Consider the following 115,085-nt stretch of genomic DNA (forward strand, 5'->3'; position numbering starts at 1 on the left):
GGCTGTCATCCGAAGGCTCGCGCAAAACATCTTGGCTGCCCATCCGCTCGACAAACCTATCGCCAGCAAGATGCGAAGGGCAAACTGGAGCAAAGACTTCTTCTATGACCTCTTTACTCATATGCGATAGCCCTGCCACAAGGGGGGAGGTCGCGCTGCCTCACCGCCGCGCCTTGCCGATCCCCTCATCCGTATTGGCCAGCAACTTTCGCACCGCGTTGCGGGCCGCGTCGGGCCGCTGCAGGCGGATGGCCTTCTCGATCGCTTCGTGCAGCTTCTGGGCGTGCTGCTGGTCGCTGACCTGTATGGTCGTGAAGACGAAGAGATGGTCGAGCGCCGATTCGATCAGCACGCCGAGCGGCACCAAAAGATCGTTGCCGGAGGCGCGTAGGATCGTGAGGTGAAAGCGCGTATCGGCGCGGATACGCTGCTGCAGGCTCAGCGCCTCGCCCATTTCCCGGCAGGCCTGGCTGATCTCGGCCATCTGCTCGTCGCTGCGTCGCATCGCGGCAAAGGCGCTGGCTTCCGGTTCTATGATGTGACGGAACTCCTGCACCGTGCGCAGGAACGCCTCCCGGTCCGGGCCAGTCGCATACCAGGCCAGCACATCGCGGTCGAGCAGGTTCCAGCGTTCCCTGGGCTCGACCCAGCTGCCGATCTTGGGCCGTGAAGCCAGCAGGCTTTTGGCCATCAGCATTTTGATGGCTTCGCGCACCGCCGAGCGGCTGACGTTGAACATCTCCGCCCATTTGGCTTCGTTTGGCAGGATGGCGCCTGGCGGATAGTCGCCGCGCACGATCCGAAGCCCGATCTCGTTGGCCAGCGAGGCGTGTACACTGGAGCCAGGGGGCCAGGCCGTATCCGGTCGTCGAACAGCGGTGGCAACCGGGCCGGCGGGCACATCAATCGTGGCGGATCGCCTTCTTGGTCTGTCGTCCGGCATCTTCGGCATCGGCAATTTGTCGCAGGGAACCCGTCCGGAATTGTCCGTGCCCTTCGCCGAAAGCAAGACGCATGAGCCCGTCAAAGCCGGAGCTTGCCGCCCCGACAATGTTGCCTGTCCTTGTCCCTGAGGAAAATGACGGGGCGCCCCTGAAAGGGCGCCCCCGGTATCGCTGGCTATTTCTGGATGCAGGTGTCGACCGTATCCTTCGTGCATTCGTCGAGGCCGGTGAACACCGGATCGGCGACGGCCTTGCCTTCGATGAGATCGATCATCACCGACGGCGCCTTGTAGCCCATTTCGAACGGCCGCTGACCGACCAGCGCCGTGACCAGACCGTCACGGGCGATCGCCACTTCGTCGCCGATCGTGTCGGCGGCTCCAATGACGAAATCATTGCTGGCGATGCGGTCCTTGAGCGGCCCGAACAGGTCGCGATAGGGCTGCGGGGCGCCGAACAGCGGCCAGCCGCCCATGATTCCGAAGGCGTCGAGCTTCGGGTTGGCGGCGAGGATATCGGTCATCGCCTGCACGCCCTTGGCGCCATCGTCATTGGTGAACACCGGGCAGCCGGCGGCTTCAGTCCAGCCGCCTTCGCCGGCGAGTGCCGCCAGGCCTTCCTTGCCCGACAGCGCATCACGCATGCCTTGCGCGCGGCGCAGGATGTTGTCGGCCGCTGGATTGCCTTCGATGGTGCAGATCGTGCCGCCGTTCGGCTTGCCCTTCTTGATGTACTCACCGATCTTCTTGCCCATCAGGTAATTGTCGGTGCCGAGATAGGTCTTGCGAAGTGCTGCATCTTCCTTGGCCAGGTCGGCGTCCACGGTCATGATCGGGATCGTCGGATTGGCGGTCTTGATCGTCTGCGCGATCAGCGGCGCGTTGGACGGCGAAATCGCCATCGCCACCGTGTCGGCCTTGCTCAGCATATCCTGCACGATCTGCGCCTCGCCGGCCTCGTCGGATGTCGACGCTGGGCCGGTGTAGAAGCACTCATACTCCGAGCTGGCGTTTTCCTTGTTCCACTTCTCGCAGCCCTGGTGGATGGCCTCGAAGAACGGATTGTCGAGACCTTTCACCACGATGACGAGCTGCTTCTTGGCCAAAGCCGGCCCGGCGCCCAGCGCCATGGCGGCGACGGCGGCAAGCAAAACTGTTTTCCTCATATCAGTCCTCCCTTGGAAACAGACGGACACGACGTGCCCGCCACACGAACCAACCCGGAATACGGTGACAGAGGGTCGCTATGCGAGCGCTCTTGTCGGCAAGCCAGGTCGATAAGCATTTCATTTCGGTCAGCCGGTTCGAAAAGAGGCCGGCTGGCACCGATGCATTCCTGCTGACCCCACACGCAAACCGGCACGGGGTCGGCAGGTTACTCCTCCGCCCTCCAGCTAATATCGGCTTGTGGCCAACGTCAATGGTATTTGTCCTACAAAACGGATTTTTAGATTCCGCCTGCCGATTGACGCCCGTGCAGTCATTTGCGTAAATGGAATTCAACATCGCTGTCCCGGGAGGAGCTGGGCGAGCGAGGCCGCGGGCAGAACCGGCGGTCTGAGCATGATCCCGAAAAGTGGGAACCGGTTTTCGGAAGAGATCATGCTCCAACAACAAAGTGTTGGACCTGGATGACGTTTCAACCAAACGTCATCCCAGATCCAAGTAACGGGGAGGCAAGAAGGCTGGTGGCGGTTCTCGAACTCACCAACATCTCGAAACATTTCGGCGCCATCCAGGCGGTCAACGACGTCTCGTTGTCCATCGAGCCGGGCCAGGTCGTCGGGCTGATGGGCGACAACGGCGCCGGCAAGTCGACGCTGGTCAAGATGATCGCCGGCAATTTCCGCCCGAGCCACGGCTCGATGCAGATGGACGGCAAGGAGTTGATCTTGCACAAGCCGGTGGAGGCGCGCCAGCACGGCATCGAGATCGTCCACCAGGACCTGGCGCTGTGCAACAATCTGACCGCCGCAGCAAACGTCTATCTCGGCCGCGAATTGCGCCGGGGCGTCGGCCCGTTCCGCATCCTCGATTATGCCGCCATGTACAAGCGCGCCGGGCAGATTTTTGCCGAACTGAAATCGGAGACGCGGCCGCGCGACCTGGTCAAGCAGATGTCGGGCGGCCAGCGCCAGGCGGTTGCCATCGCCCGCACCATGCTGTCGCAGGCCAAGATCGTGCTGATGGACGAGCCGACGGCGGCAATTTCGGTCCGCCAGGTCGCCGAAGTGCTGAACCTGATCCGCCATCTGCGCGACCAGGGCATCGCCGTGGTGCTGATCAGCCACCGCATGCCCGACGTTTTCGACGTCGCCGATCGCGTCATCGTCATGCGGCGCGGCAGGAAAGTCGCCGACAAGAGGATCGCATCCAGTTCGCCCGAGGAAGTCACCGGGCTGATCACCGGCGCGATCGAACAGGTCTGATTAGGGGGATAAATGTCGACAATGGCAGTCACGCTTGACCAGACGATCGCGCAGAAACAGCACAGCTTTTTCTCGCGCATGTTCGCCAGCCAGACCTTCTGGGTGGTGATCGCCGTCATCCTCGCCTGCATTTTCCTGTCGTTTGCCACCGACGCTTTTGCGACGCAGAAAAACCTCTACAACATCACCCGCAACATCACCTTCGTCGCCATTATCGCGCTCGGCATGACGTTCGTCATCATCACCGGCGGCATCGATCTGTCGGTCGGCTCGGTGCTGTGCCTGTCGTCGATGGTGCTGGCCGTCACCATGCATGCCGGCTATTCGATCGAAATCGGCATCCTCGCCTCGATCGCCACCGCGCTCGCCATCGGCGCCTTCAACGGCATTTTGATCGCCTATCTCGGCTTTCCGCCTTTCGTGGTGACGCTCGGCATGCTGTCGATCGCGCGCAGCCTTGCCATGGTCGCCTCCAACAACACCGTCGTCTTCCAGTTCGGCCCGGACCACGACAAGCTTCTGGCGCTGGGCGGCGGCGCCTGGGTGTTCGGCATCGCCAATCCGGTGCTCTACATGATCCTTCTGGCGCTGATCACCGGCTTCACGCTGCGCTGGACCAAATTCGGCCGGCACATCTTTGCCATTGGCGGCAATGAGCACGCGGCGACGCTGACCGGCGTTCCCGTCAAGCAGATCAAGGTTGCCGTCTATATGATCTCGGCGCTGGCGGCCGGCATTGCCGGCATCGTCCAGACTGGGTGGCTGGGCGCCGTCACCACCAATCTCGGCACCGGCATGGAACTGCAGGTGATCGCCGCCACCGTCATCGGCGGCGCCAATCTGGCCGGCGGCGTCGGCACGGCCTTCGGCGCGATAGTCGGTGCTGCGCTCATCGAAGTCATCCGCAACAGCCTTGGTCTGCTCGGCATCAATGCCTTCTGGCAAGGTGTGTTCATCGGCGGCGCCATCCTGCTTGCGGTGCTGTTCGACCGCATCCGCAACTTCAGGCGCAATGACTGAACCTTCCGCTGGAAACCATTGCTTTGACATCGAAATCCCTGTTTAGCCTCGACGGGCGGCTGGCGCTGGTAACCGGCTCCGGCCAAGGCATCGGCCTGGCGCTGGCGCGCGGCCTTGCCGAGCATGGCGCAAGTGTCGTGCTGAATGGCCGCGATGCCGGCAAGGTTGCCAATGCGGTGGCAGGTTTGCGTGATGCCGGCTTCACGGCGCACGCCTCGACCTTCGACGTGACGGACTTTCGCGCCGTCGATGCGGATGTCGCCCGCATCGAGGCCGAGATCGGTCCGATCGACATCCTGATCAACAATGCCGGCATCCAGTTTCGCGCCCCGCTCGAGGATTTTCCCGAGGAGCAATGGGAGCGGCTGTTCAAGACCAATGTCTCCGGCGCCTTCCATGCCGGCAAGGCAGTCGCCCGCAACATGATCGGGCGCGGAAAAGGCAAGATCATCAACATCGGCTCGGTGCAGAGCGAACTCGCCCGGCCCAACATCGCGCCCTATACGGCGACCAAGGGCGCGATCCGCAATTTGACCCGTGGCATGTGCACCGACTGGGCGAAATATGGGCTTCAGATCAACGCCATCGCGCCCGGTTATTTCCGTACCGAAATGAACCAGGCACTGGTCGACAACCAGGAATTCTCCGCCTGGCTGGAAAAGCGCACGCCTGCCGGTCGCTGGGGTTATGTCGACGAGCTGATCGGCGCCGCAGTGTTCCTGGCGTCGGACGCATCATCCTTTGTGAACGGCCACACGCTCTATGTCGACGGCGGTATGACGGCTTCGGTTTGATGGACGGATTTCTCGGCCAAGGCTAGCGCCGCCCCTCATCCGCCTGCCGGCACCTTCTCCCCGTATAGTGACGGGGAGAAGGGGGCTGACCGGCAGGACAATGAGGGGCGGAGCCGGCCTTTCAGAACTAGGAGGCGGCGACCGCTGTTGGTTTCGGTACCTATCGCTCAGTCTGAAAATCCGCAGCAACATCCGATAGCTAGGGCCTGCTTTCGCCCCGCGCCTTGACGGGAGCCCGAACTCAGCCGCACAATCCCGGGTGCAGGCGAAGGGAGGCCAGTCGTCTGCGGGAGGATATACCCATGACGGACGCGATCAGGCTCTATTGGGGCCGGTTCGGACATGTTTCTGTCCTGAATGTCGCCAGCGACTTCGTCACCCATGCCCATGTCGAGGCACATATCATCATCTGGCTGGAAGGCACGGCCGGCGAGATGACCATCGGCCGCGAGACGGTGGCGTTGGGACCCGGCACCGCCGCGGGGATCAACTCCTACCAGCCGCACAGCCATGTTCTGTCGCAGAATGGCAGGCCCGGCCTGTTCCTCGCCTTCTACATCGATCCCGACTGGGCGCGCCGGCGCCGCGACCTGCCGTCGTCGGCGCCGCTGTTTGCCCAGGCCGCGATCACGCTCGAACCCTGGCTGCACCAGGCCGCCGCCAATCTGCTCGATCATTTGAGCGACAATGAAAGCATCGACGACGTCGCCAATTACGAGATCGAGCGCTTCATCGATAGCGTGCTTGATGCCGCCGACGCTTCGGCGCCGCAAGAGGGGCGCATTCGCATCAACACAATGCAGGATTTCCGCGTTCGCAAGGCGATCCAGCTGATGAAGGCCAATGTCTGCGAGCGTATTTCGTTCGATGACGTCGCCCGCAGCGTTGGCCTGTCGCGGCCGCATTTCTTCGCATTGTTCAAGGAACAGACCAATCTGACGCCCAATGTCTATTGGAACACGCTGCGCATGGAGGAAGCCGTGCGGCAGTTGCAGTGGTCGCAGGAGCCGCTGATCTCGGTCGCCTGCAATCTCGGCTTCACCACCCAGGGCAATTTCTCGCGCTTCTTCCGCGACCATGTCGGAGTGCCGCCGACGCTTTACCGCGAGGCGGCGCGGGCCATGGCCTGAGCAAGCCGCTCGTTTTTCAGACTCCTTGATAGGGCCGCAAGACCCATTGATAAGCGCGGCACCGGCCGCTGCCCTACCTTGAATGTAGATTCGATTGCTAGGGAACGAGCTCATGGTTGATGTCACCATATCCAGCGTCATCGACGCGCCTGTCGAGAAGGTCTGGGCGCGCATTCGCGACTTCAACGGCCTGCCGGGCTGGCATCCGCGCATGGTGGAAAGCCATATCGAGGACGGCAAGGACGCCGGCACCATCGGCTGCGTGCGCAATTTCGAGCTCGCCAGCGGCGCCCGTATTCGCGAAAAACTGCTCGACTTCTCCGACGAGAATTTCCGCGTCAGCTACTCCATCCTGGAGACGCCGCAGCCGCTGACCAATCACAAGGCGACGCTGCAATTGCGCCGCGTGACCGATGGCGACCGCACCTATGCCGAATGGACTGCGAGCTTCGACGCCGCGCCCGAAGAGGCCGACAAGATCGCCGCCGGCATGGGCGCCAATGTCTTCCAGGGCGGCTTCAATGCGCTGAAGAGCCATTTTTCCGGCGAAAGCTGAACCAAGGAGCCTGCCATGGCACTTGCCCTCCAGACCTTTCCGACCGTCGGGGACGCCAACGCAGCGCTGAAGGCGTCCGGCTCGCGCTATCTCGGCGGCGGCACGCTGGTTGTGCGCGCCACCAATGAAGGCGATGTCTCCGTCACCAGCCTTGTCCGCTCCACCGATCCCTCGCTCTCGGCCATCGAGATCGCCGGCGGCAAAGCCCGCATCGGCGCCTCCGTGACCATGGCGGCCATCGCCCGCCATCCGCAGCTCGGCGCCATCGCCAAAGCGGCGCGCGCCGTCGGCGGCCCCGCGATCCGCAACATGGCAACGGTCGGCGGCAATCTGTTCGCGCCGGCGCCCTATGGTGATTTCGCGGTTGCGCTGCTGGCGCTGGATGCGACCGTCAGCACCGATGATGGGGAATTGCCGATTGGGGATTTTTTGGTCAAGCGGGACGACAACCACGCCATCGTCACCTCAGTCAGCTTCGCGCTGCCGAAGGCCGAGAGCTTCCGCTTCCTGAAAGTGTCGCGGGTGAAGCCCAAGGGCGTCTCGGTGTTGAGCATCGCCGCCGCGCTCGAACAGGCCGGCGACGGCGCAATATCCTCGGCGCGGATCGCGCTCGGCTGCATGGCCGACCGGCCGACGCGTGCACGCGCGGCGGAAAAGGCGCTGATCGGCAGGCGGCTTGACCGGGACGGCATCGCAGCAGCACTGGCTGCGGCAGGTGAAGGCACTTCGCCGATCACCGACCCGGTCGCCAGCGCCTGGTATCGCGCCGAGGTCCTGCCGGTCCATCTCGGTCGTCTGCTGCTTACTTAACCACCGCTAGGGGGGCGCGCGTCTGTCCGATCAATCGGGCAGGCGCGCTGGGAGGAAAACATGGCAAAGGTTCCGGTTCAGTTCACGCTCAACGGCAGCGAGAAGGCCGAATTCGTCGAGGGCGGCACGACACTGCTGCATGCGCTGCGCGACAAAATCGGCGACACCTCGCCGAAAGGCGGCTGCCATCAGGGCACGTGCGGCGCCTGTTCGGTCATCATCGACGGCGAGCTGAAACTCTCCTGTCTAACGCTGGCCGAAACCTGCAGCGGCTCTAGCATCACCACGACATCGGGCCTCGCTGAAGCCGGCGTTCTGCATCCGCTGCAGCGCGCCTTCCTCGATGCCTTCGCCACGCAATGCGGCTTCTGCACGCCGGGCATGATCATGGCTGCCAAGGTGCTGCTCGACCACACGCCCAATCCGAGCCGCGAGGATGTCGTCGAGGCGCTGTCCGGCAACATCTGCCGTTGCACCGGTTACGAACCGATCATCCAGGCGGTGCTGACCGCGGCGCGCGCCAATTCGCAGAACGCCGCCTAGAGCCGGATGATTTCAGGTCGAATCGACCTGAAATCTGAATCCGGCTCTAAATCAAAGAGATAGAGCATGATGTCGTCCGAAAACCGCCTCACACTTTTCGGCATCATGCTCTGAGGGGACCAAGAGAATGGAACTGCGCAAGAGCTATTTCGCCGATCAGCGCAAGGACGGCCTGCACGAGATCGGCCAGGGGCGGCCGCGGCTGGATTCGCCGGGCCATGTCACCGGGAAAACCGCCTATTTCGCCGACCGCAACGTTCCCGGCATGCTGCATCTGAAAATGGTGCGCAGCCCGCATCACCATGCCCGCATCCGCTCGATCGACACGTCCGAAGCCGAGAAGCATCCGGGCGTCGTGAAAATCCTCACCGCCAAGGACGTGCCGCACAATGTCTACACCATCCTGATCCTGATCCAGATCGGCCCAGAGGACGAGACGGTGCTGGCCGATGGCAAGGTGCGCTGGAAGGGCGAGGCCGTGGTGGCGGTACTGGCCGAGACCGAACGCGCGGCGCAGGAAGCCGCCGCCAAGGTCAAGGTTGACTACGAAGTGCTGCCGGCCGTCTTCGATATGGAGGAGGCGCTGAAACCCGGCGCACCGCTGGTCAACGAATATCACGGCCAGAACTATTATCTCTATGACAGCGGCGAATGCCGCAAGGTGCGCTTCGGCGATGTCGAGGCAGGCTTTGCCGAGGCCGACCATATCCTCGAGCAGAGCTACCAATCCTCGCCGATCGAGCATGCGCCGACCGAGACCACCGGCTGCGTCGTGGTTCCCGAAGGCAATGACCGCTTCACCTGCTACACCAATACGCAGGCGATGTTCTTCACCCTCGATAACGCCTCGATCATCCTGCAGATGCCGGGCTCGAAGCTGCATTTCGTCGGCGGCACGGTCGGCGGCGGCTTTGGCGGCAAGGTCGATGTCATCGTCGAGCCGATTGCCATCCTCGGCGCCAAACTAACCGGACGACCGGTCTGTTTCATCTACAGCCGTGAAGAGGAAATGCAGATCTCGTCACCGCGCGCGGCCGAAAAGGTCGTCATCAAGGACGGCGTGATGAAGGATGGCCGCATCGTCGCGCGCAAAGTGACCGGTTACACCGATGCCGGCGCCTATTCGCGCCACTCGCCCTATGGCGCCCAAAAGGGCGCTGCGCACTATCCCGGGCCCTATACGATCCCCAATGTGTGGATCGACACCTACTGCGTCTACACCAACCGCACGCCCTCGTCGGCCATGCGCGGCTTCGGCGTCACCATCGGCGACTTTGCGCTGGAGGTGCAGATGGACAAGCTGGCGCGGCTGATCGGCATGGACCCGCTCGAATTCCGCTTTATCAACGCCTATCGCGACGGCGACATGAAGGCGCATCGCCAGCCGACCGAAGGCGCGGCGCTGATCGAGTGCATGCAGGAGGCCTCGCGCGCCGCCAACTGGCCGGTGGCCGAAAAATACATGGCGATGTCCTCCTACAAGAAGGGAGCCTGAGATGGCGATCCGGCGCGGACGCGGCGTCGCCGCGATCAACTATCCGACAGGTATGAATCTCGGCGGCGATCCGACCCAGGCGCTGGTGCATTCGACGCCGACCGGCAATTTCATGGTGACGCTATCGTCCGTCGATCTCGGCCAGGGCCTGAAGCAGATCATGGCGCAGATCTGCGCTGAGACGATAGGTGTGCCCACCGACCGCGTCATCATCGACACCGCCGATACCGACACCGGTCCGCACTGCATGGGCACCTTCGCCTCGCGCGGCACGCATCGCGCCGGCAATGCCGTCATCCAGGCGGCCAAGGAAGCCCGCCAGGTGATGCTGGAAGTGGCCGCGGAAGAGCTGGAAGTGAACGCCTCCGACCTCGAGACGGATGGCGAAGGCAACATCCTGGTCAAGGGCGCGCCGCAAAAGTCGATTTCGATCTTCGACGTCGCGCTGTCGGCGCATTTCAAGCGCGGCCGCTCGATTTCGGGACGCGGCATGTTCCTGATCCCGCGCTCCTATCCGGAAAAGGAAACCGGCGCGATGAAGCCTTCGACCTGCTACGCCCATGCCTGCACGGTGGCCGAGGTCGAGGTCGATGACGAGACCGGCGAGGTGACTGTGCTGACCGTCAAGAATGTCTTCGAGATCGGCCGCGCGCTGAACCCGAAAATGGTCGAGCAGCAGCTGGTCGGCGGCTCCTGGATGGGCATCAGCCATGCGCTCTACGAAACCACCGAACCCTATTATCCCAACCGCGACCATGGCGGCACCGACTTCAACCAGTATCTGATGCCGGGGCCGGGCGACCTTGCAGAGACCGAGGTCATCGTGCTGGAACGCCCATCGGCGGACGGCCCTTATGGCGCCAAGGGGCCGGGGGAAATGTGCGCCAACCCGCAGATACCCGCTGTCGCCAATGCCGTCTTCGACGCCGTCGGCGTACGCATCGACACGCTGCCGATCACGCCGGAGCGCATTTTGCGCGCGCTCAAGGCGCAAGCGGCGAGCTGAGGACTGGAAATGCCGGAGGTGACTGCCGAGACTGTCGCGACCTCACCGGAGGCGGTGGCGCAGCATCTCGCCGCCTCGCGCTATCTCGCCGACGACAGTCTTGCCACCGCCATCTTCCTCGCCATTCGGCTCGGCAAGCCACTGCTGCTCGAAGGCGCGCCCGGCGTCGGCAAGACGGAAGCGGCGAAGGCCATCGCCGAAGCTCTCGGGCGAGATCTGGTGCGGCTGCAATGCTATGAAGGCATCGACGCAGCACACGCACTCTACGAATGGAATTACCAGCGCCAGCTGCTCGCCATCCGCCATGCCGGCGAGCATGAGATCGACATTTATGACGACCGTTTCCTGATCGCCCGGCCGTTGCTCCAAGTGCTGCGAGCGCCAGAGCAGCGCGTGCTGCTGGTCGACGAGATCGACCGCTCCGACCATGAATTCGAAGCGCTGCTTCTCGAATTCCTCTCCGATTTCCAGATCAGCATCCCGGAGCGCGGCACCATCCGCGCCGAAGCGCAGCCGATCGTCATCCTGACCTCCAACCGCACCCGCGAACTCGCCGAAGCATTGCGCCGGCGCTGCGTCTATCACTGGATCGGCTATCCCGACGCCGCGCGCGAGGCCGAGATCATCATGCTGCGCGCCGGCGCTGTCGCCGAGTCCACCGCGCGTGCGGTCGCCAATGCCGTGCAGGAGATCCGCGGCCGCCCGCTCGCCAAGCCGCCGGGCATCTCCGAGGCCGTAGAGTGGACCAATGCCGCCACCATATTGGAGAAGGGCGGCAGCCCGTGGCCAGAAGCCTTCCGCCTCGCCATCGGCGTGCTGATCAAGGACGAGGAGGATTTGTCCGTGATAACGCCGGAGCTAGGCCGGATTGTCGAGGAGGCGCTGGCGTGAGCCGGGACCTCAACGACCCCTTCGCCCCGTTTACGGGGAGAAGGTGCCCCGAAGGGGCGGATGAGGGGCGGCGCCATGGTGGGCAGAAGGTGGCGCTACCCCTCACCTGCCTGCCGGCATCCTCTCCCCGTAAACGGCGCGAGGAGAGCTTGCCCCGCGCCGCCGAACCCTTGCTCGGCTTCGCCCGCTTGCTGCGCCACCACGCCTTTCCCATCGCACCCGAGCAAGTCTCCAGCTTCATGCAGGCCGTTACCCTGCTCGGCCCGCGCTCCATGGCCGACATCCGCGAGGCGGCGCTCGCAACGCTCGCGCCCTCACCCGACCGCCGCGGCGAATTCGACGCGCATTTCCGCAGCCATTTCTATGGCGACGCCAGACCCTCGATCGCAGGCGAAGAAGACGAAGAAACCCGCATCAATGACGATCACGGCACGCGCGAGGAAAACAACCAGACCACGCACCAGGACAAAGGTGGCGAATTGTCGTCGGCGATCGAACAGCTGAGCAGCCGCGACTTCCAGCGCGACGATGATGGCCTTGTCCCCTTCCGCCACAAGCTCGCTTGCGCGCTGCCCGCGCGCCGCTCCTTCCGCACTATGCGCACCCGTTCGCACGGCGCGCTCGACCTGCGCCGTTCGCTCAGCGAAATCGTCAGCGCCGATGGCGACATCCCCTCGCCGCAGCTTCGCCGCCGCCAGACCGTGCCGCGCAAGCTGCTGCTCTTGATCGATATCTCCGGCTCGATGAAGCTGCATACCGCCGACTATCTCAAACTGGCGCATGCGACCGTGCAAGGCGCCGACCGCGCGGAAGTCTTCACCTTCGGCACGCGGCTCACCCGCATCACCTCGGCACTGCGCATCCGCGATCGTGACCAGGCGCTGGCGCGCGCCGCTGCACTGGTCGACGATTGGGACGGCGGCACGCGCATGGGGCCGACGCTGCTCGCCTTTCTCTCGGTGCCGCGCTTCTCGGCCTTCGCGCGCGGTGCTGCAGTCGTCATCCTGTCGGATGCGCTGGAACGCGGCGACCATGCCGATCTCGAAACCGCGATACGCCGCCTGAGCGCCCGCGCCTTCCGGCTTTCGCTGGCAACACCTTTGGCCGGCGATCCGCGCTTCCAGCCGGCTACAGCGGCGCTGCGCGCCATCCTGCCTGACCTCGACGATCTCATCGACGGCTCGTCGCTGAACAGCCTCACCGATTTCATCCTGTCGCTAGCCCGCCCTGCCCCGGCGGCATCGACAATCTGGAAAAGGGTATCGTGATGCAGAAAGCCATCGACGCGCATTTCCACATCTGGCGCCAGCAGGATCAGCCCTGGCTGGTCGGTCCGATGGTGCCGCGTATCTTCGGGCCGTACGAGCCGATCCGCCGCGACTATCCGATCACGGAGTTTCTCGACGACCAGAAAGGCGCCGGCGTCGAAAAGGCGGTCTATGTCCAGACCAACTGGGCCAAGGAGGATTTCGAAAAAGAGGTCGCCTTCCTGCAGAAGACCGCTGATGAAACCGGCTGGCCGCATGCCATTGTTGGCTATGCCGACATGGCCGTGGACGACGTCCGGCACCAGATCGACCGGCTGATGAAATACCCCCTGCTGCGCGGCGTGCGTATGCAGCTGCACTGGCATGAGACGCCGGCCTTCCGCTTCGCCGCCTCGGCCGACCAGGTCATCGACCCAAAGGTGCGGGCCAATGTGGCGTGGCTGAAGGACTATGGCCTGTCGTTCGACCTCCAGCTCTTTCCCGCCCAGATGAAGGACGGGCTGACGCTGGTCGGCGAGAACCCGCAGACCAATTTCATCCTCACCCATGCCGGCATGCTGACAGGCATGGAGCCGGAGACGACCGAAGCCTGGAAAGCCGGCCTGCGCACGCTGTCAGCCGCGCCGAATTTTTACGCCAAGCTGTCGGGACTCGGCACCTTCGTGCACCGCAACGACCCGGATCTGATCGCCTACATCGTCGACAATGCGATCGACATTCTGGGTAGCGACCACCTGATGTTCGGCTCGAACTTCCCGATTGAGAAACTTTGGACCAGCCACGCCGAGCTGATCAAGGCGCACCGCGCGGCAGTAGCAAAGCACGGCGCGGCCGCAGAGGCGGATATTTTCTGGAACACGGCGAAAAAGGTGTACCGGCCAGTTTAGCGGCTCATAACTGCTTGCCCAAAACCTGGACCATATGCCGTTTGGCGCCGAAGCTGACCGGGCCTGCCATCCGCACAGGTTCGAAGCCTTGCCTCTGCCAGAACCGAAGCCCGTGCTCGTTTTCTGTGAGCACACCGAGCTCCACCCGTTCCACATGCTGTGATTTCAGCCACCTGAAAAAGCCGTCGCAGAGAGCCTGCCCCACTCCTTGCCCGCGAAGGGCCTTGTCGATCATCAGCAAGGCGATCCACCAGCACCCTGCGTGCGGATAGTCCCTGTCGCAGGCCAGCAGGCCTACAAGCTCACCATCGACGGCTTTCAATCCGAACACGACCTTGTCGGCCTCCGTCCGGTTGGGCGGAAAGCTTTCGAACTCCTCCCTTGCGCTGTCGGCAGTGGGCAGCTCGCCTCGCTCCAGCAAGACGTAATCCGAGCAAGCCTGATAAAGCCGCACCAGCCGCGGCGCGTCGTTTCCAATTAGCCCTTCAATCTCGTAGCCGGCGAGCGAAATTGGAAATCTGATCGTTTTGTCCATGAAATCCTGGCCCTGGAGGAGCGCCCCTCACTTCACTTCAAACTCAGGATCGACCGGGATCTGCATGGCCGTCACCAGATGATTGGTCTGCCCGGCCAGCCCGATGATCGACACCAGTTCGCCATGCTGCGCATCGGTCATGCCTTTGGCGCGTGCGGCTGCCGTGTGCGAATGGACGCAGTAAGAGCAGCCATTGGCAGTGGACACCGCCATGTAGATCATCTCCTTGGTCAGCGGATCGATGGCGCTTTCAGTGGCCATCACCACCTTCACCTGTTCCCAGGTCCGTTTCAGCAAGGCTGGATCATTGGCCAGCCCGCGCCAGAAATTGTTGACGAAATCCGATTTGCGCGTCGCACGGATGTCATCGAACACCGCCTTGGCGACCGGGATTTTCTCGACCTCGGCGTCGCTGAGAAGTTTTGTGGTGGCCATGGCGGTTCCTTTCATCTGGGTCTGCGAACGGGATGAATCAGGAGCAAACGCCACTAATCCATTTGCCGCACTTTGAATTTTGCTCGTTCCGGCAACAAATTATTCCACAGCTGAGAATGTCTGAACGTCAACCCTGCGTCGCGTGGCCGGAGACCTCGGCGCCCGCACCGGGCGGCAGCACGAGGAACCGCAACGCCGCCACCAGCCCGATGGTGCCGATAACAACAAAGGCGATGCGAAAATCAACGAGGTCGAGCGCCGGCCGGTCCCTCATGATCTGCGACACGTTGAGTATCGCCGCCGCCACCGCGACACCGAACAGCATCGCTATTTGCTGCAGCATGGAAGACAGCGTCGCCGCCGAGCTGCGCTGCGCCGCGTCGATGTCGGCGAAGGCCAGCGTGTTCAGCGCGGTGAACTGCATCGAGCGCGACAGGCCGGCGACCAGCATCAACGCCACCACCAGCGCCTGCGGCGTCTCGGGCGAGATCGCCGCGCAGGCCATGATCGAGGCCGAGGCGATCAGGCCGTTGACGACCATCACCGAACGGAAACCAAAGCGCCGCAGCGTCGGCGTCGTCACCGTCTTCATGCCGAGATTGCCGAGGAAATAGGCCAGGATCATCAGGCCGGCATCGACGGGCGAAAGCCCGAAACCAACCTGGAACAGCAATGGCAGCAGGAACGGCGTGGCGTTGATCGCCACACGGAAGATCGTGCCGGCGGCAAGCGTCGAGATGGCGAAGGTCAGTACCTTGAACGCGGAGAGATCGAGCAGCGGATGCGGCGCGCGCCGGAGATGCCGAACCGCCAGCCATCCGATGACGATGCCCGCCGCAACCAGCACCACCGTTGGCAAGGCGCCATCCTCGGGATGCGCGATCCGCTCCAGGCCATAGAGCAGGAGCGCGAGCCCCAGCGATGTCAGGAAAAATCCCGGCCAGTCCAAAGGCTTGGGATCGGCCTCGCGATCGCTTGGAATGAACCGGGCGACCAGCGCCAGCCCGATCAGCCCAAGCGGGATGTTGATGAAGAAATTCCAGTGCCAGGAGAGATAGGTGGTGATGAAGCCGCCGAGCACCGGCCCGACGACAGGCGCGAACAGCGCCGGCCAGGTGATCAGCGCCGTGGCATTGAGCAGCTCCGACTTCGGCGCATTGCGAAGCACGAGAATACGCCCGACCGGCGTCATCAGCGCGCTGCCCAGGCCCTGCACGACCCGGGCAGCGACGAATTGAGGGAGACTTTGCGAGAAGCCACAGGCGAGCGAGACCAGCGTGAACAGCACGATCGCCAGCAGGAAGATGTTGCGCGCCCCGAAGCGGTCGGCAAGCCAGCCCGACAGCGGCACGAACACTGCCATGGTCAGCATATAGACGGTGATGCCGATGCTCATCGCCACCGCCGGCACGCCGAAGGATTGGCCCATCTGCGGCAGCGAGGTCGAGATGATCGTCGAATCCAGCAACTGCATGAAAAACGCGATGGCGACGATCAGCGCCACCCGCCGCGCATTGCTGGCGGTCTCGGTGGAGGCTTCGGTGTCGGGAACGGCAGTCATGACGAACCGCGTTGAACAGCATATGGCTGGCCCAGTCCAGAGCCTAGCCAACAAACTTCCGTGTCGGCGCGCGGCCTGTTATGGATTAGCGCCTTAGCGGCAAGGAACCTGCATGAAGCCGATCTATATCGACTACCTCAATGCCCTCGATATCGAAGCCCTTGATATGACCGACGGCGAAATCATTGCCGCCGTCGAGGCTGGACTGGTCGCGCAAGGCAACGGCCAGACGGTGATCGAGCCGCGCGTCCATCTCGAGCCTGATCCCTCCTTCCACGGCCATTTCAACGTGCTGCGCGGCTACGTCGCGCCGCTCGATGCGGCCGGCGTGAAAATTGTCGGCGACTATGTCGACAATTATCTGCACGGCCTGCCCTCGGAATTCGGCATTTTGAACCTGTTCGATCCGCGCACCGGCACGCCGCGCGCCATCCTTGACGCCACCGTCATCACCGACATGCGCACCGGCGCCGTCACCGCCATCGGCGCCAAGCATCTGGCGCGCAAGAACTCGAAGGTGCTTGCCCATATCGGCGCGCGCGGCACCGCCTACTGGAACGTGCGCCTGCTCGATCATCTCTTTGATTTCGACGAGATCCGCGTCCATTCGCGCCGCCCGGAAAGCCGCGACGGCTTTGCCGCCAAACTTTCAGCCGATCTCGGCAAGACAGTCACCGCGGTCGCCGACTGGGAGAGCTGCGTCAAAGGCGCCGACATCGTCGTCGAGGCCTCGCGGCTTTCGGAGCCGCAGCCGCTACTCAAGACCCAATGGATCAAACCCGGCGCTTTCGTCGTGCCCTATGGTACGATGAGCGCGGTCGAGCTGTCGCTGACCGACATCATGCAGAAAATGGTCGTCGACGATTGGGGCCAGTGCAAGGGCGGCAAGTTCGGCTCGCTGCGCGCCCATGTCGAGACCGGACGGCTGAGCGAAGAGACGCTGCATGCCGAACTCGGCCAGATCGCCGCCGGCCTCAAGCCGGGCCGGCAGAGTGACGACGAGACCATCCTGTTCTGGCATCGCGGCCTATCGCTGTCCGACATTGCGCTGGGCAAGGCAATGCTGGCCAAGGCCACAGACAAGGGCATAGGCCAGAGGCTGCGCTTCGCATGAGCGCGCTCGTCCTCAGCGGCGCCGGCATCAGCGTCGAGGATGTCGCGGCCGTCGCCCGTGGCGGCCGCAAGGTCGAGGTCGGGCCCGGCGTCATCGAGAGGCTCGACAAAGCCCGCAAAGTGCTTGACCAGGCCGCAGCGTCCGGCCAGCAGATCTACGGCCTCAACACCGGGCTCGGCGCCAATCTCGGCACCACGGTCGAAGGCGATGCCAGTGCCTTCCAGCGCCAGCTGCTGGAAGGCCGCAGCGGCGCTGTCGGCGAGCCGCTGCCGCAAGAGGCGGTGCGGGCAACAATGCTGGCGCGCGCCGCGATGTTCTCGGTTGGCGGTTCGGGTATTTCGCCGGCTGTTTTGACCGCCCTTGTCGACGCGCTCAATGCGGGCGTGCATCCTGTGATGCCGTCTCTAGGTTCAATCGGCGCCGGCGACCTGCTGCTGATGACCGCGATAGCCCGCACGCTGATTGCGGAGGGCGAGGCTGACTACCAAGGCCGGCGCATGCCTTCCGCAAAGGCGTTGATGATGGCGCGGTTGGCGCCGGTCAGCCTGGCGCCCAAAGACGGACTGTCGTTGATCAATGCTTCGGCGGTCTCGACGGGCGCCGGCGCACTGGCGCTCGCTGATGCCCTCTCAGCCTTTGAACAACAGCAGCAAGCCGGCGCACTGACGATGGAGGCACTTGGCGCCAACCGCACCATCCTCGATCCGCGTCTGCATCTGGCGCGTCCGGCGGCCTGCCAGCAGCTTGCGGCAAAGGAGCTACGCGATCTGCTCGCCCGCGACGAGCAACCGCCGCCCACCACCTTGCAGGATCCGCTTTCGGTCCGCTGCATGCCGTCGATACACGGCGCGCTGATCCAGGCGATCGACAATGCAAGGCTTGCGGTAGAAATCGAGCTCAACGCCGCCGCCGACAATCCGCTGGTACTCGGAGAGGACAATTTGGTCTTGTCGACAGGCAATTTCCACACCGCCTCGATGGCACTCGCTTTCGAGACGCTTGGCCTCGCCATCGCGCAGGCCTCAGCCGCAACGGCCGCACGCTTCGTCCAACTCACCGGCTCCGGCCGCAACGGCCTGCCCAAATATTTGTCGCCAATCGGCGGCGCGTCCGCCGGCTTCGTGCCGCTGCAAAAGACAGTCACGGCGATCCTCGCCGCCATCCGCCACAAGGCCAATCCCGTGATGCTCGACTTCCTGCCGGTCTCGGAAGGCGTCGAGGACCATGCGACGCAGACGCTGCTCGCTGTTACGAAAAGCGCCGGCATGATCGGCCTGTGGCGACGGTTGATCGCCTTTGAGCTGATGGCGGCAGCACAGGCGGTCGATTTGCGCGAAGGCCTGACGCTGGCGCCGGCGACAGGAGTCATCCATGCGGCGGTGCGCGCGCACGTGGCAAGCCTCAGGGAAGACAGGCCGCTCGGCCCGGACGCCGAGCCGCTTTACGCCTCGCTCGCCAACGGCGGTTGGCGGGCGTAACAGCGACCAGGCCAGATCGGCGAGTTCAGGCCTTTTCATCCACCCTTTTCATGAATTGGCTGAGCTCGGCCGGGTCCATGCGCACCACATGCTTGTCTTCCGGATAAGCGCCGCTGTTGACGTCGGCGACATATTCGGAAAACGCCGCCACCCGCTCCGCTTGCAAGCGGTCATATTCGGCTGCGAAATTGCGATAGACCTTGGAATGGCGCGGCATGTGGCCCCTGTTCTGGCCGAGTATGTCGTCGGCGAACAGGTATTGCGCATCGCAGCCGGTGCCCGCGCCCATCGACAGCATGATCAGCGAGGTGCGCTCCGAGATCGCCTTCGCCACCTCGACCGGCACCACTTCGATCTCCGCGCCGAGCGCGCCGACGGCCTCATACTGCTTGACCGCCTCGAAGATCTGCATGGCGGTGTCGGCGGTCTTGCCGACGGCCTTGAAACCGCCGGTCCAGGTCGCACGCGACGGAATGAGACCGACATGGCCGATGACGGGGATGGCATCGTCGGCAAGCCGCTTCACGGTGGCGAAGCCGGCGCTGCAATAGACCGCGTCGGCGCCGGCCTTGTAGAGCCGGAAGGCCCAGCGCAGAAAATCGTCCGCCGTGCCGATCTCGTAAAAATTCTCGCCCGGCATGGTGAACAGGCTGGGCGCCGCATCGCGGTATTGCGGGTTGAGCACCAGCTCCGGCGGCACCGAGACGATGTCTACCCCTGCCCGCTCGGCGGCCTCGGCCTCATCCATGGTCAGCACGCGCAGCATGGTTAGCTGGCGCTTGCCCTTCATGGCGCGTAAATCGGCCACCGTCGGTCTCTTTCGGCTCATCTTATGTCCCTGTTTGCTGGAATTGATTTTCCCGATCACCTTACCGGCCACGAGACAGGCCGGATAGCTGGGTTCATAGGCAGCGGCTACTCCGCCGCCGCCGACATATCGACCTCGTGAAACTCGCCACGATAGGGCCGAGCCGTCGGCGGCAATTCGCGCTTGAGGAAATAGTCCTCGTATCGCAGCTGCTTCAAAAGCACCGGCCAGACCTCGCGGTAGGCATGCCACATCGACGGGTTCGCCACCGGCAGATCGTGCTTGATCAGTTCGTGCAGCCTCGGCAGCGCGTGATAGGGCACCATCGGGAACATGTGATGTTCGACGTGATAATTCATGTTCCAGTAGATGAAGCGGCTGACCGGGTTCATGTAGACGGTGCGGGTGTTCAGCCGATGGTCGACGACATTGTCGGCCAGCCCGATATGCTGCAGCAGTCCGGTCAGCACCATGTGCCAGCTGCCATAGAGGCGTGGCAGGCCGATCAACACCAACGGCAGCCATGATTTTAGCGCGATCGCGGCGGCAATCGCCGCCGCATAGATGGCCACATGCCAGCGCGCCGCCATGATGGCCTTGCCCTGCTCACTTTCCGGAATGTAGCTCTTTTCATCGTCAGACAGCTTGCCGAACGCCTGGCGCACCAGGATCGGCAGCGAATAGCGGAAATCGAGAAGGCCGGTGAAGGCGAGCGCCGCCTTGATCAGGTTTGGCGGCCGCATGACAGCGATCTCGGCATCGCGCCCGACGATGACGGTATCGGTGTGATGCCGGGCATGGCTCCAGCGCCATTGCACCGGATTGCGCACCACCATGAAGCTGGCAATCTCGTAGACGACATCGTTCATCCAGCGCGTGCGGAAAGCCGTGCCATGGCCGCATTCATGCCAACGCGAATCGCTCGACGAACCATAGAGCACGCCATAGACGAGCAGGAATGGCACCACCCACCATGTGCCCCAGAACCAGACGATGCCGGCGCCCGAGCCCAGGATCGCACCGATCCAGATCACCGTGGTGCGGATCGCCGGACCATCGGAACGCTGCATCAGCTCCTTCATCGCTTTGCGCGGCACGTCGGTGTGATACCACTCGGCCGACGCCAATCCGGTTTCGATCGCCCGGCGCGTGCTTTCGCCGACCAGGCTGTAATCGCGTTTTGTCTTGACCGCCATCGTCACCTCCCGCCCGATCCCTACAGACCGTTGGCGCGGAATTTCCCGTCGAGAAATGTTTTAGCGCGCGGCACGTCATCCTCGGTCAGGTGCTCGATGATGACGGGAATGTTCGGATGCTTTTCGCTGAGCCGCTTGAGGTAAAGGTCATAGTTCAGTGAGCCCAAGCCGGGCGCCGGCAATTCGATCTCGCCGACACCGCGGAAGGTCAGCCCCTCATGTGCGTCGGCGTCGCCGATATCGGCATGCTTCTCCGTCTTGTCGGTCCCAGAGCGCTTCACATCCTTGGCATGCGCGATCCTGATCTTGTCGGTCAGCGTGTCGAACACCTGGTTCAGCACCTGGTCCATGCGGTCGATATTGTGCGCCTCGAAATAGTTGGTCGGGTCCATCAACAGGCCAAGGCCCGGGTGATCGACCTGCGCGAACATTTTCACCGTCTCCTCGACCGAGCCGACGACATTGTTGACATAGGTTTCGAGCAGGAACACCGCGCCATGGTCATAGGCGGTCTGGGCAAGATCCGAGATCACCTTGCGGCATTCCTCGAACCCTTCCTCGGTCTTGTTCTTGGGGTGATGCACCCAGTCGGACTCGGTGTTGTAGGTGCCGGTCTCGGAGATCACATAGGGCGAGCCGAAATCGCGCGCGTTGCGGATGATCTCCTTGAGATAACCGACCCGCTTCGCGCGCTCGGCTTTATCGGGATGGATGATGTTGGTGTAGCCCGAGAGACAGCAGACCGGCAGATTGTGGTCGCGGAACGTGTCGCGCACCGTCCTGGCTTTGTCCCTGGTGATCTGCCCGGCTGTAAGATCGATATCCCTGAAATGCAGATCGAGCTGCACCGTGTTGAACCCGAGCCCGCGGATGCGTCTTGCGGCCTCCGCGAGCTCATAGGGGAAATAGCCGGTGAAGATCCCTGCCTGCATCATGATGTGAACTCCTCCCCGTAAGCGATTCAGCCGCCACGCTATTCGGTGGCAAGAAATGTTCAGTCGATCGATATTTCGGACAGTTTTACGGTGCGGCCTTCCGCCATCGAGCGATAGCCGGCCTCGACCAGAGCCATCGTCCTGACATTGTCGGCGACCGATAGCGCCGGCGGCGTGCCCGTCTTCACCGCATGCTGCAACTGTTCCATCACGCCGATGAAGGCGTGCGGGAACCACATCGTCTCCCAGCTCGGGCTGACCCACTTGCCGCCGGTCGCCTCGGTCGAAGCATAGGTCAGCGTCGAGGCCAAACCTTTCGGCCAGCCGATCGTGCCCTTGGCGACACCCTTGGTGCCGTCGACGCGCCAATTGATGTGCTGGTCGTCCTCGTAGCCCTCCTGGCGCGGGCCGGACCAGACATCCTCCAGCGACACCGCGAGCACGCCGGAGGGAAAGCGCAGTGTCGACACGGTAATCCCGTCGGAATGGTCGAACGCCGTGCGCGGGTCCTTGCGCGTCAGCGTGGTGATCTCCGAGGGATCGCCGAACAGGAAGCGCAGCACATCGAGATGATGCACGCTCATATTGGCAAGCGTCAGCCGGTCGTAGTCCGCGAGGAAAGTCTGCCAGTGCGGGATCGCATGCATGTCGATCTGAGCAAAGACGATCTCGCCCAGCGCGCCGCTGTCGATGATCTGCTTCAAGACACGCATCGACTGGTCGTAGCGCATGTTCTGGTTGACCGAGAGGATCTTGCCGGACTTGGCAGCTTCGTCGCGTAGCTTGACCGCTTCCTCGACCGACAGCGCCAGCGGCTTCTGCGCCAGGATCGCCTTGATGTGCTTCTGCTTCAGCGCATGGCGGATCAGCGCCGGCTGCTGGTCGGGCGGAAAGGCAAGGTCGACGATCTCGACCCGCTCGTCCTCGATCAGTTGCTCGGGCGTGTCGTGAACGGTCGCAATGCTCCAGCGCGTCGCCACCTTCTCGGCGCTGGCCTTGGTCCGCGAGGCGATTGCCACCACGAGAAATCCGGCCTGCGCATAGGCGGCGAGATGGCATTCGGCCATGATCATGCCGGCGCCGATGCAGCCGATCCGGTATTCGCTGGTGCGAACCCTCACATCCGGCTCGAAACCCTGGCCTGCCATATCTTCCTCCCGTGGAGGAGGGATATAACGCCACGACCGGCGGATCAGCCAAGGACCGCTCCATCAATTCCCATCAGAACCATGGCAGCGTGACAGTGCGAATTAACTTGCGGCAATCAGCACAGTGCTTTCCGGCGACCAGCTGAGCATCACATCCTGCCCTTCGGCCAGCCGATCGATGCCGGTGTTCTGCACGATGACCTTCAGCGTTTGGCCGGCGCGCTCGACGAAGTATGTACTGTTGTTGCCGGCGAAGATGCGCTTGGAGACCTGGCCCTTCAGCGTGTTGGCATTGCCGCTCGAAGCCCCGGCATCGGTCGCGATACGAATGCGCTCGGGCCGCACCGCGCAGCTGGCCTTCGTACCGGCAGCAAGCCTGTCGCCCACACCGGCGGTGATCGCCGTGCCGTCCGGCAGGCGGATACCGTTGCCTGTCGCATCGCCGCGAAAAATGTTGGCGTCGCCGAGGAAGGTGGCGGCGAATTCGCTCTTCGGCCGGTCGTAGATTTCCTCCGGCGGCCCTTCCTGCACCAGCCTGCCGTCGCGCAATATGCCGATGCGATCGCTCATCGTCAGCGCCTCTTCCTGGTCGTGGGTGACGAAGATGGTGGTGATGCCGATCTCGCGCTGGATGCGCTTCAGCTCGATCTGCATGTCGACGCGCAACGCCTTGTCGAGCGCGCCGAGCGGCTCGTCGAGCAACAGCACGCGCGGTTTGGTAACGATGGCGCGCGCCAGTGCGACGCGCTGGCGCTGGCCGCCGGAGAGTTCGTGCGGCCGGCGCTCGCCAAGCTTGCCGAGTTGGACGAGATCGAGCGCGCGCTGGACTTCGGTGGCGATCGTCGCTTTCGCTTCGCCGCGCACCGACAGGCCGAAGGCGATATTGTGGGCGATGCTCATATTGGGAAACAGTGCGTAGTTCTGGAACACCATGCCGATGCGCCGCTTTTCGACCGGCACGTGTTCTACACTTTCACCGCCAATGGCGATGCGGCCGGTATCAGGGAAATCGAAGCCTGCGATTTGCCTGAGCAACGTGGTCTTGCCGCTGCCCGATGGACCAAGCAGCGCATAGAAGCCGCCATCGGCAAAATCGATGGAGACGTCGTCCAGCGCCTTGTGCGCGCCAAAACTGCGCGAGACATTCGATACCTGCACGCCAGCCATTATTTCTCTCCGCCGAATTTGAAGAAGCGCGCCGTGAGCAGCATCAGCGCCATCGACACGACAATGATAATGGTCGAGACCGCATTGATCTCGGGCGTGAAACCCTTGCGGATCGCGGCATAGATTTCGACCGGCAGCGTCGTCTGCCCCGGCGTCGCCAGGAAGTAGGAGACGACGAACTGGTCGAACGACACGGCAAACGCGAACAAGCCGCCGGCGATGACGCCGGGCATGATCCATGGCAACGTCACGCGGGCTGTGACCTGCCACTGATTGGCGCCGAGCGACCGCGCCGCCTCTTCCAGTTCCGGCGCAAAAGTCTGCAGCCGGGCCGATACGACGACGATGACATAGGGCAACGCCAGCGCCACATGGCCGAGCAGGATGGCGAACAGGCCGCGCCCGATGCCGACGCCGAAGAAGAAGATCAGCATCGCCGTGCCGGTGATCAGCCACGGAATGGCGATCGGCGGAAACAGCAGCGCCTGCAGGAATTTCTTGCCGCGGAAGTCGTAGCGGTAGAACGCCAGCGATGCTGCCGAGCCAAGCACCACGCAGATGATGGTGGTGATCACTGCGATCTCCAGGCTGTTCCAGGTGGCAGCGATGAGCTGGTCGTTCTGCCATAGCGAAGCGTACCATTCCGTCGTCCATTCGAACGGCAGCTGATAGAACGGCGAGACGTTGAGCGACATCAGCGCCATGATGATGATCGGCAGATAGAGGAAGGTGAGCAGCAGGCCGATATAGAAGCGGCCGAGCCCTTCGAGGACGCGGGTCGTCATCATCACGCGGCCCTCTTGAGCACCGGCGAGGCAACCGCCAGGATCACCAGCACGACCGCCAGCAGGATGAAGGACAAAGCCGCCCCCAGCGGCCAGTTGAATACTGCGACGAACTGGTCCTCGATGATCGTTCCGTAGAACGTGCCGGTGCGCCCGCCAAGAATGCGCGGCTCCATGAAAGAGCCGACAACCGGCACGAAGATCAGCGCGGCACCCGCCACCAGTCCGGGCATCGACAGCGGGATGATCACCCGCTTCAGCACCTGCAACCGCGAGGCGCCGAGCGAGCGAGCGGCCTCGATCAGCGAGTCGTCAATTGCTTGCAGCGTTAAATAGCAGGTCAGCACCATGTAGGGCACGTAGGAGTGCACCAGACCGATGATGACGGCCGGGTACGAATACATCAGATCGATGTTGATCTTGAACGGCAGCACCGCATTGAGCGCCGTGTCGAGAATGCCGCCCTCGCGCAAAACCATCGCCCATGAGAAAATGCGCACCAGCCCGTTCGACCAGAACGGCAGGATCACGAGCAGGAAGATTGCCTCGCGGCTGCGGCCCTTCAGCACCTTGGCCAGCACATAGGCCGCAGGATAGCCGATGATGACGCACCACAGCGTCACTTCGAGGCCGAGCCTGAGCGAGGCGAGCAGCAGCGTCAGGTAAAGGCTTTGCGAGAAGAAGGCGGCATAGTTGCCGAGCGTAAAAGCCCATGGCTTTCCCGACAGCGGCAGGTCGGTCATGAAGGAGAAGAACACCATGGCCGAAAGCGGCAGGAAGATCGCCGCCGTCAGCCAGAGATAGGCCGGCGCCAGCAGCGGCAGCGCCGAGCTCAGCCCGCTGCGCGACGTACCCTGCGCTGCCATGGTAACCCTCCTCCCAGGATTGAAAGACCAGCCGGCGCGAACCGCCGGCTGGCCGGGACGCAAGCTTTACTTCACGTCGACCTTGAGCTGCTGCCACAGCGCCAGATAGGCTTCGCGCTGTTTGTCGGTGATCGGCGCCTGGAACTGGATGCGTTTGGCGACCTCGGGATCGCCCATCACCTTGCGGTTGAAGGCATCCTCCGGCAGCGCTTCCACCGCCTTGGTGTTGGCGGAGACGGGAGCGCCGACCTTGGTGACCCATTCGACATAGAATTTCGGGTCGATCATGTAGCTGATGAAGGCTTCGGCGCCCTCGACATTCTTCGAACCGGCCGGAATGGAGAAAGCATCGAGCCAGGCGACGGCGCCCTCCTGCGGGATGACCAGCGAGACCGGTAGCTTGAAGTGGGTCTTGGCGCGGTCGGCCGAACCGCTCCAGTAGGTGCCGATGTCGATCTGGTTGGAGGCGACCATCTGGTTCCAGTCGTTCTCCGAGCTCCAGAAGGTCTTGATCTGCGGCATCAGCGAGGTCAGCTTCGCCTTGACCGCCTCCATATCCTTGATGTCGTTGATATTCTGGCCGGTGGCGATGGCCCCGAACTGGACCGCCTCGACGGCGTCGTCGCGAATGACTACGCGGCCCTTATGCGCGGCATTCCACATTTCGGCGATTGATGTCGGCGGCTTGTCGAAGGACTTTTCGTTGATGGCAAGCGCCGTCAGCCCCCACACCCACGGCACGCCATAGACCTTGCCGTCATGGACGAGCATCGGCGAGCTCGCTTTGTCCGGGCTGATATTGGCATAGTTGGAAAGCTTCGACACATCGATCGGCTGGATCAGCTTTTCCGCCATCGCCTGGTCGTTGAAGGCGGCATTGATCATGACGACGTCGTAGAGCCCCGGGTTGGTCCGGATCTTGGTCAGCATTTCCTGTTCGGAATTGAAGAAGTCGTTGATGACCTTGTTGCCGGTCGCCTTCTCGAAGGCTTCGACGGCCCACGGCTCGTCGGCGCCGTAGCCCTTCCAGTTGAGCACGTGCACTTCGCCGGCGCTGGCGGCCAGCACCGAGGCGATGACGGAGGTTGCAGTCAGGAAAGCGGTCAGTCTGGGCATACGCATGTTCGTTCCTCTCATTGTTTGCCCGCTTGGCGGGGCATGTTTAGGCCTGTTGCTTCCGGTCATGCTCGTGATCATCGGCATGGCTCAGGAATGTCTGGATCTCTCTGTCCGTCGGCGCCGATGATCCGCCATGGCGAGTGACCGAAAGCGCCGCCGCCGCATTGGCGTAGCGCGCCGCCTCAAAAGCCGGCATCCCGCGTGACAATGCGCTGACGAAGGCGCCGATATGGGTGTCGCCGGCGCCATTGGTGTCGATTGCATCGACCTTGAAGCCGGGAATGGTTTGCGCACTGCCGTCAGCCAACTGCACGAAGCAGCCCTTCGCGCCGGCGCGAATGACAACGCCTTCGGCCTTCGGGCAATGATCGGCGAGAAGTCGGCGTGCGAGGGTTTCGACATCGCCAAGGCCGGCGATCTCGGCCGCTTCGGTCGTGTTGCAGCTCAACCAAGTCGTGCCGGCAAGCACCCGCGACAGGATTGGGCGCGAAATGTCCGCAATGATTGGCGTCGGATCAAACACAAACGGAATACCTGCTGGCAGCGCCTCGATCCAGTCGGTCAGCGCGTCGCGGCTGCCGGGATAGCTCAGCGTGTAGCCTGAGGTGAACACCCAGTCGCCGGATGCCGCGACCACGGGCGCCATCATGGCGAGGCTGAGAATGCTCTCCGCGCCGGGCCAAGAGACGAAGGTGCGTTCGGCATCGCTCGAGATCATGGCGACGCAATTGCCGCTGTCCATCGCAGATGATGGCGGCGTCAGCGTTTCGATACCTTCGCCCGCAAGCGCAGCGCGCAGGAAATCGCCATTTGGCCCGCTGCCGAGTTGGCCGCCGAACACAACCGTCATGCCGGTGCGGCAGGCCGCAACCATCATGTTGAAGCCGCCGCCGGCGACCTGCGCATAACTTGAAGCTGTCTTCTCCGTACCAGGCGCCGGCAACACATCGATGCGGTAGACATGGTCGACCACCGCGCTGCCGACATGGACGAGGCGCCCGCTCATGCCGCGGCGTCCTTGCCGGAGCCGGTCTTGTCCGTGCGGCCCTTGAACAGCCTTGCTGCAACCAGATCGGCTGCCAGCGTCCGAACCTCGGCCATGTCGATACCCCTAAGGCCGGCGATCCGGTCCTGCGGCAATTGCGAAAAGCCGATGCAGGCTCCAGCCATGCCTGCGGCAATGGCACCGATCGTGTCGGTGTCGCCGCCGAGATTGGCGCTGATGACAGCGGCCTTCCAGGGATCGCCGTTGGAGACTTCTAGCACCGCGAAGGCGGCCGGGACCGATTCCTGGCTGGCGACGCCGGTGCCGACAAGTTCGGTGATGAGCCCGATCGCATCCTTCATGGTCTTGTCACGCACGAGCTCCTGCGCCAGGACTATGCGTGCGGCGATGTCGCCGCCGGTCACCCAGTGGCCGACCTTGGCCCCTCGCCTCGCCGCCGCGACGGCGCTGTCGGAAGCAGCACGCCAGTCGCCGCCGGCGACGCCGCGACTGACAGCGGCCGCGACCGCGGCGGCCGAGGCAATGGCGATCGAGGTGTTGTGCGTGGGACGGCAGGTCTCCGCCACTTTGGCCACAAACGCATCGAGCGGCTCCAGCGGCATCATGATGCCGACAGGCGCGATGCGCATGGCCGCGCCATTGGTGTCGCCGCTGCGCCCGGCTTCTTCGGCCGGCACACCATTGTTGATGGCATCGATGGCGCGCTTGGTCGACGGTCCCAGCAGATCATAGCTGCCGCGTGCCTTGACCTCGCGTTCCCAGTCGAGCAGCGCATTGACCCAGCGCGCATGGTCGAAACGGTCGCCGGACTCGACAAGAATGCGGCCGAGCAGCAGCGCCTGTTCGGTGTCGTCGGTGATGGTGCCGGCCACGAGCCCCCTGGACACCGGATGGTCGGCGAAAGGCGCGACGAAATCCTCGACATGGCCATAGAGTTCGGCAATACGGGCCGGCGACAAAAGCTGCGTCGGCATGCCGAGCGCATCGCCCAGCGCCCCGCCGACAAGCGCGCCCAGCGCGCGATCAATGACCTTGTCGGCTGCATCCGGCATCGCTCAAAACCTCATATGCAGCGCAAAATGCGCCGGGTTGAGCAGGCTGGTGACATACTCGATCGGCCGGTCGTCTGCGGCGCGCGTCAGCCGTCGCCCGCGCAGGAAGGGCGTGCCTTGCGGGCAGCCGAGAATGGCCGCGTCCTCGGCGTTGAGCATCTCGATGCCGACCCATTCCTCGCCATGGTCGGGAATGAGCCCGGCGGCCCGCAGCGTCTGGTGCAACGAGCCTTCGCGCAAGCCGCGCAGCGGCACATCCTCGAGTTCAGGCGACAGCGGCAGCCGGCTGCGCTCGATGGAGATTGCATGGCCGTCGCTGGCATTGGTGCGCACCCGGTCGACGGCGATGAAGAACGGGCTTTCGATGCCAAGCAGCGCGGCAAGATCGGCATCCTCGATCACTTCCAGCCGCAGCGTCCGCGTCTCGGCATTGGCGCCGGCATTGGCCAGCGCCCGGGACCAGCCGATGCTGTCATCGACCGGCTTGCCGTCGAAGGTGACGAAGGAACCAATGCCGACCTTGGTGGTGATCAGCCCGCGGCTGGACAGTTCTTCAAGGCCTTTGCGAACCGTGTTGCGGCTGACGGAGAAGCGCTGGACGAGTTCGTTTTCGCTTTGCAGGCGGTCGCCGAAGCCAAGCACGCCGGAGCGGATTTCATGTTCGAGAACGGTGGCGATCTGCTCGGGCTTGCCCGTGCCGGGAGACAGTTGAACCGCGCGCCGCTTCATATGGGTACCTGTTCAGTGAACCTGTATAGTCCTGTTCAATATTGGAGTTTTGACGTGAGGTCAACGGGATTCGTTAGGAGCGCATGCGCTGCTCCTCACCTGCCTGCCGGCACTCTCCCCGTAAACGGGGCGAGGGGCGCTCTCATCGACGATTTCGCCACTCACCAACATTCAGAAATGAAGCCGGCAATGCGGGGGCCAGCCTCTTTCTCCCCCGTAAACGGGGAGAAATGCCCGGCAGGGCAATGACGGCAGTACGCGTTTAGGCGATTAGCCTGCTGCTCAAACGAAGAAGAATTCTTCGATGCGCCGTTTCGCCTTGCCCAGCTCAGGCAGGACATCCCGTTCCATCGCCTCGACGGAAAACCGCGCCGATTGGGTCGAGACGTTGATCGCCGCGACGGTCTTGCCGGCGCGATCACAGATCGGCACGGCGATCGAGCGCAGGCCGAGCTCCAGTTCCTCATCGACGATGGCAAAGCCACCCGCCCTCGCGGCGTCGATCGCCTTGCTGAGGGCTGCGCGACTGGTGATCGTCTTCGGCGTCCGCCGCTCGATCTTTGCTTCGGCAAGGAAGGCCTTCAGCTCGCCCGGCGCGAGCCCCGCAAGCAGAACCCGTCCCATCGAGGTGCAATACGCCGGCAGCCTGGTGCCGACATCGAGCGATACGCTGAGGATGCGCCGGCCGGGGATGCGCGCGACATAGACGACATCCTCGCCCGACAGCACCGCCGCATTGCAGGCCTCGTTGAACTGCCCTGCCACCTCTCGCAGGATCGGTGCCGCGAAGGTCCACAGCGAAGCGCCGCCAAGCCAGGTCCGCACAATGGTCAACAGGCGCGGCGAAAGCGAAAACAGCCGGCCGGATTGCGTCGCATAACCGGTAGCGGTCAGCGTCAGCAGAAATCGGCGCGCGCCGGCGCGAGTCAGCCCCGCCTCTTCCGCCATCTCGGTCAGCGTCAAGCCCGCCGGATGCCGGGCAAGGATCTCCATGACCGCAAGGCCGCGTTCCAGCGAACCGACATGGTCGCGCGTCGTTGCCTCGTCGTCCATGCGGCCTCCGCGAAACAATGCGTCGCCATTGACTCATCGTGGCGACCCGATGTAAAAGTATTACATACAAAACAAATGTTCGCAATACAAACTTTTGGAGTTTCCCTGCGATGGTCAAATTCCTGCCGCTCAGTGAGGCCGTGGCCGAGAATCTGCATGATGGCGACGCGGTCGCTTTCGAGGGTTTTACCCATCTGATCCCGACGGCGGCGGCGCATGAGGCGATCCGCCAGGGCTTTCGCGATCTCACGCTGATCCGCATGACCCCCGACCTGATCTACGACCAGATGATCGGCATGGGCATGGCGAAGAAGATCATCTTCTCCTATGTCGGCAATCCCGGCGTCGGCCTGCTGCGGCGCGCCCGCGACGCCATCGAGAACAGCTTTCCCCGAGCGATCGAGATCGAGGAGCACAGCCATGCCGGCATGGCCAACGCCTATGAGGCGGGCGCGGCCGGACTGCCCTGTGCGGTGTTTCGCGGCTATCGCGGCGCTGGGCTTGTCGCCGTCAATCCGAACATCAAGTCGGTCACTTGTCCGTTCACCGGCGAAGTGCTGGCGGCGGTTCCCTCGATCCGCCCGGACGTCACCTTCATCCACGCCCAGAAGGCCGACAAAAAGGGTAATGTGCTGGTCGAAGGCATTGTCGGCATCCAGAAGGAAGCAGTGCTGGCAGCAAAACGCGCTGTGGTGACGGTGGAGGAAGTCGTCGACAATTTCGACGACCTGCACCCCAATCTGACCGTGCTGCCGCGCTGGACCATCGCTGCGATATCGGTGGTGCCCGGCGGCTCGCATCCCTCCTACACGCACGGCTATTATGCGCGTGACAACGCCGCCTATCTCGAATGGGACGAGATCGCCGCCGACCGTGAAAAATTCCAGGCCTGGATGCAGGCCAATGTCATCGAACGCACGGCCGATGATTTCGCGGCCCGAGTCGAACATCTGAGGAGCGCGGCATGAGCGGCTTCACCCCCAATGAGATGATGACCATCGCCGCCAGCCGCGCCTTGAAGAACGACGATGTCTGTTTCGTCGGCATCGGCGCGCCGTCGGCCGCCTGCAACGTCGCGCGGCTGACGCATGCGCCCGACATCACGCTGATTTATGAAAGCGGCACCATCGGCACCGCGCCCGATGTTTTGCCGCTGTCGATCGGCGACGGTGAACTCTGCGACACCGCCGTCACCACCGTCTCGGTGCCCGAAATGTTCCGCTACTGGCTGCAGGGCGGCCGCATCTCCATCGGCTTCCTCGGCGCGGCGCAGCTCGACAAGTTCGGCAACATTAACACCACCGTCATCGGCGACTATGCGCATCCCAAGACCCGCCTGCCCGGCGGCGGCGGCGCGCCGGAGATCGCCACCTCGTCGAAGGAGATCTACATCACCATGGCGCAATCGAAGCGCGGCATGGTCGAAAAGATCGACTTCTTCACCTCCTTCGGTCATGGCGACGGCGGCGACCATCGCCAGCGCCTCGGCATCGACACATCAGGGCCGACGCTGCTGATCACCGACCTCGCCATCTGGAAGCCCGACCCGGTGACCAAGGAGTTCACCGTGGTGTCGCTGCATCCCGGCGTGACGCGCCAACAGGTGCAGGACACTTGCGGCTGGACCGTGAGATTTGCCGATGCGCTTGAAGAGACGCCGGCGCCGACCACGCTCGAACTGACGACATTGCGCGACCTGCAGGCCCGCACCAAGGCGGCGCATGAGGGAAGCGGAAAACAAAAGGCTGCATGACATGGCCGAGGCCTTCATCTGCGACTACATCCGCACCCCGATTGGCCGCTTCGGCGGCTCGCTTTCCTCTGTGCGCGCCGACGACCTCGGCGCCATCCCGCTGAAGGCGCTGATCGAGCGCAATGCCGGCATCGACTGGCAGGCGGTCGACGATGTTGCCTACGGCTGCGCCAACCAGGCCGGCGAGGACAATCGCAATGTAGCGAGGATGTCGCTGCTGCTCGCTGGATTGCCGAAGGAGGTTTCCGGCTCGACCGTCAATCGCCTCTGCGGTTCCGGCATGGATGCCGTCACCATCGCCGCCCGCGCCATCAAATCGGGCGAGGCCGAATTGATGATTGCCGGTGGCGTCGAATCGATGAGCCGCGCGCCCTTCGTCATGCCCAAGGCCGAGACCGCCTTTTCGCGCCATGCCGAGATTTACGACACCACCATCGGCTGGCGCTTCATCAACCCGCTGATGAAGAAACAGTACGGCGTCGATTCCATGCCCGAGACCGGCGAGAACGTCGCCGAGGATTTTTCGGTGTCGCGCGCCGACCAAGATGCGTTCGCCGTGCGCAGCCAGGACAAGGCCGTCGCCGCGCAGGCGAATGGCCGGCTGGCGAAGGAGATCACTCCGGTGACCATCCCGCAGAAAAAGGGCGATGCGGTCATCGTCTCCAAGGATGAGCATCCTCGCGCCGGAACCACGGTCGAGTCCTTGGCCAAATTGCCGACGCCGTTCCGCCAAGGCGGGACGGTCACCGCCGGCAATGCGTCCGGCGTCAACGATGGCGCCGCGGCGCTGATCATCGCGTCGGAAGCGGCTGTGAAAAAATACGGACTGACGCCGATCGCCCGGATCCTCGGCGGTGCCGCCGCCGGCGTGGCGCCGCGCATCATGGGCATCGGCCCGGCGCCGGCGACGAAAAAGCTCTGTGCCCGTCTCGGCCTGACGCCGCAACAATTCGATGTCATCGAACTCAACGAAGCTTTCGCCTCGCAAGGTATCGCCGTGCTGCGCCAACTCGGCATCGGCGAGGACGCGGACTACGTCAATCCCAATGGGGGCGCCATCGCACTCGGCCACCCGCTCGGCATGTCGGGCGCGCGCATCACCGGTACCGCGGCGCTGGAGCTGCGCGAGCGCGACGGCCGTTATGCGCTGGCCACCATGTGCATCGGCGTCGGCCAAGGCATCGCAGTGGCGCTCGAGCGCGTTTGAGATCGCACCGCCCTCAATACGGTAGACCGACATAGTTCTCGGCCAGCGCGGTCGACGCCGCCTGCGAATGCACGAGATAGTCGAGTTCGGCCTCCTGGATGCGCTGGCCGAACTCGCCGGTATCGGGAAAGCGATGCAGCATCGTCGTCATCCACCAGGAAAAGCGTACCGCCTTCCACACTCGCGCCAGCGCCTTGGCCGAATAGGCGTCGAGCCCACCCAGTGATTTGTCCAGGTAGAATTCGCGAAGTCCGGCAAAGAGATAGCGCACGTCGCTGGCAGCGAGGTTGAGCCCCTTGGCGCCGGTCGGCGGCACGATGTGGGCGGCGTCCCCGACCAGGAACAGCCGGCCAAAACGCAGCGGCTCGGCAACGAAGGAGCGCAGCGGCGCGATCGACTTTTCGAAGGACGGGCCCGTAACGACGGCGGCAGCCGTCCGTTCCGGCAGGCGGCGGCGCAACTCATCCCAGAAGCGGTCGTCGCTCCACGCCTCGACCCGCTCGTCGGCCGGAACCTGCACATAGTAGCGGCTGCGATGGGTCGAGCGCATCGAGCACAGCGCAAAGCCGCGCTCGTGATTGGCATAGACCAGTTCGTGATCGGCCGGCGGCACCTCGGCCAGCACGCCGAGCCAGCCGAACGGATAGGTCCGCTCGAAGGTTTTCAGCGCGCGCTCGGGCGCCGATTTGCGGCTGACGCCGTGATAGCCGTCACAGCCGGCGATGAAGTCGCAGTCGATGCGGTGGCTGACGCCATCCTTGTCATAGGTGACGAAGGGCGCTTCGCCATCGAAACCATGCAGCGCGACATTGGCCGCCTCATAGACGGTGGCCAGTCCCGCCGCCTCGCGCTTGTCCATCAGATCGTGGGTCACCTCGGTCTGGCCATAGACGGTGACGTGCTTGCCGCCGGTCAGCGCCGTGAGATCAAGCCTGTGCAGGCTGCCGCCGAAGGCAAGCGAAATGCCGGCGTGCAGCAGGCCTTCGGCATGCAGCCTTGCAGCGGCGCCCGCCTCCTCCAGCAATTCGACCGTGCCCTGTTCGAGCACCCCTGCCCGCACACGGCCAAGCACGTGCTCCCGGCTCGAACGCTCGAGGATCACCGTCTCGACGCCGATGCCGCTGAGCAGTTGGCCGAGCAGCAGGCCAGACGGTCCGGAGCCGACAATGACGATCTTTGTACGCATCAGTGCCCCAGGCTTTCGATCTCTCCGGCGAGCTCCGCGGCGAGCCGTAGTGCAGCCGCGGTCGCAACCGCCATTTGCGGCAGAAGCAGCCACTCCAGCGTCCACGCCGCGCCCGAGCGCTCTTGCTCGTGCACCAGCGCCTGGTGCACGCCGGAAAGCTGCGTGGCGTTGAAGCGCGCCAGCGCCACCAGCGCTTCGGCCTTCACCGGGTTCTGCTTGTGCGGCATGGCCGACGAGCCGCCGCCGCCGGACAGCGTGATCTCGGTGCCGGCCTGCGCCATCAGCGCAATGTCCTGGCCGAACTTGCCGAGGCCGCCAGTGATGAGCGACAGCAAGCTGGCGAATTCGGCCAGCGCATCGCGCTGGCTGTGCCATTGCGGTGCGTCGCCAAGGCCGAGTTTTGCGGCAAGGGCCGCGCGCACCGCAGGACCCTTGTCGCCGAGCTTTTCCAGCGTGCCAGCGGCGCCGCCAAATTGCACTACGAGCAAACGTGGCGACTGTTGCGACAATCTCTGCTGATGCCGCTGTAGCGGTGCTCGCCACGCTGCGACACGGTCCGACACTTTTATTGGGATCGCCACCTGCATCCGTGTCATCCCGGCCAATGTCCTGCCCCCGAAACGCTCTTCCAACGCCGTCAGCCGCACGATGTTTTCAATCAGCAAGAGATCGAGATGGTCGATCACGCGGCGCAGCCGAAGCGCCAGGCCAGTGTCGATGACATCCTGGCTGGTTGCGCCGAAATGCACGCTGGCCTCGTGCGGCGCGCCGACCGCTGCCTTCAACTGGCGCACCAGTTCGGGCACGATCACGCCGTCCTTGGCCACCCCAGCCCGTAGCCGCGCGGTATCCGGCTTGTAGGACAACAGGACAGACACGATCGCAGCCGCGGCGTCCTTGCCGATGATCCCGCTTTCGGCTTGCGCTTCCGCCAGAGCGCGCTCGAAATCGAGCATGGCAGCGATTTCGGCATCGGCGGAAAAATGCCGCGCGGCCTCCTCATCGCCGAGCAGGCCGGACAGCAGCGGATGGTCGAAGGGCGATACAGTCATGTCTCTGGTCTCGCAGAGCAATTCCAGGAAAAGTGTGAAGCGGTTTTCCGTCCGGAATTGCGTCAAGAAAAAATAGCTAGAGCGGTTCGTCGTTTCCAGGAAAAGAAGAACCTTCTCCTCGTCGGAGAAATAGAGCCGTGTGTGGAGGCCGATATTGATGCCCCGCGCCACGACCCACAGGCTGATATGCGGCGCCATCAGCCGCCCGTCGCCATACGGCACGCGGCCCGGCTTGATCGTCTCGAAGCTGCACAGGCCGGTTTCCATGTCGGTCGGCTGACGGCCCCAGCCCTGAAAATCCGGATCGGCATCGCCGCGTAATTCCGCAGGCGAATTGTAGAACCCATTCGCATCCGCCTGCCAGATTTCGATCAGCGCATCCCGGAGCGGCGTGCCGGTGCCGTCGAGCACGCGGATGCGCAAGCCGATGCGCTCGCCCTTGGTCCTGTCGTTGAGCATGGTCGCGCCAAGGTCCGTGGCATAGACGCCGCCGATGCCGCCGAAATTCGGCGTCAGCCCGATATGGACATAAGGCCCCGCGGTTTGCGACGGGCTCTCCTTCAGCCGGGTGAGCGCCTGCGCCATCAATTGCCCTCCGGCCGGTTTTCGAACAGCGAGGCGCGGCGTCCGCGCAGCACGATGTCGAACTTGTAGGCGCGCGCGTCGAAGGGGATCGTTGCCTGCATGTCGAGGGCGGCGATCAGTGTTTCGATGGCCGCCTTATCCGGGATGCCGCGCACGATCGGGCAGCGCCAGATCAGCGGGTCGCCCTCGAAATACATCTGCGTGATCAGACGTTGCGCAAAACCGTGGCCGAATACCGAGAAATGGATGTGCGAGGGCCGCCAGTCATTGGGGCCGTTCGGCCAGGGATAGGGACCGGGCTTGACCGTGCGAAAGGCATAGCTGCCATCGGCGTTGGTGATGGTGCGGCCGCAGCCGCCGAAATTCGGATCGAGGGGCGCGAGATACCCGTCCTTCTTGTGGCGGTAGCGGCCGCCCGCATTGGCCTGCCAGAATTCGAGCAGCGCGCCCGAGACGCCAACGCCCCGCTCGTCGAGCACGCGCCCATAGACGATGATGCGCTCGCCGATGGCGCTCTCGCCGGGCTTGGCGAAATTGTGGATGAGGTCGGCGTCGAGTTCGCCCAGAATGGCGTGGCCGAACACCGGACCGGTGATTTCCGACGCCGTGTTGTCGAAGGCCACCAGCGCCTTCTGAGGCGAGCGCAGCACCGATGTCTTGTAGTCCGGCGTCAGCGCTGGCGGATGCCAGTTCCTGTCGCGCTGGAAGAAGGCGCCGGTCTCGGGCCTGCGGTTCGAGCCGGCATCAGCTGGCATGGCCATTCCTGCTTCCGTCCATTTCCGAAAACACCTCCTTGGCGATCCTGAAGGCGCGGTTGGCCGCCGGCACGCCGGCGTAGATCGCCACATGCAGGAACGCTTCGCAGATGTCGTCACGCGAGGCGCCGGTGTTGGCGGTGGCGCGCACATGCATGGCGACCTCTTCATCATGGCCGAGTGCGGCGAGCAGGGCCAGCGTCACGATCGAGCGCTCGCGCTTGCTGAAACCCGGCCGCGCCCACACCGTCCCCCAGGCTGCCTCTGTGATCAGCTCCTGGAACGGCCGGTCGAAATCGGTGACGGCATCCTCGCTGCGGTCGACATGCGGGTCGCCGAGCACCGAGCGCCGCACCGTCAGACCGGTCCGGTATCTGGTCGTGGTCTTGGACACTTCATCCATGGATCTGCTTTCTCTGAGGAAGCGACGCGAGAAATTCTCGGATCAGGGCGGTCAGCGCACCGGGCTGCTCGACGCAAGGAATGTGGCCGGCATCCCGGATGATCTCGAAGCGCGCGCCGGGAATGAGTTCGGCCAGCCAGCGAACCAGGTCCGGCGGCGTCGAGCCGTCCTGGTCGCCGACGACGCAAAGCGTGGGCACCGCGATAGCCTGAGCGACCTCGGTGAAATCGGCGTCGCGCACTGCGGCGCAGGTGCCGACATAACCGGCGACGGCTTGCCGGGTCATCATGTTCCAGTAGCCGTCAAGCTCGGCGATCCGGTCCGTATGGAAGGCCGGGGTGAACCACAGTTTAAGCACGGCGTCGGCGATGGCCTGGATGCCTTTGCTTTCGACGGTTGCTATGCGGGTGTTCCAGCTGTCGGCGGTGCCGATCTTGTGCGCCGTGTCACACAGGATGAGACCTTCGACGATGTCGGGGCGCCTTGCATAGAACCCTTGCGCGATGAGGCCGCCGACCGACAGGCCGCAGATCACGACGTCGGTCAGCCCGAAATGATCGATGAGGCCGGAGAGATCATCGACATGATCGTCAATCGAGGTGATGCCGCCAATGTCGGAAAGACCGTGGCCGCGCTTGTCGTAAACCAGCAAGGGCATGTCAGCGTTCAAGTCAGACACCACTTCGTCCCAGATGCGGAAGTCGGTACCGAGCGAATTGATAAACACGACTGGCCGCGCGTCCCCATTCGCCCTGAAGTTGCGATGGTGGAGCGTGATGCCGCCAATGTTGACGAATGGCACGATTTCGATCCTCCGTGTTCACATTGCACAAGGCATTTGGTTTGGTAAAATGATATTTTGCGCCGTTTCATTAACTGGGAGGTTACGAAAACCATGTCCGAAAGCCGCATAAGGTTCCGTCACCTGCAGGCATTCCTTGAGGTAGCGCGGCAAGGCAGCGTGGCGAGGGCGGCCGATTTTCTTCACGTCAGTCCGCCGGCGGTGACCAAGACGCTGCGCGAACTGGAAGAGGCGCTTGGCATCGCCGTCGTCGAACGCGACGGCCGCGGCATCAGGGTGACACGACTCGGCGAAATCTTCCTCGGTCATGCCGGCACCGCGATCACAGCCTTGAAGCGTGGCGTCGATTCCGTCCGCCAGGACGGCGCCATCAACCGCCATCCGATCCGCATCGGCGCGCTGCCCACAGTGTCGGCCAGGGTCATGCCGCTCGCCATGAGTCTGTTCCTGAGTGAAAATACGGGAGCGGCGATCAAGATCGTCACCGGTGAGAATGCCGTGCTGCTCGAACAGTTGCGCGTCGGCGCGCTCGATCTTGTTGTCGGCCGGCTGGCGGCACCGGAAAACATGACCGGCTTCTTCTTCGAGCATCTCTATTCCGAACAGGTTCTGTTCGTGGTGCGGGCCGGCCACCCCTTGGCGCAGCCGGGCCAGGACATCTTCGCCCGCCTCGATGAGTTCCCGGTGCTGATGCCGACCCGGGAATCGGTCATCCGCCCGTTCGTCGACCGCCTGTTCATCACCAATGGCATGACCGCGCCGGCGACCGAAATCGAGACCGTCTCGGATTCCTTCGGCCGCGCCTTCCTGCGGCAAAGCGATGCCGTCTGGATCATCTCGACCGGCGTCGTCGCCAATGAAATCTCCAGCGGCGCCTTCGTCGCTCTGCCGGTCAACACCGAAGAGACCAAGGGACCTGTCGGGCTGACGATGCGGACCGACACGGCCCCCTCGCCGGCCTTCGCTATCCTGCTGAAAACCATCCGCGAGGCAGCCAGCCGAGGCGGCTGAGGCAGTCGTCCTCGCGGGAGCAGAGCGATCAGATCAGTCCTACAGATCTGTGTGAATGGGCAATTCTCATAACCCCAGGGTTAATAAAAAACCGCAAAATATCATTTTACCAAACCAAACACCTAAGGCACTGTGGCAATGGGAGGATCGAAATCGTGCCGTTTGCCGGCATTGGCGGCGTTCCGCTGCCGCCTTGGAGCCAGCGGGGGCATATCCGATCTGAACGACGGGCGGCACCGATTTTGAGTAGGCCGGCGGTCCCTCCAGGCACCGTCAGGAAAGGGAGGAATATCAGCATGACCTCAAGCAAATCCGGCGTCTCGCGGCGCCAGTTCATCGCCACATCTCTCGCCGGCGGCGCAGCCCTTGCGCTCAGCCGCGGCAAGGCTTTCGCGCAAGCTGCCGACACGCTGAAGGTCGGCTTTGTCAGTCCACGCACCGGCCCGCTTGCCGGCTTCGGCCAGACCGACGGCTATGTGCTCGACCTCGCCCGCAAGGCGCTCGCCGGCGGCCTCGATGTCGGCGGCAAGAAGTACAGTGTGGAAATCCTCGATCAGGATACGCAATCGGATCCCTCCCGCGCGGGCCAGCTCGCCAAGGACCTCATCAACAACCAGGCCATCGACCTGATGCTGGCGGTGTCGACGCCCGAGGTCATCAATCCGGTCGCCGACGCCTGCGAAGCTGCCGGCGTGCCTTGCCTCTCAACCGTCATGCCGTGGGAAGCCTGGTATTTCGGCCGTGGTGCCAAGCCCGACGCCCCCTCGCCGTTCAAGTGGACCTATCATTTCGGCTTCGGCGTCGACGAGTTCTTCCGGACCTATGTTTCGCAATGGAACCTGATCGAGACCAACAAGAAGGTCGGCGTCATGTATCCCAACGATGCCGACGGCAACGCCATCCGCGCCCATCTGGCGCCGCTGCTGGCCAAGCAGGGTTTCACCATCGTCGATCCCGGCGCCTACGAGACCGGCACCACCGACTATTCCTCGCAGATCGCGCTGTTCAAGCAGGAAGGCGTCGAGATCTTCAACTCCTTCCCGATCCCGCCGGACTTCGCCGCCTTCTGGCGTCAGGCCGCGCAGCAGGGTCTGATCAAGCAGATCAAGATCTGCCAGGTCGCCAAGACCGGGTTGTTCCCGTCCGACATCGAGGCGCTTGGCGATCTAGGCAACAAGATTTCGAGCGCCGCTTACTGGCACAAGGCCTTCCCCTACAAATCGCCGCTGACCGGGGTTTCGGGCACTGAACTCGCCGACGGCTATGAGGCCGCGAGCGGCAAGCAGTGGACGCAGCAGCTCGGCGCTTCGATGTCGCTGCTCGACGCCGGCTTCGAGGCGCTGAAGGTGAGCACCGACGCCAAGGACAAGGCAGCGGTCGCCAAGGCGCTGAGCACGCTCAACACCGAGACCATGATCGGCAAGGTCGACTTCACCAGCGGCCCGGTCGCCAATGTCTCGCCCGGTCCGATCATCGGCACACAATGGGTGGCCGCCAAGGAAGGAGCCAAATTCCCCCTCGACTATGTCGTGACCGAGAACGCCACCGATCCGAAGGTGCCGGTCGAAGCCAAGCTCCAGCCGTACAACGGCTGATCAACGGTTGCGGGGATCGCATCGTGAACGGTTCAGCAAACGTGATCCTCAGCGCCGCCGGCATCCAGAAACGCTTCGGCGCGCTGGTGGTGCTCGACGACATCGACTTTGCCATGAATGCCGACGAGGCCGTCGGCATCGTCGGCCCGAACGGCGCCGGCAAGACGACGCTGCTCAGCGTGCTCTCCGGCGCCTTTCCGCCGAGTGCCGGCACCGTCGCCTTTAGGGGTGGCGACGTGACGGCGATGCCGGCAACGACCCGCTGTCGTCTCGGCCTTGTGCGCACGCACCAGGTGCCGAAGCCGTTCAGCGGCATGACCGCGTTCGAGAACGTCTTCGTCGCCGCATCGCATGGCGCCGGTCTCGGCCGCGACGAAGCCTATGAGGAGGCGCTGGCGTCACTGAAACTGTGCGGCATGCTGGGCGTCGCCAACCGGCGGGCCGAGACGCTCGGCCTGCTCGACCGCAAACGGCTGGAACTCGCCCGCGCGCTTGCGGCGAGACCGACGCTTCTTCTGCTCGACGAGATCGGCGGCGGACTGACCGATGGCGAGGCGAGCGAACTTGTCGATACGATCAAGGAATTACGCCGGCGCAAGATCGGCATCGTCTGGATCGAGCACATCGTCCACATCCTGCTGCAGGTGGCCGAGCGGCTGATCTGCATGGACGCCGGCAAGATCATCGCCGACGGCGAGCCGCAAACGGTGATGGCCGACCCGGAAGTCGTGCGCGCCTATCTCGGTGGAGGCCCGAAATGAGCCTGCTCGCGGTAGAAAACCTTGTTGTCCGGCACGGCCTCTTACAGGCGGTGCGCGCTGTGAGCTTTGCGATCGAGCGCGGCGAAACGCTGGCGCTGGTCGGCGCCAATGGCGCCGGCAAGACGACGCTGTTGCGGGCAATCGCCGGCGCGCATCAGCCGACGGCCGGCCGCGTGCTTCTGGATGGCGCCGATATCACCGGCGTGCCGTCGCACAAGCGCGTCGGCATGGGTGTCGCACTGGTGCCCGAGGGACGAAAGCTGTTCGTGCAGATGACCGTCGAAGAGAACCTTCTGCTTGGCAAGACCGCCGGCCGTCCCGGCGACTGGAGCGTGGAACGAGTGCTCGACACCTTTCCCAACCTCAAGCCACGCCGCCATGCCAAGACCGGGCATCTTTCCGGTGGCGAGCAGCAGGCCACGGCCATCGGCCGCGCGCTGATGAGCAATCCGGAACTGCTGCTGCTCGACGAGGTCTCGCTCGGCCTGTCGCCGCTGGTGGTCGACCGCGTCTACGCTTCGCTGCAAGGACTGATCAGCTCCGGCACGACGATCATCCTGGTCGAACAGGATCTCAACCGCGCGCTCTCGGTATCGGACAATGTCATCTGCATGCTCGAAGGACGCGTGGCGCTGGAAGGCCCAAGCAAGGGCATGTCGCGCGACGAGGTGACGAAGGCCTATTTCGGCCTGCACAGGAAAAGCGCCGGGAGTATGCCGGCATGAGCAACCAGATCGTCCAGGGCATTCTTCTCGGCGGCTACTACGCGCTGATCGCCTGCGGCCTATCCTTCATGTTTTCGGTGATGCGCATCATCAACCTCGCGCATGGCAGCCTTGCCGTATTTTCGGCCTATGCGCTGTGGTGGCTCGCCTCACGCTTCCACATCTCGCCTTTCGTCGGCCTGCTCATCGTCCTGCCGCTGATGGCGGCGATCGGCTGGGTGCTGCAGCGTTTCCTGCTCGAGCGCAGCGCCCGCGGCGGCGCGCTGCTGCCGATCCTCACCACCTTCGGCCTCGCCATCGTCATCGACAATGCGCTGTTCGAGCAATTCGGCGCCGACACACGTTCGCTGGCGCCCTATATCGGTAGCCTGTCCTACGATTCCTGGGAATGGCCGGGCAGCATCTATGTCGGCAAACTTGCCGTGATCATGTTCGCCGCAGCTGTCGTCATGCTTGGCGGGCTGCAGCTGTTCCTGACCCGCACCAGGCTCGGCCGTTCGATCCGCGCCACCTCCGAAGATCCCGATACGGCCGGCCTCGTCGGCGTCGATGCGCGCCGCGCCAGCGCGCTTGCAGCGGCCATCGCCATGGTCACCGTCGGTCTTGCCGGCGCCTTTCTCGGCATGCGCGCCACCTTCGATCCCTATACCGGCGCACCGCAATTGCTGTTCGCTTTCGAGGCGGCGGTGATCGGCGGCGCCGGCTCGCTGTGGGGCACACTTCTCGGCGGCATCGTGCTGGCGCTTGCCCAGACGCTCGGCGCGCAGGTGCATCCGCAAGGCTTCCTCATCGGCGGCCATGTCGCCTTCCTGATCGTGTTGTTCATCCGGCTCTCCACGTCGGGCCTCGGCCGGCGCGGCCTGCTGCGCCTGCGCGCGAGGCAGACGACATGAGCGCAGTTTCGACCTCCCCCGTGATCGAGCGCGGCACACCTGCTTCGCGTATCTCTCGATCGCGGTCGTCGTGATCATCGCGCTGCTCGCCGTTGCGCCGCACTTCCTGTCGGCCGGCGCGGTCGACCGCATGACGGCCTTGTTCATCTATGTGATCCTGGCTGCGATGTGGAATGCGCTGGCCGGCTTCGGCGGCCTGGTCTCTGTGGGACAACAAGTGTTCTTCGGCCTCGGCGCCTACTTCGCCATTCGCCTGGCCGATGCCGGCCTCAACCCGTTCGTCTCGCTGTTCGTCTCGGCGATCATTGTCGGCGCGATCTCCTGGCCGATGTCACTGTTCATGCTGCGGCTGAGGAATGGCGAGTTCGCCATCGGCATGTGGGTCATCGCCGCGCTTACCCATCTCCTGGTCAACCTCGACCGACTGGTGCAAGGCGAAACCGGGACGTCGCTGATTTCGCTCAACGTCTATGACGCCGGCGTCAGGCGGGCGACGATCTACTGGCTGGCACTGGCCGCGATGACGGCGCTGCTCGCCATCCTGTTCGGCTTGTTGCGTGGCAGCACGGGGGCGGCCATCCGCGCCATCAGGGACAATGAGGATGCCGCTGCCTCGGTCGGCGTGCGCGTCACCGGCACCAAGCGGCTTTTGTTCGTGCTCGCCGCCTTCGGCATCGGCATTGCCGGTGCGCTGTGGCTGGCGACTTCGATCACCTTCCAGCCGAAGACTTACTTCAATGTCCAGTGGACCGCCTACATGATCTTTATGGTGCTGGTCGGCGGCATCGGCACCTTCGAAGGCGCAATTCTCGGCGCACTACTGTTCTTCCTCATCGAGACCTGGTTTGGCGGCACCGGCGTCTGGTATCTGATCGGCCTCGGCGCCACCGCCATGCTGTTTTCGCTGTTCCTGCCGCGCGGCCTGTGGGGGACGCTGGAGGAGCGTTTTGGCATACGGCTGCTGCCGGTCGGCTATCGCGTCAGGCTGCAGGCAAACACCGGCGATGCCGACACGGCGGCAGCGTCGCTCGAAACCACGGCACAGCGGGAAAAGGCGTGACCATGCTTTTCGGCAAAACCATTCTGATCACCGGTGTCGCGTCCGGCATCGGTGCCCGAACGGCCGAACTTGCCGGCCAGTTCGGCGCCGACGTGATAGGCGTCGATGTGCGTGAGCCGGCCGCACCGGTCGGCAGTTTCGTCAAGGCCGACATCTCGTCCAGGGCCGGCGTCGATAATCTCGTCGCATCCCTGCCGCAGCGCATCGACGCGCTCTGCAACGTCGCCGGCCTCTCCGGCAACACCGGCGCGGTGTCGACGCTGGCGGTCAACTTCTACGGTCTGCGCGCACTTTCGGAAGGTCTCGCGCCAAAGCTTCGCGAAGGCGGCGCCATCGTCAACGTCGCTTCAATCGCCGGCTATGGCTGGCGCGCCAACCTCAACCGCGCGGCGTCGATGGTCGGCATCGAGGGCTTTCCCGATGTCGCCAAAGTGGTCGCCGACCATCAGGTGAAGAACGAGGAAGGCTATCCCGTTTCCAAGGAGCTGCTGCTTCTGTGGACGCAGCGCGCTGCGCATCAGGAGCAGTTCAGGAGCCGCGGCATCCGCGTCAATGCGGTCAGCCCCGGCCCGGTCGAGACGCCGATCCTGAAACAGTTCCGCACTGTGCTCGGCGATGCCCGCGTCGACAGCGACATCGCCCGTGTCGGACGCGCCGGCACCTCGGGCGACATCGCGCCTGTCGTGCTGTTCCTGTGCTCGGACGGCGCACGCTGGGTCAACGGCGCCAACGTGCCGGTTGATGGCGGCCTCGAAGCATCGATCAACGCCGAGGTGCTCGGCTTTTAAATTTTGCGCCGCTCGACGGCGAGCGAGGAGAAAACAATGGACATCGGACTTCTGATCGACGGCAACAAAAGGGATGCGTCCGGTTCGGCCTCCTACGAGCGCTTGGACCCGTTCACCGGCAAGCTGGCGACGCGCGCCGCAGCCGCCAGCGTAACCGATGCCAACGCCGCGGTCGAAGCCGCGGCCGCCGCCTTCAAGACCTGGTCGAAGACTGGACCGGGCGAGCGCCGCGCCTTGCTCTCCAAGGCAGCCGATGTGATGGATTCCAAGGTCGGCGAATTCACCAAATTGATGATGGAAGAGACCGGCGCCACCGGTCCATGGGCCGGCTTCAACGTCATGCTGGCCGCCAAGATGCTGCGCGAGGCGGCCGCCATGACGACGCAGATTTCGGGCGAGGTCATCCCCTCCGACAAGCCCGGCACGCTGGCCATGGCCATCCGCCAGCCGGCCGGCGTCTGCCTCGGCATTGCGCCGTGGAACGCACCGGTCATCCTCGGCACCCGCGCGGTCGCCATGCCGATCGCCTGCGGCAACACGGTGGTGCTGAAGGCCTCCGAAATGTGTCCGGGCACGCACCGGCTGATCGGCCAGGTGCTGGTCGAGGCTGGCCTGCCCAAGGGGGTCATCAATGTCGTCACCAACGATCCCAGGGACGCCGCTGCAATCGTCGAGGCCTTGGTCGCGCACCCCGCCGTCAGGCGTGTCAACTTCACCGGCTCGACCAAGGTCGGCAGGATCATCGCCGAGCTCGCCGGCAAGCACCTGAAGCCGGCGCTGCTCGAACTCGGCGGCAAGGCGCCGCTGGTCGTGCTTGACGATGCCGACATCGACGCCGCGGTCAATGCGGCCGCCTTCGGCGCCTACATGCATCAGGGCCAGATCTGCATGTCGACCGAGCGCCTGGTCGTCGATGAAAAGGTCGCCGATGAGTTCGTTTCCAAGCTCGCCGCCCGCGCTTCGCAACTGCCCGCGGGCGACCCGCGCGGCCATGTCGTGCTGGGTTCGCTGATCAGCAGCCAGGCCGCCGACAAGATGGAAGAACTGGTAGCTGACGCTGTCGCCAAGGGCGCCAAGCTGGTGGCCGGCGGCAAGCGCACCGGAACCGTGGTCGAGGCAACATTGCTCGACCATGTCACGCCCTCCATGCGCGTCTACGCCGAAGAATCCTTCGGGCCGGTCAAGCCGGTGATCCGCGTCAAGGGCGAGGACGAGGCTGTGCGCGTCGCCAACGACACCGAATACGGCCTCTCCTCGGCCGTCTTCAGCCGCGACATCCGCCGTGCCATGGCGGTCGCCGCGCGCATCGAGGCCGGCATCTGCCACATCAACGGCCCGACTGTCGGCGACGAAGCGCAAATGCCGTTCGGCGGCGTCAAGGGCTCGGGCTATGGCCGCTTCGGCGGCAAGGCCTCGATCGCCGAATTCACCGACCTGCGCTGGCTGACCATCGAGGATCCGAACCAGCACTATCCGTTTTGATCCTTCTTCCCTTCAATGGGGCTATTGTCGCTTTCCTCCCCCGGAATGCGGGCCGTTGCCTGGCGAGCCAACGGATTCCCGCATCAAAACCTTGCAGGGTTCGAGCCGCGCCATGGGCGGGCCGCCTTCCCCCTCGATCCTGCGAAACAGCACATCCATCGCCTCGGCGGCGATCTGGCGCACCGGCTGCACGACGGCGGCGATGGCCGGCCATGTCACCTGCATCCATTCGGCATCGTCGAAGCCGACCAGCGAGATGTCGTTGGGACAATGCCAGCCGCGCCGGCGGAACTCGGACAGCGCCACCAGCGTGCCCTTGAGGAACAGCGAATAGACCGCCGTCGGCCGTTCGCCTTTCGCGAAATAGTCGCGCAACTGCGCTCGCAGCGGCTCGACGTCGGCTTCGGCCAGTACGACATCGATGCGCACATCCGGCGCCAGTTTGAGCGCAGCAGTGCGAAACCCGTCGAGGCGGGCGCGCATCGTGGCCGCCTGCTCGCCGAGGCCGACGACAAGTATGTGGCGATGGCCCTTGGCGATCAGTTCGCGCGCCACTTCGGCGCTGGCTGCGGCACTGTCGGCCGACACCGTGTCGAAGGCGTCATCGGACAACACACGGTCGATCAGCACGCCGGTCATGCCATTGACTTTCATGAAGTCGGCTGCCGGGCCATGCTCGTTGCGCACCGGCGCCAGCACCACGCCAGCGACGCGCCAGTCATGCATGCGGGCGAGGATTTCCTTCTCACGCGCTTCCGATTCACGGCTCGACGCCGCCACCAGCGTGTAGCCGCGCTGCTCGGCGAGGCTCTCGAGCTGGGTGACCATCTGGCCAAAAAATTCGCTTTCGAATTCGGGCATGATGGCGCCGATGATACGACGCTTGGCCCGGCGCATGTCGGAGGCGAGCGGATCGATGCGGTAACCCAGCTGCTCGACCGCATCGAAGACGCGCTGCGCATTTTCGGGCTTCACCGTGGTGACACCGGCCATGACCTTGGAGACGGTGGCGGCGGACACGCCGGCGCGGCTGGCCACGTCGTGGATCGACGCACGCCGCTGCTGGTCCTGCCTGTGCGCCATTGGTCAATCCTCCCGAGGCGCGGACCGAGGCATTCCGTCCGCTGGAAAAATGAGTAAATCGATTTTTCGGAGTTGTAAATCGTTTAATCGGGGGTATTTTACCCGTCGAGCGCGTGTCGCCCCAAAGTGTGATGCAGTTTTGGGATAACGACAAGTGCAAAGCAAAAATACGCGATGCGGATCGCCCCGGAAGGGATCATCATGCCAAACAAGGCCTTGCCGCTGGTCATCAGCGCGCCGGAACCACGCACGCTCGAGCTGATCTTCACCCCGCCACAGCTGGGGCGCCTCAAGACGCACTACCGCATTGTCGAGACGACGGCCGACGGCGTGGCGAAACTGCCGTCCGATGTGCTGGCCGAAGCCCGCTACATCATCGGCCAGCCACCAATCTCGCCTGAGACGCTGGAAGCTATGAAGGCGCTGCGCTGCGTCTTCAATGTCGAGACCAACCTCCTCAACAACATGCCCTACGAGACGCTGTTTGCGCGCGGCATCCATGTCGTCACCACCGGTCTGGTCTTTGCCGAGCCGGTGGCCGAGCTCGGGCTTGCCATGGCGCTCAATCTCGCCCGCAATATCGTCGATGCCGACCTCGCCTTCCGCAAAGGCGAGGAGCTGTGGGGCGGCGACGGCAATTTGACGGCGCGGCTTTTGTCCGGCGCCGATGTCGGCATCATCGGCTTCGGCGATCTCGGTCGGGCGCTGAACCGACTGCTGTCGGGCTTTCGCACTCGCACCAAAGTCTTCGATCCCTGGCTGCCGCCGTCGATCCTGATCGACAATGGCGTCGAGCCGGCCTCGCTCGACGATGTCCTGACATCGAGCGACTTCGTCTTCGTCGTCGCTTCGGTGACCTCGGAGAACCAGGGTTTTCTCGGCGCCGATGCTTTTGCCAGCATGCGCAAGGGTGCGGCCTTCATCCTGCTCAGCCGCGCCGGTGTCGTCGACTTCCCGGCTCTGATGGCAGCGGTAAAGAGCGGCCACATCGTTGCCGCCAGTGACGTCTTCCCGGAAGAGCCGCTAGCGCAGGACCATCCGGTCCGTACGATCCCCGGCTTCCTGCGCTCCGCCCACCGCGCCGGCGCGCTCGAGGTCGCCTTCAAGCGCATGGGCGACATGGTGCTGGAAGACATGGACCTGATCGACCGCGGCCTGCCCCCACTGCGCTCCAAGCGCGCCGAGCGCGAGACGGTGTCGAGGATGCGCTCGAAGCCGGCGGATCGGAATTGATGGCAGGCGGGGGACCGTTTCGCTGATTTGTCCGTGGTTTGAGAAACACCGCGCGCCGTACACAAGCTCAAACCCGCTATGACCGCGCCACGACCGTGCTCTCCGCAGGCGATTGCAATATTACTAATTTAGTGACAACTTAATTAAGGATGCTGGCAACAGATCCCAACCCACGGGTTGGAAATGGGGGTGGAAAGAGACATGTACTTTCCGCAATTTCTGGTCGGGATGTCTGCAACGACAATCGGCGTTGCAATCTGGGCCTATCTGGAGACCGGGTCGATCTGGGCGACCCTTGGCTGGTCAGTGCTGACACTGGTAATCCTGCAGGTCGGTTACTTCGGCCTGGTCGTTCGCCTGGTGTTTAGGCGATCATCGGAACCATCGGACGCACGCTCGGCGGCGGATCCGACAAGCCCCGCTTTTATTTCAGACTTTCTGAACGGGCGAGATCGAAAGCCACGTCGGCGATAGCCCCAGGCGCATGGACGACATGCTGCCAGAGGCCATGGGCCCGATCGACCACGGCCCGCCGCCGCTGCCCTCCAAGCGCGCCGAACGCGAGACGGCGTCGAGGATGCGCTCGAAGCCGGCGGACAGGAACTAGTTACCGCTCGTTGAGCGGCCAGATCTCGATCACCCCATGCGCCACCGCACAAGGCGATTTCGAAGCCAGCGCGATCGCCTCGTCCATGTCGCTGGCTTCCATCATCGAAAAGCCGGCGATGGGCAGGTCCGACGAGAGATAGGGCCCGGTCTCGGTCAGCACGCCGCTGGCGTCGGGATTTCGCACTTGCACCGGTGTTTCGGCGATGCCCATCACCACGCCGCGCTGCTTGAGCGACGCATCATGCTCATGGGCTGCCTGCCTGACATCCTGCGGCGTCCGGTCATATCCGGCCCGGTCGCCATAGCCGATGGTGATATACTTGGGCATGATTGGTTCCTCCATGTTCGAGGACAATGGCTGGGCAGCCGTGGTGGTTCCGGCAAAGCCAGCCGGCACGCACTGCTGAAGCCCGTTCGGCGCGGGAACCTTTGTCCGGTGCTGGCGTTTTCTAGCCGGATCGTTCCCATTCGATCCAGACCCTCCAAACAATGCCCCGCCAGGCCTAGCTGGCGGGGTATTGATTTTGGCTATGACGTAAGGACTTGCAGGAATCTCGCGGAACCATCCTTCCGCCGGATAGTTTTTAAAGCAGTCGGGCGGTGGGAAGCCCGGCGTACTCCACGGAGGCCCGTCACGATTCGCGTCGGTGGCGGGCCTTTTTTTTCATTCCCGAGCCGTTAGGGCTGGAGGCGGCCTACTCGCCGCGCTATCCGGCAGCCACGCCGGCGGCCGAGCGATTGGCCAGCACCAGCCCGACCTCGCCGACAACCTGCTCGATGCGCTTCAGGATGGGTTCGGACCGCAGCACGCCGTCGGAGAAATCCTTGTCCGTGGCGTAGACTCCTGTCGGCAGCGTGAGCGCCTCGAAGAAGCCGAACAGCGGCCGCAACTGGTGTTCGACGATCAACGCATGGCGATCATTGCCGCCGGTGGCGAGCAGCACAACCGGCTTGCCGCGCAAGGAAGCGGGATCGAACAGATCGAAGAAGTGCTTGAACAGGCCGGTGTAGCTGCCCTTGTAGGTCGGCGAACCCACCACCAGGACATCGGCGTTGACGACGCTGTCGAAAATCGCCCGCGCCTGGCCGTCGAGATCGCGCGCCCATTTGGCAGCGCCCAGCGAGGGGCCAAGGTCTTCGATGTCATAGGTGCTCGCCGACAGGCCATGCTGGCGCGCAATATCCCTGACGACCTGGTCGACGAAGCCACGCGTCTTGGACGGCCGGGTGAAATTGCCGGAAAACCCGACGACGGTTGGATTGGGCATGTGCTCTCACCTCTCAGGACAGTGGCCGTTTCATATCGCCTGTTTACAGGCTTGCACCTGCCGCAAGAAGCAAGGATAGGCCCTCCGGCGCCATCCCTAGGGAATTTTTTTCCCCGACTCGCTCGCTGGTCTCAGGCCGCGGAAACAGAACGGTCTGCAAGGCAAAACAACGTTGGCGGCGGCCGTGCCTCGCGCTAGGGCTTTTTCAGGACTATGTCTGACCATATCCCGACGCGGTTCGCCGCCGCTTGCCCAGGAGACGCTTCGTGCCCAAAGGATCAGACCTGCTTGTAGCCGCCCTCGAGAATGAGGGCGTCGATCGTATCTTCGGCATTCCGGGCGAAGAAAACCTCGACGTCGTGGAATCCATCCGCAAATCGTCGATCCAGCTGATCCTGACCCGCCATGAGCAGGCGGCAGCCTTCATGGCCGCCACCCATGGCAGGCTCACCGGCAAGCCCGGTGTGTGCATCACCACGCTCGGGCCAGGCGCCCTGAACCTGACGACGGGTGCGGCCTACGCGCTGCTCGGCGCCATGCCGATGATCATGATCACCGGGCAGAAGGGCATCCGGTCGTCGCGTCAGGCTCGCTTCCAGATTGTCGACATCGTCGCCGCGATGAAGCCGCTGACCAAATTGTCGCGCCAGATCATCTCGCCGCGCACGATCCCCGCCGTTGTGCGGGAGGCCTTCCGCATTGCCGAGGAAGAGCGTCCCGGGCCGGTGCATCTGGAACTGCCCGAAGACATCGCGGCCGAGGAATGCGACGACGTCGCGCTGATCCCGCCGCATCCGGTCGAGCTGCCGCTGGCCAGCCCGCTGGCGCTCGACCGCGCCGCGCAGATGATCATCAAAGCACAGCGTCCGCTGGCGATGCTGGGCGCCGCCGCCTCGCGACCGCGCTCGACCTCCGACCTCGCGCAGTTCGTGCTCAGGACCGGCATCCCCTATTTCACCACGCAGATGGGCAAGGGCACGGTGCCCGGCGGGACCGAACTCTACATTGGCACGGCCGCGCTCTCCGAGCGCGACTATGTGCATGAGGCGATCGAACAGGCCGACCTCATCATCACCATCGGCCATGACACGATCGAGAAGCCGCCCTTCATCATGGGCGACAAGGGACCGAAGGTCATCCATGTCGGCTATCAGCCGGCCAATGTCGAGCAGGTCTATTTCCCGCAGACCGAAGTGATCGGCGACATCGGCGCTTCACTGCGGCTGCTTGCCGATCGCATCGAGGGCAAGATCCCCAACGCGCAGGCGCTGCTGCCGCTGCGCGAAGGCATTTTGAGCCGCATTGCCGCGCGCGCCACCGAGGATCGCTTCACGCCGCAGCGCCTGGTCCACGATATCCGCGCGGTCATGCCGGCCGACGGCATCCTCGCTCTCGACAACGGCATGTACAAGATCTGGTTTGCGCGCAACTACCGCACCCGCGTCGCGAACACGCTGCTGCTCGACAACGCCCTGGCCACGATGGGCGCCGGCCTGCCGTCGGCAATGACGGCCGCGATGCTCTATCCCGGGCGCCGCGTCATGGCGATCTGCGGCGATGGCGGCTTCATGATGAACAGCCAGGAGCTGGAAACCGCCGTCAGGCTGAAACTCAACCTGGTCGTGCTGATCATCGAGGACAACGCATTCGGCATGATCCGCTGGAAGCAGGCGGTCGACCAGTTTCCCGATTTCGGCATGACCTTCGGCAACCCCGATTTCGTAAGATATGCCGAGGCCTATGGCGCCAAGGGCACCAGGGTCAGCGCCATTGCCGACCTCAAGCCGACGCTCGAAACGGCGTTCACCGCCGGCGGCGTCCATCTCGTCGTCGTTCCGATCGACTATTCGGAGAACGAGCGCGTCCTGGTCGAGGAACTGCGCCACCGGCTGCCGGCGCCGCCGCAGCCTTGACGACGCGGGGAGAGGCCGCAGCAGCAGCGTCGATCAGGCCGCCCGGACTTTGGCGCTCCCACGCGCCCAGGCCGGCAGCCAGTCGCCATGAGCGGCGAGCAGCTCATCGACCAGCGACCAGATCTGGTCGAGATCGAGTTCGGCCGCCGTATGCGGGTCCATCATGGCCGCGTGGTAGATGTGCTCGCGGTTTTCCGTCATCAGCGCCTGCACCGTCAGTTCCTGGACGTTGATGTTGGTGCGGATCAGCGCGGTGAGCTGCGGCGGCAGCTCTCCAATATAGGTCGGCTGGATGCCTGAGGCGTCGACCAGGCATGGCACTTCGGCCGCGCAGTTATGCGGCAGTGAGGTGATACAGCCATTGTTGCGGACATTGCCGTAGATCACCGACGGCTCGCCGGTCCACACCGAATTCATGATCGAGGAGGCGTATTCCTTCGACTGCTCGACCTCGATGCGGTCGGCCGAGCGATAGGCCTCGGCCTGACCCTTCCAGCGCTCGATCTGCTCGATGCAGCGCTTGGGATATTCGTCGAGCGGAATGCCGAATTTCTCGATCAGGTCGGGGCGCCCTTCCTTGATGAAATAGGGCGTGTATTCGGCGAAATGCTCGGAGCTTTCGGTGACGAAATAGCCAAGCCGCGTCAGCATCTCGTAGCGCACCTTGTTGGGGCAGCGCGGGTTCCAGCCGGGCTTCGGCGCCCTGCCCTCGCGATAGGCGCGGACAAGGTCGGGATAGAGGTTGCGGTAAGTGCCGTCCGCCTGGCGATGCTCGAATTTGAGATAGAAGGCCATGTGGTTGATGCCGGCCGAGCGGTAGCGGATTTCCTCGTAGGGAATGTCAAGATCGTGCGCCAGCTCCATCGCCGTGCCTTGCACCGAATGGCAGAGGCCGACCTGCTTAATGCTGGGGTATTTCTCTGAAATCGCCCAGGTGTTGATCGCCATCGGGTTGACGTATTGTAGCATGATCGCCTCTGGACAGACGGCGAGCATGTCCTCGCAGATCTTCCACAGATGCGGCACGGTCCTGAGGCCCCGCATGATGCCGCCGACGCCGAGCGTATCGGCGATGGTCTGGCGCAGGCCGTATTTCTTCGGCACCTCGAAATCGGTGACGGTGCACGGCTCGTAGCCGCCAATCTGGAAAGCGACGACGACGAAGTCGGCGCCGGCGAGCGCCTTCTTCTGGTCGGAATAGGTCTCGGCCTTCGCCTTCACGCCGAGCGTGGCGATCAGCTTGTTGACGACGATGGCGCTCTCTTCCAGCCGCTGCGGATTGATATCCATCAGCGCGATCGTAGCATTCGACAGCGACGGCCGCTGCAGCACGTCGCCGACAATGTTCTTCATGAACACGGTCGAGCCGGCGCCGATGAAGGTGATCCTGGGATGTCTTGCCACGTTAAGCCTCCGGCACTTTGCTACGCCACATCGAAAGCGGCCCTGACGAGCCGTTCGGTGTAGGCGGTCTTGGGATTGGTGAGGACCTCGTCGACGGGTCCCTGTTCGACGATCTTGCCGTTCTGCATGACGATGACGCGGTGGCAGAGCGCGCGCACCACCTTGAGGTCGTGCGAAATGAAGAGATAGCTCAAGCCGCGCTCGTCCTGCAGCTTGCGCAACAGGTCGATGATCTGCGCCTGCACAGAGAGGTCGAGCGCCGATGTCGGCTCGTCGAGCAGGATGAATTCGGGCTCCAGCGCTATGGCGCGGGCAATCGCTATGCGCTGCCGCTGGCCGCCGGAAAATTCGTGCGGAAAGCGCGAAAGAATGTCGCCCGGCATGCCGGCGCTGACCAGGGCGTCGCGCACCCGATCGACCCGCTCGCGCCGCGTCGCCCCTAACCTGTTGACGACCAACCCTTCCTCGATGATCTGGCCGATCGTCATGCGCGGATTGAGCGACGAGAACGGATCCTGGAAGACGACCTGCATGCGTGAGCGAAGCGGCCGCATCTCGGCACGCGACAGGCCCTGGATCGGCTGGCCGTCGAAGCTGATCTGGCCGCGCTTGGCATCGGTGAGTTTGAGCAGAGCGAGACCGAACGTGGTCTTGCCGGAGCCGGATTCACCAACCAGCCCAAGTGTTTCGTGGCGGCAAAGTTTCAGGCCGAGATCGTCGACGGCGACCAGTTCGCGCCAGTCCGGCTTCAGGAAGCTGCCATGGCGCAGCATGAAACAGACGCGCATGTCGCGTGCCTCGAGGATGGTGCCGCTGTTCTGAGGCAGCGGCTGCGGCTTGCCGTGCGGTTCGGAGGCGAGCAACCGTTTGGTGTAGGCATGCTGCGGGTCGGCGAACAGGCGCTCGGTGACGTTGTGCTCGCACATCTCGCCATACTGCATGACATAGACATAGTCGGAGAATTTGCGCACCACGGTGAGGTCGTGGGTGATCAGGATCACCGCCATCCTGAGCTCTTTCTGCAGGTTGCGGATCAGGTTCAGGATCTGCGCCTGCACCGTGACGTCGAGCGCCGTCGTCGGCTCGTCGGCGATCAGCACATCGGGGTCGTTGGCCAAAGCCATGGCGATCATCACGCGCTGGCGCTGCCCGCCCGACAGCTGGTGCGGATACTGCTTGATGCGTGCTTCCGGCTCGGGGATCTGGACATGCCGCAGCAATTCGAGCGCCCGTGCCCAGGCCTCCCTACGGCTCACCTTGCGATGCACCCTGATCGCCTCGACGATCTGGCTGCCGACCGTGTAGATCGGGTTGAGCGAACTCATCGGCTCCTGGAAGATCATCGAGATGCGGTTGCCGCGCAGCTTGCGCCGGGCGCTCTCGGGGAATTTCAGTATGTCCTGCCCGCAATAGTCGACGCTCGATTTCGGCGACACGGTGGCGCGCTTCGACAAGAGCCCCATGACGGTACGCGCAGTCACCGACTTGCCCGAGCCGGACTCGCCAACGATGGCGATGGTCTCGCCGCGATAAAGCTGGAACGAGACATCCTTCACCGCCTCGACGACACCGTGCTCGACCTTGAAGGCGACCTCGACGTTGCGGGCATCGATGATCGGTTGGTCGTGGCGGCCGGCATGGTCGAGCCGGACGGCGGGTGCGAAGGATTGTGCGAGCACGACGGTCATCCGGCCACCTCAATAGGGATCGACGGCATCGCGCAGGCCGTCGCCCAGCGCGTTGAAGGCAAAGACGGTGACCAGCACGAAACCGACCGGCGACAGGATCCACGGATAGGTGCCGATGACCGAATAGGTCGCGGTGTCCTGCAGCATCAGACCCCACGAGATCAGCGGCGGTTTCACCGCGAAGCCGAGGAAACCAAGAAAGGCTTCAAGCAGCACCACCGTCGGGATCGCGATCGTCACCGCGACGATGACGTGGCTCATCACATTGGGAAAAATATGCTGCATGATGATGCGCATGTCGGTGGCGCCGACCGCCATGGCGGCGCGCACATAGTCGATCCGCGCCAGCGCCAATGTCTTGCCGCGCACCTCACGCGACATCTGCGCCCAGCCGAGCGCCGACATGACGATGATGACGAAGGCGAGGAAGACATTGGTCGGCGCGGTCACCGGGATCAGCGTCGTCAGCGCCAGATAAAGCGGCAGTTGCGGGAAGGCGAGCACCAATTCGACGAAGCGTTGCACCCAGACGTCGAACCGGCCGCCGAAATAACCCGAAACCATGCCGACGGTGGTGCCGATGACGGTGATGATGAACACCACCGTCAGCGCGATCATCAAGGAAACGCGCGAGCCATGGATAGCGCGCGACAGCACATCCCGGCCGAACTTGTCGGTGCCGAGAAAATGCACCGGCAGGCCGTCGGTCGAGGCGAAGAAATGCCGGTTGGCGGGGATCAGCCCGAGCAGCCGATACTCGGCACCCCTAACGAAGAAGCCGAGCAGGCGCGGATGCTCGTAGTCCGGTCCGACGACCGGCTGGAAGGTGACCGGGTCGAGGTCAGCCGAATCCGCCAGCGCATAGACCCGCGGCTGGAGCACGAAATTGCCGTCCTTGTCGTGAAAACTCATGACTTGCGGTGGGGCGAAAGCGACATCGGTCGCCTTGGGGTCCATCGGCGCGAGGAAATCGGCAAACAGCGCCATCAGCACGAGAAGCACGACAAGGATCAGCCCGGCCATGCCGGTCCAGGAGCGCCGCAGCCGGCGCCAGACCAGCGCCATGTAGCTTTCATTGCCGCGCGGTGTCGGAATCGCTGTTGCTTCTGCCGGCGGCGGCGGGGATGGGTCGCGTGCCAACATCTAGCTCTCCCCGAACTGGCGCACGCGCGGGTCGAGCAGCGCAAGCAGCATGTCGGCGATGATGTTGCCGACGATCAGCGTTGCCGAAAGCACCATCATGAACGTCGCCGTGACATAGACGTCGCCGACCGCCATCGAACCGACAATCGCCGGCCCGACCGTCGGCAGCGCGAAGATGATCGCCGTCTCGATCTCGCCGGTCAGCATGTAGGGCAGCACCACGCCCTGATACATGATGAGCGGGTGTAACGCATTGGGTACGGCATGGCGCATGACGACGGCGCCGCCGGTCAGCCCCTTGGCCTTGGCCGTCTCGACATACTGGGCGTTGAGCGTATCGAGCAGATTGCCGCGCATGACACGCATATTGTAGGCGAGCCCGCCAAAGGTGGCGATCGCCACCACCGGCCAGACATGTTTGACGAGGTCGGCGAACTTTGCCCACGACCACGGCGCGCCGCCATATTGCGGTGAGAAGAAACTGCCGATCTCCGACACGTTAAACTGGAAGACCAGGAGATAGACGATGATCAGCGCCATCAGGAAGCGCGGCACGGTCATGCCGAGGAAGGAGATGGCCGACAGCGTCGAGTCGATCCAGGTGTATTGCCGGGTGGCCGCCCAGATGCCGAAGGTGATGCCGAGCACCGAAGCCAGCAGATGGCAGACCAGCGCCAGCAGCAGTGTGCGCGGCAGCCGCTCGCCGACCACGGCGGCGACCGGCTTGTTGTAGTAGAGGCTGTAGCCGAAATCGCCGCGGGTGACGATGCCGGCGATCCAGTTCACGTACTGAACCGGCAGCGGTTTATCGAGACCATGCTCGACGCGGTAGGCTTGCGCCTGCGCGTCGGCTTCGGCAAAAGACGCGCCGCCCTGGTTGATGAGCTGCGAGCGGATATAGTCGGCATAGTCGCCCGGCGGCGCCTGGATGATGGCGAAGGTGACCAGGCTCAGGATGACCATAACCGGTAACGCCGATGCTATGCGCATGGCCAGGAATCGCAGCACCGTCTCGCCTCCTCGTCGCCGGTTTCAGGGTTCTCTGCCGCTGACCTTACTCCGTCCCGGCCGCGCGCGCAGCGCGGCCGGGCGTCAGCCAGGGGAGGTAACTCAGTTTGTCGGACCCTTGTCGCCGGGCTTGCCGGGAAGCTGCTCGGGAAAGAGTTCGTATTTCTGCTGCTTGTCGGCGGCGACGAACACGCGCTCGCGCACGATCGAATCCTCGGCCCAGTTGAACATGAAGATCGGCGTTCCCTGCGGGATGTTGGAGAAGCGCTTGTTGATGATCAAGGCGCCGGGATATTCCGTTAGGCCGACATTGTAGACATGCTCGGTCGAGATCTTCTGGAACTCCTTCATCAGGCTGGCGCGCTCGTCATTGTCTGACGAGGAGACGAACTTGTTGACGATGTCGACGAGATCCTTTTCGAACGGCATCAGGTCGACCTGGCCGCTTTCCGGCGCGCGGTGATCCCAACTGGTCTTAGGGCCGACGGGAGCGAGTTGCACAGTATTCTGCACAACGGAGGTCAGCTCCTGCTCGTTGCGCCGGATCAGCCAGTCGAAGCGGCCGGAATATTGCGTGGCATCGCGCTGGGTGCCATTGAGGCCGTTGAGCACGATCCTCAAGCCCAGCTTCTCCATCTGCGCGACGACGCCTTCCGCAAGGCTCTTGTCGGTGGTGTAGTCGTTGTTGACCAGCATCACGATCTCGACATCCTTGCCGCCGGCGGTGCCGGCTGGGAAGTTCACGATACCGTCGCCGTCCGTATCCTTGAGGCCGGCCTTGGCGAGCTCCGCCTTGGCGCCTTCGAGATCGAAGGGGTAGTAGACGGTCGAGTTGCGGTCATAGAAGCTGGTGCCGGAGGAAAAGCCGCCGGGGTAGATGGCGGTGAACGGACCCTTGACCAGCGAGTCGCCGAGCGCCTTGCGGTCGAGCGCCATGGTGATGCCCTTGCGGAAGTCCTCATTGCGGTTGAGCTCGCGGATCGCCTGACCGCGTTCGTCCGGATTGCCCCAGCCATTGGCGGAAAAATTCATGCGCAGATTGTAGCCGATCAGGCGCGGACCGAAGGCGAGCCGGGCCGGTGCGTCCTTGTCCGCCGCGCGCTTCAGCGAAGCGACGAAGTTTTCCGGCTGCTCGAGATTGGAGAAATCGGCGGCCCCGGCAACAGCCTGGACATCGCGGTCGGCCCAGGTCGACAGCTTGTAGTGCAGCTCGTTGAGATAGGGCAGTTGGTTGCCCTTCTCGTCGACCTTCCAGTAGTAGGGATTGCGGCGAAGGACGATGATGTCATCGGGCCGATACTCCACCGGCACCCAGGCGCCCATCACCGGCATATTCATGTATTCCGGCGGGAACGCATTCTTGAACTGATCGTAGGTGTTCTTCGAATATTTCGGATGCTGCGGTTTCAATATATGCGCGGGGCCGGGGCAGAAAGTGCCATAGGCCATGGCATAGAGATACTGCTTGGGAAAGGCGTCCTTGAACGTCCATTCGACGGTGTAGTCGTCGATCTTCTTCAGCGTCGTGCCGACACCGAAGGTTTCCGCTGTGGCGCCGTTCAACGGCGAGACATTGGGATCGACCACTTCGTCGTCCCAGTAGAACATGACATCGTCGGCATTGAACGCAACGCCGTCAGACCATTTGGCGCCTTCGACCAGGTGCATCGTCAGCGTGTGGCCGTCCTTCGACCAGTCCCAGCTTTTGGCCAGGTTCGGCAGCGGCTCGGTGTCCCTGGCCTCGACCTGGAACAAGGGCGCGGTGCGCGTCAGGCACTCGGAGAGGCCGATGTCGATGCCGCCCCATCCTTGCGTCTGGCCGGCGCCATAGTTCCAGCCCTCCGGCCGGCCGCCAATGACGTGGCGCATGGTGTCGCCATAGACGCCGATGCCGTCCGGCATGTTGCTGGTCTTGAACACCAGCGGCTCCTTCGGCAGCCGCTCCTTGACCGGTGGCAGCTTGCCGGTCTTGACGTATTTCTCGGTGACCCAGTCGGGCTCGTGATATTCGGGCAGCGCCTTGAATTCCAGGATGGAATCGCGGGCGACGTATTTGATCTTGCCCTCGGCGGGAAATTGCGCCGGTACCGGCGGCGTGGTCGGCTCGGATGCGTATGCGCTGAACGCCAATGCCGAGACGCTAAACGTCAGGCCGGCGAGAATGCCAATTCTGCAAAAGTTCCTCATCGTGTCCTCCCAGATGTTTCGACGTCTGCTGCTGCCTGCATCACTTCACGACGGCTGATCGGCGAACCGGCCTCCCGCGGTTCGCCTGCAAGCATTTCAGCCGGCCTGTTTCAGTGCCGTCTTTTCGGCGCGCAGTTCCTCGATCGAGCGCACATTGCGTCGCGCCGCGCCCGCCCAATCACGGGTCTTCACCTCCGATTTCGAAAGCCGCTCCTTCGCCGCCGGCACGGCCTCGGCATATTGCGGCAGCCAGCGCGCCTGGGCGACGACCATCTCGTCGACCATCTGCCACACCTCTTCCGGCGTCGACACCGCACCGACCAGCGGATCGTGCAGCACGGCGAGTTTCAACAGGTCGATATCGCCGGATATCGCCGCATGCACCGACATGCGCTGGACGTTGATCGACGAAATGCAGGTGGCCGCGCATGCTTCCGGCAGCGTGATGCCGGAAGCCATGTTGATGCCGAAGCGATCGACGAAGCCGGGCGACTCGACGATGGCGTCCTGCGGCAGATTGGTGATGATGCCGGTGTTCTTGACGTTGAAGTGGCCGCGATAGACGCGGTTCGTCTCCAGCGCTTCGAGAATGTGGCTGGCGTGCTCGTTGGAGCGCTTCGACGCGTCGAGCGGCTTCGACGCCGCTTCGAGGAATTGCGGATATTCGGTCTCAAACCAGTTGCGCGTTTCGGTGGAATAGCGGAGGTAGCCGCCGGTCTCGCCGTGGATCCAGTCGGACATGTCGATCCAGCGGGTGATTTCGTCCGGCCGCTTGCGATACCAAGGCAGATATTCGGAAAGATGACCGTTGCTTTCGGTCGAATAGACCCCAAAACGCTTCAGCACGTCGATACGCAGTTTTTCCTGCTGCGAGTAGACCGGATGCGCCTCGAAGGCGGCGATCAGTTCGTCCTTGCCTATTCTGCGGCCGTTGAGGCGGAGGTCAATGAACCAGGTCTGGTGGTTGATGCCGGAGCAGACATAGTCGAGTTCACTGTGCGATTTGGCGCCGAGCACTTCGGCGATCTGTTCGGCGCCGTGCTGGACGCCATGGCAGAGGCCGACCGTGTCGACCTTGCCATATTCGATCGCCGCCCAGGTGTTCATCGCCATCGGGTTGGCATAGTTGAGGAATTTCGCGCCCGGCTCGGCCAGTTCGCGGATGTCCTTGCAGAAGTCGAGAATGACCGGAATGTTGCGCTGGCCATAAAGGATGCCGCCGGCGCAGATCGTGTCGCCGACGCACTGGTCGATGCCGTATTTCAGAGGAATGCGGATGTCGTCGGCATAGGCTTCGAGCCCGCCGACCCGCACACAGCTGATGACATAGCGCGCGCCTTCCAGCGCCTTGCGGCGGTCGGTGGTGGCCGTGACTTTTGTCGGCAGCCTGTTGGCCTCGACGATGCGGTCGAGGATCGCCTTGATCATTTGCAGATTGTGCTCGCTGAGATCGGTCAGCGCGAATTCGATGTCGCTGAATTCCGGAACGCACAGAATGTCGGTGAACAGTTTTTTGGTGAAGCCGACGCTGCCGGCGCCGATAATAGCGATTTTGAAACTCATCACCTTCACCTCGATCCTATCGAATGCCAGGCAAGGAGCAACGGAGGACCGTATGGCGGCGCGCCCATGGCGCGCATGCCATTCGAGCCGGAATTCCGGCTCTTCTCCTCCCCGCCCGCTCCTCGACCGCGGGTCTTTCGCGTTCTCAGGATTTGGATTATGCCTTTATTCCAGGGCGCGGCCAGAGAACGTTTATGCTTTCGAGGGTAATTTTGTGCTGCGTGACCTGATCGCCAACGGACAGTTGATGCGCACCATCTCGCTGCCGCGCGGCCGCCAGCGCCTGCACGCCATGCCTACCAGCACCGGCTATGAGGTGCGCGAAAGCGTGACCTACGACTGGGATGGGCGAAAGCGCGGCCAGACACCATTTACCGTGCTGCAGCACACGATCAGCGGCACTGGCCAGCTGCGCTATGAAAACCGCAACTACCGCCTGCAGGCCAACGACACGCTGCTGGTGCTGGTGCCGCACAACCATCGCTACTGGCTGGAGAAAGGCGACCGCTGGGAATATTTCTGGATCTCGATGAATGGCGAGGAGGCGCTGCGCATCCACAAATCCATTCTCAGCGTCTCCGGCCCAGTGTTCCGGCTACAGCCGGAGACGATCGATCATCTCGCCGATTGCAGCCTGCGCCTGATCAAGGGCGGCGCTTCGCCGGGCGCGGCTTCGGCGATCGCCTACGAGGCGGCGATGGCGCTTTACGACGATGTCTTCGGCTCGCACGCTTTCACCGAGAAGCAGAGCGCCATGCAGCCGGTCATCGACCATATCAACGCCAATCTCGACAAGCCCTTGCCGGTGGCCGATCTCGTCCAGATCAGCGGCCTCAGCCGCGCGCATTTCTCGCGCTGCTTCGCCGAAAGCGAAGGCATTCCGCCGGCCGAATTCGTGCTGCAGCAGCGGCTGCAGCGGGCGGCGAAACTTCTGACCAGGGCCGATTTCCTGCCTGTCAAGGAGGTCGCCATTTTGTGCGGCTTCGAGGACGCCAACTATTTTTCGAAAGTCTTCCGCCGGCTCTACGGCATCAACCCGACGCAGTTCCGCACCACCGGCATGTATGCCAGCCTTGGCAACCACCGTTAGGACGGGATTGCCGGCTCCAGGCACTCTCACCCGATGCGGTTGCCGCTTTCCGGATCGAACAGGTGCAGCGCTGCCGGATCGGCGGACAGCCGCACCGTGTCGCCCGGCCGGATAGTGCTGCGCCCCATGACGAAGACGCAGACCAGCTGCCCCGCGAACCTGACATAGAACTGCGTCGACAGGCCGAGCGGCTCGACCACTTCGACCTCGGCCTTGAGCGGACCATCATCGACGAGCTGGATGTGTTCCGGCCGCAACCCGACAGTCAGCTTGTCGCCATCCTTGAGCGGCAGACCATCGGGCAATCTCAGCTTCTGGCCGTCGGCCAGCACCGCATCCACCTTGCCAGCCTTGGCGACGGTCGCCGGCAAAAAGTTCATGCCGGGCGAGCCGATGAAACCGGCGACGAAGGTGTTGACCGGCCGATCGTAAAGTTCGAGCGGATGGCCGACCTGTTGGACATAGCCGTCATGCATGACGACGATGCGGTCGGCCATGGTCATGGCTTCGATCTGGTCGTGCGTGACATAGACCGAAGTGGTTTTCAGCTGCTGGTGCAGCGCCTTGATCTCGGCGCGCATGTGCACGCGCAGCTTGGCGTCGAGATTGCTGAGCGGTTCGTCGAAGAGGAACACTTTGGGATCGCGCACGATGGCGCGGCCCATAGCCACGCGCTGGCGTTGGCCCCCGGACAATTGCCGCGGCAGCCGACCGAGGAAACTGTCGAGGCCGAGCCGCTTGGCGGCGGCCCCTACCCTGCCGTCGATCGTCGTCTTCTCCGCCTTCTTGAGCAGCAGGCTGAAGCCCATATTGGACGACACATCCATATGCGGGTAGAGCGCGTAGGACTGGAACACCATGGCGATATCGCGGTCCTTCGGCGCGACATCATTGACCAGCCGCTCGCCGATGCGGATCTCGCCGCCAGACACTTCCTCCAGCCCGGCGATCATGCGCAACAGAGTCGACTTGCCGCAGCCGGATGGGCCGACCAGCACGACGAACTCGCCATCGGCGATTTCAAGATCGACGCCGTGCAGGATGCGCAGCGAACCGTAGTCCTTCTCGACGTTTTGCAGCGTGACGGAAGCCATCGATTATCCTTTGACCGCGCCGGCGGTCAGGCCGGTGACGAGATAGCGTTGCAGGAAGGCGAAGAAGATGCAGACCGGGATCAGCGCCAGGATCGACGCCGCCATCATCTGCCCCCAGTCGACGGCGAACTTGCCGATATAGGTGAGCAGCCCGACGGCAAACGTCTTCTGGTCGTCACTGGAGATCAGCATCAGCGCGAACAGCAATTCGCTCCAGGCGGCGGTGAAGACGAAGCCTAGCGTCGCGCCCATGCCGGGTAACGTCAGCGGCACGATCACCTTGCGCATTGCCTGCGCACGGGTGCAGCCGTCGATCATCGCGGCTTCTTCCAGATCTTTCGGAATGCCGTCGAAAAAGGACTGCATCAGGAAGGTGGCAAAGGCGGTGTTGAAGGCGGTGTAGATGATGATCAGTCCGATCAGGCTGTTGGTCAGGCCAAGCTCGCCCATGACGCGGTAGATCGGCGGAATGACCATCACCAGCGGGAAGGTTTGCGTCAGCAAAAGCATGATCGCCAGCGTCGCCTTGCCGCGGAAGGTGAAGCGCGACATGGCGTAGCCGGCGAGCGTGGCGATGACGGTGACGAATGCCGCCGTCGACACCGAGACGATGACGCTGTTGAGGAAATAGCGGGGGAAATCAGAGGCTTCGAGCACGGTGATGAAGTTGTGGAATGTCGTTTCCGAGGGCCACAAAGTGATGCCTTCGGAATAGAGCAGCCGCTCCGGCGTCACCGAGATCTTCAGTGTCCAGAAGATGGGAAACAGCGCGAAGATCATATAGGCGGCAATCGCCGCGTAGAGGCCGATGCCGCTGAAAATGCGCGCGGAGGTGGAGCGTCCGGCGATCATCAGACGTGCCTCACCAGCAAGCGGCGAATGGCGATCAGCGCGATCGCATAGGCGATGAGCAGGACCAGCAGCAGCACCGCCACCGCCGAGGCATAACCCTTATCCAGCGACTTGAAGGCGCTGACATAGATGTAGACCGGCACCGTACTGGTCGAGCCCGCCGGCCCGCCTTCGGTCATGACGAAGATCAGATCGGCGAAGGTGGCGATCCAGATCGTGCGCAGCATGACGGTGATGACGATGGTCGGCGCCAGGAAAGGCAGCGTCACCTTGGTGAAGCGCTGCCAGGGCGAAGCGCCATCGATGGCCGCCGCCTCATGCAATTCCGAAGGGATCGACTTCAGCGCCGCCAGCAGCGTGATGGCGAAGAACGGGATGCCGAACCAGATGTTGGCGATGATCGGACCCCACATGGCGGTGGCCGGATCGGAAAGCACATTGGTCGGCTCGGCCTTCAGCCCGAGGGCAAACAGCCAATGCGGCAGCGGCCCGATGATCGGGTTGAACAGCCAGGCCCAGGTCAGGCCCGACAGGAAGGACGGCACCGCCCAGGGCAGGAACACGACCGCCTGGACAAACTTGCGGCCGATGAACGGCTTGTCGAGCAGCAGCGCCAGGCCAAGCCCGAGGAAGAACTGGAAGAACAGGCTGGCGACGGTCCACCACAGCGTGTTGACCAGCGCGTGCCCCAACACCTGGTCGGAGAGCATCGCCTCATATTGGCCGAGGCCGACATATTCGGATTTGAAGGCTGAAAATTTGCGGAAGGAATAGCTGATGCCGATGATCAACGGCACCAACAGCACCACGACCAGTAGAACGATCGCCGGCGAGAGATAAAGCCAGGGTTCGATGGCGGGATGCGTCAGCCGCTTCTTTCGCGGCCGGCCTGCGGGTCGTATTGTGGACACGGCATAGGTCATCGGCTTCTGGATCGTCTCCTGGAGCAGCGTCGGGGACAGCGTCCTTCTCCCCGTTCACGGGGAGAAGATGCCGGCAGGCAGATGAGGGGCAGCGCGAGCCTTCCGAGGATAGCGCTGCCCCTCATCCGTCACTTCGTGACACCTTCTCCCCGTAAAACGGGGAGAAGGGAAAAGGGCGCCTACTTTTTGTTCTTGGCCATCCAGTCCTGCTGTTCCTTGGTCAGGAACGCGGCCCACTGGTCGGCAACGTCCTTGGCCGACTTCTGGCCGAGCAACACTTCCTGGAAATTCTTGATCGCCACCTGGTCGACGAAGTTGCCGAGGTTCTCCAGATGCGTCGGCGGCGTCACCATTTCATATTTGGAGGTGTCGCTGAGCTCGGTGAACCAGCCCTTGAACTGCTCGGTCTTGAAATGGGCGTCCTGGTCGGCGCCGTTGTGGATCGGCACGACGCCGACTTCCTTGGCCCATTCCAGATTGTCCTTGGGCGACAACAACGTCGCCATCAGCTTCCAGGCATCGTCCTTGTGCTGCGAATTGGCGAACATCGCCCAGCCGGCATAGCCCAGCGTCGGATAGGACTTGCCGCTCGGCCCGACCGGCAGCGGCGCCACGGCAAAATCGTCGGCGCTCATCTTGTCGGCAATGCCGATCAGCGCATCCGGATCCTGGTTGAGCATGGCGCAGGTGCCGGAATAGAAGCCGGTGACCGTTTCGTTGAAGCCCCAGCTCACCGCATCCTTCGGCGCCAGCCCGTCCTTGTACATGTCGGCCAGCATCTGCAGGCCCTTGACCGAGCCTTCCTCATTGATGGTCGAGGTGCCGTCCTCGTTGAAGTAGCCCCCCTTGCCCTGAGCGATGTTCATGAACATGTGCATGCCGTTGAAGGCGCCCGGGCCGCCACGCAAGCAGTAGCCATATTTGCCGGGGATGGCGGAGATCTTCTTTGAATCGGCAATGAAGTCGTCGAGCGTCGCCGGCGGGCCGTCGAGACCGGCTTCCTTGAACAACTTCTTGTTCCAGAACAGCGCGTTCACATAATAGCCGTAGGGGATCATGAACTGGGTGTTGTTGACGGTCGAGCCGAACTGCTTGGCGCGCTCGCCGAGCGTCTTGGCGTCGTCCCATTTGGCCATGTAGGGGCCGAGATCCTCGAGCTGGCCGTTGGTGGCGTAGAGGCCCATCCAGCGCTCCGGCATCTCGACGATGTCGGGCGTATCGCCGGCCTGCACCATGGTCAGGAATTTCTCGAACGCCTGGCCCCAGGGCAGCGAGACCACCTCGACCTTGACGCCCGCATTGGCGGCCTCGAATTCGGCGATCTGCTTCTTCAGGAATTCGGTGCGCTGCGGGCTGGTGATGACCTCGACCAGTTTAAGGGTGGTGTCGGCCAGCGCGCCGCTGGCGGAAATTGCCAGGCCGGCAGCGGTGGCAAGCATGATGCTCAGTCTTTTCATGTTCAGAACTCCCATTTTGAACCCAGTTATTTTTTTGCTTTGTCGAAGGCCTGGGCGATGTCGGCCCAAAGATCCTCGACGCTTTCCAATCCGACATTGAAGCGGATGGTTCGGGGGCTGACGCCGAAGCGCGCCATCGAATTCAGACCCGGCGTCTGCTCGAGCGAGGCCTTTGCCGGCACGACCAGGCTTTCATGGCCGCCCCAGCTGACGCCGATGCGGAAGAATTTCAGCGCATCGACGAAAACCGGAATGTCGACATCCTCCGTCACCTCGAAGGAAAACAGCCCGGCATAGCCGGCAAGCGTCTTCTTGCCGGGGTGGTTGGAATAGGCGGGATGGTTGACCCGCTCGACCTTGTCATGCGCCTTCAGCCGCTCGGCGATGGTCAGCCCGCTCTTCATGTGATGCGGCAGCCTGAGCGGCAGCGTGCGCAGGCCGCGCAGCAGCAGCCAGCCCTCGAAAGGCGACAGCTTGGCGCCGAGCTGGGAGTAGGTCTGGTCGTTGATGTGCTTGATGTGGGCGGCCGAGCCCGCCACCACGCCGGCGACGGTGTCGCTGTGGCCGCCGAGATATTTGGAGGCCGAGTGCAGCACGAGGTCGACGCCGTGCAGGATCGGTTTCTGGAATACCGGCGTCGCCCAGGAATTGTCGATGGTGGTGACGATGCCTTGCTCTTTCGCCAGCCGCGCCAGATGCGCGATGTCCTGCAGCTCGAACATCATCGAGGTCGGGCTTTCCAGATAAAGCAGTTTCGCGCCGGGCAGTGCCGCCGCAATCGCGTCCGGATCCGAGCCGTCGACATAATCGACCTTGATGTTCAGACGTGGGAACAGCCGCTCGAACAGCCTGTAGGCGTCGCCATAGCAGTTGCGCACCGCGACGATGCGCTCGCCGGCGCCGACAAAGGCAAGCACCGTGGAGCTGATCGCGGCCATGCCGCTGGAAAAGCCGCGCGCGGCTTCCGCACCTTCAAGCGCAGCAACGCGCGCCTCGAACTCCATCACCGTCGGATTGTCGCCGCGCGAATAGATCGGCTGCTTGCGGCGACCGGCAAACGTGTCGGCCATCTCGGCATAGCTGCCGAAGGTGAACAGCGAGGTCTGGTAGATCGGCGGCACCACAGCATTGCCGGGGAACGGATCGTCATGCGCCAGCAGCGTCGCCGCCTCGGCGAGATAGTCGCTGCCGGAAATGCCTGGGTCGAAGCTGTGCTCGTTCATTTGCGGTCCGCAAGTTTGAGGTTGGCCGCGCCGCGCTTCAGGTCGTTCTCGACGGTGGCGATCAGCTTCAGCGCCTCGGCCCGGGCGCCTTCCGGGTCGTGTGCGGCGATGCAATTGAAGATGGTGCGGTGGTAGGGAAAGCTGGCATGGCCGAAATCGCGAACACCGAGCGGATGCTCCCAGAAGCGGTGGAACAGCTCGTGCATGGCACTGATAATCTGCTCGAACAGCGGATTGCCGGAGGCGCGATAGATCGCCTGATGGAACTCCCAGTCCTCGTCCGACGACATGCCGGCGCGCATCTTGAAGGCGTCTTCCATGATGTCGAGCTTGCGCTCGATCTCGGCGAGGTCGTCCTCGTCGGCACGGACAGCGCAAAGCGCGGCGGCTTCGGCTTCGAGCGCGCGGCGGATTTCCAGCGTGCGCATCAGGCCGGTGAAATCATTGCCGCCGGCGAGCGTCAACGGCATGTGCAGCATGTCGAGCGAGACGGCGGCCTTGAGATAGGTGCCCGAGCCCTGCCGGCGCTCGACCAGGCCAAGCCCTTCCCAGCGCGTCAGCGCCTCGCGCACGGTGTTGCGGCTGACCTTGAGGCGCTCGGCGAGGATGCGTTCGGTCGGCAATCTCTCGCCGGGTTCCAGCTTCTCGCGCATGACGAAGCCGGCCAACGCCTTCAGCACCGCATCGTCGCGGGCCGTCGTCTGGATCGGCGGAAGGCTGAATTCGGTCACGCCTGTGCAAACTCAAAGTGGTTCAATGGTCCAACCAATTTCTGCACAGACGAAGAGACGTGTCAACAGCGGAAACGCAGCTGGGCCGAAGGGCCAGAGATATGCACCTCCAGCCCTGCCGCTTCAGCCGTGGATCCGCGCCGGCGCAGTGGCCGCGCGAGCCTCGCGCCAGCGAGCGAACATCTCCTCGCGAACCCGCCTCGAACCAGAGAGGCGCTCCTTTGCCTGCGCCAGCACGGCAGGCGAAGCCTCGGCGGGCGTGCCCGACTGGAAAGGAGGCGCCGGAGCATATTCGAGCGAGAGTTGCACGATCTCGGCTTCCTCCTGTCCAAGCAGCCTCGCAACCAGCGCCAGGCCGAAATCGATCCCGGACGTGACGCCGCCGGCGGTAATGAGCTTGCCGTCCTCGACGATACGCTCATCGACGGGGATCGCCCCGAACTCTTCAAGGAAATCATGCGCATACCAGTGCGTGGTCGCCCGCTTGCCCTTCAGCAGCCCGGCCGCGCCGAGCACCAGGGAGCCGCTGCACACCGAGGTGATGTAGCGCACCTGCGCCGCGCGCTCCCACACGAAATCGAGGACTGTCTGGTCCTCCAGCAGCGGATTGACCCCACCCCCGCCCGGAATGCACAGCACGTCGAGAGGCGGGCAATCGTCGAAGGTCGCCGTTGGCGTGAGGGACAGCCGTGTCGAGGACATCACCGGATTGCGATCCTTCCAGATCAATTCCACTTCCGCGCCCTTGGCTGTTGCCAGGACTTCGTAGGGACCGGTGAGGTCGAGCTGCTGGACGTTGGGGAATACGAGGATGCCGAAACGAAGGGTCATGGAAATCTCCGTGGTTGACTTCAGGCAATCTAGGGCATCATGTTTTGGCGCGATTGCCATTCATCCCTCGTTTCAGGCCAAACCCGATGCGCCGTATCGAAGTGCTTGCCTATCCCGACATCCAGCTCCTCGACGTCAGCGGACCGCTTCAGGTTTTTGCCAGCGCCAACGACTTCAAGAGGCAGACCGGCGAACCAGCGCCTTACGAGGTCACGGTCGTCGCAGCCTCGCCGCGCATCCGAACATCGGCCGGGCTCGTGCTGGAGGCAGCGGCGCTGCCGACACACGGAGGCGAGATCGATACGTTGATCGTGCCCGGCGGATGGGGCGTCAACGCGGCCTGCGACGATCCCGTGCTGGTCCAGTGGATCGCCGGCCGCTCGCGTGATGCCACGCGAACCGCCTCAGTCTGCAGCGGCGCCATGCTGCTGGCGCAGGCGGGCCTCCTCGACGGCCGTCGCGCCGTGACCCACTGGGGACGTTGCGCGGAGTTCGCCCGGCGCTTTCCGGCAGTCCGCCTAGAACCCGACCCGATCTTCATCCGTGACGGCAATGTCTGGACGTCCGCCGGCGTAACGGCGGGGATCGATCTCGCCCTCTCCCTCGTCGAGGCAGACCTTGGCCGACATACGGCGCTCAGCGTGGCGCGCGAGTTGGTGGTCTTCCTGAAACGTCCCGGCGGCCAGGCGCAATTCAGCCAGACCCTCAAGCTCCAGCAAGGCGATGGGCGCTTCGATCGGCTGCATGGTTGGATCCTCGAAAATCTGGCTGGCGACCTGTCGCTGACGCAGTTGGCCGACCACGCCAATATGAGCCCGCGCAGCTTCTCGCGGCGCTATCGCGAGGCCACCGGCCGGACACCCGCCCGGGCGATCGAGGAGATCCGCATCGAGGCGGCGCGACGGATGCTGGAGCGTGGCCAGCCCGTCAACCAGACGGCACGCCGCTGCGGTTTCGGCTCGGAAGAAACGATGCGACGCGGCTTTCTACGCGTGCTGGGCACTAACCCGCGCGCCTATCGCGAGCGTTTCTGATCGCGACTGCTCGCGCCATCAACGCGGTGGCCGACGCGGTCAAGCCGCTACGACTGCGGTGCAAGCGTGACGCAGGCCTCTGAGGTCAGCAGCCGGAAGGTGAACGTCTCCTGCAGATAAAGCTCGACGCTCGTGCTGGAATGCGAGAGGTAGCCGATCGACAGGTCCTGGCCGATATCGAGCTCGAAATCCCCGCCGCGCGTGGAGAGCACGAACCCATCTTCGATGGCCGGCGCCCAGATGATGCCGCCCTCGACCATGCGCTCGATATGATGGAAGACCGGGTAACCCTCGTCGCTGCCGCCGCTGACGGCCGTGTAGGCCGCCGCACCCAGCACCAGCGCATAGGGGCCGTTGACCCCGGCGAGCCGCAACTGGCTGACCGCCTGGGCAACCGCTTCCGGATAGCCCATCACATTGGCCGGCAACGCCACGACCGGATTGCTGGTGCCTTCACGAATGCCCTGGATACCGGCGGCGGCGTAGCCGTCGAACACCGAGCGATCCTCGGCAAAGGCGATCTTGCGCGCCGCTTCCTTCACCGCGGACCAATCTGAATCCGTGGCACCCCGGTCGACATCGTCGATCGCCTGGCGCGTCAATTCGAACGGAACCCGCAACTCGACCAGGGCCTTGACCTCGCGCTGTGTCGATTGAACCCCCTCGCCTGGCGCCGCGATCGGCTTGGAATGGCCGGTGCCGACGGAAGACAGGTCAAAACCCTGCGGGCCGACGACATCGACGACGCGCCGCGCCGCCATATGTCGCTTGAGCGTGCGCGATGCCTCGTCATCGATCTGCGCCCAAGCGCCGTCGGAAATGGGAGCGAGTTCCCGGTAAAGCGTGTTCATGTCTGCCTCATATCCTTGAGAGATCCGATACCGAGTGAACCATCGCGCGGGCGCGACTGGGTTTGATCCGTCGCCTCAGGCTGGGTCGGCAGCGGAGCAGCAGTCGCATCCGCCGCAACACCGTCAAGAAAAGTCGCAGACGGCACGAAAAACAGTGTGCCCGTCACCGCGCGGCTGAAGTCGAGCAGCCGGTCGTAATTGCCGGGCGGGCGGCCGATGAACATGTTCTCCAGCATCTGTTCGATGCGCCGCGGCGAGCGGGCATAACCGATGAAGTAAGTGCCGAACTCGCCCTTGCCGGCATCGCCGAACGGCATGTTGTCGCGCAGGATCTCCAGCTCTTCGCCGTCCTCGGTGATCGACGTCAGCGCATTGTGCGCCGATGTCGGTTTGACCGCGTCGTCGAGTTCGACGTCGGAAAGCTTGGTCCGGCCGATGATCTTCTCCTGCTCCGCCACCGGCACCTCGTTCCAGCGCGTCAGGTCGTGCAGGTATTTCTGTACGATGACGTAGCTGCCGCCGGCAAAGTCAGGATCCTCCTCGCCGATGATGGTGGCGTCGATTGCACCCTGATCCACAGGGTTCTCGGTGCCATCGACGAAACCGATCAGATCGCGGTTGTCGAAATAGTTGAAGCCCTGCACCTCGTCCGTCGTGGCGACAGCGCTACCAAGCCGCGCCATGATTTGCGTCGCCAGTTCGAAGCATAGGTCCATTCGCGCCGCACGGATATGAAACAGCATGTCGCCCGGCGTCGAAACAGCGTGATGCTGGCCGCGGATCTCGCGGAACGGATGCAGGTCCCTAGGCTTTGGGGTTGCGAACAGCCGGTCCCACGCGTCGGAGCCAATTGCCATGACACAGGACAACCCGCCCTCGAGGTCGCGAAAGCCGACCGCTCGCTTGAGTGCGGATAGATCGGCACACAGACCGCGTGCGGTCGCGTCGTGTTCGGGGCCGGGTTTGAGCGTAACGACAAGAAAAATCGCGGCCCGCGTCAAGAGGGCGACGACCGGTTGCGAAACAACGGCTGGCAAACTGGACTCCATGCTTGATCCGTTCGGTATCCTCTGACGCGGTGCCTGAATCAAGCAGCATCTTACTCAGGTTGGTTCACAGGATTTGGCGCTTGCGCCTGCCATCGACGATACGGTATTCCCGCCGCAATGGGCATCCCTCCAAGGGATAGGTCGGAAGGATTTTTGATCCAATTGCCTCACGATGCGCCTGCCCTTCGATTACCGGTATCGTGGGCAGGTCCGACAGGGCGAAGCGGGTTATGAAAAGCAGCGGCGTCGAATTCTCGACGCATGGCACGAGAACGATGTCTGCAAGTAGATGCAACCAGAACAACATAGTTTTACCAACAGCGGTTGCTTGCAAACATCGGATCGGTTGATGCTTTTGACATCCAATCTAAAGCAATCGCTATCCACGAAACATGACGGAAATCCGGTTCTCATCGACCTTTTCTTGACGCAGGCCGCGTCGACATTTCCATGTCGTCCGCGGCTGCGTAGGCGTTCGCGACGCCAAACTCCCCGCCACACTGCAATCGAATTCTGTAGGGCGACAAAATGCAAAGAGCGCGTTGATCCAATTGGGTTTTTGCTCCAGGACCAAAAAACAAACTCGACCTGAAAGGGTCCGTTCTTCGCGATTCTGACAACGCTTCGCTGCGGCGAAGCAACACATTGATTTATCTGTCAATTTTATGAAAAATTTACCCGTTAACTAACTATTAACGTATCGCTTAACTTTCCCCTCGTTTTACTTAGAATACTTCGAAATGGGTACTTCCACGATGCGCGACGTTTCAAAAAAATCTCAAGAGGGTAAGAGCGCGATCCGCGAAGCGGATGCGCGGCACCCCGAGGTGTCCGCAGCAGGTGAGGCTTCCCATCCCCGCTCGCTTGGCGAGACCGCATCCGCAGGCGTGGCAACCGGCGCGCAGCTTCCCGCCTTGCCGACGGTTGTGCTCGGCGGCCTGCCGATCACCGTTATCGATCGGCAAGACGCCGCCCGGCTGATGATCGCGTCGGCGCGCGGGCATCTGCCCAACACCCGCCCCTATTATTTCACCTCCGCCAATGGCGATGTCATCGCCCAGGTGGGGCAGAATACGGAGGTCGCCGGGCTGTTTCGCCAGGCCGACCAGATCTTCGCCGATGGCCAGCCGCTGGTTTTCGCCTCGCGCCTGCTGTGCAGCGTGCAGCTGCCCGAGCGGGTCGCCACCACTGACCTGTTCCATGATGTGGCCAAGCTCGCCGAACAGGACGGCACGACATTCTACCTGCTGGGTTCGACGGAGGCGGAGAACAACAAGGCTGTCGCCCGCATCAGCGCCAAATACCCTCGCCTGCGTATCGCCGGCCATTGTCACGGCTTTCTCGCCGGCCAGGCGCTTGAAAGGAAACTCGACGAGATCAACGCGCTTGCGCCCGACATATTGTGGCTGGGCCTCGGCGTGCCGCGCGAGCAGATCTTTATCCGCGATTATGCATCGCGGCTCCACAATGTCGGCCTGATCAAGACGTCGGGCGGGCTTTTCGACCATATCGCCGGCAAGGTCCGCCGCGCCCCGCTATGGGTGCAGAAGGCAGGCTTCGAATGGCTCTGGCGTGTGATGATGGAGCCGCGCCGGCTTTTCTGGCGCTACTTCACGACCAGCCCCCTCGCCGTCTACGCCCTAGTGAGGTATTCCAAATGACTGCCGAGCACCGCCACAGTCCACTGCCGGAAGGGGCCGATGCCGAGATCGCCATCGTCGGCGCCGGACTTTCCGGCACCATTGCGGCGAATGTGCTCGCACGGGCCGGTTACAGCGTCATCCTGATCGATCGCCATTCGGTCTTTCCCAGGGAATTCCGTGTCGAGAAAGTCGCCGGCGACCAGATTGAAAAACTGCGCCGGCTTGGCCTTCTGGACAGGCTTTCGACGGCGGCCGTGGCCTTCGACGACATCGTCAACATTCGCAGGGGGCGTGTCCTCGACCGCACGCATGCGCGTCACTACGGCATTTTCTACGATGACCTCGTAGCCGCCATGCGTGCCGAACTGCCCGAAAATGTTCGCTTCATCTCCGGCCGCGTCAACGGGCTGGAGACAGGAGCGGAACGCCAGCGCGTGTCGATCCTCGATCATCACGACGTGACGGCGCGGCTGCTCGTGCTGGCCACCGGCATGGGCGACATTCTGAAGCGTGACGTCGGCATCGAGCGCCACTTCGTTCACCAGAAGCAGTCGCTGACCTTCGGCTTCAATTTGCGCCCGGTGGGAATAAGCGCCTTCAAGCACGCGGCCGTCACCTACTACGGCGAGCGGGTCTCCGACGGCATCGACTACCTGACCCTGTTTCCCGCCGCCGACGTCGTGCGCGCCAATCTGTTCGTCTTCCGCGATCACCGTGATCCCTGGGTAAAGGCGCTGCGCGAACGTCCACGGGAAACGCTCATCGAAACACTCCCGGGGCTGGTTAAGACATTCGGCGATTTCGAAGTCATCAACCGTGTCGACAGCTGGCTCACCGACATCACCGTGGCGCAGAACTGTGTGCGCAACGGTGTCGTTTTGATCGGCGATGCCTATCAGACCTCTTGTCCGGCCGCCGGAACCGGCGTCAGCCGGCTGCTCACCGATGTCGAACGGTTGTGCACGGTGCATGTACCGCAGTGGATGGCTTCGCCCGGCATGACGGCGGCCAAGATCGCAACTTTCTACGACGATCCGGTAAAGCAGGCGATGGACGAACACGGCCTGCATATGGCTGATTTTCGCCGCAGCCTGACCATCGACACGGACCTGCGCTGGCGCGCGCGCCGGCAGCTTCATTTCAGCCGCCGCCGCGTCATGCAGAGGATCGCCACTCTAAGCCCCGCTTTCGCCGCCAGGCTGCGGAGTTTCAGAAAGCCAGGCATAGAAGCCACGACCTGAAACAGCTCTATCTTTGTTTTTACGCAATTCCGCGGCGAAAGCGCTGACGCGCTTTTCCCGCGAAAAACCGCTTCACCCTTTTCCTGTAATTGTTCTAGGAGCCGGCCGCCTCGTCGCTGGGCGCCTGCGGCAGCACGGTACGGCCGGACTTGGGCTTCTTGCCATGCGACCCGACCAGCCGCCGCGCCAGCGCCTTGGCCGCCGGCAGTTTCTCGACGGTCATGTGCGCGGCATAGCCGAGCGGGCTGCCGGCCCTGAAAATCTGCCACATCGGCGATGGCCGGCCACCAAAGGTAATCTTGTAGGGTTCGTCCCCAATGGTGAAGTCGAGCGAATGGTCGCCGCGCTCGATGCAGTCGCGGGCGATCTGTTCGAACATCAGGCTGCCGATCGACTGCTTCCGGTAACCTGCCTCGTCAAAGCCGCCGAGAATGACCAGCAGCGAGCCGCGATGTGCGAGACCAAGCGCGCCGGCGATCGCCCGATCGTCCATCCAGAACGTGTAGGTGCGGGCAAAGCCGGCACATCCCTCGGCCGCCACGGCCATATAGAACTCGAAATAGGACGGCGACTGCAACAGGTCGGCGGGGCCGTCGCTGCCGTCGAAACGTTTGCCGCGGTATAATTTGAGCGCATCGAATGTCGTCCGGATGGCGTCGATACTATCCGAACATTCAAATCGCGCCTGGCCCATCCGGCCGAGTTGCCGCGACTTCTTGTCGAGCTCCTTGCGATATGAACTGTCGAGCTGATGTTCGCGCCACGCCGCGAATGTCGTCTCGAGCTTGCTGGAATAGGCGCTCATGCCCATGCTTTCACGCTTGTCGATGCCAAACAGGCGCTCGATTGCCAGCGAGCGGTCGGCCAGCTTGCCGATGCGCAGCAGGTCATAGGGCTTCAGATGTTTTCGGATGGCGGCCACAGTGCGGTCATCTGCCACGATACGCGAAAACATCTCCTCGTCGGCGACCGGCGATATGTAGTCGGAAACACGCATGTCGGCGAATTCCACGACTTTCAAGAGCGTGTAGCGACGCCTGACCAGCGGCAGGACCATCGCCAGTCTTCCGCCTGCACGCACGACGATGATCAGCGGCGTGGCCGCACCATGCCCGACGATCTTCTCGTACAGCAGGGCGAGCCAAATGGGGTGCTGAAAAGCGGTCGCAGCCGAGCTGGCGAAAAGCTCGGCATATTCCTTCGAACGAAAATCGAACGAATCCTCGACTGTGACTTCAAACATGTATGGTCCGAACCGGCTGGGCATGGTCTATCGACGCTGTCTTGCGTTCCACGTCAAGGTCAACCGCATGGAATGTTGGAAACTTGGTATATGGGGAGCCTCAAGCGCTGATTGCATATCTACCGTCAATCCAGCATTGCGCGCCTGCCCGGCAGGATTGGTCAAGTTCTTCCCGTAAAGCGAATGGCCAGACTTGCAAGTAACCGCAAGGTAAGTTTTTTCAGTCAGTCATTTGTTTGTACCGGTCATTTCTCTTCAAATGTCCAGGCCGGGTCCCGATACAATCGCGAACTGGTGCGACATGCTGGCGATCGACGTCATTGTTCCACAAACTGCACCGCGCCTGTGGCAGAAGATTGTCATCGAGCAACTGCAATCGGACGGCCACGATGTCGCCGTGCTGCAGCAGCCGGGAACGGCAGGCTGGCCAGGTTCGGCCAAAGCCGCGTTCGCGTTCGAACAGCGGCTGTTTCGGCGCCGCCGTCCCAATCTGGCCGCGGCGCTGAACGAGATTCCGGTCCAGCCGGCCAGCAGGCCCGCAGCACTCAGGCTGGACCTTGCCGCCAATGCGCCGCGATCCGATGTACCAACCATTGGCCTCCTGTTCGACGGATATCGGTCCGATCTTGCAGTGGCAACAGTGGTCGCGGCCGGAAGGTTGCCTGTTATCGAGGCCGTCCTTGATGGAAAAGTGGTCGGCCAGGCACGGCCGATGGTGGACAAGCGGGAATCGGTGGCGCTCGGAACGGAAGATGTGCTCGCACGCGCCATTACCCTGATCGTCTCGCTCGCCAAGGCTTTTGCCGACGGCCGGCCCTTGCAGGACGAACCATCGTCTGAAGCCCGCAGCGGTCCGGCAATGCAATTCCTGCCCGCCTATCTCGGCTCGGCGCTGCCGCGGCTTGGCCGTGAAATCATCCGGCGCGTCAGCTATCGCCACGCGCATTGGCGGGTCGGCTATCGCTTTGCCGATACCCCCGGCGTCGTGGAAACCGGCAGGCTGGGCAGCGGCTGGTCGGTGCTGCCCGACCCCGGCGACCATTTCTACGCCGATCCGTTCCCTTTCGAATGGCAGGGCCAGTCGTTCCTGTTCGTCGAGGACTATCCCCATGCCACCGGCAAGGCTGTCGTCTCGGTCGTTGCGTTCGATGCCAACGGCGTTCCGGAGGCGCCACGGGTGGTTTTGGAGGAACCGCACCACCTCTCCTATCCCCAGGTGTTCGAGCGTGACGGGGCAGTCTGGATGCTTCCCGAAGCCAGCGCCAGCGGCAAGCTCACCCTCTATCGCGCGTCAGCTTTCCCGGATCGCTGGACCGCCGAGACCGTTTTGGTCGAGGGCGAGATTTCCGACGCAACGCTGCTCGAACATGACGGGCAGCTCTGGCTGTTCGCCACCGACCGCGACGGCTACGGCAGCACCTCCGACACGCTGGTGGTGTTTTCGGCTCCTGCCCTCACCGGCCCCTGGACGCCACATGCCGGCAACCCGATCCTGATCGACCATCGCATGGCGCGTCCGGGTGGCGCTTTCGTACGCAGCCGCGACGGCCGTATCGTTCTTCCCGTACAGGACGGAACGCTCGGCTATGGCGGTGGCCTCGGCCTGTCCGAACTGTTGCAGCTCGACCGGCAGACGGTGCGGCTTTCAGCACCCCGGCCGATCGTCGCCGATGGCGACTGGCCATACCCGAAAATCCACACACTCAACCGCGCCGGCAGGCTGGAAGTGATCGACGGGATCGCAGCGGTGCGGAGGCGCTAAAGCAATTCCCGGAAAAGTGTGAGCGGTTTTCCCGGAAAAAGCGCGCAGCGCTTTCCCTTGGGAATTGCGCAAAATAAGACATAGAGCGATCCACCGTTTCCGTGAACCGCTCTAGGAAAGCAGTAGCGCCTCGTAGCCGGCACACATCTGGGCCGGCGAGTACTTGTCCTTGAGCCGCCGACCGGCCGCCGAAAGCCTGGTCATGAGCTCCGGCCTGGCGATCATCTCGGCAAGCCCCGTCGCCATGCCGGCGGCGTCGGCCTCGATGAAGATCGCAGCCGGTTCGCCGTCTTGCGCGGTCAGCACCTCGCGCATCACGGCAAGATTGCTTGCCACCACCGGCAGCCCGGAAATCGCCGCTTCGACGCAGGCAAGACCGAAGGTCTCGCTCGTCGACGGGAACGCATAGACATCGCCTGCCGCCAGGAATTCGAAAATCTGCGCCGGCGGAACTTCGCCGACCAGATGCAACCGGTCCGCCACGCCCCGCTCCCTGGCAAAGGTGACAAGCGTCTCGAGTTCCGGTCCGACGCCGGCAAGCGCTACATGGATGTCGGACAACCGTGCAAGTGCCCCGACCAGCGCGATCTGGTTCTTCGTTCGCGTCAGGCGTCCGGACGAGACGGCAAGCCACGCATTGCCTGGCAAGCCGAAGCGGGCGCGCGCAGCAGCCTTGTCGAATTGCTCACGCGGCGCCGATACACCGTGATCGATGCGATGGAGGCGGCGCCGGTAGGCTTGCGGATAGTGATCGAATTGGGCTTCGGTCCAGGCCGAGTTGACGATGTTTGCATGGTAAAGGCCGGTCACGCCCATAAGCTTGTCGATCTGGGAGAGCAGGCCCATGGTGCCCTTGGTGTGCGGTGCGCCGCTCTGGTTGGCGACGATGTGCCTGACCCCGGCCAGTCGCGCGCCGATCGTGCCGAAGATGTTGCCATAATGCTGATAGGTGATGACGGCATCCGGCCGCGCCTTGCGCAGATAGCTCACCAGTCCGATGGCCGCTAGGATCTGTCCCGGCAAGCCTTTTGGCGGCTCGGAAAGGATGAAATCGGCGCTGGCGTCGTGGTCGAATGCGTCGGTCTTCCGGTACATGAAGACGGTGCGGACATCATGGCCACGCGCCCGCAATCCTTCACCCACCATGTCGGAAACGCGTTGCGCACCGGCCGCCTCCGCCTGCGTCTGGACCTGCACGATCTTCACGTGCGGTCTCTAAGCACAGGACGGGAAATGGCTGCCGCCTTGCCCATCGCGAGGCCGAAGATGGACGGGTTTATGCCTATTCGGCGCCGCGCGATCGACACTGCGAGGGCAGTCCAGGCAATCACCGTTCCGGCGATGGTGACCGCCGCGCCGACCGGCCCGAAATAGTAGGTCGTCGCGGCCGTCGCGGCGAGCCCCAGCACGTTGACGATGATCAGCACCTTGAACAGTGCATGCTGAAGGCCGGTCAGTTGCAGCAGTATCTCGATCGGGCCGCAAGCGGTGGCGAAGGTCGCGCCGATGCCGAAGATGACGAGCGTCGTACGCATGGTCGGCGTGTCATAGGCCGGATTGAAAATGGACAGGATGAAGCCGCCGAAAAGCCAGAACGCCGCCAGCACGCAGAGCGCAATGGCGAAGCTGCCGAGTGCCGCAAGGCTGGTGATGCGCTGCACATGCGCCCTGTCGCCGCTATAGAAGGCGCTCGAAATCTGCGGCGCCAGCGCCTGGTTGATGCCGTTGAGCGCCAGCGCCACGAAACGGGTTGTCCGGTCGGCGACGAAGATGGCGCCGGCCGGGACCGGCCCCAGGATCATGGCCACCAGCAAGGTGCTGACCTGGCCGAGCGCCGGCGGCAGCGAGGTGACGCCCCACAGGCCAAGTGTCACCGTCTTGAATTCCTGCTTTTGCGCTGGGCTGAGCGGGCCGCGCTCGGCGCGCGCGGTTTCGCGCAGCAGAAGCACCGTCTGCGGCACGACCGAAAGGATGAGCAGCCCGGCGGTCAGAAAGGTCGCTGCGACCGCACCCATCTCGATATGCAGGAAGCGGCACCCGAGCATGGCGGCAATGGTCGCCGCCCGCCATATGATATCGCGCGGCAACAGGCCGTAAATGAGTGCATGCTTGGCGCGGAAGGCGCCGGAGGTGAATTCAGACCAGCCGAGCGAGAATGACAGCACCGCGGCAGCCAGGCACAGTGATAGCCATTCGGGCGTGCCGCCGCCGACGAACGGCAAAAACCCCGCTACCAGGATGAGCAGGCTGGAGACGACAAGCCCGAGCAGCGCCACCAATATGGCGCGCGCCATCATGCCATGCGCCGAATTGAGATCGCCGAGGCCGGCATATTGCGGCCAGAACCTGAGCACGGTGCTCTGCTGGCCAACCGATGCAAAGAAAGAAACCAGGCTGGCGCCGGCATAGGTGGCGCTGTAGAGGCCGAACTGCCGCTCGTCCATCACCATCGCCACGGCCACGAACATCAGAAACGACAGGCCGGCACTGGCGAGCTTGATCACGCCCGCGACCGCCCCGCTCCTGGCGAGCGCGGGGATGGACATGCGCATGTTGGCTGCCGGATTGCCGCTCCCAGCCATTGCGGCTTTTTTGTCGCTTATGTTGTCATCCAAGATCGGCTCCCGTGACGATCGGCAATGGCCTTGCCCCCGCGGCAGCCGAACCGACCCTGAAACCTGTCCCTGAATAGAACAAAAACTCACGCAAGCGCCAGTGCCAACGCGACGAATGGTTACTGGCGCCCCCTGCATACAAAAGGCGAAACGCTTTGGTAACCTTAACGAAGGGCTAACGATAATGGGAAATAGTGCGAGGTGTAGAGTGATGTGACTCTGCAGAGGAAAAATGATGAGTCCTGCCAGCATCGACGATCGCACGCTTCCACCGCTGTTTGATATCGCGGCGCTCTGGGCGATTCTTTGGGGCCGTCGCCTGATGATTTTTGTCATTACAGGTGCTGTGTTGCTGCTGACGGTGCTCTATCTCGCCGTGACAAGCCCGAGCTACACGGCAACAGCCTCGATCCTGATCGACCCGCGCGATTCGCGTTCCACTAATTTCAATAATGTTCTTCCCGGCATCGGCTCCGACAGCGCCGCCATAGCCAGCCAGGTCTTCGTCATCGAATCGCAGGATCTGCTGGGAGATGTATTCGACGGTCAAAAGGTGGAGAACGACCCCGAATTCTCGGGCCGCGGCCTGGTATCGCGGCTGTTTTCCATATTCGGATCGGACAAGAAAGCCACGCGCGACGCGACCTTCAAGCGCTTTCAAAAAGCGGTATCGGTGGAGCGCGAAGGGCTCACCTATGTCATCAATGTCAGCTTCACGTCGAAATCGCCGGAGACGGCCGCGCGCATCGCCAACGCCATCGTCGAGCGCTACCGGACCGGTCTTGCCGGAGAGCGCGAAGGCGCCAACAGCGACGTGAACTCCCTCCTCAACGACCGGATCAAGGGCCTGCAGAAGGACGTCAGCGACGCCGAACGCGCGGTCGAGGATTTCAAGACGACGCACAGGATCGTCGACCCGACCGATGGCGGCACGCTGCAATTCCAGCTTGACCAGCTGACGACGCAGCTGATCACCGCCCAGGGCGACGCCGACCAGGCAAGGGACCGCTACAATCAGGCGCTTGCCGTGGGCAGCTCGCCGGCGGGTCTGGCCAGGCTGGCGGAAATCCTGTCCTCCAACTCGGCCATAAAATTGCGCGACGACTATAACCAGCGCGCCGCCGAACTCGCCAATCTCGAAACCATGTATGGGCCGCGCCATCCGGCGATCGCGCGGCTGCGGTCCGAGCTGGAACGGATGAACCGGCTCATGGGTGCCGAGGCCGACCGCATCAGGCAGCAGTTGAAGGCCAGCTACGATCTCGCAGCGCAAAATGTCGGCAAGTTGCAGGCCAAGCTCGAAGCTTTGCGCCAGCAGTCTTCCGACTCGAGCCTTGCCCAGGTGCAGCTGCGGCAGCTGGACTCCAAGGCCCAGGCCGCTCGCGGCGTCCTCGACGAGTATCTGAAGCGCGCCAAGGAAACCTCGCAGATGGAGGGCGTCCAGACCTCCGAGGCGCGCACGATCGCCAAGGCTTCGCCGCCACTGCAACCGACCTGGCCGAAGCCGGCCCTGCTGTTGCCAGTGAGCGCGGTTCTTGGCCTTCTCGCCGGATGCGGTCTCGCTCTGGCGTTCGGCCCGGTCCGCCGGCCCGAAGACGAACCGCAGGCGCCCAAGGAAGAAGTGGTGCCGGCGGTCCAGCCGAGGCAGGACGCACCGCGTGCCGCTGCCCAGCCGGCTCCGCAGCCGCTGCCGGCCAGTCTGGGGCAATACCGCGTGCCGGCCAGCGGCACGGCGCTTTCAGGCATCAAGGCAATCAGGGCCTCACTGTTCCAGGACGGCGACGAGGCGCTTTCGCGCGACGTGCTGAAGCTGATGCGGCAGATCATCCTGCGCCTGCACGACCATCCCAAACCCTTTGTGCTGGCGGTGTCCTCGACGCGCGGCAGCGTCGAGGCAAGGCTTGCCGGCGCATTGATCGGGATCAGCCTGCAGCGCGTCGAGCAGAACGTGCTGGTCGTTGAGATCGAAGGCCAGCCATCCGCTTCGGCGGACCATGGCCCCGGCATATTCGTCGACAGCGCCAGCGGCCTCAGAACCGCCATCTGCAGCCCGCAGGGGCAAAAAGGCGACCGGACCTTGGGCGACGTTCTGACCGAGGCTGGGAACGCCTTCGACTTCATCCTCGTCAGCGCCCCGGCCTTCGGCGAAAAGGCCTGGTCCCCGGAGTTTTTCACGCGGGCCGATCTGACGCTGTTGGCGCTGACCCCGTCGGAGCAGGCAGCCGACGCTGCCGCCCTGTTGGTGCAACGGCTGGGCGTCGCCCAGATCGGACGCAGCGCCACACTGGTGATCGCACCGCAGACCGCGCAGCCGGCCGCGCGCACGCCTGTGCCGCCGTCCGGCGCCGATTGGCGCCGCAGTTTGGCTGCGAGGAGCTGATCCGTGCCAGCGGATCTGACATCGCTGCCGGTGATGTCACGGCGGCAGGCGCTCGCTCTGGCCGGCGGGGCTGTGCTTGCCGCCCTCCCCTTCCCGGCCCCCGCCACGACGACCGCGCGCAGCATTCCATCACGTGGCTTCAATCTTCCGGGATGGCTCGATCGCGAGGCAGGGATTGCTCCCGCCACTGCGACGCTGGAAAAGCTGCGCCAGTCGGGGTTCGAAACCATCCGCTTGCCGGTGAACAGCGATCTTATCTCGGCCGGCGACACGGTCGGGCTCCGCCGCATCCGTGACGGCGTCGCTGACCTTGCCGGGCTGGGCTTTGCCGTTCTCGTCGACATGCACCCGTCCGCTGACCTTCACGCCGCTTTCGAGCGCGATCCGGCAGCCGCAAGCGAACAGGTTGTGCAGGCGTGGACGGCCTTGCGTCCCGTCATCGCCGATCTGCCGGCGGCCTCGGTCTATCCGGAGCTGCTGAACGAGCCGCCGATGGAGCGCGCCGTCTGGCAGGCGCTGCGCGACAGGCTCGCCGAGACGCTGCGCGCAACATGTCCGCGCCACACACTGGTCTGGGGCCCTGCACGCTTCCAGGGCATATGGGAAATAGCCGATACGCCGCCTCTGGCCGACGACAATCAGATCGCCGCCATCCACTTCTATGCGCCGATGGCGTTTACCCATCAATGCGAGAACTGGGATACGTCGCCGCTCGCCCGCATGGCCAACCTGCCCTTTCCCGCGACAAGCGAGACTCCGGCGGTCCGCGAGCTCATTGCTAGACTGCGCACTGCCGGCGACGAAGAAGCCGCTTCCCTGCTCGAGGACGAACTTTCGAACCCATGGACGGCGGCCGCGATTGCTTCGAACTTTGCCGAGGCCGCACGCTGGTCGGCGGCTCATGACTGCCCGGTGATGCTGAACGAATTCGGCGTGCTCAATTTCTGCGTCGATGCGCAAAGCCGCGCGGCCTGGGTCCGCGCCGTGCGCGAGGCCGCCGAAGTCAACCATATCGGCTGGACCTATTGGGAGCTCGACCAGGGCTTTGGCTTCATCCCCAGCAGGCAGAGCACGGAAGGCTTCGACGCCTCGATGATGGCTGCCCTCCTGGGCGAGGCGGGCCAGCTATGAGCGTCACCGGAGCCTATCCGCCAGTCGCCCTGCGCGCGCAAAGCCTGGCAGCCCCGCGCGACGCACTGCTGCATGTCTGCGTGTCGCTGATTGTTGTTGTCTTGACGGTTTCGGCCTTTGCCGTCTGGACCCCGTTCGGCATTGTCGCGACCTTCCTCCTGACGCTAATCGTGTCCAACGCCCTGCCCGCGGGCGTTCCCGTCCTGATCATCTGCGCCTTCCTCTACCAGAACCTCGTGGTCACCTGGTACACCCCTTACATCCCAGACAACGATACGTTCGATTCGCTGCGCGGTACCAATTTCGTCATCCTGATGAGCGCCTTCGGCATTTTCCTTGCCGCGTCGTTCCAGCAGCGCGTGCGCGCCCTGATCGAATTGCGCTTCTGGCTGCTGCTCAGCCTCGTGCTCTGTGGAACCATCACCTTCTATCTCGCCCTGGGGGTCGTGCACGGTCAGCCCAAGGACGCGGTCGTCTATTTCCGCAACACGATCACGCCGCTTGCCTGCTTCCACATCGCCGTGCTCGCCGCCAGCCTCTATCCGGTCGACCTGCGCAAGAGCATGTTGTGGCTCGGTGCCGGCGCGGTCGTCTACGGATATCTGGAATTGATCTTCACGATGAATTTCCTCAGCCTCTTCCATGGCGACCTTTACATCGAACGCAGCATATCGCGGCAGATTGAGACCGGCGTCTGGGAGAAGGCGCTACAGGAGACCGGCTTCGTTTTCCGTGGGCTTGAGGACGTGATGACCACGACCTTCTTCAACACGCCGTTCTTCAACGACATCCTGCCCAGCGTCTTTCGTGTCGGCGGCCCGAATTTTCATCCGATCAGCTATGCCTACGCCCTCAGCATCATATCGGCCTGGCTGCTGTTCAAGGGACGCTGGCTGCTGCCCATTGCAGCCTTGCCGCTGCTGCTCGTCATCGGCTCCAAGGGCGCGACGTTCCTGCTGCTCATCGCGCTCGCCACGCGTTTGATCTACAGCCCCTCCCGTGCCGGTTTTACGCTCACCGCCGTCATAGTCCTGGCTTTAGCCTGGACGACCGCGGCAATCGGCTATGGCGCGACGCATGGGGACTATCACGTGCTTGGCCTGACGGCCGGCCTGCGCGACTTCCTGGCCAACCCACTTGGACAGGGACTGGGCTTTGGCGGCAATTTGTCGAGCACCAGCCTCAATCTCAGCTGGGCCAACGCCCAGGCGGAAGGTGTCGCCTCCGTTCCCGTCGAGAGCGCCGTCGGCGTCATGCTCTATCAGATGGGCATAGGCAGCTTTGTCTTCTTCGGCTTCCTGGCGGCGCTCGCCATGGCGGCGCGGCGTCAACTGATCGAAACCCGCGACCCGGATTTCCTGTTCGGTTTCGTCGTCATCGTTACCATCTCGGCCAATGCCGTGCTGCAGGAAGAAGCCTTCTACTCGCCGCTTGCACTCGGCTTCTGCCTGCTGCTCGTCGGCGTGTCGCTGGGCACGCGCTGGCGCGAACTGGCGATGCAAAGAGCAATTTCAGGAAAAGTGTGAAACGGTTTTCCGTCCGGAATTGCGTCAGGAAAAGAGAGCGCGCAATTACGGCCCGAACACCACAAGCTCGGTGAAGGTCAGGTCGCCGGGCGCCGGCGGCTTCGGACCCTTGAAGTATTTTATCCCCCGGTTGGCGAAGTAGCGGCCGAACAGGCCAGGGATGGGCTCCTTGGCATCGGCGAGGCAAAGCAGGAGTCCCCTTCGCAAGACAAAGCGCCCCACGGCGCCGGCACACCGGCTCAGATCCGACAGGGAGCGGCAATAGACGATCTGGGCGCAGGGGATGAGACCATGCAGTATTCGGCGCGGCATCAACACCAGCGGAGACGCCACCCCGTCGCAAATGCAGACCAGAGAGAGGCAGCCCAGCGCGGCGTGTTCCAGGACGATGTATCTTTCGCCGTCGGAGAGCATCGCCAACTCGGCTAGATCGGGACGAACCTCAAGCACCCGACACGACCGCCGCACCGAATTCAAGGCGGGCAGGAAGGCAAATTGTCCATTGGAAAAAAGCTGAAAGCCGAGTGCCTTGTTGGCCTTCAATGTCGAGGGCGCCGGCGAAATGTTCGTGAAGGTCACGTCCCTGCGCCTGAGGATCGCCCAAATCAACTTCATGGCCTGGGGACGGTACCCTTCGTCCACGGTCCAACTGGAAATGTTGCAGCGGATTTCATCGCCTTCACGGCCGGGGAAGCGGGCGTAGAGCGTCAGCACAACGCCAACGATCCGGCCGGCATTCTCCAAGGCAAAGCCGTATTGTGGAAAGTCGGCGACGGCGGGGCGTTGCGACAAACGGGCAAGCGCCCGCATCCAGTAATCGCGGCTGCGTTCTGGAAAGCCCCGGAGCAGGCAATCGGCTACGCCCTCCCAATCACACTGGTGGATTGGCCGGCAGCTGAGATCGGGAGGAACGGTACCAAATACTGCCATAGTCGACCCGTGAACACGATCAGATTACCAGATCCATTCACCCCCCAGACTGCCAATAGCGCAGGACGATTAACAATCTCCTCTGTCATCGGAAATATCCCCATCATGGCACCGGATGACGGTCCGTCTCGGTGTCGATGGCAGCGTTGGCCGGTTCGCGGCGTCACCTGCCCGCCGCGTGCCGGCCTGCATTCCTGCCGGAAAAGATGCAGCTGCCGAGAAATGTCCCTTCAAGCGCATTGTAGCCGTGATAGCCGCCACCGCCGCCGCCGGCCACCTCGCCAGCCGCATAGAGCCCGGCAATGGGCTCGCCATTGCCGTCGAGAACCTGTGAATCGAGGTTGGTGTGTAGGCCGCCCAGCGTCTTGCGGGTCAGGATGTTGAGGCGCACCGCAATCAGCGGCCCGTGCCTGGGGTCAAGTAACTTGTGCGGTTTGGTCACCCGGAAGATCTTGTCGCCGATGTAGTTGCGGGCGCCGCGGATGGCCGTGACCTGCGCGTCCTTGGTGTAGGCATGCTCGACCTCGCGGTCGCGCGCCACGATCTGCGCCTTGAGCCGGTCGTAGTCGAGCAGATTGTCGCCTGACAACGCGTTCATCCCGGCGACCAGGTCGGCCAGATTGTCGCGGACAACGAAGTCCTCGCCCTTTTCCAGAAACGCCGCCACCGATGGCGGCGCCTTGCCGCCGCGCCGGTTCTTCAGCACGGCCCGCCAATCCTTGCCGGTGAAGTCGAGGTTCTGCTCGGAGCCCGACAGCACGAACTCCTTCGAGGCGATCGTCTTGGTCAGCACGAACCAGGAATAATCATGCCCGGTCGACCGGATGCGCTTCAGCGTGCCGAGCGAATCGAAGCTCGGAAAGAACGGCGCCTCCATGCGTTGTCCGAGCGCGTCGAACCATAGCGGCGACGGCGCCGACAGGATGCGGATGCCATGGTTCGGCCAGATCGGATTCCAGTTCTTGATCCCCTCGACATAGTGCCACATGCGGTCGGCGTTGATGACGGCGCCGCCGGCTTGCTGCGTGATCGCCACCATGCGGCCGTCGACATGGTGCGGCACGCCGGCGACCATACGCTTCGGCGCCGGCCCCAGCCGCTCGACCGGCCAGACCTTGCGGACAAGATCGTGGTTGCCGCCAATGCCGCCGGAAGTGACAATGACCGCGCTGGCCGAGAGTTCGAAGTCACCAACGACCGTGCGGTTCGACTGCTTGCCGCGCTCGACGTTGGACGCCTCCAGGATTTCGCCAGCGACACCGGTGACCGCGCCGTTGGTCTTGACCAGCCGGCTGACCTGATGGCGGAATTTCAAAGTGATCAGCCCCTTGGCGACGTGATCGCGCACGCGCCTTTCAAACGGCGCGACCACCCCCGGCCCGGTGCCCCAGGTGAGATGGAAGCGCGGCACCGAATTGCCGTGGCCGTCGGCCAGCGCGCCGCCGCGCTCGGCCCAGCCGACCACCGGCCACCAACGCATCCCCATGGCGTACAGCCACGGCCGCATCTCGCCGGCGGCGAAATCGACATAGGCTTGCGCCACTTTCCTTGGCCAGTGATCCTCGGGCCGGTCGAACTGGGCCGAACCCAGCCAGTCCTGCCAAGCGAGGTCGCGGCTGTCTCTGATGCGCAAGCGGCGTTGCTCGGGCGTGTTGACCAGAAACAGGCCGCCGAGCGACCAGAATGCCTGACCGCCGAGAAAACCGCCGCCTTCCTGCTCGACGATGATCACGCGCTTGCCGGCATCGCCGAGTTCCGCGGCAGCGGCCAGACCGGCCAGCCCGCCACCCACAATGATTGCATCCGCATCAGCCATTGTCGTAACTCCTGTCTCGCCTTTGCGATGCTGCCCTGGATCGTTGCTTGCCACTCGGCACTATCCCAGCAGCGCGTTCCAGATGATACGCGGCAGTTTCAGGACGCTCGGCCGGTAGTGAAACTCGGTGATCAGCCGGCCGACGATGTGCGCCCTTTTATGTGTCAGGAACCACGCCGGTTTCGGTATGATGCGGAACGGCGCTTCGAGCACGCTGCGCTCGGGCTTGTCGAACAGGTAGGTGTTGTGGACGACGCCGATGCCGCTCTGCACATCGTCGAGCGTATGGCCGGGATATGCGCCCCAGGTCGGCCGCAACAGCGCAAACAGAACGCCGCTCCAGGAATTGATGCCGATGCCGCCATAGCGCAATTCGGCAATGATCTGCTCGAAGCGCGGCCGGCCGATCTCGGCGATCGTCCTGGGATGGATGAGAATGTTGGCGGCCAGCGTGCCGTGCAGCTTCTCGTTGGCGTAGGCGACCGCGGCGCGCAGGTAGGATTCGGCGTTGCCCGCCGGCAGCCGCAAGACGCTGAGCGCCGGCGCAAACACTTCGGCGTTTTCGAGATAGCTGTCCGTGCCTGGCCGGAACGGTACCACCACGCAGGCCGGCCCGCCGGGCCGCTCGAATTTCTGCACGCTATCGGCATGCGCTTCGAACGCGGCGAGGCGCTCGGTGGCACCGGGATAGTAGGCTGGCCGCGACGGGGCCGCCTGCATCACCTTCTCCAGCGCTGCCAGCAGCGCATCGGATTTGTTCCAGCTCTCCGGCAGCACCAGCATCTGGCAAGCGATGCAGTTGAAGCCGGAATTGTTGAGTTTCTGGGTTGCGATCAGTTCGGCGTGGTAGGCGATGTCGGCGTTCGACCATGGGCCGGGCACCACGATGGTCGGCGCCACGCCGCCGAGTTCCGAGGTGATGCGTCTTTTGTTTTTCGGCGTGCCCGCCGCCTTGTTCTTGCGGCCTTCGTCGCCCGGCCCCCACACGATCGCGTCGTGCGAGGTCGCGGCACCGGTGATGTGGATGTCCTCGACCAGATCGTGATTGCACAGATAGGCACCGACATCGGCGCCGCCGCGCACGATGCGCAGCGCGCCGAATTCGATCAGCGGCCGCAGCGCCGGCCGCAGGAAATCGATGAGATAGTCGTTGACCGGGTTCATCTTGAGAAGCACCACCTGGTGTTCGACCAGGAGCTTGTGCAGGCAGTCGAGCGGCGCGATCGAGGCGACATTGCCGGCGCCGAGCACGAGGCCGATCTTGCCTTTGCGGCTCGTCGCCGGCGCGTCATAGGCCGAGGCGGTGCTTGCGGCGAGGTTGGCCTTGGTCACGCCGGGCTGCATCCAGATCTCAGCCTTCAGACCGGTGAACAGCACCTTGTCCCAGAGCGAGTTCGGAACCACCGTCACCGCCACCTGTCCGTTGGGCAGAGTGCGCACCGGCAGCCTGTCGAGGAATTTCTTGCCCTCCATCAGGCTCAGCGTGCGGATGAACTGGTTGCAGCCATCCATCAGCGCCGCCGGGCCGGCCAGCCACTCCTCGCCTTCGAGCGACGAGCCAGTCGGGATGCCCTTCTTGCGCGTAGCAGTCTTGACCCACGCTTCGGCGACCTCGCGGATATTGTCCTTGACCTGTCGCAGCAAGGCGATCCGCTCGCTATTCGAGGACTGCGCCCAGTCATCCTTTTTGCGGTCGAGATCGGTGAGCGCGAGATCGAGTTCGGCTGCCCATTCAGGCTGCACGGGGTGGGTTTTGACTGCCCTTGCGACCATCGTGTCCTCCTCCACTTCGATTTTACGAAAACGGCAGTGCGGCCCATTGCTCGACGAATTTCCCGCCGGAATAGACCTGGATCGACCCGAACTGCTGTAGCACGAATTCGCTCTGCGTCGGACGCAGGAAGGCGTAGTCGTCAGGCCCGACATTGGCGTCGTCGGGCAGCGCCATGAATTGCTGATTGGTCGAAAAGCCGAACGTCTTGTCGGTCTTCATCCCCACGGGATGGACAGGCTTGGCCATCCACTTGCCGCCATAGAGAAAACAGCCGCGCCGTGGCAGCAGCCCGAGCTTCTGCAGCAACCATGAGCGCTGGTCGAGGCCCGGCAACCGGACATCGACCACCTTCAGGATCGGCGTCGCGATGAATACGGCAGGCTGCAATTGACCGAGGCTGGGCACATCGAAATCGGTCGGCAAGACGAAGGCCGATCCGATGGACAATTCATTGGCGCCGACCCAGCTGTCATAGAGCAATGCGGTGCTGCTGCCGCCAAGATTGAGGATCCTGCGCTGGTCGGGCGCGAGGCAGCCGACATACTGACGAAACAGGCTGACGGCCTTGGCGCGCGCCTTGGCCGGTCCGCCGAGCAGGTTGGGGATGTGGCCGATATGCGCCTCGTAGGCCATGACGCCTTCGCATTTCAGCCGTGGATAATTCGCCAGCGCGGCAACCGCCCGCGCCAACCCGTCGGGATTGCCGATACCGCCGCGATGCAACCCGACATCGACCTCGAAGCAGATGCGCAGCTCGCGGTCGAGCTCAGCGGCAAGGGCGCCATAGGCGGCCAGCCGTTCCTCGGTGTCGATCAGCCAGACGATGCGCGACGTCGCTTCGTCAAGACCGGCGAGAACACCCTTGGTCAGTGCGTGCCTGGCGCCGGCGACCGGCATCGGCTTGCCAAGCAGGAGATCGACATCGGGAAAGGCTTTCAGCATTTCAGCGCTGATCGGCAGATGAAAGGTCATCAGCCTGTCGGTCGCGAACGCCGCACGGATGTGCTCGATGAGCGGCAGGCAAGGCAGCGACTTGTCGACGAGGCGCAGGTCGAGGCCCGTGGCGAACTTCGCCTTGATCGCAGCGATGTTGTGATCGAGCCGGTCGAGATCGAGCACGAGGCACGGCCGATGGATTTCGGCAGCCCTGAGCGCGCCCGAGAGTTCGGCAAAATAGGTGTCGGTCAGGCTCATGCCGCGACGCCGAACAGCCTGGCCATATAGGGCGTCACGAAACGGTTGTCCGGGTCCATCTCCCGGCGCACCGCCATGGCATCGTTCCAGCGCGGATAGAGCGTGCTCAGCTCTTTGGCGGTGAGGCTGTGCATCTTGCCCCAGTGCGGGCGGCCGCCGCGCTTGCGGAAGATCGGCTCGGCGGCGTTGAAGTACGCCATCGGATCGCGCTCGACGCCGTGATGGATGGCGATGGAACAGGTCGGGCGCTTGTAGAACGGGCTCAGCCAGATGTTGTCGGGCGCGACGACGCGCACCTCCATCGGAAAGTAGACCTCTGGGAACCGCGTCTCGAGCATCGCAATGATCTCGCCGAGCGCCGCCGCCCCCTCCTCGAACGGAAGGTGGTACTCCATCTCGTTGAACTTGACGTTGCGCTCCGAGGTGAAGACCTTCAGCCAGTCCTCGACATAGTCCTCGGCCGGCACCTTGGCGAAGGCCGAGCCGATGAGACGGCGGCGCAGCCACGGGAACCAGCTGAGATAATCGCGCAGCTTCCTGAGCGTGATGACGGCATCGTCGTCTTCCGTCGGCGGGCGCACGGTCGCCGGCTCTTCGGTGATGTCGCTGGCGATCAGCAGCGCCTGGCCGGAAAACGGCACGTAGTAGAACTCGGCCGAGCGATGCGCCGTCATCGTGCTTTCGAATTGCGACAGCACCTCGCCAACCGGCGCCGTCCAGCGGCGGTGCCGCATGCGGTAGCTCGCCATGTTGCGGATCGTCACTTCGGTGACGGCGCCGAAAGCGCCGAGCGAGGCGCCCATGGCATCGATCATGTCGGAGCTCTCGGCGCGGTCGAACTCCTTGACCGCGCCACGCCCGTCGACGATCTGCATCGCCTCGAGCTGGGTATGATAGGCGCCGAGCGTGATGCCCGAACCATGCGTGGCGGTGCCAAGCGCGCCGCCAAACGCCTGCTTGTCGATGTCGCCCATATTCGGCAGCGCCTGGCCGACACCGTGCAGGAGCTTCGCCAGCGCACCGATCTTGGTGCCGGCGCCGACCCTCGCCGTCAGTCTTTCGGGATCATGCGCCTTCAGGCCTTCGAAGCGGTCGAGCGACAGGATGGTTCCGTCATTCTTGACCAGTGGCGTGAAGGAGTGCCCCGTGCCAGCGAAACGAACCGGTCCCGGCGAATTGCGAATGGCGACGCTCAACGCATCGAGAGTTTGCGGTTCGGCAAAAGCCTGCGGCGTGGCCGTGACATAGCCCGACCAATTGCTCCACTGGCTGATAGCCTCTCCCACAATCGCCTCCCTGGGACGGCCGGTTTGACCTGTCTTAATCGCTGCTTGGAATAATATGATACATAGTCAGCTTTTTGGATATGATACATTGTCAGCTTTCTGTCAAGCTGGCAATCGAACGGTACGCTGGGAGTGCCCAATGCGCTGCGCGGCCAGTCCTATTCCGGCAATCTTTCGGCGCGGCAAGCTTATGAGGCAGGACTGCCCGACATGCTCGCCAGCGACTATCACCCGGCCTCGATCCTGCCGGCATTGCTCGGCTTGGCGGAAAAGGCAGTCTTGTGGCGGCGGCAGCGCTGACCAGCGCCAATCCGGCGACTGCACTCGGCCTGACCGATCGCGGCGCCATCGAGACGGGACTTTTGGCGGATCTGGTGGTGGCCGATCGCCGCCCGGTGGTGCGGGTACGGGCGACATTCCGTGCCGGCCGCATGATCTACAGTGACGGCACGTTGAGCCGGCACCGGCATTGAAAAGCAGTTCGTTTGCCCCTCAAGCCAGCCCGAACGTCTCCACGGCGCGCATGATGCCGCGCAGTTCGGCGAGGCCTTTCAGGCGGCCGATCAGCGAGTAGCCGGGATTGATCCTTGTCTTGCCGATATCGTCGGCGAGCAGATGGCCATGGTCCGGCCGCATCGGGATTTGCCAGTCGGCGCGGCCTTCTCTGTGGCGACGCGCCTCTTCCTGCATCAGCGCCAGGATGACATGGGCCATGTCGGTGCCGCCCTCGAGATGCTCGGCCTCGTAGAACGAGCCGTCCTTCTCGATGGTGATGTTGCGCAGATGGGCGAAATGGATGCGGTCGGCAAATTCCTTGACCATGGCGACAATGTCGTTGTCGGCGCGCGTGCCGTAGGAGCCGGTGCAGAACGTCAGTCCATTGGCCTGGCTGTCGACAGCACTCAGGATGAAGCGCGCATCCTCGGCGGTCGAAACGACGCGCGGCAGACCGTACAGCGAGAAGGGCGGGTCGTCTGGATGGATGCACATGCGCACCCCCTCCTCTTCCGCCACAGGAATGATCTCGCGCAGGAACCAGGCGAGGTTGTCGCGCAGCTCCTTCGGCCCGATCCCCTCATAGTCCGCCAAGGCCTCGCGAAAACTCTCGCGATCATATTTGCGCTCGGTCGCCGGCAGGCCGGCAATCAGATTGCGCTCGATCTGGTCGATCTTCTCGGGCGGCAATTCCTTGAGCCGCTTCTCCGCCTGCGCAATACGCGCCGGCGTATAGCTGTCGGCGCCGTCTTTGCGCTTCAGCACGAACAGATCGTATGCGGCGAAATCGATCGCGTCGAAACGCAGGGCATAACCCGTCGTCGGCAGCCGGTAGGCGAGATCGGTGCGGGTCCAGTCGACCACCGGCATGAAATTATAGCAGATCGTGGCGATGCCGGCCTTGGCCAGCGCGCGGATGCTATCGCGATAGTAGCCGGCATAGCGCTCGCGTTCCGGCGCGCCGATCTTGAAGGAATTGTGGACCGGGATGCTCTCGACCACCGACCAGGTCAGTCCGGCTTCCTCGATGATGCGCTTGCGCTCCAGCACGTCGGCTTCCGGCCACGCCCTGCCGTCGTAGATATGGTGAAGCGCCGAGACCACGCCGGTGGCGCCGGCCTGCTTGACATGATCGAGCGTCACCGGATCGTCGGGTCCATACCAGCGCCAGCATTGTTCCATTTTCGGCTTTCCTTCTGCGAGAGGTTGGCAACTTATTGTTGGACCGCGACGGGAGTCGATAGAAAAGGAAGGAGTTTTTAGAAATGATGGATTTCGAGGGCAAGGTGGCCCTGGTGACCGGGACGACCGGAATTGGCCTGGCGACCGCCAGGCGCCTTGCGGCCGGCGGCGCCGCAATCATCGCCTGCGGCATCGACCGCGCCGCCAATGCGGAGATGAAAGCGCAACTGGAGAGCGCTGGAGCAGCAGCGCTGATCATCGACACCGACGTCTCCGTCTCCGACCAGGTGCGCGACGCGGTGGCGGCTGGCGTGGCGAAGTTCGGCGGTCTCGACGTCATCGTCAATTCGGCCGCGGTGCATCCCTACGGTACCGCGACGACCACCGATTGGGAAACCTGGAACCGGGCAATGACGGTCAATGTCGGCTCGATCTATCTGACCGCGCATTTCGGCATTCCGGAAATGATCAAGCGCGGCGGCGGCGCCATCGTCAACGTCGCCTCCGTGCAGGGCTTCGCCTGCCAGCAGAACGTCGCCGCCTACGCCACGACCAAGGGCGCCATCCACACGCTGACGCGCTCGCTGGCGCTCGACTATGCGGCGGCGGGCATCCGCGTCAATTCGGTGAGCCCCGGTTCGATCCGCACGCCGATCCTGGAAAAGGCCGCGCGTGGCGAGAGTGGCAGCGATGCCGATGTCGAAGAGGCCTACAAGCGCTTCGGCGCGGCGCATCCGCTCGGCCGCATCGGTGAACCGGAAGAGGTGGCCGAACTCATCGCTTTCCTGTGCTCGTCGAAAGCCGGTTTCTGCACCGGCGCCGACTACAGGATTGATGGCGGCCTGACGGCAGGCATTGGCGTGAAGTAAGGCTGTGATGGCGTTCTGCACGCTTGCCGGCAATCGCGAACCTTGTCCGATCGCCCTATAGCTTCCACATCCGCCTGGCATTGGCCGACAGCAATTTCATCCTCTCCTCTGGGCTGGCGCCCGCGATCAGCGCGTGCGTCGCGGCCACCCAGGTCGCGAGCCCTCCGCCAAGCGTGCACACCGGCCAGTCGCTGCCCCAGACGACGCGATCCCAACCGAAAGACCCGATCGTGTGTTCGACATAGGGGCGCAAATTCTCGACACTCCACGAGCTGGGGTCCGCATAGGCCACAACGCCCGAAATCTTGCCAATGACATTGGGGCGCCGCGCGATCTCGGCCATGTTCTCGCGCCATGGGTGCTCGGCGCGGCCTTTGATATCGGGCACGCCGCAATGGTCGAGAACGAACTGGACGTCCGGCGCAAGATCGGCGAGTGCAATCGCGCGTGGAATCTGGTGCGGCAGGACCACGAGATCGAAGGTCAGCCCACTGCCGGAAAGCCGTTTGATGTTGTCGCGAAACAGCGCACTGTCCGAAAGCTCGTCCGGCATGACATGCAGCACGCGGCGAAACCCCTTGATGAAGGGATCGGCCTGTTGGCGTTCGAGATAGGCGGCAAAGCCGCCCTCCTCTGGACGACAAGCGGCAATCGCGCCGCGCAAAAGACTGCCCGCCTGCTGCGACTGCGCCTTGACATGGCTGGTCTCGGCCTCGATGTCGGCTTGATCGACATCGACCTCCATATGCAATGCCGCCTCGATGCCGGCGCGGCGGGCCTGGGTCGCATACTCCTCATGCGGGAAATCGCGATTGAGCGCCGGTGCGCCGGCAAGCCAGGGATAGCGCAGCGCCGACAGATCGATCAGGTGCAGATGGGTGTCGATGATCATGCTTTCCTCGCGAGTCGATTTCGTATCGTCGCCAGATATTCCAGGCCTGGTTCAATGCCGCTTCGGAATCTCTTTGTCCTCGAGCAGCAACGTCAGCCCCATGGCGACGAAGTAGAGCGCCGCCACCCAGATGAACATCACGTTGAACCCGCTGGAGTAATGGTCGAGCACCACTTCGCGGATCGCGCCCGGCAGGCTTGACGCGAGGTGGGGGGTCAACCCGTTCAGGCCCTGCGGCAGCAGGGCGGCGGCATCGGCGGGGAGTTCGGCAGTCTGCCGGTTCAGGGCCCAGATCATCACCGCGCCATTCAGCGCCAGTCCCAGTGATGCTCCCAAGGTCCGCGCCTGGGTGATCAGCGACGTCACCGCGCCGATGTCCTGCAGGGGTGCCGCCGCCTGGATCGCCACGATCAACACCTGGAACTGCAGACCCATGCTGATGCCGAACACAGCCATCATTGTCGCCAGCACCCAGATCGGCGTGTGCTGGTTGGTGACGACGAAGCCCAGCATCAGGAACCCGCCGATAGCCATCGCCACCACCGGCATCCATTTGTAGCGTCCGGTTGCGGCTATCACGCGACCGGCAACGATCGAGATGACCATCGACGTCAGCGACGCCGGCAGGAACAGGAAGCCGACTTCGGCCGGGCTTAGACCCGTCAGCGTCTGCATGTAGAGCGCGAAATAGAAGAACATGCCCAGCGTCACCGTTCCGGCGACCAGCGACACGCCGGAGACGATGCTGACCGTCGAGTTACCGAACAGCCGCAACGGCACGATCGGTTCTTCCGCGCGGCGCTCGACCATGATGAACAGGACGATGGCGACCAGTGCGACCAGCGGCAGCGCGAAGGTGATGAGGTCCGGCCCTGTGGGGTCGAGCACATGATAGCCCCAATAGACGATGGCCGTCGTGCCGATGGCGAGCAGCGCGCCGCCGAGATAGTCGATGTGGTGCTTTCTCTCGTTGAACCGGCTGCGCATGGCGAAGGCCAGCACCGCCATCACGATGATGCCGATCGGCAGGTTGACCAGGAACACCCAGCGCCAGCCGAACAGGCTGGTGATGTAGCCGCCGGCCAGCGGACCGAGCACCGACGACAGCGCAAACACCGCCGAACTGTAGCCCTGGTATTTGGCGCGGTCGCGCGGCGAAAACAACTCGCCGATCATGGCGAAGGCCGAGACCATCAGCCCGCCGCCGCCAATGCCCTGCAGCACGCGCGCGGCGATCAGGCTCTCCATCGACCAAGCCATGCCGCAGACCAGCGACCCTACGAGAAACAGGCCGATCGCCGTCAACACGACATTCTTGCGGCCATACATATCGCCGAGCTTGCCATAGAAGGGCGAGACCGCGGCGGTCGACAGCAGATAGGCGGCACCCACCCAGCCGAACAGATGCAGATTGCCGAGTTCACCGGCAATGGTGGGCAAGGCGGTGACGACGATCTGCATGTCGATGGTGGCCATGAACATGGCGATCAACGCACCGAAATAGACGACCAGTGTCGTCAGATCGGGCCTGGCTTCGGCCTCCACGGGCGCCGCATCTGGCAGTGTCTGGTCGACAGTCATCGGGGTCTCCGTAACTTGGGGCGCGATTTATGTGCCCACGGCCGAGAGGTGTCAAATAGGCGATAACGCCATGCCTGGACGCAGTCCGTCCGGTTAAAAGGAAGAGCCCCAGCGCCGGAAGCGCCCCTCCTCCTCCCGCCCCGGCTCCTGCGGGAGGATGTCGACGTGCGGAAGCCTGACCGGAGGCATTGTACACAGAGACGTTGAGATCAACTCGACGCCGTCTTGCCCGCCCTTACCGCCGCTGCCTGCTTCGCGCCCATCCCGAGCAGCAGATTGTCGTCGGAGAGTTCGTCTCCACGCGCCTGCCGGAACAGGTTCAGCATATCGGGAACGTCGAGGCTTTTGCGCTGGTCGCCGGCAATGTCGAACACGATGGTTCCCTCATGCAGCATGACGGTGCGGGTGCCATGGTCGAGCGCATCACGCATCGAATGCGTCACCATCAGCGCGGTCAGTTTCTGCTCCTCGACAATGCGGCGCGTGAGGTCGAGAACGAAGGCCGCCGTGCGCGGGTCAAGTGCTGCGGTGTGTTCGTCCAGCAGCAATATCTTCATGCCGGTCAGCGTCGACATCAGCAGGCTCACCGCCTGGCGCTGGCCACCCGACAGCAATCCCATCGAATCGCCAAGGCGGTTCTCCAAGCCAAGGCCCAGCATCGACAGTTTTTCGCGAAACAATGCGCGGCGGGAGGCATCGAGCGCCCGGCCGAAGCGCCGCACGCGGCCGCGCGAAAAGGCGAGCGCCATGTTTTCTTCGATCGACAGCCGCTCGCATGTGCCGGCCATCGGATCCTGGAACACGCGGGCGATCAGCTTCGCCCGCTTCGGTGCCGACCAGCGGGTAACGTCGGTGCCGTCGACGATGATCGAGCCTCGCTCCGGCCTTGCCGTGCCGCTGAGCACATTGAGCAGCGTCGACTTGCCGGCGCCGTTCGAGCCTATGACGGTGACGAACTCGCCTTCGGGGATGGTGAGGTCGAGGCCACGCAGCGCGCGATGCTCGAGCGGCGTGCCGCGGCCGAAGGTGACGTGAACGTCGCTGAGGCTGATCATGTCGCGCTCCTTTTCAGGAGACTGCGCATCGGGTTGGCGACCTTGGGCAGGATCAGCGCCATCGCCACCAGAACCGCGGTGACCAGATTGAGGTCGGAGGACTGCAGGCCGAGCCAGCCGGTGTTCAGCGCAAGCGCAATGGCGATGCGATAGGCGATGGCGCCGAAGACGCAGGAGAAGATCGCAATCACGATCGACTTCGTCCGGAAGATCGTTTCGCCCAGGATCACGGCGGCAAGGCCGGCGATCGCCGTGCCGGTGCCGACGGTGACATCGGCAAAGCCGGCGGTCTGCGCAAACAGCGCGCCCGCCAGTGCCACCAGCCCATTGGCCATGGCGACGCCGATATAGGTGTGCATCTCGGTTGGAATGCCTTGCGCCTGCGCCATGCGCGGATTGGCGCCGGTGGCGCGCATCGCCAGGCCGAATTCCGAGGTCAGGAAGCGGGCAAGCAACGCGCCGACAACACTGACGATGATCAGCAGCGCTAGCACCTTGAGCGTCGGCCGTCCTGGCAGTCCGGAAGCCTCGACCAGCGGCCGCAACCACGCAAACAGGTCGATCACCGTCGGCTGGTTCATCAGCGGAATGTTGGGCCTACCCATGATGCGCAGATTGACCGAAAACAGCGCCGTCATGGTGAGAATGCCGGCGAGCAAGTGCAAGATGCCGAAGCGGATGTTCAGCCAGGCGGTGACGATGCCCGCAATGCAGCCGGCGACGATCGCCGCAAGCGTGCCGGTGATGGGATTGATGCCGCCCGAGATCATCGCCGCGGCGACCGCAGCGCCGAGCGGGAAGGAACCGTCGACCGTCAAATCAGGAAAATCGAGGACGCGAAACGAGATGTAGACGCCGAGCGCCACGAGCGCGAAAACAAGCCCGATCTCGACAGCGCCGATCAGGGAAATCAGGTTCATGAACCGCTCCGTTGGTCCTAGCAGATCAGGCGAGGTGCTTGCGCGCCACGCCTGATCCTTCTGTGCTGCAGGGCGCTTTCGCGCCCGTGCGGTTGTCCTATTCGATGACCTGCTTGGCGCGGTCGCGCACGCTTTTCGGGATCGTCACGCCCATGGCCTCGGCTGCCTTGGCGTTGACCATCAGGTCGGTGCCGGTGGCGTTGCGCACCGCAATGTCGCCCGGCTTCTCGCCCTTCAGCACGCGCACCACGATCGCGCCCGTCTCGAGGCCGACCTGGTAGTAGTCGAAGCCGACGGAGGCGATGGCACCGCGCTTGACGGTGTCGTTCTCGGCCGAGAACACCGGCAGCTTGTTCTCGGCGCCGACGGCCAGGATCGTCTCCAGCGCCGAGATGATCGTGTTGTCGGTCGGCAGGTAGATGACATCGACCTTGCCGACCAGGTTCTGCGCCGCGCCCGCGACATCGGCCGACTTGGATGCCGGAGCCTCGACGATCTCAAAACCCTTGGCCTTGCCCAGGTCCTTCAGCGCCGCAAGCAACGCGATGCTGTTCGATTCCGCCGGATTGAAGGGCACGCCGATCTTGGCGGCCGACGGCAGGAATTCCCGGATCAGGTCGAGCTGCTGCTCAAGCGGCGAGAAGTCGGAAATGCCGGTGACATTGCCGCCGGGATGATCGCGGTCGGTGACGATCTGCGCCGAGACCGGATCGGTCACCGCGGTGAAGACCACGGGGATGTCCTGCGTGGCCGACACCACAGCCTGCGCCGACGGCGTAGCGATGGCGACGATGACGTTGGGCTTCTCGCCGGCGAATTTTTGCGCGATCTGCGCGGCGGTCGCCGGTTGTCCCTGCGCCGACTCGAACTCGAAGGTCAGATTGTCGCCTTCCTTGTAGCCGGCATCCTCCAGGGCCTTCTTGACGCCGGCGCGCGCAGCGTCCAGCGACGGATGCTCGACGATCGCGGTGACCGCAACGGTGACCTTGTCGGCCGCCAACGCGCTCGCGCAGCCCAAAATCGCCAGCGCCATGACGCCTCCGGCGAGACTTGAGATGAAACCCTTCAATTCTTCCTCCCACTGCTTCTGCTGGACGTCGCCTGACGTTCAGTTGCCAATCGCGAATCTATCGCTTTCCCGGCCGCAAAGCGACCGGAAGCCTTACGAAATCCTGCTGTCGATGCCCGGCAGCAGCGCCGCCAGGATCAAACGGCGCCGCCGCCCGTCTGATAGCAGGCAGACCGGCTTGCTTGCTAGTTTGATGCTTTATGCCACCCACTTGGGCGGCCAATTGATCGGCGACCTTCGGATCGCTTCAGAAGAATTGAAGACTGACGGAGGGCCGCCACACTGTGGCGGCCCGGTTGGTCAGCTGTTGCTGGTAGCTCGGCGCCGTCGATACTCCGGCACCGGCAATCCGCCCCAGCCCCAATTTTCCAGCTCGACCTCCTCGATGACGACAAAGGTCGCCTCCAGCGGCTTGTGGAGGACGTCGAGCAGTAACTGGCTGACCCCCGCGATGAGTGCGGCCTTCTCATCGGCGGTGACGGAATCCCGGCCTGGGGCAGACCCTTCACGCGTGACTTGAATGGTGACGATGGGCATGGTGAGACCTCCCCTAGTGACCGGCGCTCTGGCCGCCATCGACATGCAGGATCTCACCTGTCACGAAGCCGGCGGTTTCGAGGTAGAGCACGGCGTCCACGACATCGCGCGGCTCACCAATGCGCTTGACCGGATGAAGTGCCGCCAGGAACTCATGGCTCTCAGAGGCGTGCATCGAAGTATTGACGATACCGGGCGAGACGGCGTTCACCCGAATGCCCTTGTCGGCGTATTCGATAGCCAGCGCCTTGGTCGCCGAATTGATGCCGCCCTTGGTCAGGTTTGCCAACACCGTCGGCACGCCGGCGATGGCGTGATCGGTCAGGCTGGTGGTGATGCTGACGATGTGACCGGAGCCCTGCTTCAGCATCTGGGCGGCGACCGCTTGGGTGACGTGAAAGAAGCCGGCCAGATTTGTCGAGATCTTGGATGTGAAGTCCTCGGCGGTATAGTCCGTGAACGGCTTGGCAATGAAAATGCCGGCATTGTTCACCAGCGTATCGATCCGTCCAAAACGCGCCATCGCTTCCCTGACGATACGCTGCGCCGTCGCGGGATCGCCGACATCGCCGGCAATGGCGAGGATGTCCTGGTCGCTGCCTTGCTTGATCGAACGCGAGGTGGCGACGACCCTGAAATTGCGATCGCGATAGGCCTTCACCAGGGCGCCGCCGATGCCTTGCGAGCCCCCGGTAATGATCGCGACTTTCTGTTCGTTGCTCATGATCTGTCCTGTCCTGAAAAAGAGGTCCGGCAGGCCAATTGCCGCCGGCGACCCATCGATGTGGTCGGACAGGAATATCGGGCCGATCGGGAATCGACTGAATAACCGCTGCTCGGCAGGCATCCTTCCCAAACGCGGAAGAATGAGCGCTGTCAGTCCTTCAGAGCGTCGGCTTGCGCGGACAGTCTTGCAAACTCGGCGCGCAGCCTGGGAACCGCGAAATCCACAAAGGCACGGACCTTTGGCGCCAAAGTGCGGCCTTGGGGCGTGAGCAGGTGCACGGGCAAGGCGGCGGGTTCGGCATCACGCAGCACGATCTTCAGCGAGCCGTCCTGGACGCGCTCGGCCACATGGTAGGTGTAGAGGCGCGTGATCCCATGGCCGTTCACGGCCGACGCCAGCGCGGCGCGAACGCTGTTGACCACCAGCCGGGGCTTGAAGTGGACCGAGCGGGCGATCGTGCCGCCCGGCGGCGGCGGAAAGATCCACGCATCATGACCAAAATGCGTGGTCGTCACGATGCGATGCCTGGTCAGATCCGCGGGCTCGACGATGCGTGGATGCGCGGCGAGATAGCGCGGCGACGCCACGATCACGCGCTTGACGTCACCACCGACCCGCACGGCAACCAGGGAGGAGTCCGGCAGCTGCGCGACGCGAAGGGCAACGTCGATCCCCTCCTCGACAAGATTGGCGTGGCGGTCGATCAGGATGAGATTGACCGACACGGCCGGATAGGCGTCGAGATAGGCGTCGATGACCGGGCGCAGAATCTCCTCGCCGCTGATCGGTGGTGCGCTGATCGTCAGCGTTCCGCGTGGCGCGGCGCGCTCGCCGGCGACGGACATATCGGCTTCCTCGAGATCGATCAGGACACGCCGGCAGGCCGAGGCATACCGCTCGCCCGCCTCGCTGAGCTTGATCGACCGCGTAGTGCGATGCAGCAGCTCGGCGCCGACATGCTGCTCGAGAAAGGCAATGGCCCGGCTGACCGCGGCGGGCGAGCGCCGCAGCTTGCGCCCCGCGGCCGCCAGACTGCCCTCGTCCAGCGCCGTCACGAACACCCGCATGGCTTCGATACGGTCCATCCGTTCTTCCCCAATACGCAACATTGCCGCTAGATTCTCGACGAGAAATCCGGTTCTGGCAACAATCTAGGCCGCATCGACCCTTGCGATATGCCGCTATCGGGGAGGCCGGGATTCAGCCGATGCGGGAACGCTTTCGCATGCCCTGTCTATGCGGGTGAACGGACCTGATGGGTTAGAACCCGTCGGCGGCTGATCCGGACGGCTGCCTTGCGCTAGTCGAAGAAACCGGCGTCCTCTTCCGCAAGATACTTCTTGGCGCCCGCGGCATCGATGTCGAGGCCCAATCCCGGCGCTTCGAGCAGGTCGACCATCGAATCCTTCACGATCTGCCCCTTGGGCAGACCAACAACGATATCCTCCCACCAGGGGTCGGAGGCGCTGGGATATTCGAAGGCGATGTAGTTGGCGGGCAGCGTGGCGCAGACATTGATCAGCGCGCCGAGGCCGAGCAGGCCGTTTGCCGTGCCGTGCGGCGCCATCATGATCGAATGCATGTAGGCATGCTCGGCCACCCATTTGAGCTCGGCAATGCCGCCTATATCGGCAGGGTCCGGGCCGATGACGCGGACCGCCTGCGTTTCGATCAGTTCCTTGAAATTATGCCGCAGGTAGATCTGTTCTCCGGTGTGGATGGGAGTAGACGTCGATGTCGTGAGTTCGCGGTAGGCCTGCGGATTGACCCATGGCACGTAGTCGCCGGTCAGCATGTCCTCCAGCCACATCAGATTGTATTTCTCGACGGCCTGCGCAAAGCGGATGGCGTCGGGCAGGAACCAGCCGGGACCGCAATCCAGGGCCAGCGAGACCTTGTCACCGAGCACCTCCTTCATGGCGATGACGCATTCGATCATGTGCGCCATGCCACGCTCGCTGATCTGCCCCTGGTCCATCGCGCCGTGATAGGTCGGCGGCTGGCGCACGCCGTAATGGAAGTCGGGCACGCTGGTCTTCATGTTGGAGTGGAAGCTGATGCCTTGCTTGACCATGAAGAAGTTTTCCGGCCGCTCCATCATCCATTTGACGTCGGCCGCGTAATCCTCCGGCCTGTCGCCGGTGCGCTTCTTGCGGATGGAGCCGTTATAGACCCGCACCTGGTCGCGCACCTTGCCGCCGAGCAGCTTGTAGACCGGAACGCCTGCCGCCTTGCCGGCGATGTCCCAAAGCGCATGCTCGATGGCGCTGACGGCGGCGCCATAGGGCTTGAACGAGCCCCGCTGGCGGATCTTCAGCATACAGCGTTCGACATCCGTCGGATCCTCGCCGATCAATGCCTCCCGGAAATGCAGCACCCAAGGCTTGAGATAGGGCTTGGTGTACTCGACCTCGCCGAGGCCATAGAGGCCTTCGTCAGTGACGATGCGGACGATGGGATGCTTGCCGATGACGGCGCACCGGAGATCGGTGATCTTCATGATGTCCTCTATTTCACCGACGAGAAGGCGGTTGGCGCGAGAAACTGGCTGGAAATATTGGCCAGGATCGGGCCATCGCGCTCGGACTCGTCGCGGACCTTGAGCCATGCCGGATCGGTGGTGAAGGCCTTCCATTTCACGTCGCGCTCGGCAAGGGATTCCCAGGCGACGAAATAGGTCAGTCGATTGCTGCTTTCGCCAACCACCGTGGTGAAGAACCCGGCTTGGCGGATGCCATGCTTCTCCCAGATGGCCAGCGTTTGGTCGGAAAAGCGCTTGAGCAAAGCCGGCAGCCTGCCCGGCAGGCAGTCATAGATACGCAGTTCGTAGATCATGGTTTCGTCCGTTTCTTTCTTCGCCTCTCCCTTGGGAGAGGTCGACACGAATGGTCGGTCGTTGGCCCCTGTGAGCCTGGGGGAATGAGGGCGGCGGGCTGGGCTAGCTCCAGGTCCGGTCCCAGCTATGTTCATTGTCCCAATGCTCGGTGGATTGCCATATCCCCGTGACACCGGGCTGCAAATGCTGGCTGATAACTTCGTCGACGACGTCGTCTATGCCGAGGCCAGGCTTGTCCGGCACGGTGATGAAGCCGTCCTTGACCAGCGGCTTGGGCAGGCCGGTGACGATATCGTCCCACCAGTCGACCTCGACGCTGTGGTATTCGAGCGCCATGAAGTTTTCCGTCGCCACCGCGACATGTGCGGCGGCCATCGCGGCGATCGGGCTTTCCGCCATATGAATGGCCATGGCAATACCATGCTCCTGCGCCGCGTCGCCGATCTTCTTGGTCTCGAGGATGCCGCCTGACGTCAGCAGGTCCGGGTGGATGACCGAGATGCCCGCGTTGAGCAGCGGCTCGAATGCTTGCCTGAGGTAGATGTCCTCGCCTGTGCAGATCGGCACCGACGTAGCCTGCTGCAACTGCCGATACTGCTCGGTGTACTGCCAGGGGATCACGTCTTCGAGCCAGGCCGGTGCGTATTTCTCGATCCGCCGGGCGAGACGAATGCCATCCTGCAGCGAGATGTGGCCGACATGGTCGATGGCGAGCGGAACCTCGCAGCCGATCACCTCGCGGACCTCATGGATATACTGATCGAGCAGGTCGATGCCCTTCTCGGTGAAGTGCAGGCCCGTGAAGGGATGCGGCACGTTTTGCGCATCATAGGCGGCATTGCGTGCCCGCCGCTCGTCCAGCGTGCGCGCCGGACCACGGGCGGCATGGCTGCGGAAACCGTCGAGCACGCCGGCCGGCGCCACCACCGCGCCCGGTATGTGCGCTATCTGCGCCAGGCCGAGATCCATCTTGAGGAAGGTGAAACCGAGATCCATCCGCGCCTTGAGCCGCTTGCCGGTTTCGGTGCCGCTGGGCTTGTCCGCGTCGGTGTCGCAATAGACCCGCACCTTGTCGCGGAACCGTCCGCCGAGCATCTGGTAGATCGGCACGCCATAGGCCTTGCCGGCGAGGTCCCACAGCGCGATCTCGATTGCCGAGACACCGCCACCTTGCCGCCCATGGCCGCCAAATTGCTTGATGCGCCGGAACAGCCTGTCGACGTCACAGGGGTTCTCGCCCAGCAACCGGCTCTTCAGCATCAGCGCATAGGTCGCGCTGGCGCCGTCGCGCACCTCGCCCAGACCGACAATGCCCTGGTTGGTGTAGATCTTGACAAACGCCGAGGTGAACGGCGCGCCGACGATCTCGGCGACGCGCAGGTCGGTGATGCGCAGCTCGCTCGGTTTGGAGTTCGTGTTTACACGATTGAGCGCCTCGCCGGCTGCGTCCGTCTTTGGCATGATCTATCCTCGTTCTGGTTGGCTACGCTTGGCGGGCCCGCACGCTGCGCCGGGCGAGAGCATTGCTAGCCCAGCTCAATCTCGTGGGCCTGCAGGTACTCGCGGTTCATCTCAACACCCAGACCGGGTTTCGACGTCAGCTTGAGGTTGCCGTTTGACACGTCGAGGGGTCTGTCGATGAGGTGATCGTATTTGCCAAGGTTCCACTCCGACGTCTCGAGCTTGTAGAAGTTGGGAACGGTCATCATCACCTGCGCTCCCGCAACCACGTTGATCGGTCCCGCGGCGTCATGCGGCGACACCGGGATGTAGTAGGCTTCGCACAGAGCGGAAATCTTCTTGAGTTCGGTAATGCCGCCGGTCCAGGTCACGTCCGGCATGATGTAATCCGCGAGCTTGTTCTCGAGCACCGGCACGAAATCCCACTTCGTATGGCCGCGCTCGCCCCACGAGATCGCGGCGCTTACCTTCTCACGCAACTGTTTGAGGGCGTTGAGGCTCTCGGGTGGACAGGGCTCCTCGAACCAGTCGATCTGGCCGGCTTCCTCGAGGCTCCGGCAGAGGCGAATGGCGGTGGGAACGTCGAAGCGACCATGCGCATCGATGAGAATGTCGACATCGGGCCCCGCTGTTTCGCGGATCAAAGCCGTGAGTTCGGCGGCCTCGCGCTCGTCCTTGCGGGTCATGCTGCCATCGAGGTAGCCGTCCCGCTGCTCGCGCGATTGCCCATCGGCGGTGCGGCCCTGATGCGGGAAAGGATCGAACTTCAGCCCCGTGTGTCCGGACTCGACGATGTCTCGAATTTCGCGAACCACAGCCTCCTTGCTGGTAAATTTGCGTTGGTCAGGATGGGTATAGAGCGCGACCTCATCGCGTACCGGTCCGCCCAGCAACTCGTAGATCGGCTTGCCAAGGACTTTGCCGCGGATGTCCCAGAGAGCTATGTCGATGGCGCTCACACATTCGACGGCGGCGCCGCGGCTGCCCATATAGGTGAAGCTGCGGAATATCTTGTGCCACAGATACTCGATACGCGCCGGGTCCTCGCCTGTCACGGCGGCACCGATCTGCCGCAGGATCGTGCAGAGCGCGCGGTTGGCGAGCCTTGTGGTGGTGGTGATCTCTCCCCAGCCGCTCACCCCCTCGTCGGTCGTCACTTCGACGAACAGGAACTCTCCCCAATAAGAAGCACCGGACTTGATCAGCCACGGCCGAACGCTCGTGATTTTCATCTCAACTGCCTTATGCGAAGTGGATCGGGATAGCTGCGTTCCGGACCGGATGTTCTATCCGGCCCGAGCGGCGCTGCGCGCGCGCATGTGTTCGAGGACATGCCGGCCGGAGCCTTCAACATGGCGCGCAATCAATTCGGCTGCCTCGTCGGCATTTCCCGCTTTTACATGCGCGATGAGCTCGCGGTGCTCGCGAAGGATCGCGGCACGCCGGGCGAGCGTGAAATTGAAACGCCGGCTCACAGCCCGCAGCACTTCACGATGCTTCCACCAAAGCTCGGCGGCATGGCGGTTGTAGTGCCTCTGGTACATCACGGTGTGAAAGGCGGTATCCAGCTCGCTGTGCCTGAACGTGTCGGCAAAATTGTTCTCTTCGATCAGGCCTTGGATACGTTCAAGTTCGGCAATGTCCTCGACGGTAGCCATATTCACAAACCATCGCGTCAGTGCTGGCTCGATCAGGACTCCGATCTCGTAGATATCCCGGACAAAATCCTGGTCTATAGGCCGGACGCGCGCCCCACGGTTGGCAACAAAGGTGACAAAGCCCTCGCCCCGCAGCAGCTGCAGAGCCTCGCGCACGGGGTTGGTCGAGGTACCGTGACGCCGGGCGAGATCGGTGACCACAAGCCGTTCGTTGGCAGCGAGCCGCCCCTCGATGATGTCTTCCCTGATCAGTTGATAAAGCGAAGCGCCCTCGCTGGAGGCCCCGATAGGGTCGATCCCTTCGGGTGGCTCTGCTTTGAAATCGCTTGCTTCGGCCAAGGCTGCCCCCAAATCAATACACGCTTTAATCGATATCACGCACGGTTTCCATAAACAATGTACGATTTGGCGCGTTGACAGACAATCAACGATCTGAAAACGTATGAAGCGCTCGAAGGGATACATCGAACGGTACGTTCGGCCACCGACGAGCAGGACCGCTCGCCTCGACGCAGAGCGGCGTGGGAGAGAAACCTGGAGGATACCCTATGACGAGGATTTCACTCGGCGGTGCCGTCCTGCGCGGCACTGTCTCCGCTGCTTTGATGGTATCGTTGATGTCCGCATCGGCGCTGGCTGAGGCGCCGGTCGACTTGAGCAAGTGGTCGCCGGAATATGTGCGCTCCATTGCGGGCACCCAGGATTTCGACACGGCCGCCGATTGCGGCAAGGTCACCCCTCTCGACTACAAGGGGCGACTGACTTTCTGGTATCAGGGCGTGTTCGAGGGCGACCCCGACCTCCTGCGCCAGTACTACAAGGATTTCTTCGAGACATTCCGGAAGACCTATCCGAACATCCAGCTGGAAGAACAAGCCCTCACCTATAACGACCTTCTCGACAAATTCCGCACGGCGCTCCTCGGCAATGCCGCGCCGATGGCGGTCCGCCTGCAAATCCTGGGTGGTACCGAGTTCGCCTCAAAGGGCTATCTGCAGCCGCTCAAGCCCGAGGATGTGGGTTATTCGACAGAGGATTTCTGGCCCGGCGCCATGAAGGCGGTGACCTGGGACGGGGTGACCTACGGCATTCCAACCAACAACGAGACGATGGCGTTCATATGGAATGCCGACATCTTCAAGCGTGCGGGTCTCGATCCGGACAAGGCCCCCGCTACATGGGACGACGTCGTCAAATATTCCAAGCAGATCCACGACAAGCTCGGCATTGCCGGTTACGGCCTCGTGGCCCGCAAGAACGCCGGCAACACGCCGTACCGCTTCATGCCGCAGCTGTGGGCCTATGGCGGCGGCGTCTTCGACGAAGCCACCGCCAACCCGACCTATAAGGAGGTCGAGCTCAACAGCCCGCAGAGCAAGGCGGCGCTGCAAGCTTCCTATGACATGTATGTCCGCGACAAGTCGGTTCCGGTTTCGGCGCTCACCAACCAGCAGGCGGACAACCAGCCCCTGTTCGTCGCCGGCCAGCTCGGCATGATGATCTCGCACCCGTCCGATTACAACGTGATGCTCGACCTGCAGAAAAAGGCGACGGGTGCCGACAAGGACAAGGCGCAGACCGTCATCGACAACATGCGCTACGGCCTCATTCCGACCGGCCCGGACGGCAAGCGCGCCGTGGTGTTCGGCGGCTCGAACATTCACATCCTGAAGCCCGAATATGTCGAGGGCGGCAAGGTCGACGAGCCGGCTGCAAAAGCCATCATCTGCATGTGGACGAGCCCGGAATGGTCGCTGAAGATGGCCTATGCCGGCTCGAACCCGGGCAACCTCAACGGCTTCAAGACCAAATGGATGAAGGAACGTTTGGACAGCATCAAGTTCCTCGATGTCACGACCTCGATGTTGCCATACGGCATCCCGTTCCCGGCGCTGCCGCAGTCCCCCGAGATCATGAACATCATTGTCCCGGACATGCTGCAGAATGCCCTGACCGGAGCGATGACCGTCGACCAGGCGGCGGACGACGCGGCCCAGAAGGTAAAGGATCTGATGGGCGGACTCTAGAGCAGCTTTGACGCAATTCCGGACGGAAAGCCGTTTCACACTTTTCCTGGAATTGCTTCAACCTGACATGCGATCTGACCGGCTGTGCCGATAGCAAGTGCAGCCGGTCGTCCCGAGGAACAAGGGCTCGCCACAGTGACGATCGTAACCGGCAAGGCCGAGACTGGCCGAAGATTGCAACCCGGCCGGTCCGGCGTGCTGCGGAATGTCTGGCAGCATCGCGCCGACTATGCGTACGTGCTTCCCGCCATCGCCGTGATGCTCGTCGTCATCGCCTACCCAATCTACTACACGATCGAGCTGTCGTTTTTTAAGACGCCGCCAGGCCTGCAGCTCCGCGACAAGACCTTCATCGGCTTCGACAACTACACGGCCATTCTCACCAGTCCGGTGTTCTGGAAAGTCACGTGGAACACCCTGATCTGGACAATCGCATCCACTTTCTTTTCTTTTGTCCTGGGCTTTGGCGCCGCGCTGGCGCTCCACCGCGACTTTGTCGGCCGTGGTGTCCTGCGCGCCATCCTGATCATTCCCTGGGTCATCAGCGCGGTTGCCGCCTCTTATATCTGGAAGTGGATCTACCATTCGGATTTCGGCATCATCGGCGCGGTGCTGGTCGGCCTCGGATTGGCCGACCAGCCGCCGAACTTCATCGACAACGTCAGCACGGTGCTGCCCTCATTGATCGTCGTCAATATCTGGCGCGAGTTTCCGTTTGCCATGATCATGATGATGGCCGGCTTGCAGACGGTCCCCGAACAGTTGCTGCGCGCCGCGGTAGTCGACGGGGCCAACGCATGGCAACGTTTCTGGCACGTCACGTTCCCGCATTTGCGCAACGTCTCGACGGTGACGATCCTGCTGCTGGCGGTGGCCAATTTCAATTCCTTCATCATCCCCTGGATCATGACCGGCGGTGGGCCGTCCAACGCGTCGCATATCTGGATCACCCACATTTATGAGCTCGCCTTCGGCCGGCAGCGCTGGGGCGTCGCATCGGCCTATTCGGTGCTTCTGTTCCTGATGCTGATGGTGCTGGGCTATTTCTACGTCCGTGCGCTGGCCGGTAACGAGCGCAAGGAGGGGGGCGCATGAGCACGATTGCGGCGACAGTCCCTCGAGGACGGGCCCGGCGGCGTGTGCGCGTCGACGGATGGCGGTGGGCCGGGCGCATCTTTCTCGTGTTCATGCTGCTCTACACCGCGTTACCGATGATCTGGATGCTGATCACATCGATCAAGTCCGGGTTTGCGGCGATGCAGTTCCCGCCGCAATGGTGGCCGGAAGAACCTACCCTCGCCAGCTACCAGAAGCTGCTCGATCCGCAAAACAGCGTCGGCCAGGATTTCCTTCGCTTCTTCTGGAACAGCCTTTTCGTGTCGACCGCCACGACGATCCTTTCGGTGATCGTGGCGGTCCCCGCCGCCTACGCGTTTTCGCGCTTCCGTTTCCCCGGCCGGAACTTCCTGTTCTTCGCCGTGCTGCTGCGCAACATGTTCCCGGCGGTGATCTTTCTGGTGCCGCTCTTCATCCTGATGCGCGCGATCGGGTTGGTGAACACGCATGGCTCGCTCATTCTCACCTATCTCACCTTCGGCCTGCCGCTGGCGATCTGGCTGCTCAAGGGTTTTTACGACAACATTCCGGTGCAGCTCGAGCAGGCGGCGCGCATCGACGGGGCGACGCGGTTCCAGGCCTTCATCCTGATCGTGATGCCTCTGTCGACGCCGGGCATCATCGCCACCGCAATCTATTCCTTCATCGGCGCATGGAACGAGTACATCTATGCCTACACCTTCCTTTCGAAGAACGAGCAGTTGACCCTGCCGGTCGGCATCCAGCGCTTCTTTTCGGAAAACACGACGGACTTTCCAGGCCTGATGGCGGCGAGCTTCATGATGAGCGTGCCCGTCGTGGTGCTGTTCCTCGTCCTGCAGCGATACTTCGTACGCGCCCTGACAGAAGGCGCGGTCAAGCATTAGGGAGTTGCCGATGGCCCACGTGGTCCTCAAAGATCTCGTCAAGACCTATGGCGGCTTCAAAGCTGTCAACGACGTTTCGCTGACGGTCAATGACGGCGAATTCGTTGCGCTCGTCGGCCCCTCAGGCTGCGGCAAGACGACGACGCTCAATCTCATCGCCGGGCTGATCCCGATCACGTCGGGCGATATCTTCATCGGCGACCGGGTGGTCAACGACCTCGACCCCAAGGACCGGGACATCGCAATGGTGTTCCAGAACTACGCGCTCTATCCGCAAAAGTCGGTGTATATGAACCTCGCTTTCCCGCTGCAAATGCGCAAGCTGCCCAGGGATGAGATCGACAAGAAGGTCAGGGAAGCGGCGAAGGTGCTCGACATGACGCAGTTGCTTGAGCGCAAGCCACGCGAACTCTCGGGCGGGCAACAGCAGCGTGTGGCCCTCGGTCGCGCCCTCGTTCGAGATCCCGCGGTATTCCTGATGGACGAACCGCTCTCCAATCTCGACGCAAAGCTGCGCGTGCAGATGCGGTCCGAAATCAAGCGGTTCCACCAGGACCTCAAGGCCACGATCGTCTATGTGACGCACGACCAGCTCGAGGCCGTGACGATGGCCGACAGGATGGCTGTGATGAACGGCGGCTTCCTGCAGCAATACGATTCGCCGGCGCAAGTTTTCGCCCATCCCGCCAACATGTTCGTCGCGAGCTTCGTCGGCAGCCCGGCGATGAGCCTTATCCCGCTGGAGGCATCGACCGCAAACGGCGGCACCGTTCTGACCAGCGCGGAAGGCTGGAGCCTGCCGCTGTCGCAACTCAACGCGCGCAAGGTTCTGGCAGCAACCACCAGGAAGATCGTGCTCGGCGCGCGACATTCGACGATCAAGCTGCACAAGAGCGCCGCCCTAGGCGCCATTCCGGCCAAGGCCTATACGGTGGAGCCAACCGGAGACGTCACCTTCGTGCAAGCGTTCCTCTCCGGCGCGATCGTCAACATCAGTGTGGTTCCCAACATCGCCATCACACCCGACGAGCACATCTGGCTCGAGTTCGATCAGGAACGCATCCATCTGTTCGACGGCGAAACGGAGATGGCCCTCCATGCCGATTGAGACACGGGAATGCGTGGGGGAATGCGTGTGAATGACCACAAAACTTAAGATCACGGCGATCAAGCCTTATCCGGTGTGGGTGGGAACCCGAAACCAGATGCTCGTCAAGGTCGAGACCGACCAGGGCATATATGGCTGGGGCGAGAGCGGTTTGAGCGGTCGCGAAAAGGCCGTGGCCGGAGCGATCGAGCACTATCGCGAATTCCTCATCGGCCGCGACCCGATGCAGATTGGTCGGATCTGGCAGGAGGTCTATCGCAGCCAGTACTTCGAAGGCGGACGCGTTCTGCAGGCGGCGATTTCCGCCATCGACATTGCCCTTCACGACATCAAGGGCAAGGCCCTGGGGGCGCCGGTCTACCAGTTGCTCGGCGGCAAACAGCGCGACCGCATCCCCACCTTCGCCTCGACCGGAGACGAGGCCGAGGGCGATGTTGCCATCGAACGAGCCCGGGAACTGTGCGCGCAGGGGTGGCAGGCGATCCGCTTCTTCCCCATCGGGCAAAGCAGCAAGGACATCTTCGAGCCGCGCGAGTCGATTGGCGCTACCGCGAGGATGCTAAACAAGGCACGCGAGGCGCTGGGCGACGAGGTGGTCCTTGGTATCGACTATCATCATCGGCTGTCGGTGGCCGAGGCGGCGAGCTTCTGCAACAAGCTCGGCCGTGGCGTGCTCGATTTTCTTGAGGAGCCGATACGCGACGAGACACCGGAGGCCTACGAATCCCTGCGCACGATGACCGACGTCCCGTTCGCCATCGGCGAGGAATTTGCCAGCAAATGGCAGTTCCTGCCCTACATCGAGCGCGGCATCCACCAATTCAACCGGCTCGATGTTTGCAATGTCGGCGGGCTCACCGAGGCGATGAAGGTCGCTGGCTGGAGCGAGGCGCACTATGTCGACCTGATGCCGCACAATCCGCTTGGCCCGGTCTGCACCGCCGCAACCATCCATCTCGCCGCGGCGGTGCCGAATTTCGCGTGGCTCGAGACCAGGGCGCCGGAAAGGAAGCTGGGCTTCGACAATTCCGAGTTCTTTCCCGTCCAACCACGGCTGGACGGCCCTGATTACCCGGTCAGCGATTTGCCGGGCC

104 protein-coding genes and 3 pseudogenes (1 of these 107 running past the window's edge) are annotated in these 115,085 nt (G+C 63.3%); 44 read left to right on the plus strand and 63 right to left on the minus strand.

The genetic code is table 11. The features are described from left to right. Positions 1-160 precede the first annotated feature (160 nt). Positions 161-943, minus strand: a complete 783-nt coding sequence (locus AC04SG_RS01515; protein ID WP_192259406.1) for a FadR/GntR family transcriptional regulator — start codon at positions 941-943, stop codon at positions 161-163. Positions 944-1,119: 176 nt separating this feature from the next. Next, on the minus strand, positions 1,120-2,109 hold the full coding sequence (locus AC04SG_RS01520) for a sugar-binding protein (protein WP_203278765.1): 990 nt from the start codon (positions 2,107-2,109) through the stop codon (positions 1,120-1,122). A gap of 522 nt (positions 2,110-2,631) precedes the next feature. Here AC04SG_RS01520 and AC04SG_RS01525 point away from each other — a divergent pair. From AC04SG_RS01525 to AC04SG_RS01580, 12 genes are all read left to right on the plus strand, one after another. Further along, positions 2,632-3,372 carry an ATP-binding cassette domain-containing protein gene (locus AC04SG_RS01525; protein ID WP_112560281.1) on the plus strand — a complete coding sequence of 247 codons (741 nt, stop codon included), beginning with the start codon at positions 2,632-2,634 and terminating at the stop codon, positions 3,370-3,372. Positions 3,373-3,393: 21 nt separating this feature from the next. After that, positions 3,394-4,392, plus strand: a complete 999-nt coding sequence (locus AC04SG_RS01530) for an ABC transporter permease (RefSeq protein ID WP_112560280.1) — start codon at positions 3,394-3,396, stop codon at positions 4,390-4,392. A gap of 23 nt (positions 4,393-4,415) precedes the next feature. Next, positions 4,416-5,186: an SDR family oxidoreductase gene (locus tag AC04SG_RS01535; RefSeq protein ID WP_488549642.1), complete on the plus strand. Its 771-nt coding sequence runs from the start codon at positions 4,416-4,418 to the stop codon at positions 5,184-5,186. 302 nt (positions 5,187-5,488) lie between these two features. Then, positions 5,489-6,316, plus strand: a complete 828-nt coding sequence (locus AC04SG_RS01540; RefSeq protein ID WP_488549643.1) for a helix-turn-helix domain-containing protein — start codon at positions 5,489-5,491, stop codon at positions 6,314-6,316. Between the two features lie 112 nt (positions 6,317-6,428). Next, complete coding sequence (locus tag AC04SG_RS01545) at positions 6,429-6,872, plus strand: SRPBCC family protein (protein WP_352559855.1); 444 nt, start codon at positions 6,429-6,431, stop codon at positions 6,870-6,872. A 15-nt stretch (positions 6,873-6,887) separates the two neighbouring features. Beyond that, on the plus strand, positions 6,888-7,682 hold the full coding sequence (locus AC04SG_RS01550; RefSeq protein WP_488549644.1) for an FAD binding domain-containing protein: 795 nt from the start codon (positions 6,888-6,890) through the stop codon (positions 7,680-7,682). 60 nt (positions 7,683-7,742) lie between these two features. After that, positions 7,743-8,225: a (2Fe-2S)-binding protein gene (locus tag AC04SG_RS01555; RefSeq protein WP_488549645.1), complete on the plus strand. Its 483-nt coding sequence runs from the start codon at positions 7,743-7,745 to the stop codon at positions 8,223-8,225. A gap of 127 nt (positions 8,226-8,352) precedes the next feature. Beyond that, the gene (locus tag AC04SG_RS01560) at positions 8,353-9,720 is read left to right on the plus strand and encodes a xanthine dehydrogenase family protein molybdopterin-binding subunit (RefSeq protein WP_488549646.1); all 1,368 of its coding nucleotides are present in this window, start codon (positions 8,353-8,355) and stop codon (positions 9,718-9,720) included. 1 nt (position 9,721) lies between these two features. Further along, the gene (locus AC04SG_RS01565) at positions 9,722-10,726 is read left to right on the plus strand and encodes a xanthine dehydrogenase family protein molybdopterin-binding subunit (RefSeq protein WP_488549647.1); all 1,005 of its coding nucleotides are present in this window, start codon (positions 9,722-9,724) and stop codon (positions 10,724-10,726) included. Between the two features lie 9 nt (positions 10,727-10,735). Beyond that, a complete protein-coding gene (locus tag AC04SG_RS01570; protein ID WP_488549648.1) occupies positions 10,736-11,617 on the plus strand; it encodes an AAA family ATPase in 882 nt (293 codons plus the stop codon). 149 nt (positions 11,618-11,766) lie between these two features. Further along, entirely contained in the window at positions 11,767-12,885 is a 1,119-nt protein-coding gene (locus AC04SG_RS01575; RefSeq protein WP_488549861.1) for a vWA domain-containing protein, read from the plus strand. Next, positions 12,885-13,772: an amidohydrolase family protein gene (locus AC04SG_RS01580; protein ID WP_488549649.1), complete on the plus strand. Its 888-nt coding sequence runs from the start codon at positions 12,885-12,887 to the stop codon at positions 13,770-13,772. The genes AC04SG_RS01575 and AC04SG_RS01580 overlap by 1 nt, the downstream gene beginning before the upstream one ends. A gap of 4 nt (positions 13,773-13,776) precedes the next feature. Here the strand turns inward: AC04SG_RS01580 and AC04SG_RS01585 are convergent, their stop codons facing one another. From AC04SG_RS01585 to AC04SG_RS01595, 3 genes are all read right to left on the minus strand, one after another. Next, entirely contained in the window at positions 13,777-14,307 is a 531-nt protein-coding gene (locus tag AC04SG_RS01585; RefSeq protein ID WP_488549650.1) for a GNAT family N-acetyltransferase, read from the minus strand. Between the two features lie 27 nt (positions 14,308-14,334). Further along, a complete protein-coding gene (locus tag AC04SG_RS01590; protein WP_488549651.1) occupies positions 14,335-14,742 on the minus strand; it encodes a carboxymuconolactone decarboxylase family protein in 408 nt (135 codons plus the stop codon). Positions 14,743-14,869: 127 nt separating this feature from the next. Next, positions 14,870-16,303: a DHA2 family efflux MFS transporter permease subunit gene (locus AC04SG_RS01595; protein WP_488549652.1), complete on the minus strand. Its 1,434-nt coding sequence runs from the start codon at positions 16,301-16,303 to the stop codon at positions 14,870-14,872. 112 nt (positions 16,304-16,415) lie between these two features. Between AC04SG_RS01595 and AC04SG_RS01600 the strand changes: the two genes are divergently transcribed. Then, a complete protein-coding gene (locus AC04SG_RS01600; RefSeq protein WP_488549653.1) occupies positions 16,416-17,417 on the plus strand; it encodes an ornithine cyclodeaminase family protein in 1,002 nt (333 codons plus the stop codon). Next, complete coding sequence (locus AC04SG_RS01605) at positions 17,414-18,895, plus strand: HAL/PAL/TAL family ammonia-lyase (protein WP_488549654.1); 1,482 nt, start codon at positions 17,414-17,416, stop codon at positions 18,893-18,895. Before AC04SG_RS01600 ends, AC04SG_RS01605 begins: the two co-directional genes overlap by 4 nt. A 25-nt stretch (positions 18,896-18,920) precedes the next feature. Here the strand turns inward: AC04SG_RS01605 and AC04SG_RS01610 are convergent, their stop codons facing one another. From AC04SG_RS01610 to AC04SG_RS01665, 12 genes are all read right to left on the minus strand, one after another. Then, positions 18,921-19,724, minus strand: coding sequence for a 3-methyl-2-oxobutanoate hydroxymethyltransferase (locus tag AC04SG_RS01610; RefSeq protein WP_192259435.1), 804 nt, complete (start codon positions 19,722-19,724; stop codon positions 18,921-18,923). Positions 19,725-19,810: 86 nt separating this feature from the next. After that, a complete protein-coding gene (locus AC04SG_RS01615; protein ID WP_488549655.1) occupies positions 19,811-20,899 on the minus strand; it encodes a fatty acid desaturase family protein in 1,089 nt (362 codons plus the stop codon). A gap of 20 nt (positions 20,900-20,919) precedes the next feature. Beyond that, positions 20,920-21,834 carry a sugar phosphate isomerase/epimerase family protein gene (locus AC04SG_RS01620; RefSeq protein WP_488549656.1) on the minus strand — a complete coding sequence of 305 codons (915 nt, stop codon included), beginning with the start codon at positions 21,832-21,834 and terminating at the stop codon, positions 20,920-20,922. A 59-nt stretch (positions 21,835-21,893) separates the two neighbouring features. Then, positions 21,894-22,982, minus strand: coding sequence for a Gfo/Idh/MocA family protein (locus tag AC04SG_RS01625; protein WP_488549657.1), 1,089 nt, complete (start codon positions 22,980-22,982; stop codon positions 21,894-21,896). A 102-nt stretch (positions 22,983-23,084) separates the two neighbouring features. Continuing rightward, positions 23,085-24,149, minus strand: a complete 1,065-nt coding sequence (locus AC04SG_RS01630; RefSeq protein WP_488549658.1) for an ABC transporter ATP-binding protein — start codon at positions 24,147-24,149, stop codon at positions 23,085-23,087. Further along, entirely contained in the window at positions 24,149-24,937 is a 789-nt protein-coding gene (locus AC04SG_RS01635; protein WP_488549862.1) for an ABC transporter permease, read from the minus strand. The genes AC04SG_RS01630 and AC04SG_RS01635 overlap by 1 nt, the downstream gene beginning before the upstream one ends. Continuing rightward, positions 24,937-25,800: an ABC transporter permease gene (locus AC04SG_RS01640; RefSeq protein ID WP_488549659.1), complete on the minus strand. Its 864-nt coding sequence runs from the start codon at positions 25,798-25,800 to the stop codon at positions 24,937-24,939. The genes AC04SG_RS01635 and AC04SG_RS01640 overlap by 1 nt, the downstream gene beginning before the upstream one ends. A 66-nt stretch (positions 25,801-25,866) precedes the next feature. Next, positions 25,867-26,922 (minus strand): ABC transporter substrate-binding protein, encoded by a 1,056-nt coding sequence (locus AC04SG_RS01645; protein ID WP_488549660.1) that lies wholly within the window; start codon positions 26,920-26,922, stop codon positions 25,867-25,869. 40 nt (positions 26,923-26,962) lie between these two features. Then, complete coding sequence (locus tag AC04SG_RS01650; protein WP_488549661.1) at positions 26,963-27,925, minus strand: PfkB family carbohydrate kinase; 963 nt, start codon at positions 27,923-27,925, stop codon at positions 26,963-26,965. After that, complete coding sequence (locus AC04SG_RS01655) at positions 27,922-28,977, minus strand: ADP-ribosylglycohydrolase family protein (RefSeq protein ID WP_488549662.1); 1,056 nt, start codon at positions 28,975-28,977, stop codon at positions 27,922-27,924. The genes AC04SG_RS01650 and AC04SG_RS01655 overlap by 4 nt, the downstream gene beginning before the upstream one ends. A gap of 3 nt (positions 28,978-28,980) precedes the next feature. Then, complete coding sequence (locus tag AC04SG_RS01660) at positions 28,981-29,706, minus strand: GntR family transcriptional regulator (protein WP_023815836.1); 726 nt, start codon at positions 29,704-29,706, stop codon at positions 28,981-28,983. 282 nt (positions 29,707-29,988) lie between these two features. Further along, positions 29,989-30,759 carry an IclR family transcriptional regulator domain-containing protein gene (locus tag AC04SG_RS01665; RefSeq protein WP_488549663.1) on the minus strand — a complete coding sequence of 257 codons (771 nt, stop codon included), beginning with the start codon at positions 30,757-30,759 and terminating at the stop codon, positions 29,989-29,991. A gap of 110 nt (positions 30,760-30,869) precedes the next feature. Between AC04SG_RS01665 and AC04SG_RS01670 the strand changes: the two genes are divergently transcribed. The 3 genes from AC04SG_RS01670 to pcaF are packed head-to-tail and all read left to right on the plus strand — an operon-like array spanning position 30,870 to position 33,719. Next, positions 30,870-31,727 (plus strand): CoA transferase subunit A, encoded by an 858-nt coding sequence (locus AC04SG_RS01670; protein WP_352583674.1) that lies wholly within the window; start codon positions 30,870-30,872, stop codon positions 31,725-31,727. Beyond that, positions 31,724-32,512, plus strand: a complete 789-nt coding sequence (locus AC04SG_RS01675) for a CoA-transferase subunit beta (protein ID WP_488549664.1) — start codon at positions 31,724-31,726, stop codon at positions 32,510-32,512. Before AC04SG_RS01670 ends, AC04SG_RS01675 begins: the two co-directional genes overlap by 4 nt. 1 nt (position 32,513) lies before the next feature. Then, positions 32,514-33,719 carry a 3-oxoadipyl-CoA thiolase gene (gene pcaF, locus AC04SG_RS01680; RefSeq protein WP_488549863.1) on the plus strand — a complete coding sequence of 402 codons (1,206 nt, stop codon included), beginning with the start codon at positions 32,514-32,516 and terminating at the stop codon, positions 33,717-33,719. Between the two features lie 13 nt (positions 33,720-33,732). Here the strand turns inward: pcaF and pobA are convergent, their stop codons facing one another. From pobA to pcaD, 6 genes and pseudogenes are all read right to left on the minus strand, one after another. Continuing rightward, on the minus strand, positions 33,733-34,905 hold the full coding sequence (pobA, locus tag AC04SG_RS01685) for a 4-hydroxybenzoate 3-monooxygenase (protein WP_488549665.1): 1,173 nt from the start codon (positions 34,903-34,905) through the stop codon (positions 33,733-33,735). Then, positions 34,905-35,957 (minus strand): 3-carboxy-cis,cis-muconate cycloisomerase, encoded by a 1,053-nt coding sequence (locus AC04SG_RS01690; protein ID WP_488549864.1) that lies wholly within the window; start codon positions 35,955-35,957, stop codon positions 34,905-34,907. Before AC04SG_RS01690 ends, pobA begins: the two co-directional genes overlap by 1 nt. 123 nt (positions 35,958-36,080) lie before the next feature. Then, a pseudogene (pcaG, locus tag AC04SG_RS01695) lies at positions 36,081-36,542 on the minus strand (protocatechuate 3,4-dioxygenase subunit alpha); the annotation flags it as partial. Beyond that, entirely contained in the window at positions 36,542-37,297 is a 756-nt protein-coding gene (pcaH, locus tag AC04SG_RS01700) for a protocatechuate 3,4-dioxygenase subunit beta (RefSeq protein WP_488549865.1), read from the minus strand. The gene pcaH and the pseudogene pcaG, both read right to left, overlap by 1 nt. Continuing rightward, positions 37,287-37,700 (minus strand): 4-carboxymuconolactone decarboxylase, encoded by a 414-nt coding sequence (gene pcaC, locus AC04SG_RS01705; RefSeq protein ID WP_192259462.1) that lies wholly within the window; start codon positions 37,698-37,700, stop codon positions 37,287-37,289. Before pcaC ends, pcaH begins: the two co-directional genes overlap by 11 nt. After that, complete coding sequence (gene pcaD / locus AC04SG_RS01710; protein ID WP_488549666.1) at positions 37,693-38,502, minus strand: 3-oxoadipate enol-lactonase; 810 nt, start codon at positions 38,500-38,502, stop codon at positions 37,693-37,695. Before pcaD ends, pcaC begins: the two co-directional genes overlap by 8 nt. A gap of 93 nt (positions 38,503-38,595) precedes the next feature. On the opposite strand from pcaD, the gene pcaQ reads away from it, so the two are divergent. From pcaQ to AC04SG_RS01750, 8 genes and pseudogenes are all read left to right on the plus strand, one after another. After that, positions 38,596-39,513, plus strand: a complete 918-nt coding sequence (pcaQ, locus tag AC04SG_RS01715; protein ID WP_192259466.1) for a pca operon transcription factor PcaQ — start codon at positions 38,596-38,598, stop codon at positions 39,511-39,513. Between the two features lie 296 nt (positions 39,514-39,809). Beyond that, a complete protein-coding gene (locus AC04SG_RS01720; protein ID WP_488549667.1) occupies positions 39,810-41,108 on the plus strand; it encodes an ABC transporter substrate-binding protein in 1,299 nt (432 codons plus the stop codon). An 86-nt stretch (positions 41,109-41,194) separates the two neighbouring features. Next, the gene (locus tag AC04SG_RS01725; protein WP_488549866.1) at positions 41,195-41,869 is read left to right on the plus strand and encodes an ABC transporter ATP-binding protein; all 675 of its coding nucleotides are present in this window, start codon (positions 41,195-41,197) and stop codon (positions 41,867-41,869) included. Continuing rightward, positions 41,866-42,594 carry an ABC transporter ATP-binding protein gene (locus tag AC04SG_RS01730; protein ID WP_488549668.1) on the plus strand — a complete coding sequence of 243 codons (729 nt, stop codon included), beginning with the start codon at positions 41,866-41,868 and terminating at the stop codon, positions 42,592-42,594. Before AC04SG_RS01725 ends, AC04SG_RS01730 begins: the two co-directional genes overlap by 4 nt. Continuing rightward, positions 42,591-43,487, plus strand: coding sequence for a branched-chain amino acid ABC transporter permease (locus AC04SG_RS01735; protein WP_488549669.1), 897 nt, complete (start codon positions 42,591-42,593; stop codon positions 43,485-43,487). The genes AC04SG_RS01730 and AC04SG_RS01735 overlap by 4 nt, the downstream gene beginning before the upstream one ends. Further along, positions 43,484-44,547 (plus strand): annotated as a pseudogene (locus AC04SG_RS01740) (branched-chain amino acid ABC transporter permease). The gene AC04SG_RS01735 and the pseudogene AC04SG_RS01740 overlap by 4 nt, the downstream one beginning before the upstream one ends. A gap of 2 nt (positions 44,548-44,549) precedes the next feature. Then, the gene (locus AC04SG_RS01745) at positions 44,550-45,335 is read left to right on the plus strand and encodes a coniferyl-alcohol dehydrogenase (RefSeq protein ID WP_488549867.1); all 786 of its coding nucleotides are present in this window, start codon (positions 44,550-44,552) and stop codon (positions 45,333-45,335) included. Between the two features lie 36 nt (positions 45,336-45,371). Then, positions 45,372-46,817, plus strand: coding sequence for an aldehyde dehydrogenase (locus tag AC04SG_RS01750; protein ID WP_488549670.1), 1,446 nt, complete (start codon positions 45,372-45,374; stop codon positions 46,815-46,817). 21 nt (positions 46,818-46,838) lie between these two features. Here the strand turns inward: AC04SG_RS01750 and AC04SG_RS01755 are convergent, their stop codons facing one another. After that, positions 46,839-47,900, minus strand: coding sequence for a LacI family DNA-binding transcriptional regulator (locus AC04SG_RS01755; RefSeq protein ID WP_488549671.1), 1,062 nt, complete (start codon positions 47,898-47,900; stop codon positions 46,839-46,841). A 201-nt stretch (positions 47,901-48,101) separates the two neighbouring features. On the opposite strand from AC04SG_RS01755, the gene AC04SG_RS01760 reads away from it, so the two are divergent. The 3 genes from AC04SG_RS01760 (at position 48,102) to AC04SG_RS01770 (ending at position 49,740) form a co-directional block, all read left to right on the plus strand. Then, the gene (locus AC04SG_RS01760) at positions 48,102-49,133 is read left to right on the plus strand and encodes a hydroxyacid dehydrogenase (protein WP_488549672.1); all 1,032 of its coding nucleotides are present in this window, start codon (positions 48,102-48,104) and stop codon (positions 49,131-49,133) included. A 201-nt stretch (positions 49,134-49,334) separates the two neighbouring features. Beyond that, positions 49,335-49,607 carry an exopolysaccharide production repressor protein gene (locus AC04SG_RS01765; protein WP_488549673.1) on the plus strand — a complete coding sequence of 91 codons (273 nt, stop codon included), beginning with the start codon at positions 49,335-49,337 and terminating at the stop codon, positions 49,605-49,607. 10 nt (positions 49,608-49,617) lie between these two features. Continuing rightward, entirely contained in the window at positions 49,618-49,740 is a 123-nt protein-coding gene (locus AC04SG_RS01770; RefSeq protein WP_488549674.1) for a hypothetical protein, read from the plus strand. Here AC04SG_RS01770 and AC04SG_RS01775 read toward each other — a convergent pair whose 3' ends face one another. Both AC04SG_RS01775 and msuE read right to left on the minus strand, forming a co-directional pair. Further along, on the minus strand, positions 49,741-50,070 hold the full coding sequence (locus AC04SG_RS01775) for a YciI family protein (RefSeq protein ID WP_488549675.1): 330 nt from the start codon (positions 50,068-50,070) through the stop codon (positions 49,741-49,743). Between the two features lie 379 nt (positions 50,071-50,449). Next, positions 50,450-51,010 carry an FMN reductase gene (msuE, locus tag AC04SG_RS01780; protein ID WP_488549676.1) on the minus strand — a complete coding sequence of 187 codons (561 nt, stop codon included), beginning with the start codon at positions 51,008-51,010 and terminating at the stop codon, positions 50,450-50,452. A 266-nt stretch (positions 51,011-51,276) separates the two neighbouring features. On the opposite strand from msuE, the gene AC04SG_RS01785 reads away from it, so the two are divergent. Then, entirely contained in the window at positions 51,277-52,923 is a 1,647-nt protein-coding gene (locus AC04SG_RS01785; protein ID WP_488549677.1) for an acetolactate synthase large subunit, read from the plus strand. Positions 52,924-52,956: 33 nt separating this feature from the next. Here the strand turns inward: AC04SG_RS01785 and melA (AC04SG_RS01790) are convergent, their stop codons facing one another. From melA (AC04SG_RS01790) to melA (AC04SG_RS01815), 6 genes are all read right to left on the minus strand, one after another. Beyond that, positions 52,957-54,327: an alpha-galactosidase gene (gene melA / locus AC04SG_RS01790; protein WP_488549678.1), complete on the minus strand. Its 1,371-nt coding sequence runs from the start codon at positions 54,325-54,327 to the stop codon at positions 52,957-52,959. Positions 54,328-54,347: 20 nt separating this feature from the next. After that, the gene (locus AC04SG_RS01795) at positions 54,348-56,015 is read right to left on the minus strand and encodes an ABC transporter ATP-binding protein (protein WP_488549679.1); all 1,668 of its coding nucleotides are present in this window, start codon (positions 56,013-56,015) and stop codon (positions 54,348-54,350) included. 9 nt (positions 56,016-56,024) lie between these two features. Continuing rightward, the gene (locus AC04SG_RS01800; RefSeq protein WP_192259492.1) at positions 56,025-57,158 is read right to left on the minus strand and encodes an ABC transporter permease; all 1,134 of its coding nucleotides are present in this window, start codon (positions 57,156-57,158) and stop codon (positions 56,025-56,027) included. Next, positions 57,159-58,166 (minus strand): ABC transporter permease, encoded by a 1,008-nt coding sequence (locus AC04SG_RS01805; protein ID WP_192259494.1) that lies wholly within the window; start codon positions 58,164-58,166, stop codon positions 57,159-57,161. Positions 58,167-58,268: 102 nt separating this feature from the next. Further along, entirely contained in the window at positions 58,269-60,353 is a 2,085-nt protein-coding gene (locus AC04SG_RS01810) for an ABC transporter substrate-binding protein (RefSeq protein WP_488549680.1), read from the minus strand. Between the two features lie 96 nt (positions 60,354-60,449). Further along, positions 60,450-61,916 carry an alpha-galactosidase gene (gene melA / locus AC04SG_RS01815; RefSeq protein ID WP_488549681.1) on the minus strand — a complete coding sequence of 489 codons (1,467 nt, stop codon included), beginning with the start codon at positions 61,914-61,916 and terminating at the stop codon, positions 60,450-60,452. 247 nt (positions 61,917-62,163) lie between these two features. On the opposite strand from melA (AC04SG_RS01815), the gene AC04SG_RS01820 reads away from it, so the two are divergent. Then, on the plus strand, positions 62,164-63,006 hold the full coding sequence (locus AC04SG_RS01820; protein ID WP_210388229.1) for an AraC family transcriptional regulator: 843 nt from the start codon (positions 62,164-62,166) through the stop codon (positions 63,004-63,006). A 26-nt stretch (positions 63,007-63,032) separates the two neighbouring features. Here AC04SG_RS01820 and AC04SG_RS01825 read toward each other — a convergent pair whose 3' ends face one another. The 7 genes from AC04SG_RS01825 to AC04SG_RS01855 all read right to left on the minus strand — a co-directional run bounded on the left by AC04SG_RS01825 (position 63,033) and on the right by AC04SG_RS01855 (position 70,117). Next, complete coding sequence (locus AC04SG_RS01825) at positions 63,033-64,100, minus strand: ABC transporter ATP-binding protein (RefSeq protein WP_112562063.1); 1,068 nt, start codon at positions 64,098-64,100, stop codon at positions 63,033-63,035. Positions 64,101-64,103: 3 nt separating this feature from the next. Beyond that, positions 64,104-64,952 carry a carbohydrate ABC transporter permease gene (locus tag AC04SG_RS01830; protein ID WP_488549682.1) on the minus strand — a complete coding sequence of 283 codons (849 nt, stop codon included), beginning with the start codon at positions 64,950-64,952 and terminating at the stop codon, positions 64,104-64,106. Then, positions 64,952-65,875: a carbohydrate ABC transporter permease gene (locus AC04SG_RS01835; protein ID WP_488549683.1), complete on the minus strand. Its 924-nt coding sequence runs from the start codon at positions 65,873-65,875 to the stop codon at positions 64,952-64,954. The genes AC04SG_RS01830 and AC04SG_RS01835 overlap by 1 nt, the downstream gene beginning before the upstream one ends. A 179-nt stretch (positions 65,876-66,054) precedes the next feature. Continuing rightward, entirely contained in the window at positions 66,055-67,332 is a 1,278-nt protein-coding gene (locus AC04SG_RS01840; protein ID WP_203277355.1) for an ABC transporter substrate-binding protein, read from the minus strand. Between the two features lie 26 nt (positions 67,333-67,358). Beyond that, positions 67,359-68,555: a PLP-dependent transferase gene (locus AC04SG_RS01845; protein ID WP_488549684.1), complete on the minus strand. Its 1,197-nt coding sequence runs from the start codon at positions 68,553-68,555 to the stop codon at positions 67,359-67,361. Continuing rightward, positions 68,552-69,286, minus strand: a complete 735-nt coding sequence (locus AC04SG_RS01850) for a FadR/GntR family transcriptional regulator (RefSeq protein WP_488549685.1) — start codon at positions 69,284-69,286, stop codon at positions 68,552-68,554. Before AC04SG_RS01850 ends, AC04SG_RS01845 begins: the two co-directional genes overlap by 4 nt. A gap of 123 nt (positions 69,287-69,409) precedes the next feature. Then, entirely contained in the window at positions 69,410-70,117 is a 708-nt protein-coding gene (locus AC04SG_RS01855) for a DJ-1/PfpI family protein (RefSeq protein WP_488549686.1), read from the minus strand. Positions 70,118-70,203: 86 nt separating this feature from the next. On the opposite strand from AC04SG_RS01855, the gene AC04SG_RS01860 reads away from it, so the two are divergent. Next, complete coding sequence (locus tag AC04SG_RS01860; protein WP_488549687.1) at positions 70,204-71,151, plus strand: GlxA family transcriptional regulator; 948 nt, start codon at positions 70,204-70,206, stop codon at positions 71,149-71,151. A gap of 47 nt (positions 71,152-71,198) precedes the next feature. On the opposite strand, the gene AC04SG_RS01865 is transcribed toward AC04SG_RS01860, so the two are convergent. Then, complete coding sequence (locus tag AC04SG_RS01865; protein WP_488549688.1) at positions 71,199-72,002, minus strand: family 1 encapsulin nanocompartment shell protein; 804 nt, start codon at positions 72,000-72,002, stop codon at positions 71,199-71,201. After that, positions 71,999-73,051: a Dyp-type peroxidase gene (locus AC04SG_RS01870; RefSeq protein ID WP_488549689.1), complete on the minus strand. Its 1,053-nt coding sequence runs from the start codon at positions 73,049-73,051 to the stop codon at positions 71,999-72,001. Before AC04SG_RS01870 ends, AC04SG_RS01865 begins: the two co-directional genes overlap by 4 nt. 740 nt (positions 73,052-73,791) lie before the next feature. Here AC04SG_RS01870 and AC04SG_RS01875 point away from each other — a divergent pair. Together AC04SG_RS01875 and AC04SG_RS01880 are read left to right on the plus strand one after the other, a co-directional pair. After that, positions 73,792-74,712 (plus strand): WecB/TagA/CpsF family glycosyltransferase, encoded by a 921-nt coding sequence (locus AC04SG_RS01875; protein WP_488549690.1) that lies wholly within the window; start codon positions 73,792-73,794, stop codon positions 74,710-74,712. Then, the gene (locus AC04SG_RS01880) at positions 74,709-75,935 is read left to right on the plus strand and encodes an FAD-dependent oxidoreductase (protein ID WP_488549691.1); all 1,227 of its coding nucleotides are present in this window, start codon (positions 74,709-74,711) and stop codon (positions 75,933-75,935) included. Before AC04SG_RS01875 ends, AC04SG_RS01880 begins: the two co-directional genes overlap by 4 nt. 94 nt (positions 75,936-76,029) lie before the next feature. Here the strand turns inward: AC04SG_RS01880 and AC04SG_RS01885 are convergent, their stop codons facing one another. Further along, on the minus strand, positions 76,030-77,178 hold the full coding sequence (locus tag AC04SG_RS01885) for a GNAT family N-acetyltransferase (protein WP_488549692.1): 1,149 nt from the start codon (positions 77,176-77,178) through the stop codon (positions 76,030-76,032). A 259-nt stretch (positions 77,179-77,437) separates the two neighbouring features. On the opposite strand from AC04SG_RS01885, the gene AC04SG_RS01890 reads away from it, so the two are divergent. Next, a complete protein-coding gene (locus AC04SG_RS01890) occupies positions 77,438-78,940 on the plus strand; it encodes a glucosamine inositolphosphorylceramide transferase family protein (protein WP_488549693.1) in 1,503 nt (500 codons plus the stop codon). A gap of 111 nt (positions 78,941-79,051) precedes the next feature. On the opposite strand, the gene AC04SG_RS01895 is transcribed toward AC04SG_RS01890, so the two are convergent. Next, positions 79,052-80,146, minus strand: a complete 1,095-nt coding sequence (locus tag AC04SG_RS01895; protein WP_488549694.1) for a glycosyltransferase family 4 protein — start codon at positions 80,144-80,146, stop codon at positions 79,052-79,054. Continuing rightward, positions 80,143-81,555: a lipopolysaccharide biosynthesis protein gene (locus AC04SG_RS01900; protein WP_488549695.1), complete on the minus strand. Its 1,413-nt coding sequence runs from the start codon at positions 81,553-81,555 to the stop codon at positions 80,143-80,145. The genes AC04SG_RS01895 and AC04SG_RS01900 overlap by 4 nt, the downstream gene beginning before the upstream one ends. 235 nt (positions 81,556-81,790) lie before the next feature. On the opposite strand from AC04SG_RS01900, the gene AC04SG_RS01905 reads away from it, so the two are divergent. From AC04SG_RS01905 to AC04SG_RS01915, 3 genes are read left to right on the plus strand one after another with little or no spacing between them, the layout of a single operon-like run. Further along, complete coding sequence (locus AC04SG_RS01905; RefSeq protein ID WP_488549696.1) at positions 81,791-83,935, plus strand: GumC family protein; 2,145 nt, start codon at positions 81,791-81,793, stop codon at positions 83,933-83,935. 3 nt (positions 83,936-83,938) lie between these two features. Beyond that, on the plus strand, positions 83,939-85,066 hold the full coding sequence (locus AC04SG_RS01910) for a glycoside hydrolase family 5 protein (protein ID WP_488549697.1): 1,128 nt from the start codon (positions 83,939-83,941) through the stop codon (positions 85,064-85,066). Beyond that, entirely contained in the window at positions 85,063-86,592 is a 1,530-nt protein-coding gene (locus AC04SG_RS01915; protein WP_488549698.1) for a hypothetical protein, read from the plus strand. Before AC04SG_RS01910 ends, AC04SG_RS01915 begins: the two co-directional genes overlap by 4 nt. Before the next feature lie 45 nt (positions 86,593-86,637). On the opposite strand, the gene AC04SG_RS01920 is transcribed toward AC04SG_RS01915, so the two are convergent. From AC04SG_RS01920 to AC04SG_RS01940, 5 genes are all read right to left on the minus strand, one after another. Then, a complete protein-coding gene (locus AC04SG_RS01920) occupies positions 86,638-87,402 on the minus strand; it encodes a hypothetical protein (RefSeq protein WP_488549699.1) in 765 nt (254 codons plus the stop codon). A 283-nt stretch (positions 87,403-87,685) separates the two neighbouring features. Then, entirely contained in the window at positions 87,686-89,338 is a 1,653-nt protein-coding gene (locus AC04SG_RS01925) for an FAD-binding dehydrogenase (protein ID WP_488549700.1), read from the minus strand. Positions 89,339-89,398: 60 nt separating this feature from the next. Continuing rightward, a complete protein-coding gene (locus tag AC04SG_RS01930; protein WP_488549701.1) occupies positions 89,399-91,111 on the minus strand; it encodes an aldehyde dehydrogenase family protein in 1,713 nt (570 codons plus the stop codon). 22 nt (positions 91,112-91,133) lie between these two features. Then, the gene (locus AC04SG_RS01935) at positions 91,134-92,306 is read right to left on the minus strand and encodes an alanine racemase (RefSeq protein WP_488549702.1); all 1,173 of its coding nucleotides are present in this window, start codon (positions 92,304-92,306) and stop codon (positions 91,134-91,136) included. Continuing rightward, a complete protein-coding gene (locus AC04SG_RS01940; protein ID WP_488549703.1) occupies positions 92,303-93,592 on the minus strand; it encodes a D-arabinono-1,4-lactone oxidase in 1,290 nt (429 codons plus the stop codon). Before AC04SG_RS01940 ends, AC04SG_RS01935 begins: the two co-directional genes overlap by 4 nt. Before the next feature lie 126 nt (positions 93,593-93,718). Between AC04SG_RS01940 and AC04SG_RS01945 the strand changes: the two are divergent. Further along, positions 93,719-94,065, plus strand: a pseudogene (locus AC04SG_RS01945) (amidohydrolase family protein); the annotation flags it as partial. A gap of 19 nt (positions 94,066-94,084) precedes the next feature. Here the strand turns inward: AC04SG_RS01945 and uxuA are convergent. Further along, positions 94,085-95,269 carry a mannonate dehydratase gene (gene uxuA, locus AC04SG_RS01950; protein ID WP_192259543.1) on the minus strand — a complete coding sequence of 395 codons (1,185 nt, stop codon included), beginning with the start codon at positions 95,267-95,269 and terminating at the stop codon, positions 94,085-94,087. 83 nt (positions 95,270-95,352) lie between these two features. Here uxuA and AC04SG_RS01955 point away from each other — a divergent pair, with 83 nt between their 5' ends. After that, the gene (locus AC04SG_RS01955; protein ID WP_488549704.1) at positions 95,353-96,138 is read left to right on the plus strand and encodes an SDR family NAD(P)-dependent oxidoreductase; all 786 of its coding nucleotides are present in this window, start codon (positions 95,353-95,355) and stop codon (positions 96,136-96,138) included. A 55-nt stretch (positions 96,139-96,193) separates the two neighbouring features. On the opposite strand, the gene AC04SG_RS01960 is transcribed toward AC04SG_RS01955, so the two are convergent. From AC04SG_RS01960 to AC04SG_RS02020, 13 genes are all read right to left on the minus strand, one after another. After that, on the minus strand, positions 96,194-97,030 hold the full coding sequence (locus AC04SG_RS01960; protein WP_488549705.1) for an amidohydrolase family protein: 837 nt from the start codon (positions 97,028-97,030) through the stop codon (positions 96,194-96,196). 51 nt (positions 97,031-97,081) lie between these two features. Further along, complete coding sequence (locus AC04SG_RS01965) at positions 97,082-98,611, minus strand: MDR family MFS transporter (RefSeq protein WP_488549706.1); 1,530 nt, start codon at positions 98,609-98,611, stop codon at positions 97,082-97,084. Positions 98,612-98,820: 209 nt separating this feature from the next. Next, positions 98,821-99,666 carry an ABC transporter ATP-binding protein gene (locus AC04SG_RS01970; RefSeq protein WP_488549707.1) on the minus strand — a complete coding sequence of 282 codons (846 nt, stop codon included), beginning with the start codon at positions 99,664-99,666 and terminating at the stop codon, positions 98,821-98,823. After that, the gene (locus tag AC04SG_RS01975; protein ID WP_488549708.1) at positions 99,663-100,586 is read right to left on the minus strand and encodes an ABC transporter permease; all 924 of its coding nucleotides are present in this window, start codon (positions 100,584-100,586) and stop codon (positions 99,663-99,665) included. Before AC04SG_RS01975 ends, AC04SG_RS01970 begins: the two co-directional genes overlap by 4 nt. Positions 100,587-100,683: 97 nt before the next feature. Then, the gene (locus AC04SG_RS01980; RefSeq protein ID WP_192260113.1) at positions 100,684-101,619 is read right to left on the minus strand and encodes an ABC transporter substrate-binding protein; all 936 of its coding nucleotides are present in this window, start codon (positions 101,617-101,619) and stop codon (positions 100,684-100,686) included. Between the two features lie 336 nt (positions 101,620-101,955). Beyond that, positions 101,956-102,192 carry a tautomerase family protein gene (locus tag AC04SG_RS01985; protein WP_488549709.1) on the minus strand — a complete coding sequence of 79 codons (237 nt, stop codon included), beginning with the start codon at positions 102,190-102,192 and terminating at the stop codon, positions 101,956-101,958. Positions 102,193-102,205: 13 nt separating this feature from the next. Next, a complete protein-coding gene (locus AC04SG_RS01990; protein ID WP_488549710.1) occupies positions 102,206-102,916 on the minus strand; it encodes an SDR family NAD(P)-dependent oxidoreductase in 711 nt (236 codons plus the stop codon). 152 nt (positions 102,917-103,068) lie between these two features. Further along, positions 103,069-104,004, minus strand: coding sequence for a LysR family transcriptional regulator (locus tag AC04SG_RS01995; RefSeq protein WP_488549711.1), 936 nt, complete (start codon positions 104,002-104,004; stop codon positions 103,069-103,071). A gap of 215 nt (positions 104,005-104,219) precedes the next feature. Continuing rightward, positions 104,220-105,419, minus strand: coding sequence for a mandelate racemase/muconate lactonizing enzyme family protein (locus AC04SG_RS02000; RefSeq protein ID WP_488549712.1), 1,200 nt, complete (start codon positions 105,417-105,419; stop codon positions 104,220-104,222). An 8-nt stretch (positions 105,420-105,427) separates the two neighbouring features. Next, on the minus strand, positions 105,428-105,754 hold the full coding sequence (locus AC04SG_RS02005; protein WP_488549713.1) for an NIPSNAP family protein: 327 nt from the start codon (positions 105,752-105,754) through the stop codon (positions 105,428-105,430). Between the two features lie 103 nt (positions 105,755-105,857). Next, positions 105,858-107,216 carry a mandelate racemase/muconate lactonizing enzyme family protein gene (locus tag AC04SG_RS02010; protein WP_488549714.1) on the minus strand — a complete coding sequence of 453 codons (1,359 nt, stop codon included), beginning with the start codon at positions 107,214-107,216 and terminating at the stop codon, positions 105,858-105,860. A 65-nt stretch (positions 107,217-107,281) separates the two neighbouring features. Beyond that, complete coding sequence (locus AC04SG_RS02015; protein ID WP_488549715.1) at positions 107,282-108,448, minus strand: mandelate racemase/muconate lactonizing enzyme family protein; 1,167 nt, start codon at positions 108,446-108,448, stop codon at positions 107,282-107,284. A gap of 54 nt (positions 108,449-108,502) precedes the next feature. Continuing rightward, entirely contained in the window at positions 108,503-109,213 is a 711-nt protein-coding gene (locus AC04SG_RS02020) for a GntR family transcriptional regulator (protein ID WP_112562095.1), read from the minus strand. 209 nt (positions 109,214-109,422) lie between these two features. On the opposite strand from AC04SG_RS02020, the gene AC04SG_RS02025 reads away from it, so the two are divergent. The 5 genes from AC04SG_RS02025 to AC04SG_RS02045 all read left to right on the plus strand — a co-directional run. Beyond that, positions 109,423-110,901 (plus strand): ABC transporter substrate-binding protein, encoded by a 1,479-nt coding sequence (locus AC04SG_RS02025; RefSeq protein WP_192259566.1) that lies wholly within the window; start codon positions 109,423-109,425, stop codon positions 110,899-110,901. Between the two features lie 135 nt (positions 110,902-111,036). Further along, on the plus strand, positions 111,037-111,996 hold the full coding sequence (locus tag AC04SG_RS02030) for a carbohydrate ABC transporter permease (RefSeq protein ID WP_488549716.1): 960 nt from the start codon (positions 111,037-111,039) through the stop codon (positions 111,994-111,996). Beyond that, positions 111,993-112,883, plus strand: coding sequence for a carbohydrate ABC transporter permease (locus AC04SG_RS02035; RefSeq protein ID WP_488549717.1), 891 nt, complete (start codon positions 111,993-111,995; stop codon positions 112,881-112,883). The genes AC04SG_RS02030 and AC04SG_RS02035 overlap by 4 nt, the downstream gene beginning before the upstream one ends. Positions 112,884-112,893: 10 nt before the next feature. Next, positions 112,894-113,991 (plus strand): ABC transporter ATP-binding protein, encoded by a 1,098-nt coding sequence (locus tag AC04SG_RS02040; RefSeq protein ID WP_488549718.1) that lies wholly within the window; start codon positions 112,894-112,896, stop codon positions 113,989-113,991. 31 nt (positions 113,992-114,022) lie between these two features. Further along, positions 114,023-115,085, plus strand: partial view of a mandelate racemase/muconate lactonizing enzyme family protein gene (locus tag AC04SG_RS02045; RefSeq protein ID WP_488549719.1) — the 5' portion only. The gene runs 101 nt beyond the window's last position; only the first 1,063 of its 1,164 coding nucleotides appear in the window; the start codon lies at positions 114,023-114,025; its stop codon lies beyond the right edge, outside the window.

It is taken from the genome of Mesorhizobium sp. CNPSo 4684 (assembly GCF_057784315.1).

Excerpts from the sequence above, each read along its gene's own strand:
- AC04SG_RS01515 (WP_192259406.1), bottom strand. The coding sequence starts at position 943 with ATGCCGGACGACAGACCAAGAAGGCGATCCGCCACGATTGATGTGCCC.
- AC04SG_RS01520 (WP_203278765.1), bottom strand. The coding sequence starts at position 2,109 with ATGAGGAAAACAGTTTTGCTTGCCGCCGTCGCCGCCATGGCGCTGGGC.
- AC04SG_RS01530 (WP_112560280.1), top strand. The coding sequence starts at position 3,394 with ATGGCAGTCACGCTTGACCAGACGATCGCGCAGAAACAGCACAGCTTT.
- AC04SG_RS01540 (WP_488549643.1), top strand. The coding sequence starts at position 5,489 with ATGACGGACGCGATCAGGCTCTATTGGGGCCGGTTCGGACATGTTTCT.
- AC04SG_RS01545 (WP_352559855.1), top strand. The coding sequence starts at position 6,429 with ATGGTTGATGTCACCATATCCAGCGTCATCGACGCGCCTGTCGAGAAG.
- AC04SG_RS01550 (WP_488549644.1), top strand. The coding sequence starts at position 6,888 with ATGGCACTTGCCCTCCAGACCTTTCCGACCGTCGGGGACGCCAACGCA.
- AC04SG_RS01555 (WP_488549645.1), top strand. The coding sequence starts at position 7,743 with ATGGCAAAGGTTCCGGTTCAGTTCACGCTCAACGGCAGCGAGAAGGCC.
- AC04SG_RS01560 (WP_488549646.1), top strand. The coding sequence starts at position 8,353 with ATGGAACTGCGCAAGAGCTATTTCGCCGATCAGCGCAAGGACGGCCTG.
- AC04SG_RS01565 (WP_488549647.1), top strand. The coding sequence starts at position 9,722 with ATGGCGATCCGGCGCGGACGCGGCGTCGCCGCGATCAACTATCCGACA.
- AC04SG_RS01570 (WP_488549648.1), top strand. The coding sequence starts at position 10,736 with ATGCCGGAGGTGACTGCCGAGACTGTCGCGACCTCACCGGAGGCGGTG.
- AC04SG_RS01580 (WP_488549649.1), top strand. The coding sequence starts at position 12,885 with ATGCAGAAAGCCATCGACGCGCATTTCCACATCTGGCGCCAGCAGGAT.
- AC04SG_RS01585 (WP_488549650.1), bottom strand. The coding sequence starts at position 14,307 with ATGGACAAAACGATCAGATTTCCAATTTCGCTCGCCGGCTACGAGATT.
- AC04SG_RS01590 (WP_488549651.1), bottom strand. The coding sequence starts at position 14,742 with ATGGCCACCACAAAACTTCTCAGCGACGCCGAGGTCGAGAAAATCCCG.
- AC04SG_RS01595 (WP_488549652.1), bottom strand. The coding sequence starts at position 16,303 with ATGACTGCCGTTCCCGACACCGAAGCCTCCACCGAGACCGCCAGCAAT.
- AC04SG_RS01600 (WP_488549653.1), top strand. The coding sequence starts at position 16,416 with ATGAAGCCGATCTATATCGACTACCTCAATGCCCTCGATATCGAAGCC.
- AC04SG_RS01605 (WP_488549654.1), top strand. The coding sequence starts at position 17,414 with ATGAGCGCGCTCGTCCTCAGCGGCGCCGGCATCAGCGTCGAGGATGTC.
- AC04SG_RS01610 (WP_192259435.1), bottom strand. The coding sequence starts at position 19,724 with ATGAGCCGAAAGAGACCGACGGTGGCCGATTTACGCGCCATGAAGGGC.
- AC04SG_RS01615 (WP_488549655.1), bottom strand. The coding sequence starts at position 20,899 with ATGGCGGTCAAGACAAAACGCGATTACAGCCTGGTCGGCGAAAGCACG.
- AC04SG_RS01620 (WP_488549656.1), bottom strand. The coding sequence starts at position 21,834 with ATGATGCAGGCAGGGATCTTCACCGGCTATTTCCCCTATGAGCTCGCG.
- AC04SG_RS01625 (WP_488549657.1), bottom strand. The coding sequence starts at position 22,982 with ATGGCAGGCCAGGGTTTCGAGCCGGATGTGAGGGTTCGCACCAGCGAA.
- AC04SG_RS01630 (WP_488549658.1), bottom strand. The coding sequence starts at position 24,149 with ATGGCTGGCGTGCAGGTATCGAATGTCTCGCGCAGTTTTGGCGCGCAC.
- AC04SG_RS01635 (WP_488549862.1), bottom strand. The coding sequence starts at position 24,937 with ATGATGACGACCCGCGTCCTCGAAGGGCTCGGCCGCTTCTATATCGGC.
- AC04SG_RS01640 (WP_488549659.1), bottom strand. The coding sequence starts at position 25,800 with ATGGCAGCGCAGGGTACGTCGCGCAGCGGGCTGAGCTCGGCGCTGCCG.
- AC04SG_RS01645 (WP_488549660.1), bottom strand. The coding sequence starts at position 26,922 with ATGCGTATGCCCAGACTGACCGCTTTCCTGACTGCAACCTCCGTCATC.
- AC04SG_RS01650 (WP_488549661.1), bottom strand. The coding sequence starts at position 27,925 with ATGAGCGGGCGCCTCGTCCATGTCGGCAGCGCGGTGGTCGACCATGTC.
- AC04SG_RS01655 (WP_488549662.1), bottom strand. The coding sequence starts at position 28,977 with ATGCCGGATGCAGCCGACAAGGTCATTGATCGCGCGCTGGGCGCGCTT.
- AC04SG_RS01660 (WP_023815836.1), bottom strand. The coding sequence starts at position 29,706 with ATGAAGCGGCGCGCGGTTCAACTGTCTCCCGGCACGGGCAAGCCCGAG.
- AC04SG_RS01665 (WP_488549663.1), bottom strand. The coding sequence starts at position 30,759 with ATGGACGACGAGGCAACGACGCGCGACCATGTCGGTTCGCTGGAACGC.
- AC04SG_RS01670 (WP_352583674.1), top strand. The coding sequence starts at position 30,870 with ATGGTCAAATTCCTGCCGCTCAGTGAGGCCGTGGCCGAGAATCTGCAT.
- AC04SG_RS01675 (WP_488549664.1), top strand. The coding sequence starts at position 31,724 with ATGAGCGGCTTCACCCCCAATGAGATGATGACCATCGCCGCCAGCCGC.
- pcaF (WP_488549863.1), top strand. The coding sequence starts at position 32,514 with ATGGCCGAGGCCTTCATCTGCGACTACATCCGCACCCCGATTGGCCGC.
- pobA (WP_488549665.1), bottom strand. The coding sequence starts at position 34,905 with ATGCGTACAAAGATCGTCATTGTCGGCTCCGGACCGTCTGGCCTGCTG.
- AC04SG_RS01690 (WP_488549864.1), bottom strand. The coding sequence starts at position 35,957 with ATGACTGTATCGCCCTTCGACCATCCGCTGCTGTCCGGCCTGCTCGGC.
- pcaH (WP_488549865.1), bottom strand. The coding sequence starts at position 37,297 with ATGCCAGCTGATGCCGGCTCGAACCGCAGGCCCGAGACCGGCGCCTTC.
- pcaC (WP_192259462.1), bottom strand. The coding sequence starts at position 37,700 with ATGGATGAAGTGTCCAAGACCACGACCAGATACCGGACCGGTCTGACG.
- pcaQ (WP_192259466.1), top strand. The coding sequence starts at position 38,596 with ATGTCCGAAAGCCGCATAAGGTTCCGTCACCTGCAGGCATTCCTTGAG.
- AC04SG_RS01720 (WP_488549667.1), top strand. The coding sequence starts at position 39,810 with ATGACCTCAAGCAAATCCGGCGTCTCGCGGCGCCAGTTCATCGCCACA.
- AC04SG_RS01730 (WP_488549668.1), top strand. The coding sequence starts at position 41,866 with ATGAGCCTGCTCGCGGTAGAAAACCTTGTTGTCCGGCACGGCCTCTTA.
- AC04SG_RS01735 (WP_488549669.1), top strand. The coding sequence starts at position 42,591 with ATGAGCAACCAGATCGTCCAGGGCATTCTTCTCGGCGGCTACTACGCG.
- AC04SG_RS01745 (WP_488549867.1), top strand. The coding sequence starts at position 44,550 with ATGCTTTTCGGCAAAACCATTCTGATCACCGGTGTCGCGTCCGGCATC.
- AC04SG_RS01750 (WP_488549670.1), top strand. The coding sequence starts at position 45,372 with ATGGACATCGGACTTCTGATCGACGGCAACAAAAGGGATGCGTCCGGT.
- AC04SG_RS01755 (WP_488549671.1), bottom strand. The coding sequence starts at position 47,900 with ATGGCGCACAGGCAGGACCAGCAGCGGCGTGCGTCGATCCACGACGTG.
- AC04SG_RS01760 (WP_488549672.1), top strand. The coding sequence starts at position 48,102 with ATGCCAAACAAGGCCTTGCCGCTGGTCATCAGCGCGCCGGAACCACGC.
- AC04SG_RS01765 (WP_488549673.1), top strand. The coding sequence starts at position 49,335 with ATGTACTTTCCGCAATTTCTGGTCGGGATGTCTGCAACGACAATCGGC.
- AC04SG_RS01770 (WP_488549674.1), top strand. The coding sequence starts at position 49,618 with ATGGACGACATGCTGCCAGAGGCCATGGGCCCGATCGACCACGGCCCG.
- AC04SG_RS01775 (WP_488549675.1), bottom strand. The coding sequence starts at position 50,070 with ATGCCCAAGTATATCACCATCGGCTATGGCGACCGGGCCGGATATGAC.
- msuE (WP_488549676.1), bottom strand. The coding sequence starts at position 51,010 with ATGCCCAATCCAACCGTCGTCGGGTTTTCCGGCAATTTCACCCGGCCG.
- AC04SG_RS01795 (WP_488549679.1), bottom strand. The coding sequence starts at position 56,015 with ATGACCGTCGTGCTCGCACAATCCTTCGCACCCGCCGTCCGGCTCGAC.
- AC04SG_RS01800 (WP_192259492.1), bottom strand. The coding sequence starts at position 57,158 with ATGTTGGCACGCGACCCATCCCCGCCGCCGCCGGCAGAAGCAACAGCG.
- AC04SG_RS01810 (WP_488549680.1), bottom strand. The coding sequence starts at position 60,353 with ATGAGGAACTTTTGCAGAATTGGCATTCTCGCCGGCCTGACGTTTAGC.
- melA (WP_488549681.1), bottom strand. The coding sequence starts at position 61,916 with ATGAGTTTCAAAATCGCTATTATCGGCGCCGGCAGCGTCGGCTTCACC.
- AC04SG_RS01820 (WP_210388229.1), top strand. The coding sequence starts at position 62,164 with ATGCGCACCATCTCGCTGCCGCGCGGCCGCCAGCGCCTGCACGCCATG.
- AC04SG_RS01825 (WP_112562063.1), bottom strand. The coding sequence starts at position 64,100 with ATGGCTTCCGTCACGCTGCAAAACGTCGAGAAGGACTACGGTTCGCTG.
- AC04SG_RS01830 (WP_488549682.1), bottom strand. The coding sequence starts at position 64,952 with ATGATCGCCGGACGCTCCACCTCCGCGCGCATTTTCAGCGGCATCGGC.
- AC04SG_RS01835 (WP_488549683.1), bottom strand. The coding sequence starts at position 65,875 with ATGACCTATGCCGTGTCCACAATACGACCCGCAGGCCGGCCGCGAAAG.
- AC04SG_RS01840 (WP_203277355.1), bottom strand. The coding sequence starts at position 67,332 with ATGAAAAGACTGAGCATCATGCTTGCCACCGCTGCCGGCCTGGCAATT.
- AC04SG_RS01845 (WP_488549684.1), bottom strand. The coding sequence starts at position 68,555 with ATGAACGAGCACAGCTTCGACCCAGGCATTTCCGGCAGCGACTATCTC.
- AC04SG_RS01855 (WP_488549686.1), bottom strand. The coding sequence starts at position 70,117 with ATGACCCTTCGTTTCGGCATCCTCGTATTCCCCAACGTCCAGCAGCTC.
- AC04SG_RS01860 (WP_488549687.1), top strand. The coding sequence starts at position 70,204 with ATGCGCCGTATCGAAGTGCTTGCCTATCCCGACATCCAGCTCCTCGAC.
- AC04SG_RS01865 (WP_488549688.1), bottom strand. The coding sequence starts at position 72,002 with ATGAACACGCTTTACCGGGAACTCGCTCCCATTTCCGACGGCGCTTGG.
- AC04SG_RS01870 (WP_488549689.1), bottom strand. The coding sequence starts at position 73,051 with ATGGAGTCCAGTTTGCCAGCCGTTGTTTCGCAACCGGTCGTCGCCCTC.
- AC04SG_RS01875 (WP_488549690.1), top strand. The coding sequence starts at position 73,792 with ATGGGTACTTCCACGATGCGCGACGTTTCAAAAAAATCTCAAGAGGGT.
- AC04SG_RS01880 (WP_488549691.1), top strand. The coding sequence starts at position 74,709 with ATGACTGCCGAGCACCGCCACAGTCCACTGCCGGAAGGGGCCGATGCC.
- AC04SG_RS01885 (WP_488549692.1), bottom strand. The coding sequence starts at position 77,178 with ATGTTTGAAGTCACAGTCGAGGATTCGTTCGATTTTCGTTCGAAGGAA.
- AC04SG_RS01890 (WP_488549693.1), top strand. The coding sequence starts at position 77,438 with ATGTCCAGGCCGGGTCCCGATACAATCGCGAACTGGTGCGACATGCTG.
- AC04SG_RS01905 (WP_488549696.1), top strand. The coding sequence starts at position 81,791 with ATGAGTCCTGCCAGCATCGACGATCGCACGCTTCCACCGCTGTTTGAT.
- AC04SG_RS01915 (WP_488549698.1), top strand. The coding sequence starts at position 85,063 with ATGAGCGTCACCGGAGCCTATCCGCCAGTCGCCCTGCGCGCGCAAAGC.
- AC04SG_RS01920 (WP_488549699.1), bottom strand. The coding sequence starts at position 87,402 with ATGCGGGCGCTTGCCCGTTTGTCGCAACGCCCCGCCGTCGCCGACTTT.
- AC04SG_RS01925 (WP_488549700.1), bottom strand. The coding sequence starts at position 89,338 with ATGGCTGATGCGGATGCAATCATTGTGGGTGGCGGGCTGGCCGGTCTG.
- AC04SG_RS01930 (WP_488549701.1), bottom strand. The coding sequence starts at position 91,111 with ATGGTCGCAAGGGCAGTCAAAACCCACCCCGTGCAGCCTGAATGGGCA.
- AC04SG_RS01935 (WP_488549702.1), bottom strand. The coding sequence starts at position 92,306 with ATGAGCCTGACCGACACCTATTTTGCCGAACTCTCGGGCGCGCTCAGG.
- uxuA (WP_192259543.1), bottom strand. The coding sequence starts at position 95,269 with ATGGAACAATGCTGGCGCTGGTATGGACCCGACGATCCGGTGACGCTC.
- AC04SG_RS01955 (WP_488549704.1), top strand. The coding sequence starts at position 95,353 with ATGATGGATTTCGAGGGCAAGGTGGCCCTGGTGACCGGGACGACCGGA.
- AC04SG_RS01960 (WP_488549705.1), bottom strand. The coding sequence starts at position 97,030 with ATGATCATCGACACCCATCTGCACCTGATCGATCTGTCGGCGCTGCGC.
- AC04SG_RS01965 (WP_488549706.1), bottom strand. The coding sequence starts at position 98,611 with ATGACTGTCGACCAGACACTGCCAGATGCGGCGCCCGTGGAGGCCGAA.
- AC04SG_RS01970 (WP_488549707.1), bottom strand. The coding sequence starts at position 99,666 with ATGATCAGCCTCAGCGACGTTCACGTCACCTTCGGCCGCGGCACGCCG.
- AC04SG_RS01975 (WP_488549708.1), bottom strand. The coding sequence starts at position 100,586 with ATGAACCTGATTTCCCTGATCGGCGCTGTCGAGATCGGGCTTGTTTTC.
- AC04SG_RS01980 (WP_192260113.1), bottom strand. The coding sequence starts at position 101,619 with ATGGCGCTGGCGATTTTGGGCTGCGCGAGCGCGTTGGCGGCCGACAAG.
- AC04SG_RS01985 (WP_488549709.1), bottom strand. The coding sequence starts at position 102,192 with ATGCCCATCGTCACCATTCAAGTCACGCGTGAAGGGTCTGCCCCAGGC.
- AC04SG_RS01990 (WP_488549710.1), bottom strand. The coding sequence starts at position 102,916 with ATGAGCAACGAACAGAAAGTCGCGATCATTACCGGGGGCTCGCAAGGC.
- AC04SG_RS01995 (WP_488549711.1), bottom strand. The coding sequence starts at position 104,004 with ATGGACCGTATCGAAGCCATGCGGGTGTTCGTGACGGCGCTGGACGAG.
- AC04SG_RS02000 (WP_488549712.1), bottom strand. The coding sequence starts at position 105,419 with ATGAAGATCACCGATCTCCGGTGCGCCGTCATCGGCAAGCATCCCATC.
- AC04SG_RS02005 (WP_488549713.1), bottom strand. The coding sequence starts at position 105,754 with ATGATCTACGAACTGCGTATCTATGACTGCCTGCCGGGCAGGCTGCCG.
- AC04SG_RS02010 (WP_488549714.1), bottom strand. The coding sequence starts at position 107,216 with ATGCCAAAGACGGACGCAGCCGGCGAGGCGCTCAATCGTGTAAACACG.
- AC04SG_RS02015 (WP_488549715.1), bottom strand. The coding sequence starts at position 108,448 with ATGAAAATCACGAGCGTTCGGCCGTGGCTGATCAAGTCCGGTGCTTCT.
- AC04SG_RS02025 (WP_192259566.1), top strand. The coding sequence starts at position 109,423 with ATGACGAGGATTTCACTCGGCGGTGCCGTCCTGCGCGGCACTGTCTCC.
- AC04SG_RS02035 (WP_488549717.1), top strand. The coding sequence starts at position 111,993 with ATGAGCACGATTGCGGCGACAGTCCCTCGAGGACGGGCCCGGCGGCGT.
- AC04SG_RS02040 (WP_488549718.1), top strand. The coding sequence starts at position 112,894 with ATGGCCCACGTGGTCCTCAAAGATCTCGTCAAGACCTATGGCGGCTTC.